Here is a 113,145-nt window from a genome sequence, read left to right on the forward strand (position 1 = left end):
CGACAACCGTAACCTCACCGAAAAGATAGGCGGTCTTGCCGCTTTGTCGCACCGCCAACGTCTGTGGTCGGTGACAACCGGACATGCAATCCACTTGCTGCAACTCGGCTTGCACCCCCGATGCCTCCAGCGTTGCGGCTAATTGATCATAAAGGGTGGAATCCGCGTCGCGGCAGGTTCTGCAAAGCGTGAGGTTAGGTAGGCACATGCGTCAGGCTGATCCTTGATCGAGAACTTCCATCTGAGATTTCATATTTGCTGGTCGGTTGTTAGCTCAGTTTCAATACGTGTTTTGACTCTAAGTCTGGAAAAGAGTCCATACTCAGGCAGGAAGGACACATGAGCCCTAGCCCTCGAAAACTTTGCAAATACACCGAGTGCGAGACGGGGATTTGGCAGGGCGAAGAAGCAACCATCAGACGAAAAAATTTTTAAGTTTCTACGTGAGACTGAGCTGAAGCAGGTGGTAGGCGATGAAGTGGAAACAGCTCACGCGAAACATCTTTGTTCTTCAATAATCTGAAACAGCATTGCCTCCGGGATCGGCTCGCCATGACACGCCTATTTTCAGGTCCGCGCGCACCGCGCCTCCCAAGGCGAATTCCGAGACGCGACAGGTTCTTGTTGCGCGTAACTAGGTTCGTTCTATCGTCAATTACAGTCTAGATCCGGGACATATAGCGGGGTTCGTGCTTGATGGTTACCTTTCGGTTACCACGACCGATCATGGGACTGAATGCGTAGCGACAACCGACGACATTCAAAAGGAAGTACGCTGATGCGAAACGCCTCGGCATTAACAACTTTTCTGTCTGCGTCACTACAACCGAGGATCGCCCATGCCGCCATCGGTTCTCGCCGCAACCCGGTGTGATGGGTGTTGTGATAACGGCATATCTCCGGGTGCAGCCAGTCTTCGAACTCCTCCAATGTCATCGACGCAGTGCCGGAGCCGTCGCATTTCCCCTTATCCTTGGGGGATAATTGCGTTCTTCCCTAAAGTAGATGAACGGCCTCCATGGTCGTCCTAATCAGGCGTTCGATATCTTCGCCGTAACGCGCTCGACCCGGTGGCCTTTACTTGACGGAGATACTCCAATCTGAGCGGGTCAAATGGAAGGTTTCGCTGCGGAAACGCGCCCATTGTCTACGTGTATGGCTTGCGGAATCCCAACAGTAGGCCAATACGACACCTCCGAGATATCTGGCGCGCGGATCGAATTCGTTCACACGCAATGGTGCAAACACAAGCAGATGGACGAGTCGGACTGAGCATCGAAACTCAACTATGCGCCCAGAACAATGCAGGTCGTGACATCAATTGCGAGAGGCAACCAATGTCTACCCAATGGTTTAGCCGCTAGAAACCTGTACCCAACGATCAGGGTGAATCGGGTCCTGTATTCGTAGGAAAAGATACCTTGTTTCCTTCCACGTTTTGATCCTGTTGGTAACATTGTCCAGAACCAAATCGCCTTCACTCGAGCGATAGACTAGAACAGCATGGCCATTGCGATTGGTGTCCAAGACGGTCGCGATTAGTAGCTTCGTAGGATCCACACCGTTCTGCACAAGTTCAAACTTCTTTTGCAAAGCGAAGTCTTCGCAATCTCCTGACCCTTGCGTCGGCAGTGTCCAGTATTCCTTTGTCCCGTATTGGCTTTGATCCGAAACGGCACGGATTCTCCGATTGACGCGCGTGTTGATCGTTTTAACGATCTGATTTTCTTGTGCCACGGACAGACCAGAACTACGAGCGCTCGCGCACGCCCAAGAGTAATCTTTGCATAGTGTTTTGGCACCGGATGGCGCTTCAATCTTTCTGTCAAGACCGATCGAGGGAAGCTCAGAGGCTTGTAATGTAGCGGCAGACACAAAAAAGCTGCATATAAAACAGATCATTGGGAGATAACCCAGCAGGTTTTTCGATAACATTCTCTGAACTAACGTGGGATTTGTCATATCTGCCTTCTCCATGCTCGTTCCTCGAAGGTATCCAAACTTCCGGGGCCAATGTATTTTATTCCAAGCCTTCATGTGCCTTGAGGCATTGCAACTGCTTCTTAGCCTCTAGGGGTAAAGCGGCAAAAATTTGCAGATTCTTTGGTATTTCTTCCTTAGTTGACAGCATCAGAGCATCCACGCCATCACCAGTCCGGCATAGCTAACAGCGCGAACTAGAGGGTAAGCTGATCGCAATTCTCTCATTCAACAAAAATACAACACAGATCGGCCGTCATCGCTTAAGGTTACGAAATACTGGGACAATGAAGCCGCTCCTCCCCAAACTGAGACAGGCAGTTTCGGTTTTTCCGGGCGCTGCAATTAGTGACCGCTAATGACATCTTTGACGACAGGCTCGTTGAGCAACGCCGTTAGCAGGGGGCATGCTGCTCCTTCAGTACAGGTCTGCACAAGTTCTACCAATGCTTGCTCCAGCCGTTGGAGAGCGGCGATCTTTGACCTGACCTTGTCGAGATGTTTTGTTGCGACGTCTTCGGCGTCACGACAGGCTTGCTCCGGCGCTTTGGACAATTCGCGAAGTGCGCATGCATCCTGAATAGTGAAGCCAAGATCGCGGCAGCGTTTGATGAATCTGAGCTCGGATATTTCCCGTTCCGTGTAAGCGCGGCGCCCCGAGGCGGTTCGACCGGTTTTCTCGACTATGCCTTCCCGTTCGTAGTAGCGGATCGTCTCGACCGACAGGCCGGTCAATCTCGCCACTTCGCCAATCGCAATCATGTGATGACCTTTCCCTTGAACCTGTAGCCACTACAGGATGCATATTGTCGGTCATGATGTCGAATTTCGCAAACCGCACGAAGCAAAAATCGAGGAAGCCGAACCGGCTTCCGCTCAAGATCGTCAAAGTCGGAGAAAGCAGACTATGAGCAAGTTTGTAGGGGCGAGTTTTCTTGGATCGTTTACCGCATTTGGCGTTGCGACCTGCTGCATCTTGCCGATGGCCTTGATTTTACTTGGCTTGGGAGGGGGCTGGCTGGCCGTATTTGGCAAGATTGCCGCCGCGAGTTATTACGTGCTCGGCGGTTCGACGGCCCTGCTGTTTCTCTCTGGCATCGTCGCGTACCGCCATGGTTCACTCGACCGCCTCAAATGGTGGCTGACAGGCAGTTTTGCGTTAACGACCATCGCTTGGGTTATCGTACTCAACGAAATCCGAATAAATGATTTCCTGATAACCTTAATGTGACGCCATGAGTGAAGAACGCCCGAACCTTGTCAGCACGATCATCTGCCCGGAATGTGGACATTCAAGACCTGAAACGATGCCAACAGATGCGTGCCAGTGGTTCTACGAATGCACATCTTGCGGAAAAGTCCTGAAGCCACTTCCCGGCGATTGCTGCGTCTACTGTTCCTACGGATCGGCCCCATGCCCGCCAATTCAGGCGGGCGACAAATGCTGCGGTTGATACGGCGACCGGGATGTCGGTTTTGTCCGCAAAGCCGGTCATCAGGCTTGGCGGACGCAGGTATTTTTTCACCGTAGGCTGGAACTTGCCCGGTAGGACAAGGCAGGCGTGAAGTCACGGATCAACTGGTTTGCCGTGAAGAATGTCACGTAAACCGGGCAGAACAAGCGAGCGCCGTGTTTTTCAGGATCTTGCCAGCGCCGTCGGGACTTCATACGGCCGGGTAGCTGGCAAACACCTCTGTGGTTCCATCCTTGCGGATCAGGAAGACGTCAAAGGCTTCGCGTTCGCTTTCCGGCCCCATGCCTGGCGAGCCGAACGGCATTCCGGGAACCGACAGTCCGACAGCATCCGGGTGTTCGCCCAGCAGGCGCCGGATGTCAGCGGGCGGGACGTGTCCTTCGATCATGTAGCCCTCCGCGCGGCCCGTGTGGCATGACATCATGCCCTCTGGAATACCGTTGGCGGTTTTGTAAGCGTTCAAGGCCTCCCAGGCACTGTTTTCCACGCTTAATTCAAAGCCTTCCGCCCGCATGATTTTGATCCACGAGCCGCAGCATCCGCAATTCGGATCCTTCAGGACATGGATGAAACGGTCGGTTTTCGCGAAGGCGGGAAGCGCCGCGCTTCCCGCAAGGGCCGCGGCTCCTTGCATCACGCGGCGGCGGCTCAGGTTATTCGTCGTCATGTTCCCTCCGGGGAAAACTTGTCTTGAACCGATGTGAAAGCGCACCGGCAGGGTTGAATGCGGATCGCAGATACGAGACTGCCATATTCGTTACCCTCGGATACTCATCAGATATGGCTTTCTGGGCGACGGAGGGATTTCTCACAATGATCTGGCGCAAACTCTGCTCGGAGACGGAACCCTCGCTCTCCTTTTTTCGCTGCACCAGCCACTCTGGGTCTTGCTTGGCAATAACCCGGTTCGCAAGCAACTCCGCTACCCTCCGATCAAGGCCGGAATTGCGCCTATTTCTCACTGCTGCGTTCTATGGCACCCACGATCGAACAGTTCTGAATTCCACCACGCCCCGGACACGCCGCTATCAGCTCGTCCAGATTGTTCCTCAACCGTACAAGCCCGTCGATCCGTTCCTGAATTTCGTCCCGCTTTTTGCGCGCTCTGGCCTGCATCGCGACGCACTCGGTATTTGGTACCGTGCGCAACTCCAGAATTTCCGCGATTTCTGCCAGCGAAAATCCGAGCTTCTTAGCGCCGGATATGAATTTCAGCCGCCAAAGCGTGTCACCACCATAGTCCCGCGCGCCGCCGTCAATTGGGCGCGGCGGCTGAGTGACAAGGCCCTTCCTTTCATAAAATCGGATCGTCTCGACGCCTATCCCGGTCTCGCGCGCGGCCTGGCCGATCTTAAGTGGTTGCATCGCGGTCTCCCTCCTTCACCGGCATCTTGACACCGTATCATGATACGGAGGTTAAAACATTGGGGTCTTGGTGCTTGCGAGGATGTCATATGCGGATCTTCCTGAAACGGTGGCTGCTGCCGATATTCGGCTCCGCCCTGGCGCTCTATCTGGTGTTTGCGCTCTACGGCAGCCTCGATTTTGCGCTGTTTCTGCAGGGCCTGCGCGGAGCCAACATGTTCTGGATCGCGATTCTTGCCGCCACCATCCTGCTGGAGCAGCTGATGAGCGGCTGGAAGTGGCGGCAGATCCTGTTCGACGTGAAACCGGTCGGCACCCTGCGGCTGACGGGGGCGCTACTGGCAGGTTATGGCGCAAATGTCCTTGTCCCGCTCGGCATCAGCCCGCTGGTCCGGGCCTGGCTGGTTGCTCGGCTCGACCGCTTGAAGATGGCGACCGTGCTTGCAACCGCGATCATCGCCCGGTTCCTCGACGGCGTCGTTTTCGCCCTTTTTGCCGGAGCGGTGGCCGCCGCCGGCCAGATTCCACAGATCGAGGGTGACCTGCGGCTGGGATTGAGCGTTGCGGGCCTGTTGAACCTGATGCTTTTCGGCAGCCTGCTTTGGGTTCTGTTCCGGTTCCGCGCGTCACTTCTGAGCGAAGACCCTCTGGTCTGCCGACTCTTCGACTGGGCTGCCGCCCGCATCGGGGCCGATGGCGCGTATCTGCGCACCGCGCTCGGTGAAGGGATTGTCTGGCCACAGGCACGGGCCCGCCGCATCGCCGCCATTGCCGCAGCCATTGCGGGTAAGCTGGTGGCGACAACCCATTTCCTGTGGGCCGGGCTGGCGGTTGGCGTGGTGCTGAGCGCGTGGGATTACCTGTTCCTGATGGTGTTTGCCGGGTTCGCCATGGTTCTGGGTCGTTTCGTGCGCATCCCGGCGAGCTTTGTCTTTGGGGCGGGGTTCGCGCTCAAGGTGCTTGGCGTTCCGGACGAAACCGCCCTTCTGATGATCCTGTTCAACTATGTGCTGACGATCCTTCTGGTGGTCGGGATCGGCCTGACGGTGTTGTGGCAGAGCGGCATCGACATCCGCCGCGCCCGGGCGGAGGCAGAGGCGGCGAATGGCAAGGCGTAATCCCGAAGACACGAGATTTTGGCGGATCGCCGGTGCTGGTGCGGTGTTTCAGGGCGGGTCGGCGGCGGTGGACAGCGCGACGGTAGTGGCCAGTCTGGTGCATATGCTGACCGGTAGCGCGCTGGCCGTGGGCTATGCCAGCACGGTCCTGCGTCTTGGCTGGCTGCTGCCCCAGTTCGCGGTGGGCTACCTCGCCGAGCGCACCGATCGGCGGATGCCGTTCTACGCCCTTGGTGCCTATGGGCGGGCGATCACGGTCGCGATGATTGGTATTCTTCTGTGGTGGGGGGCCGACTGGCCTCAGGTCGATTGGCCTCCGGTTCCGCTGGCGCTCGGGATGCTGGGATTGTGGACGGTCTATGCCTTTGCCAGCGGCGTGGTCGCGGTGCCCTACAACGACATCGTCGGCCGGGCGATCCCGTCCGAGCGCCGCAGCCGGATGTTGGCCTGGCGCTTTTTCGGCGGCGGTGTTCTGGCGGTTCTGGTGGCGGGCGTTCTGCGACTCGCGCTCGACGTGATGCCGCCGCTCAGGGCCTATGCGCTGATATTCTGGCTCGGCGCGGTGCTGATGATCGTCTCTGCGACGCTTTTTGTCTCCGCGGGTGAGGCCGCTACCGCTGCAAGGGCGCCACGGGACCGTCCTGCCAATCTGCCTGGATTTCTGCGCGAAGGTTTCTCGACGCTGCGGCAGGACCGCCGGTTCCGGCTGTTCCTGATCTTCCAATGGCTTGGTGCAGCGACGCTGATGGCGTTGCCGTTCTATGTCGTTGCCGCCAGCCGCAGCGGCCTCGGGGCGGCGGATGTCGGAACGCTGTTGGCGGCGCAGACTGTCGGCGCGCTGGCCTCGAATCCGCTCTGGGGCCACATCGGAGACCAGGCGGGCAAATTGCGCCTGCTGGGGATAGTGGCACTGGTGCGTCTCGGACCTCCGGTGCTGGTTTTGCTGCTTGTGGTCACGGGTTCGGGGCTGACCAGTTTCGCGGTGCTGTTCTTCCTGATCGGCGCGATGATGAACGGCGTGACCATCGGCTATCTCGGCTACTTGCTGGAGATCTCGCCCGACGACCGCCGCCCGGCCTATTCCGCGTGGTTCAACAGCTTTGCGGCCCCGGCGGCGCTGGCGCCGCTTGTGGGCGGTGTGGTGGTCAGCATGATCGCCATCGAAGCCGTGTTCATCGCTGCGATCCTGGCCGCGCTGGGACAGGTCGCGATCGCCGCGCGGCTTACACGGGGTTGAAATAGCACCTTGTTCAGGACCAAAGCGTTTCCTCTCAACCCGCAATTCAGATGCGATCCTGTCAAAAGGCAAGATGGCATGTCTAAACATGGGCGAAGCAGAAACCTTGAGCGCAGCGATTAGAATTGTTCCGTTCAGAACATGACGGCGAGGTCTCTTCTCGAAAACTCCAGAAAGCGGGGTACATGTCGAATTCCGCCACATAGCATCGCGGCGCTGATCGAGGGATATTCGAGGACTGACAAACGAACCTGGTGAGGCACGCGCCTCTGAACAAAGTTCACCGCGCCGTCACCCAATTTTGACCCGTGTGTCGGTGACGAACTCGTAAGGGGGCAGATCGAGGTTGCGGGGCGCGGGGCCTTTCCGAATTCTACCAGACGTGTCGTAATGTGAACCGTGACACGGACAGAACCAACCGTCCCAGTCTCCGGTGGGTTCGCTGCCGCCCTGCCCGAGTGGTATGCATCCCAGATGGGTGCAAACGCCAATAACTACCAGCCATTCCGGTCGCTGTACGCGCTCGGCGTCAGGTTGCGGGTCGATCATTGGTGCATCGTCTTCTGCTATCGCCAGCGCGATCCGCTCTTTAGTCCGGTGGTCTATAAAGATCGGCTTGCCTTTCCATTTAACAGTGATCCTCGTTCCTGGTCCGACACCTTCAAGATCTATGTCGACAACGGCTTGGGCGGAGATGTCTGCACTGGGGTTCATGCTGTTAACAAGTGGCCAGACCGCCGTGCCCGTGGCCACGATGGCGGCACCGCCGGTGACGAAGTATAAGAAATCGCGCCGAGTTTCAGGCTCTGAAGGTGCCTGTCTTTCAGAAAATTCAGACATATTGTTCCTCCTGTGCGTCAGGACGGGTTCATCGAATGATAGGACTCGGACGAGGTGGATCAGTCGCCTTGGTCCTCTTCTTCACCGCGATGCCCCATTCCCTATTCATCAGAGTGATCTTCGTCGGTGTCACCGTGCAATGCCTTTACAGGCAGTGCACCGGCCGTCAGGTGCAGTTCAATTGCTGCTCTCCGAATTGGATTTGCTAACATGGCAATTTCCCTTCCTTATTGGGTTACAAATTTGTTCTGATCAGTTGGCCGTTGCTGCTCCTTGTTGCGCAGTGTTCTTGCCGCAAAGCCTCCAGCCATACAGGGCGCCGTTCTCAGTGTTTGCCGTGGCCGCGATGCATTAAGAAATGCATGCCCACGCAGACCAGCAAGAACAGCAACGGAGAACTGAGCAAAGGATAGAGTGTCTCGCGGTATTCCCAGCCCAGAACAGCGGCGCCCAACGCGATCGCAATGACAACCGGGAGCCAATTACGCTTGGCACCGTTGGCCGTCTGATCTTCGGTTTTGGGCGCTTCGGCCGTTACGTCATAGCTGACCCTTTCGGTCGTCTCCTGTGTGGCGCGGGTTTCGTCGAAATTTGATTGGGTCATAGCTGATTTGCCTCCTTTTCGATGATCCATTGTTTGAGAAAGATGCGCTCATAGACGAAGACCAAGCCGATGCCAGCAACGGCATATACTACGATCATCGGGTCGGAGCGCAGCTTGAGTATTGTGAACGCGGTCAGGACTACGCAGTCCAGCGCCAGGGCGGTTAACAAGACCCATCCACGGGCTTTGATCTGACCGCGCAAGCGTCGCCAGACACCCCAATGCACCGCCATGTCCATCACCAGGTAAAAGAACGCCCCCAACGAGGCGATGCGAGACAGGTCGAACAACACCGCAAGCAGGCCCGCAATCACGACCGTGTAGATCAGCGTGTGAGACTGGATGCTGCCCGTCATGCCGAAATGGCTGTGCGGGATCATTTTCATGTCGGTCAGCATCGCCAGCATCCGGGACACAGCAAAAACGCTGGCGATCAGCCCCGAGGCCGTCGCCACCATCGCCAGCGCCACGGTCAGGTAGAACCCGCCCTGCCCCAGCACCGGCCTGGCAGCCTCGGCCAGGGCATAGTCCTGCGCCGCGCGGATTTGCTCGGGCGGCAGGCTGACACCGACGGCAAGGGCGACCAGCAGGTAGACCACCGCGCAGATCGCGATCGAGATCATGATGGTGCGCCCGACATTGCGGTGCGGGTCGAGGATCTCGGCCCCGCTGTTGGTGATGGTGGTAAAGCCCTTGAAGGCGAGGATCGACAGGGCTACCGAGGCGACGAACCCCAGCGGCGCGGCCGGTTCCGAGCCCTGAACCTGCCAGGTTCCGCCCGCAGCCCAAAGTGCGGCGATGCCGAATATTGCGATCCCGCCGATCTTGAGCGCCGACATGATGATCGACCACAACCCCACGGACCGGTTGCCCGACCGGTTCACCGCATAGGCAAAGACGATCAGCGCAACCGCGACCAAAGGCACCAGCGGTCCGCTCTCGATGTTGAACGGGCGGAGCGCATAGCTCGCGAATGTACGCGCGACGAGGCTTTCGTTGATCACCATCGACAGCGCCATCAGCAGCGAGGCCGCCGCCGCAACCGCCCCGGGCCCGTAGGCCTTGGTCAGGATCATGGCGATGCCGCCCGATGAGGGCCAGGCGTTGGACATGGCGATATAGGTATAAGCGCTGAAACCCGTCACCACGGCCCCGACCACGAAGGACAGCGGAAACCACGGCCCCGCCAGCCCGGCGATCTGTCCGGTCAGTGCAAATATCCCCGCGCCGATCATAACGCCGGTACCCATGGCGACGGCCCCGGTCAGCGAGATTGATCCGGGCTTCAGCGCGCCACTGGCGCCGTGCGTACTATGCTTGTGCGTGCTCAAATCTTCGCCCCCCGCAATCGCAGCGCATTTAACACCACTGAAATCGACGAAGCGCTCATGGCGAAGGCGGCGAACATCGGGCTGATCAGGATGCCGAAAAGCGGGAACAGAAGACCCGCCGCCACCGGAACGCCCGAGGCGTTGTAGATCAGGGCAAAGAATAGATTCTGCCGGATATTGCGCATGGTAGCGCGGGCCAGCCTTCGGGCGCGCACGATGCCATCGAGGCTACCGTTGACCAGCGTGAAGCCTGCACTTTCGATCGCCACGTCGGCGCCGGTGCCCATGGCGATGCCCACATCGGACTGCGCTAACGCGGGTGCGTCGTTCACTCCGTCACCCGCCATGGCGACCTTTGCGCCTTTCTCCTGCAGTTCGCGAATTATGCGGGCCTTGTCCTCAGGTAGAACGTCGGCTCGAATCTCATCGATACCCAGACGTTCGGCCACCGCCTTTGCAGTGCGTTCGTTGTCGCCAGTCGCCATGATAATTCGGAAACCCAACTCGTGCAGTGCTTTCAGTGCTGCAGGCGTGGTTTCCTTGACCGGGTCTGCGACGCTGACCAACCCTGCCACTGAACCATCAAGCATCACGAACATTACCGTTTCGCCGTCATCCCGGCGCGCATCGGCCTTGGCCGTCAGATCGGTCGCCTCGAGTCCGAGATCGGTGACCAGTTTCAGGTTGCCGAGCGCGACGGGGCGGCCATCCACCGTGCCTTTCACGCCTTTACCAGTCACCGCCTCGAAGTCACTGGCGTCGGACAGGGCCACGCCACGTTCCTCGGCACCTGTGACGATTGCCTCAGCTAACGGGTGCTCCGAGCCCTTCTCCAGCGTCGCAGCCAGCCGCAGCACCTCGGCCTCGTCATGGCCGGGTTCAGGTAACACAGCCACCAGCTGCGGCTTGCCCATGGTCAGAGTGCCAGTTTTGTCGACGATCAAGGTATCGACCTTCTCGAACCGTTCCAGAGCTTCGGCGTTTTTGATCAAAACTCCGGCTTGTGCACCTCTCCCCGTGGCCGTCATGATCGACATCGGAGTGGCCAAGCCAAGCGCGCACGGGCAAGCTATGATCAGTACCGACACCGCTGCGATCAAGGCGTAGGAGAGTGCCGGAGCCGGTCCCCAAACCGCCCATGCAATGAAGGCCAATACAGCGATGCCAATGACCGCTGGCACGAACCATCCGGCAACTTTGTCGGCGTATTTCTGGATCGGTGCGCGCGAGCGTTGCGCGTTGGCCACCATTTCGACAATCTGGGACAGCATTGTGTCAGAGCCCACTCGGGTTGCTTCGATTACAAGACTACCGGTGCCGTTGATTGTGGCCCCTGTGACCGGCTCGCCTTGTACCTTTTCGACCGGAACCGGTTCGCCAGAGATCATGCTTTCGTCAACAGATGAGCGCCCTTCGAGTACAATGCCGTCTACTGGCACCTTGTCGCCGGGGCGTACGCGAAGGCGGTCACCTACCTGTACTTCTTCAAGCGGAATTTCCTCTTCACTGCTGTCAGGGCGGATAATGCGGGCGGTCTTTGCGGCCATGTCCAGCAAAGCGCGGATTGCCTTTCCTGTGCCTTCGCGTGCCCGCAGTTCCATCACCTGCCCGAGCAGAACAAGTGTAACGATAACTGCGGCAGCCTCGAAATAGACCCCAACATGGCCTTCTGAATCTCGAAAACCGTCCGGAAATATGTGGGGCATCAATACGGCGACAACGCTGAACAGCCACGCGGCCGAAACCCCCATGGCAATCAACGAGAACATGTTCAGGTTCATGGTGCGAAACGAATTCCACCCTCGTTCCAGAAATGGCCAACCGCACCAAAGAACGACCGGAGTGCCAAGTATCAGTTCAATCCATAGGGTTGTTCGCTCACCAAAAATCTCTCGCACACCAGACAGCCCAACGTAGGGGCCCATCGTGAAAACCAAAAGCGGCAGCGTCAGAACCGCACCTACCCACAGGCGCCGGGTGAAATCCACCAGTTCCGGGTTCGGCCCCTCGTCCACCATCGCCGCGCTTTCCAGCTCCAACCCCATGCCGCAGAGTGGGCAGGACCCAGGATGGGTTTGCCGCACCTGCGGATGCATCGGGCAGGTATATACGGGTCCGTCATAGCCTGTCGGAACGATGTCATATTCACCGTTGTCGTCCGTCGCGCCATGATGCGCGGAATGATGGTGATGCGCATGCGCATCCACCTCGCCCTCGGGCACAAGGTGCATCCCGCATTTGGGACAGTCGCCGGGCCCAGATTGACGCACGTCAGAATGCATGGGGCAGACGTAAGCGATCTCGGTCGGACCGTTCGCGTGGATTCTGATGTCGTGGTCTTCTGTCATGTTCTGCTCCCTGGTTTAAGCTTTGGTCGTAGAGCCGTTTAATTACACAATGCCGGGCACAGTCCTTCAGGGCAGAACAACCATCTGGTGGCCCTCACCCAGTATCGGCACTTCGGTAATAGCCGTCAGGCTGACTTGATCGACGATCCAGACCTTCGGTTCGGTTCGGCTTGATACCATCACTTTGCCTGAGTTCGGTATGGTCGTCAGGTGATAGGGTGCCGGTGACAGGTTGGTCGAGCGCTGTTTGCCCGTAGCAAGATCAATCGACAACAACCGGTCGGTGCCTTTGGCGGCCACGAACAGTACGGCCTCGCGGTCGGACAGGCCGATCCCGTGCAACTCGCCTCCTATGTCATAGGTTTCGGTGACAGAACCGCTGGCAAGATCTACGCGGAAGGCCTTGCCACCATCACTGTCGGCTACGAAGGCGGCGCTGCCGGTGGCGTTAAGTACAAGATGCTCAGGGCCTTCGCCGACGGGGATGTTGCGTACGACGAAGCCTTTGACGACATCCACTTCGCTAAGTGTACCGTTGCTGGTATTGGTGACATAGACCCTGTCGCCGTCAGGCGCGAATACCGCATAGTTGGGCATTGGCCCGGTTGCTACGAAACCAAGGAAGCTGAGCTTATCGAGATCGACGATCGAAATACCGTCACCGCCCGGATGGGTCGCCACCGCGAACTGCCCATCGGGCGAGACCGCAGTGTGATGCACCGCACCTGGAACCTCGATCTGGCGGACGACCTCGCGTGTTTCCGCATTAAGGATCGTCAGCAGGCTCCGCCCCTTGTCTTTGGGCAACACGGTGACATCGCGCTTGGCGTGGTGCGCGGCGTGTTCGTCCTGGGACATACCTTCGGGTTTTGGTGGCGTTGTGGCCTCGGTTTCTGCGTAGCTGCCCGCGACCAAGTACTTAACGCCGGGCGCGCCGGCCAGCCCATGGACCGCCACGAGCCTCGGCAGCCGCTCGACGGTCTTGCCGGTTTCGGAGTCGATCACCAGAACCGAGTCCGCGCTGCCTTCGGGAATGAACACGGTTGCCGCAAGCGTGAGTGAAGGCGCGGTCAAAGCTACTACAGACAGGCCAGCGGCCAGATTGAACAGGGTCATTTAGGTTTCCTTTCGTCAACTGAAACGCGCACCTTGGCGGGCACGTGCAGAAAAATCCGGTAGATGACGGCCATCAGGAAGGGCGTCAAAAGCAGGGTCAGAGCGATGGCCTTCATGGCTTTGTCCATTCAATCAGTTGAGTTTTGTGCGAGCCGCAAAGACATTGAACAGTCCGCCGAACAGCAACGCGGCGTACCAGCCGTAGAGAAACGCCCATAACAGTCCCAACAGGAATGAGGGCAGGCTGAGCCAAGTCATTCCGGGCATCAGGCCGATCCAAGCCCGGTACATGGCAAAACTTGGAAAGATCAGGTCAAAGGCCACGCACAGCAGGTAGGTTGCGGCCAGAAACAGGCTGAGCGCCCAGCCAAGGGTTGTCACCGGAACAACGGGATGATGTTCTTGTGTCCCCATCACACAGGGACCACAGGTCAGGCGCAACAGTGCGAATAGCACCACGCCCGTGACGAAAAAGTACAGAATGGTAAGCATGGTAAGTGTCCTGAACTGAGTTGGGCCGCAATCAACGGCTTGGGCAAGACCCCGGAGCGATTCCGGGGCCATTGCCGGTCACGTTCAGGACAGGTTTGGCGGATGTGGTAGTGGTGCGACCGGCAGGCTTGCGCGTGGCCGGAACCGTTCTGGCGCTACGAGCGTAGCAATACGCATCGAGAGCAATTCAGGTGCCGCCATAACTGCCATCGCATAACAGCCCGGGTGCACTGAGCAGTCTAATTCTTCTGATGGATGAGACGCGGGATACCCACCGCTGTCATCGATAACGAGCTCGGCCTGGGTGGCGGCCTTCGCGATGTCATGCCCGGCATGGGACGGCACAACAGAAATCAGCATCGAAACCACCAACGCACAGATCAACAGGACCTGCAGCCGGCCCATGGCTCGACCCGTCCGTGTCGCAGTTGATATCCATTGTGCGCGGATCACTTAGGGTTTCCTCCATTCTCCAACAGTTTAGGACCGCTTGGATCGGTCGCATTGATCTGGCTCAATTCGTGGTCTGAAGAGCCAACGGGCATCTTGCGTTTCCAAGCCAACCAAATAAGTGGCGCCCCCGTCAACAGCCCAAGCCCGATAACCGCAAGGCTGGTGCCGCCCGTCGCGGTTTCGGTAATCTGGCTGCCCAGATGGGCCAAAACGAAACTGGCCGGCAAGATTCCAGCCAAGGTGGCCAGTGCGAACCGCCAAAATTGAAGTCGGGTCAGACCAGCGGCATAGCTGACCATGTCGAAAGAAACGAAAGGCATCAGGCGGCTGGTGAACACGGTCAACATCAGGGCATTCTGCGATCCAAGCAACCCCATGTCCAGCTTGTCGCCGAACCACCGGCGCAGCGCGTCGCGCCCCAACCAACGGGCTATCAGGAACGCCAGCAGCGCCCCCAACTCCGCCCCGATAGCAACCAATGCGGTTCCCGGCCCATGCCCATATGCCACCCCGGCGGCGACAGCGATCGGAGCGCTGGGGATTGGGCTGGCAACCACTGCGGCTGTCATGAAGCCGATGATGACAATGGGTCCGAACGGGCCGGCCCAATCCACCCACGCAGTAATGACTTCGCGCGATAGTCCTGCGTCCAACGCGCCAGACAGCCACAACCAGATGGTGGCGATCAGCAACGCGATCAAAACCGCGATGAAAACCAAACGGCTATTGCTGTGCAGGCCTTCCAGCTTTCGTTCCTCCTATGACATAGCCCTCCACCCCTATACGGGAGTGACGGATTCCGAGGTCACTTAGCGATGTATTTGACCAGTGCCACGATCGCCAGAACGATCAACACTGCAATCAGCAACATCCAAATCATGCCAAACCCCATTCCAGCGCCATACCCCATCATCGCTTTGTTCCTCAGTGGTTTGTGGCCGAGTGCGATGACCCGGCTACACGGTTGCGTTTCAGTTGTTGGTTTCAGAAGACTTTGTCACAGGTTTCGAGGACTTCATGCCGTGTTTCGGCGACATCGTCTTCGCGCCTTTCTCGATTTCCCCTGTGGTCACCGCGCCATCGCCATTGGCATCCAGATGCTGAAATCGGTCCACCATAGTTTCGCGGATCATTCCGGAATGCAGCGCTTCGAACTCATCAATCGACAGGTTGCCATCTCCATTAACGTCATGCGCCTGCATCCGGGCCTTCAGACCTTCGGCGATCTCAGATTCGCTCGGGCGACCGTCCTCGTCCATGTCCAGAACCTCCATGTCCAGAACCGCCAGCCAGTTGCCGCCCATCATACCCTTACCATGCATACCACCCATCATCTGACCATGCATTTTCATCATCACTTGCATCATGCCTGCGTGATCGCCCATCATACCGCCGGGCGCACCCTGCATCATGCCGCCCTGATGGCCCTGCATCTGCGCGCTGCTGCCATGCTGACCGGCGGCAAGCGCGGGCAGCGCCATCAAAGTCGCGGCAATGGCTCCGGCGGCCAGCGTGAAGGTAACTTTCATGACTTTCACCTCTCGGGTTTTTGTTTCTACACAAAGCATATGGCCGCCCTCGGCCGCGCCACCACCCTCCTACTCAACCCGGTTTGTATCGTTGTGTCGCAGCCGGCCCAACTGATACAAAGGGTTACAAAAAAGCCGGGATTTGTACCGCGCCGAGGCCTATGATCGCGCCATGACCGAAGCACCACATATCTTGATTGTCGACGACCACCGCGAAATCCGTGATGCTGTCAGCCGTTATCTGGAAAAGAATGGGTTGCGCGCCAGTACCGCGCGCGACGCAACCGAGATGGACGCGCGACTGGCGGCCGGTCGGATTGACCTTATCGTACTCGATATCATGATGCCGGGCGAAAACGGATTGTCGGTCTGCCGCCGCCTGTCCGCGGCCGGTGGCCCGCCGATCCTGATGCTGACAGCCCTCAGCGATGACACCGACCGTATCGTGGGTTTAGAGATCGGCGCCGATGACTACCTGCCCAAACCATTTAACCCACGTGAATTGCTGGCCCGGATCAAGGCGATCCTGCGGCGTTCCGAAACCACCGCCCCTCCGGCTGGCGATCTGAGCGGCAAACGGATCGCCTTTGGGAGCTGGGTTCTGGATGCCGACAGTCGCACCTTGATATCCGCCGAAGGGGCCGAAGAAAGTCTGACCACCGCCGATGTCCGGCTGCTGGCCGTATTCCTGCAGCGGCCCCGCAAACTCCTGTCGCGAGACGAACTGCTGGACTTGACCGCCGGCCGCAGCCCGCACTTGTTCGACCGTACGATCGACAACCAGGTCAGCCGCTTGCGTCGCAAGATCGAAGCTGACCCAACGCGCCCGAAGCTCATCACCACGGTAAGGGGCGGCGGTTATTGCCTGTCGACCGACGTGCGCGAGCTTACGGAATGAAAGGCTTTGCCCAAAGTCTGCGCGGTCAGCTTATCCTTTTGATCATCGCCGCGCTGACTGCCGCGCAACTGGTCAGCCTGTGGCTGTTCGTCGACGAACGCTCAATGGCAGTTCATATGGCCCTTGGCCTGGAAACCGCCGGACGCGCCGCAAACATCGCGCGGCTGATTGAAGAAGCTCCACCCGAGATGCACGACGCGATCCTGCGGGCAGCAAGCTCTCCACTGGTGCGTTTCAGCCTTACAGATACGCCCGCGGTCGATCACACAGGACATAGCGCTGGTGGGACGGTCGAAAACACAATCCGCAGAATTCTGCCAGGCTATGAAAACCGTCCCATCAGGGTAGAGTTACATGAGTTCTCTCCCGATATGCTGCCGGTCGAAGGTGTTCCGTCTACAATGGCTGAAATGCACATTGCAATGATGCGTGATCACGTTTCCGCAATTGAGATGCAGCTGTCGATCGCTCTGACGACCGATCAATGGCTCAACGTGGATACCCGGTTCCATAACCCTCCTCTGCAATGGCCTTTGCAGTCCTTCGTCAGCTTTGGTTTAACTGCAACTTTAATTCTTGGAGCAGCCATTTGGTTTCTACTGACACGGCTGACCGGCCCGTTGCGCCGCCTGTCACTGGCTGCAGACCAGTTTGGTCGCGGTGAAGACGTCCAGGAACTGACGGTTTCTGGTCCGACCGAGGTGCGAGATTTGACGCAGGCGTTCAACCATATGCGTGACAGGTTGACTCGCTATGTTGCCGATCGGACCAGACTATTGGGGGCGCTGGGTCACGATTTGCGGTCGCCTCTGACGGGATTGCGGGTTCGCGCCGAACTGGTGGAGGAAGAGGAGACCCGTGACCATCTGATCGAGACCATCGAGGAAATGCAGGATATGGTGGACTCCACCCTGTCATTTGCCAAGGGCGTAGCCACGCGCGAACCTTCCAGTACCGTCCCAATTGGTGAATTCGTAACCAAAACGACCGAAGACATTGTGCAAGCCGGCAACGTGGTTGAGGTATCGGTAGCAGACAATCCGGCCGTCACGCTTCGGCCGATGCTGATGAAGCGAGCTCTGCGCAATATCATTGAAAACGCCTGCCGGTATGGTGCCCGGGCCGACGTCTCGGTCAAGCAAGAGGGGAATGAGGCAAAAATATTGATCCAGGATCAGGGCCCCGGCATCCCCGAGCATATGCTTGATGCGGTATTCGACCCATTTGTGCGGCTTGAAACATCCCGCTCGCGAGAGACTGGCGGAACCGGCTTGGGGCTGTCGATAGCACGTACGATCATCCAGTCGCATGGTGGCACAATAGAATTGCTAAACAGAGAAACTGGCGGCTTGTGCGCTAAGGTGGTTCTGCCAGTTTTTGAGGGCCAAACGTAACTTGTGAACACAATCGGCACGTTCTGAAAGCTTATTGGAAGCGCACCGCTTTGGGCCAGTATCAGGTGTGGGCTCAAACGCAGCGGCGGAGAACACTGAACTGGAAAGACTGACTTTCCCCCCAAGGGGTTTGGTGCAGGTGATGGCGATGCGCGACGAGTTCAAAGTGGTCTTCGAAAAGCACGGCGATATCGCTCGGACTATAGCGGGCGACCGGGAGACCACTGCAAGTCTCCGGCCCATCAAGTGCAAACGTAGCAATGATCACATGGCCGCCAATTTTTACCCCTCTCTTCACGCTTTCCAGATAGGCCGCGCGTTGCGACGTATCCACGAGAAAGTGAAAAACCGCCCTATCATGCCAGACGTCATATCTGCGATCGGGGACCCAGGAAGTTATATCTGCGGAAATCCAAGTGACTGTTTCAGCGGCGCGCCCCAACCTTTCCCGGGCCGTGTCCAACGCGACCTGCGATAGATCGAGAACTGTCACGTCATGGAGCCCCTTCGCAAGCAACGCTCCAGCAAGACGAGATGTACCTCCACCAATGTCGATGACGGATGAAGGCTTAGACACTCTGATCAACTCGATGAGTTCAAGCGATATCTCTGGATCATCCTCGTGCCAACTCAATTGGGTGTCAAACTTCTCGCCATAGACATCGTCCCAGTGCTCTCTTGTGTTAGCCGTCATGTCGTATCGTTTTCCCAAGTCATCGCCCTGGAGATATCCTCATTTTGACCGCTCCGCGCTGCGTTTTCGACTGGAGCAAAAACCAACAAGGCAACGCTTCAGACAATTCGATGCTGGTTCGTTGAATGGCCGCATGAAGTCAGCTCGGCGACATTGTAGTACACACATTCCAATAGTGAAATGTTTTAGGTGGGATTTGCTTGTCGGTCAGATTTCCACTGGGCTGCGCAAGTAGCTCCAGAATTTTGCGCAGTTTAACTGCAGTGGCGCGGGCCGGAGACACCGAAGCGTTGGCAGTTTGTGTACTGCTTGCCTGGATTGCTCTGTTCAATCAGTATAGCCGGAAGATTTTCTGAGCTTTGGGGCTTCAATCAGTCAACGAATTGATTAAAGCGCCTTTAACCGACAATGGACTGATAACTTTTGAGCAGAGCCACAGATCGTTGAAATACGATTTGGTTCTTGAGTGGCTCCTACTCCATTTCTCTTAGTTCATAGAATTTCCTACAGTCCTTGAAACGGCGAACAATCACATCATTGGTGAATAGCTGCCGCATCAACAGACTCAGTTTTTCATGATCGCGCCGATCGCATACATACCACCATCGCTTTTGACCAACATCAGTGTGACTTCGTCACCGGCGCTAATCTCACCCATCATCTGGGCATTTTCAAGAAGCTGCAAATCCATCGTCATCGCGGGCCACCCGATCTCGGGGATCGGATCATGGCTGACGTTAGCGGTTTCGTCGCCAATTGAGTTCACCAAAGCTTTTGCGTGAACCGCCCCTTCCATCTGTTCGGAAGACATGGACATGTTGGAATGGTCCATGCCCTGGTTCGTTTGCGCGATGCTGGTTGTCGTAGACACGGCCAAAAGGGCCACAATAGCAGTCAAAGTTTTCATCAGATGCTCCTGTTTCAAGGTTGTGGGTATCATTCTGCCGGAAGCGCAGGGGGCACTTCCTGGATCGTGTGGGAGATCTCTCGGTTCACGCGATTGAGCGCGAGCCGTTTCCAAATCACGAATATTGCGGGAATGACGAAAAGCGTAAGAAGGGTCGCTGTCACCATGCCCCCAATCATCGGCGCAGCGATCCGCTGCATGATTTCAGAGCCTGTACCGGTGCCGTACATGATGGGTATCAGTGCTGCAAAGATCGTGGCTACAGTCATTACCTTCGGCCGAACCCGAAGAACGGCGCCTTCGAACACCGCGTCTTCGATATCGTCACGTGTCAGCTTTCGCTGTTCCGATTGCGCCAGCCCACGACGTTTCTCCCAAGCAAGATTGAGGTACAGCAACATGACAATCGCTGTTTCCACGGCAACTCCCGCCAGCGCGATGAAGCCCACGAGCACAGCAATTGAGATATCGAAGTTAAGATACCATAAGAACCAAACCCCACCTGCCAATGCGACCGGAAGCGCCGCAAGAATTATCCCGACCTCAATCACCCGATTGAACGCCAAGAAAAGCATGAGCGTGATGATTAGCAGGGTTGCAGGAGCAACGATCGTCAGCCTGTCCTGCATTCTCTCAATGTACTCATACTGCCCCGACCAGGTCAGCGAATAACCCGGAGGCAGGTTGACCTTTTCTGCAACCACCTCTTGTGCTTCGGCCACATAGCCGCCCAGGTCGCGCCCTGCGATGTCGATGAACACGAACCCAGTTCGTCGAGCGTTCTCTGATCGTATCATTCCCGGCCCGTCAACTATTCGAATATCGGCGAGAGCGGACAGTGGCACATGAGCACCCGACGGCGTGACGACAGGAAGATTTTCGAGCCGTTCCGGGCTGTCTCGCCATGCCTGAGGGTACCGAAGGTTTATAGGAAACCTCTCCAGCCCCTCCACAGATTCCGACACTTGCATACCGCCAATTGCGGTCTGCACTACGTCCTGAACTTCTCGAACACTCATCATGTATCGGGAGGCGGCATCACGCTTGACGTCGATTTCGATGAAACGCCCGCCAACAGGTCGCTCTGCGTAGGCGGAAGCCGTCCCTTCAATATCAGCGACCGCACGTTCTACTTCGATCCCTATATCTGTAATGACCTCCAAGTCGGTGCCGGATATTTTGACACCGACAGGTGTACGGATACCGGTTGCAAGCATATCGATGCGGTTCTTGATAGGTTGGATCCAAACATTTGTGACGCCCGGAACCTGAACAATTCGATCGAGCTCATTCCGGATTTTCTCCATTGTCATGCCGGGTCGCCATTCTTTTTTCGGCTTGAGTTGGATAGTGGTCTCCACCATCGTTAGAGGTGCTGGATCGGTTGCAGTCTCCGCACGCCCAACTTTACCGTGAACAGTTTCGACTTCAGGCACGGTCGCGATCAGACGGTTGGTCTGCTGCAGTACCTCACGGGCTTTTCCCGTCGAGATCCCGGGGTAGAAGCTCGGCATGTAGAGAAAATCACCTTCGTTCAACTCGGGCATGAATTCAGAGCCAATTCTCTGGTACGGGTACCACATGGACGTCACCAGAACGCCGGCCAACAGTGTTGTTGCCCATGGCCAGGCAATTGCCGCGTCCAGAAATGGGCGGTACACGAACACGACCAAGCGATTTAGCGGATTTTTTCGCTCCGGTAGAATACGCCCCCTTACAAAGTAACCCATCAAGACCGGAACCAGCGTTATCGAAAGGATGGCGGCTGCAGCCATGGCGTAGGTTTTGGTATAAGCGAGTGGCGAGAAGAGCCTACCTTCCTGATTTTCCAGAACGAAGACAGGCAGAAAACTAACCGTGATGATCGCCAGAGAATAAAAAAGTGCTGGTCCCACCTCAGACGCGCACTCTTGCACAATCCGCCATCTGTTCTCTGCTGTGAGCTTTTCTTTTTCCAACCGCCTGTGCATCGCCTCGATCATCACAATCGATGCGTCGACCATCGCACCAATAGCGATGGCTATGCCGCCGAGCGACATGATGTTTGCGTTTACTCCTTGCGCCTTCATCAGAATAAATGCGGCAAAGATTCCCAGAGGGAGCGACAGAAGAATTACGAGGGATGACCGCAGATGAAGTAGAAAAGCCGCGCACACAAGAACAACGACGATGAATTCCTGCGTCAATTTCTTCTGGAGGTTATCGATAGCGCGCTCAATCACACCAGATCGGTCGTAGGTCGTTATGATTTCGACCCCTTCCGGCAGGTTTGAACGCAACTCTTCTATGCGCGCTTCCACCGCTTTGATCGTCGCTAATGCGTTCCCACCCCATCGCAGGATGACCACTCCGCCAACCGCGTCTCCTTGCCCGTCGAGCTCCCCGACACCACGGCGCATTTCAGGCCCCAGGCGGATTTCAGCGACGTCTCCAAGCGTCAGAGCGGCGCCGCGCTCGTTGACCATCAATGGCGCGCTTGCAAGGTCTGACAATTCATCGATGTAGCCCGATGACCTGACCATGAATTCGGCTTCACCCATCTCAATGACGCTGCCGCCCGTCTCGCGGTTGGCCGCCTGAATAGCCGTCCTCAATTGTGCAAGTGTTATGTCATAGGCACGTAGTTTGTTTGGGTCGACGACGACCTGGTACTGTTTGACCATTCCGCCGATGGTGGCGACTTCTGAGACGCCTTCCACGGCTTGTAATTCGTATTTCAGAAACCAATCCTGCAGAGTCCTGAGCTGAGCCAGATCATGATTTCCGGTTCTGTCAACCAGCGCATACTGATAAATCCACCCGACCCCAGTCGCATCTGGGCCAAGTTGTGGTGACACGCCTTCAGGCAAGCTGCCGGTAATCTGGCCCAAATATTCGAGCACACGCGACCGAGCCCAGTAGAGGTCCGTCCCGTCCTCAAAGACGACATATACAAAGCTGTCTCCAAAGAACGAGAACCCGCGAACGTCTTTTGCACCGGGTACGGCCAATAGGGCTGTCGCAAGTGGATATGTGATTTGGTTTTCGACAACTTGAGGTGCTTGCCCGGGATATGGCGTGCGAACAATTACCTGGACATCCGAAAGATCCGGGATTGCATCAACCGGCGTCTCACGAATGGCCCAAATACCCGCAACTCCTATCATGAATGCGAGGGCCAAGATGACGAACCTGTTGGCAAGAGAAGAACGAATGATGGCCGTGATCACTGCGTAACACTCCCATCAAGCGCGACCTCTAACAGCGTCATCGAAAAGTCGGGATTGCGGCGAAGGATCAAAGAAACATCAATCCCTACAGGCAAGTTAGAAACCTCAATCCCCTCCGCAACCGGGAAATCCATGGTCATGCCCGGCATGCCGATCTCAGTCATCGGACCGTGTGTTACATTCGCGGTCCGCGCGTTTGCGTCGATACTGTTAATCCGGCCAGAAACCTGAAGCGGCGGCGCAATAGGCGTTGCCTCGGCCAATACCATTGTCATGCCATCTGCACGCGCGAAAGTCAGAGTCATTTCAGAACCGACTTCGAGCATGTTAGGGTCCAATGACGGCTCTAATGGGAAATCCATGGTCATCCCCGGCATACCAATCTCAGTCATCGGCCCGTGAGTGATGCTTGCAGTTCCCGCCTCAGCATTAACGAGGTTGATCGTGCCGGTGACCACAATCGGTGGAGCAGAAGGCGTCTTGGTTTCTTCAGGTTCAACAGAATCCGTTGGCGTGGAGCCCTCTTCGCGAATTGCCACAATCGAGAACATCCCCCCTTCTCCCTCAGCCAGATCAAACTCAATTGGCATGCCGATAGGCACGGTAGTGAGATCTACTCCGACAACCGACAAATCCATTGTCATGGCCGGCCAACCGAGCTCGGGGATTGGTCCGTGCTCAAGCGTCAATTTGCCATCGGAAGTGACGGCGCGCGCAACACCAGCTCCAGTTCCGGCAATACCGTCGTCCGGCGCAAGCTCCATCAGGCTCAGAAGCCCATCCGCACCCCGCGCGATCACGAAAGCAACCGCGTCGCCAGCATTCAAACGGTCGAGCGAAACACCAGACCTAACCGGAAACTGCGAAGTCATTGCGGGCCAATCGAGGCTTTCGAGAACATCGTGACGAACAGTTGCCATACGATTTTCGGCATCGAGTGAAACCAGGGTGCCTGCCCCGCGTGCTGGTTCGGTATCCGTTGGTGCCATTCGGGTGAAACCGGCGCTCAAAGCACTTTCACTGTCGATTAGAAACTGTGCGGATGCGACAACTTCCTCACCGGGTTCAAGCCCTTGCAGAACTTCTGTTCGACCCCCCTCGCCGAAACTGTCTCGAAGACCTGTGGTCACCAGTCTCGGGCGAAAAGTACCATCGCCTGTTTTCAAGATGACGCGTTCCGCCGAACCAGTACGAATTAGCGCCTCTGATGGAACAGTGAGAACATTCCGGCTTTCATCCGGTATAAGGCTAACGCTGCCAAACATGCCCGGCCGAAGAACGCCGTCGGTGTTATCGAAACTCAGTCTGACGGGAAGAGTTCGGGTTTGCGGATCAAGCTCAGGGTAAACATAGTCGATTTCGCCTTCGAAGGTGCGACCGGGTAGGTGCTCGAACCTTGCTATTGCGCGCATGTCCTCCGACAAACGTGCAATATCTCGTTCGAAAACATCGACGATCAACCATACTTCAGAAAGATCGGTGACCGAAAACGCAAGCGTGCCTGGCTGCAGGTACATTCCATCAGCGGCATTCAGCGCTATGACAACACCGTTTTGAGGCGCCTCAATTTGCACATTTCGAACCAACTCACCGCCCGCCTCGATCTCTGCAACCTGACGTGCGGACATACCGTGGCTGATCAACTTATTGCGCGCCGCGTCCAAAATCCGCGGGTCACCGGCTTCAACTGCGCGTACAAGATCGCCGGTCGCAGCTGCGATCAATGGTGAAAAGAGTTCAAATAAAACTTGCCCCTTCTCAACCCGATCACCGACCGCGCGAACTTTCAGTTGCTCAATCCAACCTTCAACACGCGTATGAACGTGATTGGTCAGGTGTTCGTCAAAGCCGACGAAACCCACCGTCTCGATGCGAGGTTCGATATCAGTCATGCGTGCAACCGCAGTCCGCACACCAATTGCGTTGATTTCCGCAGCGCTTAGGGTGACTTCTTCAGGGTCGCCGGTAGGTTCCTGCCCAGAATAAACCGGGATCAAATCCATACCCATCGGCGATTTTCCAGGTCCAGGCTGCCGAAAATTCGGATCCATCGGTGCTACCCAATAAAGGACCTCTGGTTCGTTCGACTGGCCCTGATCAATTGGATTCAGGTACAGTCTTTCAAGAATGACACCTCCACCCAGGCCAAACGCCAAGGCAAGTACTGATAGTGCCGCATATCTTCCACGCATAATAATCTCCCGACGGTCGCATTGAATGCTGGAACCGAAACAACATGAATGCCCGCGCTTGCGGGCCTGAGGATGTCAGGAGATTTGAGGAGGACGATCGGGAGTCAGAGGTCCCTGAGACAGATGGGTTTCCGAATCCATGTTTCGGTTTTGCTGCCCGAAAGCTGTAGCCAACACAGCAACACTCACTTGGGTAGGATATTCACCAACGCAGCAGATGCCGGAATGACATTCTCCGCTGTGATTTACGTGGCTATCAGTGTGGATTTGGCCAGTCGTCGGATGCAAACCGCTATGGTCGTGTTTGAAGTCTGATGACTTTGCAGCCATTGAAACGCCGTGAGGCTCAGAGGTGCTACTGTTTTTGACGTCACTGCTCGCGACCACAACAGTGCCGACGAAGGTCATCGCCAAGCAGACGCATGTCAGAAACGTCATTCGCAACACTGAGAAGAACTTCCACTCCATCCCGTGCAGTTAGGACGAACGTAACGTGTGTTCAAGCCAGTCGGAGAAAAAAACAGGTGAGTTGGTGCGCTGCATCGAAATGAAGCTGATTCCCGCGAATACACGTAACAAACTGCCAAAATCGGAGGCAGTTCATACGATGAGCGCATCTAAGTTTGGCCGAGGTTCTTCAGGATCGGGCAGTCAGGGCGGTGGTCGCCAGCACATTCGTCGATCAGATGAGACAGTGTAGCATGCATGGCCTTCAGGTCCGCGATCTTGGCATCTATCTCTTTTAGGTTCTGTTTGGCGATATCCTTCACGTCCGCGCTTGCGCGTTCTTTGTCCTCGTACAACGCCAGTAGTGAACGGCAATCCTCAATGGTAAAGCCCAAGGAACGGGCCCGCCCGATGAAGGCCAGTTTGTGCAGTTCCTTTTCGTCGAAATGTCGATACCCGTTCAGACTGCGCCTGGGTTTGATGAATCCGATATCCTCGTAATAGCGGATGGTTTTGGCAGGCAGACCCGAACGTTCTGCTACATCTCCGATATTCACAGCGGTTCTCCTTTTCTATTCAGCAGGCGCTGATCGCAGCGCCTGCTCTTCATTCTGCGAGATCTGTTCTCGCCCAACTTTGATCGGCTTAACCCAGCGCAACCGCAGCGCGTTGGTCAGGACAAATACACTGGACAGCGCCATGGCACCTGCAGCCAGAACCGGCGACAGCAACGGGCCGCCAAACGGATAGAGCACCCCCGCTGCAACCGGTATGAGCAGCGTGTTGTAGCTGAAAGCCCAGAACAGGTTTTGTCGGATGTTACGCATGGTGCGCTGACTAATATCGAAGGCGTTGACCACGCCTGTCAGGTCGCCTGACATCAGAACGACGTCGGCCGCCTCGATGGCGATGTCAGTGCCTGTCCCGATCGCAATTCCTACGTCAGCCGCCGCCAGAGCGGGGGCATCATTGATGCCATCACCCACAAAGGCCAGTTTTCCGCCATTTGAGCGCAGATCTTGCAACGCGGATACTTTACCTTCGGGCAGAACCTCGGCCACGACATGATCGATGCCAAGCTGCGCCGCGATGGATTTGGCTGTAGCGGTATTGTCGCCGGTAATCATCGCTACTTTCAGCCCCAGTCCGTGCAAAGCTTCAATTGCGTCTGGCGTTGTGGTCTTGATTGGGTCCGCCACGGCGATGACGGCTGCGATAACTCCGTCTACGGAGGCATAAAGTGGAGTCTTTCCGTTGATTGCGAGTTCAGCGCCCCGATCAGACAACGCGCCCATTTCAACCCCTTCGCGACTCATCAGGCGGTCGGCCCCGATCAAGATTGTATGGCCTTCGACCGAGGCGCTTACCCCGTAACCGGTGATCGACGTGAAGTCTTCTGGCTTCGAAAGCTCCAGACCACGGGTTTCAGCCGCGCGCACGATGGCCGTGGCGATCGGATGTTCGGATGTGACCTCAACGGCAGCAACAAGGCGCAGAACCTCATCCTCGGCCAATCCTTCGGCCACAATAAGGTCGGTCAGCTCCGGGCGCCCTTCGGTCAAGGTCCCTGTCTTGTCTACCGCAACAACAGTGGTTTCCTGCAGCATTTGCAAGGCGTCGCCCTTTCGGAAAAGGACACCCATCTCGGCCGCACGGCCGGTGCCGACCATGATTGAGGTGGGTGTGGCCAACCCCATGGCGCAGGGGCAAGCAATGATCAGTACCGCAACCCCGGCTACCAACGCCAGGCTGAGCGCGGGATCGGGTCCGAACAACATCCAAACCAGCACAGTCACAACGGCCACAGCGATCACTACCGGCACGAACCACAGCGTGATGCGATCGACCAGGCCTTGAATCGGAAGCTTGGCCCCCTGGGCTTGTTCGACCATTTGAATGATCTGGGCCAACATAGTGTCTGCGCCGACCTTTTCAGCCCGGTACGTCAATGCGCCCGCGCCATTGACTGTTCCGCCGACCACAGTTGCGCCCTCGGTCTTTTCGGCAGGAACCGGCTCGCCGGTGATCATGCTTTCATCGACATATGACGCGCCGGTCACTACGGCACCATCCACCGCGATTTTTTCGCCCGGTCGAACGTGCACAATATCCCCTACAACGATCTGCTCGATCGGTAGCTCGACAACCGATCCGTCGCGCTCAACTCGCGCTGTTTTTGCCTGCAGACCGACCAATTTTCGGATCGCTTCACCAGTTCGCCCCTTGGCGCGCGCCTCGAGGAACCGCCCCAGCAATATGAGAACCACGATCACCGCTGCGGCCTCGTAGTAGACGTTTGCGGTGCCGGCGGGAAGAACACCCGGCGCAAAGGTGGAAACAAGCGAGAACCCATAGGCCGCCGAAGTGCCCAGGGACACCAGAGAGTTCATGTCCGGCGCGCCTTTGAACAAGGAAGGGAAGCCCTTGGTGTAGAACTGCAAACCTGGCCCAAAAAGAACGATCGTGGTCAGAAGGAATTGCAGGTAATAGCTGTTCTGGATGCCGATCGTGCTCGCTATCAGGTGGTGCATGCCCGGAATAACATGCGAGCCCATTTCAAGGATAAAGACCGGCAAAGCGAGCAAGGCGGCAAAGCTTGTTCGCCGGGCCAATTGGCGAATCTCTTTGGCTTTGCGGTCTTGTGGTTCGGTCTGCGTCGCGGATCGCAGGCTCGCCGGATAGCCAGCAGATGCCGCAAGCGCCGCGATGGCTTCGGGTGTTGTGACTCCCTCAGCATAACGTACAGTTGCACTTTCGGTGGCCAGATTGACCGACGCGGACAAGACGCCATCATCTGCTTGCAATGCCCGCTCAACGCGCCCCACGCACGATGCGCAGGACATGTTCTGAATATCCAGCGTTACCTCTTCCGTCCGTGCCGGATATCCGGCGCTGTTTAACGCATCAGCAATGGCCGCTTTATCGGCTGGATCGCGGAAATCGACCTGAACGCTTTCGCTGGCGAGATTAACCGAAGCGGCATCTACCCCTGGCACATCTTTCAACGCGCGCTCGACGCGCCCTACGCAAGAAGCGCAGCTCATACCCTGAACTTGAAACCGTGCATGTGAAATTTCAGTCATATTGTCACCACAAATGTTCTGCTGACGGGCAACATAAGGGTTCCAGCAAGTGGAAGGTCAAGTGATGGGGTTGACTTTCTTTTCCACTAATTTTGGCGATCCAATTTTCACGACTTGACCTTCCTGTGCTGGAATACTTTAGCCGGGACAACGGAAAACAGGAGCAAACATCCATGACGACCCTAAATATCCCGGATATGAGCTGCGGGCACTGCAAGTCAGCAATCGAAAAAGCCGTTGCCACGGTGGATTCCTCCGCACAGTTGGACTTTGACATGGAAAACCGCAGGGTACGTGTCTTAAGCGCCAATCCACTTGATCAAATCCTTGCTGCTCTGAAGTCCGAGGGATACGAAGCCACGGTCGCATGAGACACTTAGGGGCGCATTCTGTCGCCGCCTTGGTTTTATCTTGCGTCTCTGACTGCCTCGATTAGCCGGGTCATTTCATCTTCGGCGATCAGCCCCGGGGCAAGAGCATCTCCAATCACAAACGAGGGGGTGCCACTGAAGCCAAGCTGTCGGGCCAATTCCATGGACACCTGAATATGTGCGTCGACTTCCGGCGCCTCCATATCTGCGCGCAATTGATCCTCGTCCAGGCCGAGTTCACGGACAACTTTCAGTACACTGGCCTCAGTGGCACGACCGTTCAGAGCCATAAGCGCCCAATGAAATTCTTCATATTTTCCCTGATTACGTGAGGCAAGCGCGGCGCGTGCCGCGAAGTCGGAACCTTCTCCGAGTATGGGCCATTCTCGATAGACAACTCGTACATCGGAATCGCCTGCGATTACGTTTTTCACGACCGGGGCAGCGCGTTTGCAATATGGGCAGTTGTAGTCAAAAAACTCGACCACGGTTACATCGCCTTCCGGGTTTCCGATGACAGGCGCATTCGGATCCTGTTCCAGCAATTCACGCTGATTTTCCAAGACGCTTCCAATTGCTTCGGCTTTTGCCTGATCCTCGCGCTGTTGAAGCAGTTGAATCGCCTGCATGATGATCTCAGGGTTTTCCAAAATGGCTTCGAGAGCCAGCCGTTTTACATCGGAGTCAGACAGCTCGTCGGCGCGTGCCATAGGAATGCCAATCGACATGGCGATAGCGACTAAGCCTGCAAGTATTCGTTTCACATCAGTTTCCTTCCGTTTGTTCTGCTTCGGTGCGTTGCTCTTGCAGCTTGCGTTCCCGATCCGGCCAACTCTCCTTGATGAAGGCGAGGATGTCCCAGATATCCTGATCCGACAGAGTGTCCCCGAAGCCTGGCATGCCGCTTTTGACGTCAGCGACACCCATCTGTTTCAAAGTTTGGTCCCCGCCAAACTTTGTATAGTCGAACAACAGCTTGTCGCCGTGATGCCAGGTGTGCCCGGTTCGGTCATGCGGGGGCGCCCGCAAGACGCCATCCGGATCAGGTGTTTGCCAATCCGGCTGACCCTCCAAATCTGCCCCGTGGCATGACGCGCAGTTTTCGGCGTACAAAACTGCACCACGTGCCGAATCCGCCGATGAACTGTTCTGCGCACGCCCACCCAGGCCCCAGCCAGCGACCGCGACAATGATCACCACAGCAGCCAGTGACACCCATTTCGCCGCGCTCTTGTTCATCACGCCACGCTCAGCCAGGTCTTCATACCAGCGGCCTGATGCGACAGCATGTGGCAATGAAACAGCCAGTCCCCCGGGTTATCCGCAACGAACGCAATCTCCCGCGTTTCTATCCGGTCAACCAGGATTGTGTCCCGCAGCGGCCCCAGGCTGCCGTTCGGCAGAACTTCCTGAAAGTGCGTCCCGTGCAAGTGCATAGCGTGCGGAAAGACGGTGTCGTTCTGCATCTGAATCCGGACTATGTCGCCACGCGAAACGGCAGCAAGTGGGTTTTCAGGTAACCCGGCGACACCGTTGAATGTCCAGATCTGCCCTTCCTGGACCAATTCATTGGTGCTCATGACCCGGCCGTTAAAAGTGCCTTGACGCAGTCCGCCCATCGCCCCGCCTTCCATCACCAATGGAACTGTCAAAGCGTCAGAAACATCTTCGAGAAAAGAAGCAGGGTTGGGTGGCAGGGCTGCGATCACACCGCGGTTAGCAGATGTGCCGCTTCCCGAAACCGGAATCTCAGCGATGACAAACGATTCATCGCGTTCGTGAAGAGTTATTTGAACGGATTCGTTCGATTCCGCTGTGACATCAACAATTAAGTCTGCTCGCTGTGCAGGCCCGAAAACAAGGGTTTCAAAATCCTCTGGCTGCCTTACAGGCATGCCATCATAAGCGACCAGTTTCCCGTTTGCGCCACCTACTGAGACATACATGATCCGATCAGTTGCCACGTTGACCATTCGAATTCGCAAACGCTGGTTCGTCAAAACTTCGGTCATGGGCGATATACGTGCGTGAACGTAGTTACCCATGCGACCTGCATGGGTCCAATCATGCATTGCACCAAAATCATCTACTATTTGAGCGTCCTTACCCAACCGCCAATCATCCAGAAGGATCGTGATGTCATGGTCCGTGTCCGGCGGGTCCGTTTCGTCGACGATGAACGCGCCGTAAAGGCCCCTGGCCACTTGTTCCGTTGACTGGTTGTGAGAGTGATACCAGAAGGTCCCCGCGTCCTTCAGAGGCAAGTCATACTGAAATTCGCCGCCGGTTGGTACAGCCTCCTGCGTAAGGCCCGGCACCCCGTCCATATTGTTCGGAACCCGCAATCCGTGCCAATGGATTGCCGTAGGCTGAGGCAGTGAGTTCAGGAGTGTCCGGCGAACCGTTTCGCCCTGCCTGGCACGAATTTCGGGGCCCGGAACACCGCCATCATATCCCCATATCTCGGTTTCAGGATAGCTGTCGGGGGCAACACGTGCCAATCCTGAACGCGCCTCGATTATTCGGGGGGCGGTAGCCGCCCTCCCGATAGTCGGCACTGCGATTAGTGCCGACGTGCCTGCAACGAATTGCCTGCGATTGAGCTTCATGAGGACTTCCCTCCAAAGAAAATTTGATCTCTCACTCGATTATCCCCCGTCGTGCACATCCAGCAGATAGGTCGCCATTGCCTTCCGGTCTTCGTCTGTCAGAAAGCTGGTGCCATAGTTTACGACCTCTCCCATGGCGCCGCCGAAGACATCGCCATCAGGCATGACGCCGGTGCGCAACGCGTAGGCCAAATCATCTACCGTCCAACCACGCTTTTGCAGGGTCTCAAAGTCGATGGCCGGTGCCTTGTCACCGCCCGGCAGGGAGTCACTTCCTTTGAAGTGTTCCGTGTCCGAATTTCTTGCGCCAGCCAGGTTCCTCCCGGTGTGGCAGGCCGCACAATGCGTAGCACCTTCGACCAGTAGCCGACCCCGGTTCCACACTTCGTCATTGCCCGGCACGGGATCAGTACGGGGTGGTTCCAGAAAAGCCGCGCGCCACAGCTTCAGGCCCCATCTCTGATTGAAGGGGAACGCCATTTCCTGCTCTTTTGACGGTTCCGCTACCGGTGCAACCGTTTGCCAGGCGGCCCAGAGATCGGCGATATCCTGATCCGTGAAATTGGCATAGAACGGATAAGGAAAGGCCGGGTAGTAGGGTTGTCCGCCGGGTGACACGCCTTGACGCACAGCGCGAGCAAACTCCTCGATTGTCCAGTCACCGATCCCGTGATCGGGATCTGTGGTCAGGTTCGGTGAAAAGAGCGTGCCGAACGGGGTATCCAACTCCACCCCACCGGCCAAGGGCGCGCCCCCTTTGGCAAAATCTGTGTGGCAAGCGATACAGCCACTTGCCCTTGCCAGATAAGCCCCGCGGTTAACGTCACCCTGAATGTCGAGAGCTTGTAAGGGCTGGCCAATTGGCCAAGCCATCACGGCAACAAGTCCCGCTGACGCCGTTACGGCGGCAGCAAGGCCCAATCGGAATATCGGTCTCATGACGCATTCCTATTCCGACCGAAACTGCGTGTGACATGCCGAGCATGTCTGGCTCAGCATCATGAACACACCATCTGCCGGCATTTCAGAAAGTTGTGCCTGGTTTGGACTGCCGCCCATCATTCCGGCACCCATCATGGATGCGCCGCCCATCATGCCCGAACCATGGCCCGACCCGGACATCATCAACCCGTTGTCCGCCGCAAGCACAAGGCCTTCAGAGTAGGTTTCCAACTGCCTGGCTAACTCTGCAAATGAACCCCAATCCTGCCAGATCTCCGATTTGGCCTCCGAGGGTTTGCCATCAGATCCCTCTGGAAACAGCTTTGTCATGCTCTCGCCAGCGTGACGCCCGATTTTCTTGGCCTCGCTTCGTACCGTTTGCGCATTGTAGGGCGTTTTCCCCTGCATCATCGGCGTAAGGATCTTCATGCTGTCCTTCATCGCGGACATACCATCCATGCGTTCTTTGACGATGCCGGTTGCGCCACCATGCGCCAGGGCGGCGGCTGCGAACAGAGAAACCAGGGCAACGCCTGTGGTCAATTTTAGAATGTTCATTGTTTTGTCCTTGTCGTCTGCTTCGACGCGCCCAAGTTGAGCGCAATTCGACTGGTCAGATCAGGACACGCGGCGGCGGTGGGTCAAACGCCGCGATACCGAGAACCCGGTATTGGGCTCGAGGGATCGAGTATCTTTGTTCAGTATCTTGGGGGCCAGGCGGTGGTGGACCCATCGAAAATAGACCAACAGCGTTGCAAATCGTTCCGCCATGACAATGTCCGGGATGACCCTGCTTGACATGCTCAACGTCCGCTGAGTCCGTTTGGTCAATCACGTGCTGTGAACCACTGCCATGTGCATGAGCAGAATCGGCCGTCACAAGCAGCCCGCCAATGGTCAGCACCATTGACAGTATGATGTAACGAATTGCACTGCTCATTCGGCTCGTCACCTTCAGAAAATCCCGTTTTCCTGCTGCAGCTCTCTGATATACGCCACGATGCCTTTCACATCCGCACGGGTCAAGCCATCGACCGGCGGCATATTGCCGAACTTCCAATGGTGTGCCCGAACTCCATTCTGGACTGCCACATAAAATGACTCGTCGGAATGGTGGCTTGGTTCATAGATTTTATGCACCAAAGGTGGTGCAAGGCCTTCCAGACCCGTTGCATTCGCGCCATGGCACGCCGAGCATTTGGCGTCGAATGCCACTTTGCCGACGGCCGCAAATTCGGTTAGCTGTTCCGGCAGATTGACGTTTTCGATTGGGTCTCCTGGCTCCAGTGCTGACGTATCGGGCGGCGTCATCGAGTGACCTGTTGGTTGCTGATTTAAGTTGTAGACGAACGCGGCGGCGCCTGCGATCACTACTCCGCCGATCAAGAGTGTAAGTTTATCCATCTCTGTTCTTCACATGATTGTCAGTTCTTAGGTTCAACGCGCGCAAAATAAATCGGCCTGACCAAGGTCAGATCAGTTTTACCTGAGTGCCCACAGTGGCCAGTTCGAACAATTCCGCAATCTGCTCGTTGTACAAGCCAATGCAGCCGTTGGAGGATCTTCTCCCGATCTTGCGCGTGTCGTTGGTGCCGTGGATGCGGTAGTATTGCCAGCTCAAATAGAGCGCATGTGTCCCCAGAGGATTCTCAGGACCCGGGCCTACATAGTCAGGCCATGCTGGATTGCGCTCTTTCATTGCCGGCGTTGGTCGCCAAGATGGCCCTTCGACCTTGCGAATAACCGTGGTGTAACCCAGCCTTGTAAGGTCTTCCGTGAGCGGTACACTGGTCGGATACATCCGGTAAACGCTTTCGTCTTCTGACCAATATTGCATGACCTTGGACTGTGTATCGGACAGGATTACCCCGTTTTTTAAGGTATCAAAGTGGTCCTGCCATTTAGCAACGCGGAATGAGGAAACATTGCGGCGCGTCCCCTCAGTTGCCGTTGATTGGGCCCAAACGGCAGGTGCTGGAAAAAGCGTCGTCGCAGCTAACGCGGCAATCACTTCACGTCGCGTAACAACCTTTCTTTCTTTGCTCCGTTTCATGCCTGCCATCCCAAAGTTTATTCTTTTTTTCCGACTCAAATAGCTCGTATGCCCGGTTCCTGCGCTGGAAGGTCAACACGCAAATGACATTTCATATGGGATGCCTCGTCTGAATTGTTGTTGCCGTCGGCGCAGGAATATTTCCTTGGAAGGCGGACCCAAATCATCAAGTCATTGTGGAAAAGCAGTTTTTCTTGGACGTAATTCCAGGCTGCTTTAAGCAAAACCTGACTTTCTTGAATCAACCGAGCACAAAAAAGCAACGCTAACAATTGCTTAGTTCTTGGTGAATTGATGTGATCACCCGTCGATGCGAGGGTATCAGGTACTACAAATGACAAACACAGTGGACTAAACACCATGTGCTTCAAGAAAGCTTTCCAAGCACTGGCCGCACTTATGCTCGTCGGCGCCTGCACCGAAACAACGTCGATATCTGCAGAAAGCGAGCCCGGAACGCTTTCCCGAGTTCCTGACGCCGTTGCCCAGATCGCTGCTCCGGGCCAGGACCTGAACGCCGTTAAAATCATGCCCGAGGACGGTTGCTATTGGTATCGCTACGTGGGGCCGGTTGAAACAACCTACCTGCCACTCAGGACTATTGAAGGGCGCCCAATCTGTACGCGCGCCTGACAAGCGCCTATCAGCTGGTCGCGGTCAGAAGGCGCTCGGGAGGGTAGAGATGAGCCGTGGACCCTGGCCTGACACGATCATAAAGCCCGATGATATGTGGCATCGCCATCCTTACGCAGCCAGAACTTGCGCGACCTCCGATAGATCTTGGATAAGGCGTTCCGTGAATTCGCAGGTATGTGTCGCGACCACCTTCGAACAGATAAAACGCCCTTGATCCCAATGGGTTTGTCGGCCCACCGGGCACACCATCTGCGAATTGCGCATATTCATCAGGGTCGCGTTCAATCATTTCGGCTGTAGGAGTCCAACGCGGCCATTTGGCCTTTCGCTTGATTGTGTAGACACCGGGCTCGTAAAGATTGCCTCGGGCAATGGCTACGCCGTAACGCATTGCTGTGCCACCGTCTTCGATGAAATACAGATATCGTGCCACCGCGTCGACATGAATGTCACCCGGAATAAGTGGTCGATTGGTTTGCACACGCTGAGGCAGGAAACGTGGGTGTAACCCCCAGGGATTGGATGTTGCGGGATCAAAATTGGCTGGCGTTACTTGCGCATCCCACTCCGACCATTGCGAGGCAGCCGCCGACGTCACTCCAAGAACCGGCTGAGAGAAAATGGCGAGCGAGGCTGCAACAAAATGTCGTCTGGTCAGCATTTATAGCCCTCCTGTTGCCTGGTTAGGGCCTGGAGTTAGTATCCAGGGGATTAGACAATCCGCGACGGGGGAAGATTTGTCCATTCAATTGTTCGTTCGATACCGCTACGATCCACCCGCGAGTTTTCAAGGCATAAAGTGACTTAGGCAGCTTCGTGTTTAACCTGAACCTTCACCAAGCCTCGGGACGACAATGCCTGCTATGTTATATCCCCTGAAATCTTCCAGGTTCGGACCGCGTCTATGTACCGAGTAACGCCCTGGGAATTGCAGAACTGGTTTGTCTGCTTCAAATTCGCTTCGCGCCAAATCAGCTTGACCTTCCATCGCGGGAAGGCGCTACCAGAGGTCTCCAATCCCAATTTTGGAGCTGAACGTGAAAGAAAAGCAGACCGCAGACGCGCCGCAAGCGGCAACACCGGTTACCGGTGGCAAGATCATGAAATGGGGCATGATGTCTTGTTGCATTGTCATGGTGACGCCGATCGCTCTCTACTTTATCGCCGGCGGAATGGTTGGCGGGCTTTCTGACTCTTTGAGTCTGTTCGCACCGTTGATCCTGTGCGTTGGAGCACATTTCTTGTTGCACAAGGCGATGGGAAAATCCTGCCATTCGACCAACTCGGAATCGGATCGGCCGAAGGCAACCGACGTCCCCGTGGGGCCGAACACGGTACCCCGGCAATAATCTTCAATCATGAAGTTTCGGTACTCAAGGTCGATCGCCGTGTCGCTGGCCGCTCTTTCGCTGGCGGCCTGCGCACCACGCCCTAAACTATGCCCGTTGCAACCGCCGCAGCCTGAATACGCACTGCCCCAAGGTTGCCGGGTTCAGTGGGAGGGCGCGAATGGCGGGGCCTATTTCATCTGCGAAGACGGGCGCGAAGGTTTCGTGAGCTGATCGTGGGGATGTGACATTCCGGCTCGTTGACCCTCCAGCGCTGGAATCTGGCAGAGACGGGTGCAAAACAACCGATGGCAACGCGCAATGGCAAGAACACTCCTAAATTTATGTATTATGATCTTGGGGTTAATCTTTGGCCAGACTTCCGCCGGGACAAGCCTTGCAGCTACATCCCAAGCGTATGAATCAGAGCCCCTGGTCGCACACATAATTACCGCGCAGGACGGGATCGCGCCTGACGTCAAGACGATCACTGCAGGACTGCATCTGAAACTGGGCGAAGATTGGAAAACCTACTGGAAGTCGCCTGGTGAGGTGGGAATTCCGCCCAAGATCACTTGGAACGGCTCGCAAAACGTCAGCGACGTACAGTTTCACTGGCCCGCGCCGATCCGTTTTCGCGCCTTCGGGATCGAGAATTTCGGGTACAAGGACGAAGTGGTCTTTCCGCTGACCGTCACACTCGAGAACCCCGGAGCGCCAGTTGACTTGAAGGCCGCTGTGACAACGCTGATCTGTTCCGATATCTGTGTGCCGGTCGAGTTTTCGCTGGACTTGTCGCTGACTCAGGGAACGGGTCGGGATCAGGACTCGGCCCGGCTTATAAATGCCTTTCTGTCGCGGGTGCCAACCACGGGAAACACAAGCGGAATGAAGTCCGATGCCGCGACCCTGGATACCGTGTCCGAGATGCTGACGCTGAATTTCACCAGCGACCTGCCCTTTGATGCGCCTGATGTCTTTCCCGACATGGGACGTGATACCGCGTTTGGTGCACCCGACATCCGGCTCGCTGGCGACAGGCGTCAGCTATGGGTGCAGTTCCCGGTCCTCGCTCTGGCACAGGACCCCCCCTCCTTGTCCGTCACGGTTACCGACACCAACCGCGTGGCCGAGTTTTCGCCCCGTACCGACTCTCCCCCTACCCCGCCACCATATGAGATCGCGGCCGCCGAAACTTCAGCCAGCGCGCTGGTCTGGATCATTTTGCTGGCGGTGGGTGGCGGGTTGATTCTGAATGTCATGCCCTGCGTACTGCCAGTGCTTTCGATCAAGCTTTCCTCGGCGGTAAAGGCTCGCGACCGCTCTGCGGCTCAGATTCGCGCCGGGTTCCTGGCTTCGGCAGCCGGAATCCTGACATTCATGTGGCTGTTGGCGGCTATCACCATTGCGGCGCGGTCGCTGGGCTATTCCGTCGGCTGGGGCATCCAGTTCCAGAATCCGCTTTTCCTTGCGGTGATGATCGTGGTGCTGGCGGTTTTTGCAGCCAGCCTCGCGGGCCTGTTCGAGATCACGCTGCCGCAGTCGCTGAACACCCGGCTGGCCCATGTCGAAAAGGGCCGCGTGTCGCTGGTCGGGGATTTCCTGACCGGAACTTTTTCAGCAGTTCTGGCGACGCCCTGCTCGGCCCCCTTCCTCGGCACGGCGGTGGCCTTTGCCTTGACCGGCCGACCGGTGGATATCGTGGCGATCTTCACCGCAATGGGGGTCGGGCTGGCCATTCCTTACTTGCTGGTTGCAGTGCACCCGAAACTCACCACCGCTCTGCCTAAACCGGGGCGTTGGATGGTGGGATTAAAATGGGCCCTGTCGGCGGCACTGCTAACCACGATCGGCTGGTTGGTCTGGGTGATGATCGGGGTGGCCGGAGACACTGCTGCAACTGCTACCGTGCTGGCTGCAACTGTTCTGGTCCTATTGATCTGGAAAAGTACGACGATGCCACCCGTTTTGCGCTGGACAGCCCTGTTGCTGACGCTGACCGCAGCGTTTGCCGCACCGGTTGCGATTGCCGGCAAAGACCGGTCCAGGCTGCTTGAGGCAGCCGGAGAGATTCCATGGATTACCTTCAGCCGCTCCGAAATCGCCCGCCTTGTGTCGCGCGGCGAGGTGGTTTTCGTCGATGTCACAGCCGACTGGTGTCTGACCTGCAAGGCCAACAAAGCGCTGGTGCTGGAACGCGGCGAGGTTCTGGCAACACTGCAATCGGACAAAGCAATTCCGATGCAGGCCGACTGGACCCGCCCCGACGATGTGATCGCCCGTTTCCTTGACGACAATGGACGGTTCGGGATCCCCTTCAACATCGTCTACGGCCCGTCGGCCCCCGAAGGCATCGCCCTGCCAGAGATATTGACCACGAACGCCATTCTCGACGCGATGGAACAGGCCGCGCCGATTGCGGGCGGAGCCGTGGAAAGCGGATCCTGACCCCGGAGTTCACATATCCCGGACGCGGTTGCTCTGCTGCGCTAAACGCATGGTCTCGTGCTCTTCCATATCCAGTAGCGCCTGAAGGAGTTCGCGTGCATCGGGTATCTCGGCACGCCCGTGCAAATACCGATATAAGTCGATCACCTGATTGTGAAGATCGAAGACCGCTTCGCAGATCTCATCGACGCTCATCTGTGCGAACGGCCTGTCGCAGGCGCGATGTGGGTCGATCGGCTCATTGCCCAAATAGTCATATACCCAGGTGTTGAGCGCTTTGGGATCGGCTCGTTTCACGAAACCATCGACGATTTTCTCCAGAGCAGCCTCATGATCGGCGAAGTAGGTAAGCAACATCCTGGCCAACTCCTGCTCTGACTGTGTCGAACAGTGGGCCAAACATTCGGCGAGCCAATGATGCATTTCCCGCGTCCAGACAATTAGATCAGAAAACGTTTCAACTTTCATGGTCTCAACCTCCTAAAGATCGGCATGCGATAGCCTAAACCGGAATTTTCCAGATGGCTCACTGGGCATCAGCGCGAAGTCGGCGCCGGCCCGATCCACGCCGGGCTGCGGGAATCAACCCCCCAGTTCCAGCAATGCCCGGTCGATTGCCACCTTGCGCGGATCCCCCTGCGGCAGGTCATCCGCCAGATCCCTTGCCCTGCCATAGGCGTTCCGGGCGCCGTCGGTCTCGCCCAGCACCGAATAGGCGTTGCCCAGCCGCATCCAGCCGTCCAGATCGCCTGGGTTTTCCTGCATCCGGCTCGCAAGCCGTTCTACCATCGAGCGGATGAAGGCCTGCCGGTCTTCGTCTGACATCTCCTCGGCCGCCGCCACCTGATCGGCAGTTGGGCCGGGCATGGAAGGGGCAAAAGCCGCCAGATTCACCGGAGCCCGTCCGATCGACGGGGCGATGCGGTTAAGCTGGGCCACAAAACTCTCCATCCATGGCCGGAACTCCTCTTCGGCGTCCATCCGCGTCTTCAGTAGGTCATAGGCCTTATCAGGCGATCCAGCCTGCTCCAGACCAACGGCTTTGTAGAATGTCGCTGCTGGGTTCGATGGGTCCAGTTCCAAGGCTCGTTCAAACGCCCGATCGGCCTTGGGCGTAACGACACCGTCATCGGCATAGACCAACGCCTCGCCATATTGCGACACCAGCGCTGAATTCGCATTGGGTCGGTCCAGCAACCCCTCGAACGCGTCTGCGGCATCTCCAAAGCGTCCCATCCGCATATAGGTCTGAGCCAACAACACCCATCCCTCGGTTGGCCCGCCGGTTTCATCCGCCTCAAGCCGCGACTTCAGGTGCACGGCAAGGTCGGCGATTTCACGGGCTTCGGCCTGCTCCCCCTCGCGTTGGGCAAATGGCTGGCTCGGGATGTAGGGACTACCCAGTTGCCAATAAAGACCGGCTCCGAGCGCTGGAACTACCAGCGCGGCAAGTAAAATCAGCGCACGCCCGGAATGGCCCATTATCGCTTTGTCGTCCGATTGCCGGTCAATCGCCTTCAGGCGACGTTCTATCTCGGCTCTGGCGGCCTTGGCCTCTTCGGCTGAGATAATTCCTCGTTCCAGGTCCTTCTCCACTTCGCCGATCTGGTCGGAAAAGATGGCAGAGGCGCTTTCGCGTCTCGACAAGTCCGAGGTCTTGCGCCCCAGGCCGGAGAGGGCGAGCGTCAGAAACACCGCCACGGCCATGAATGAAAAGATAATCCAGATCATGCGTGCGGCTCCGTGAGTGAATGGTTTTCGGGATTCCGTTCTTCGCTCGCGCCGCGTTCCGTCTCTTGTTTTCGCGACTTCCGATATCGGCGCGCATTTTGGGTCAATACCGCTGCAGTCGCGATACCACCCAGCCCCAGGATGACGATAGGCGCAACCCACAGAATGTAAGTTGATGGCTTCCATGGCGGGTTGAACAGAACATAGTCGCCATAACGCGCAACCAGAAAGTCCATAACCTGCTGGTCCGTGTCGCCTGCCACCAGCCGTTCGCGCACAAGCAGACGAAGGTCGCGCGCCACGCCAGCGTTAGAACTGTCGATGTCTTGGTTCTGGCACACCACGCATCGCACCTGTTTCGAAATCGCCCGGGCCCGCTCTTCCAATACCGGATCTGCAAGTATCTCGTCGGGCTCAACCGCGAATGCCGGCTGCGACACCAGCATCGCCAGAGTGACCGCGGTAATTACAATGCGACGTATCATGACGCCTCTCCTCCGGCCGCCCGCGCCTGATCCAGCGCGGTGCGCATCTTTGAAATTGCCTCGCCGCCCAGCACCGGGCCGACAAAACGGAATACGACCTTGCCCGCGCCATCAATCACAAAGGTCTCCGGCACGCCGGAAATCCCCCATTCGATCCCGGCTCGGCCGTCCAGGTCGGAACCGATGCGCTCATAAGGGTTGCCCAGATCGTCGAGCCATTTCCGCGCGTCCTGCGGCTTGTCTTTGTAGTTAATGCCCATCAGGCGAATGCCCTCATCGCGTACCATACGCGTCAGCACCGCATGTTCGGCCCGGCAGGGCACGCACCAGGACGCAAACACGTTGACCACGATCGGAGCTGACCCGTCATTTTCCACCAGATCGGTACTGGACAGCCCGTGGGTATCCAGCCCTTCGACCGGCGGCAAGTCGAACTCAGGCACCGGCTGCGAGATCAATACAGACGGGATTTCGTTTGGATCGCGATCGGGATTCAGTCCCCATAGCAGGAAGGCACCCAGGATGCCGGCAATCGTAATTGGGAACAGTGCAAATAGACGTTTCATTGCCCTACTCCGCCGCCACCGGAACGGAGCTCTGCCCAGTCCGCTTTCGTGGTGCACCGACGCGTAGACGCCGATCGGAGAGTGACAAGACACCACCAAATGCTAACAATCCTGAACCTATCCAGATCCAGACCACCAATGGCTCATACAAGATACGCAGGGTCCATTTGCTCTGTTCTGATTCCGCCGCCGGTTCCGATATCGAGGCGTAAAGGTCCCCTGCCAACGTCGTTCGAATTGCCGACTCGGTCGTACTGGTACCCGCCACGAGATAGGCCCTGCGCTCGGGTTGAAGCGTGGTGACATAAGCGCCATCGCGAAATACCGTCAGTGTGGCCGCGCGAGACAGATAGTTCGGACCGCGAAGCTGTTCCACACCGTCAAAACGCACGTCGAACCCTGCTATCTCAATCTGTGTTCCGGGCTCGGCAAAAGTCACGACCTCGGATTTCCAAGCGCTGGACCCGATAAAGCCGATCATACAGACAGCCAACCCCGCATGGGCCACGACCATGCCGTAATGAGAACGCGGTAGGCTGCGGGCCCGACGCTGGGACTCGGCCAACGGTGCCTCACCCAGCTTAATTCGGCTGGCCCACTCTGTCAGCACAGCGCCCAGCAACCAAACCGCAAGGCCGATCGACACTACCGCCAAGGCTGGGCCGCCGGTATCCAGATACCACACAAGCAACGCTACGAGCAGGCTAACCCCGGCCACCCATTTGAGCCGGGACAGAACACCGCGCAAATCCGCCCGCTTCCATGACAACAGCGGCCCAATCCCCATTACAACGACTAAAACCAGCATGATCGGCACGAAACTGGCGTTGTAATAAGGTGGTCCAACCGAAATCTTTTCACCTGTCACAGCCTCAAGCAAAAGCGGATAAAGCGTACCGAATAGAACCGTCGCCGTTGCGGTGGCCAGCAGCAGGTTGTTAATAAGCAAACCGGCCTCGCGGCTGATCGGGGCAAAAAGACCGCCGCCCTCCATCTCCGGTGCGCGTATGGCAAACAGCGTCAATGAACCACCGATCGCGACAGCCAACAGCGCCAAGATGTAAATGCCGCGTTCGGGATCGACCGAAAACGCATGGACCGATGTAAGCAAGCCTGAGCGGACAATGAATGTCCCCAACAAGGACAACGAGAAGGTCAAAACGGCCAGTAGGATCGTCCAACTTTTGAAGCTGCCGCGCTTTTCGGTCACAATGGCCGAATGGAACAGCGCTGTGCCAGCAAGCCAGGGCATAAACGAGACATTCTCGACCGGATCCCAGAACCACCAGCCGCCCCAACCCAGTTCGTAATAGGCCCACCAGCTGCCCAGAACGATACCAAGTGTCAGAAACACCCAGGCCGCCAATGTCCAGGGTCGGACCCACCGCGCCCATGCCGGATCGACCCGCCCCTCAATCAGGGCAGCCACGGCGAAAGAAAATACGATAGAGAAGCCGACGTAACCCAGGTATAGGAACGGCGGGTGCATAGCCAGGCCGACATCCTGCAACAGCGGATTTAAATCCTGACCATCCAGCGGTGCCGGAAACACCCGGTCAAACGGGTTCGAGGTGAACAGCATGAATGACAGGAACCCCGCGCTGATCCAGGCCTGCACTGCCAGAGTGCGCGCCTTGAGTTTCAGTGGGATGTTCCAAGCCAACAGAGACACACCCAGCCCGAAAATCACCAATATCAGAATCCACAACAGCAGCGACCCTTCGTGGCTACCCCAGGTCGCAGCCACCTTGAAAAGCATCGGTTTCAGCGAATGAGAATTGCTGGCCACATTTAGCACAGTGAAATCGCTGACCACGAAGGACCACATCAGAGCGGCGAAGGCGATAGCAACCAGCGCTGTCAGCAGGACCGAGGTCGCAGATGCCGATCGCATCCACATGACATTGTTCCGTGCTGCTCCAATCAAGGGAAATACGCTTTGCACCAAGGACACGGCCAGGGCAAGCGCCAGGGCGAACTGCCCGATTTCCGGTATCATTCCAATCCCTCCGGATTTCCGGTTTTGCGGCCTTGTCCGACAATCCAGCGCTGGAGGGTCAAGCGCATTATTGCCGCACCCCCTTCGGCTGATGCATGCTTGACGAGCGCAAATCTGGCCGGCGGCCTTGACCTTCCAGCGCTGGAGACCCCCACCATTTCGACTTCACCGATGGACGTACCGAACACTTTGTTTTCAGGGCAGGGACTCAGGAAACAAACGAACACGAGGGCATCATGACACGGAGCAACAGCAAGATTACGTGCGTCTGGCAACGCCTCCAGGCTGTAATACTGGCTGGGGGGCTGAGCCTTGGGTCAACTGCCATGGCCCAACCGGAAACCCGTCCGGCTGACAACGTGGCGATGAACCCGCAAGCCTCCAGCAACATGTCAGGTATGGGAAGCATGTCCAGGATGATGCGCCCCGACGCGGTGCCGCCAACGGGTGTCGTTGGCGGTATGCATCCACCCGAGGGTGTTTTGATGCCTGTGTTCTCTTACATGAACATGGAGATGGACGGAAATCGTACCGGAACGCAGTCGCTGTCTACCTCGAACGTTCTGTCGCAGTATCCGATCGCGCCGCTCAGCATGAGCATGAACATGGCGATGGTCGGCCTGATGTACGGTGTGACCGACGAGATCTCGGTGATGGCGATGCTGCCCTATACCCGCAAGACGATGAAGCACCAGACCCGCATGGGCCAGACCTTTGAGACCAGGGCACAGGGGTTTGGCGATCTGAAGATCATCGGCGGATATGATATCTACAAATCCGACGGGCAGGTGCTGGAACTATCTCTTGGCCTCAGTCTGCCGACTGGCTCGATAGACGAGACCGACACCACGCCAGCTGGGCCGGACCAGCTGCTGCCCTACCCCATGCAACTGGGTTCAGGCACCTACGACCTGCTGCCGGGCGTCACCTATACGGGCCAGAACGCGGATTGGTCTTGGGGCGCCCAGCTGGCCGCCATGATCCGGATGGGTGAGAATGATGCCGGTTACACCTTGGGTGACGTCTATTCAGCAACAGTTTGGGGTGCACGGCGCTGGAATGACCAGTTCAGCTCCTCGTTGCGGGTGGTCGGCGACATCGTGGAAAACATTGACGGGTCGGATGCGCGCCTGAACCCAGGCATGGTGCCCACCGCTGATCCGACCCTGCGCGGCGGCCAGTTTCTGAGTATCGGAATCGGAGTGAATTACCTTGTGCCGGGGTCGGGCGTTTTGGCGGGCACGCGCCTGGGTATCGAGGGCGTGATCCCTGTGTATCAAGATCTGGATGGGCCCCAGCTTGAACGCGATTACGCAGTCTCCTTCGCGATACGCAGGGCGTTCTGACCCTTCAGCCCCAAACCGACTGTAAACGGACAATCAGCGCCGCCGCGGTGGTCAGAACGACCACTGACACCGCCATCAGTAGCAGGGCCAATATCACAGGTCCGCCGCGCCCAGGTACGCGACGTGCCAGTTGGGCTGCAAATCCAGTACCGTGGGCGATCTGGCTCTGAACGACGGATAGGTATAGCGGCAGCGCTCCGACCAGCGTGGCGTACAGGTAAACGCCTGAGATGTTCTCGAAGTAGGCGGAGCGTACCAGCGTCGGACCGACTACCCGCAACGCCACTACGGGATCACCGCCGAAAGACCCGAACCAGTCTGCCGAAAGCGCGTAGATCAGCGCGTGCAGCGCGATGAACAGGACGGCCCGTAGCAGCAGGTCAATTAGCAGATACCGGGCCGGGATGGCCCCCCTGCCCCGCGCCCTTACCCCAACGGCGAAAAGAAAAAAGCTGAGATAATTTAAAAGGAAAACGACCGGCAACCCATTCGTCACCACCTGACGCAAAAACCGAACAAACGCGGGACCACTGTTCAGGAGGTGCGTCGCAAAGCCCGGCGTGCGCAAAACGAAGATGGCCAACAGCGGAAACAACGCAAGGCAACTGACGATCAGCGTGTTTCTGGCAAACTTCCAGAAAGGCAATTCAGTGGCAAAATATCTGTTCATTTCATTTAGTTTGCCAACGGTTCCAGCGCAATGTCGATGTCAATTGGTTTACAGACCTGCGACAGAACCTCCGATTTTATTATTCCGCAAGCCCTCTACCTACTTTACGCGCAAAATCTGTTACTTTTGCTCGGTACTTTTGTTGCGTTATCAGTTTTAAGTTACATACGATAAGTATCCCTTATCATGACTGATTGATTTTGCCGGAAAATGCGCGCAGAATGTGCCTCATTTGTCGGTTTTCCTTAACCACTGGACTCGCGATGGCATTGGTCCATAACCCGTAGACCCCTGCCCCGATCCGGCAGCAAACCTAAGTAGATGCAGCACAGTAACCTGGGATTTTGTAAACATGGACCGGCACAAACTCAGCCCGTGTCTACTCTTAAAGGACCAGAACAGCATAAGGCCAACCATGAGACATGGTGAAAACAAGCAAGAGCAGTCTACAGGTTTGGGAAAATCGACAGTATGAGCACCCCTGAGCCCTATCTCCCCGCCCCCTCCCCTGCCCTGTCGCAGTCTGACCAGGACGCCCTGACCGATCTCTATGTCCGCGGCACACCCGCCAACACGCTCAGGGCCTATGAGCGCGATTTGCTCTATGTAACGGCCTGGAAGGCAGCACGGTTCGGAGTGCCGTTGGACTGGCCCGAGAGCGAGGCCACAGCGCTGGCCTTCATTCTCGATCACGCCCGCGATCTGGGAGATGCCGCGCCCGAGGATGTCGCGCGTCAGAGTGCCGAGATGTTGATCGCGCAAGGGCTACGCAAGTCCCTCGCCTGCCCGGCCCCTTCTACGCTGGACCGGCGCATCGCCTCCTGGCTGGCCTTTCATCGAATGAAGAACCTGACCAGCCCTTTTGATGCGCCGCAGGTGAAGCAGGCCCGTGCCAAGGCGCGCCGCGCCGCCGCCCGGCCCCCTGCCCCAAAATCGCAGCAACCGATTACCCGCGATGTGCTCGAGCAGTTGCTGTCCACTTGTCGGGGGTCCCGGCGGGATTGCCGCGACCGCGCCATCTTGATGCTGGGTTGGGCTTCGGGTGGTAGACGGCGCTCGGAGATCACCGGGTTGATGTTTGAAGACGTCTCGCTGAAGGAGTTCGACGAGAAAAGCCTGGTTTGGATTTCACTGCTGGAGACCAAGACGACAACCAAAGGTGAAACGCCGCGGCTGGTGTTGAAAGGCCGCGCAGCCCAAGCGCTGGCCCATTGGATCGAGGTGGGTGAGATTCAGGACGGCCCCTTGTTCCGGCCTGTTTCAAAAGCCGATCGGGTGTTAACCCGCCGCCTCAGCCCGGATGCCATCGCGCAGATCGTCAAGCGTCGGGCGAAACTGGCGGGCCTGCCGGACGGGTTCGCTTCCCCCCATGGGCTGCGCTCGGGCTTCCTGACCCAGGCCGCGCTGGACGGCGCCCCGATCCAGGCCGCGATGCGCCTCTCCCTGCATCGCTCCATGGCCCAGGCGCAGAAATACTACGACGATGTGGACATCGCGGATAACCCGGCGACTGATCTACTGGGGTGAGTAGTTACTGACTATTTAATAATCCCCGCTTGAGGGAAACTCCGGCTGCTGTGCCTATGTCTTGTTTCCTGTCGCATCTGTTAACGTGGCCAGCGCGGAAACATGTCGCGGCAGATCGCAACGGGAATGCAGGATATCAACAATGATCACCGCGTCCGGCTGATCCAGATAAACCAGGAAATGCTCTCCTGCGCGCACATATCTGAGATCCGCCGCCTCTTCGACCAATATAGAACAACTTCGGCTGGCCACCCTGCCCTCTGTGATGGCCTGACAGCGCGCTATTAGTTCTTGTTCATAAAGATCGGCTTGATGCGATCCAAACTTGTCGATGGTCCATCGGGCAATTTCCACCAGGCTGGATTCAGCGCGGCGTGTCAGTCGAAAGGGTCTGGTCACGCCTTGGCTCGTGCCCTTGCAAAGGCACGACGGATCGCATCCGAACCCCTGCCTTCTGCCAAATCTCCGGCCTGAGCCTGCGCTACACCCTCCTGCAAGCCTTGTTTGAGAGACTCCAGCCCCGCTTCTTCCCGCTCCAAAAGCCGAAGGCCGGCGCGCAACGCTTCACTGGCGTTCTGATATCGACCGGACGCAACCAGATTCTGCACCAGTTGATCCTGCGATTCTGTAAGTACAACATTGCGGGTTACCATGGCGTAAGCCTCCTTTTTGGCAATATATGCCAACGAGACCGTCTGTTCAACGATTGAGGAGCCCAAAATCACTAATTCGAGCAAGCTGGTTTTATGGACGCTAATGGGACGTGAACACACGGATCATGTCTGTGATCCCATATGAATCCAATGACGGTAGAGACTTGCGTCAAAAGCCGCGCCGCGCAAGCACAGCTGCACTGGATCGAGGACAGTTCCGTGTTCCGTCGCAACTTACAGGCGCACAATTCCCGAAACCCCGCCCTCACGGTATGCCATTTCTTGGGCAATTGGCGAGCGGCTGACTCTAGCCGGAATGTTCGCGTGTTTTCCTCTGCGCACGGGCTGAGCTCGGTGTATCTGACCCAGATCGCCATGCCATTCTCACCGCATCGTACTCCCGTACTGGCGCAGAAGTATTGTTACGAAGTTGGTATCGCAGAAAACTCGATAACGAAATTGTTGGTGAGAGAATTTGACCAATCAGCTCAACTAGCTCCCTGCCCTTCCCAATTGCGCAATTTGCGCCAAAAGCCGTTCGGCCTTCACTCCAACTCCATGCTAGAGGCGTTCTACTCAAAGCGGAGCATAGGGAGGAGTTTTACAGGAATGCCTTCGCATGCCTACGTTAGAACTTCATCGACTGAAAGAACCCATGATCCCGCTCAACCGAGTTTACAACTGTAAACCACCCTGCTCTGATGCAAAGCGTATGTAGTCCTCCGCGTTGGAAAACCTACAATATAGGCGAAAATCCTTGACTTAGTGCTATGAATCACGGCTGTTTATCTCAAGTGGCGCAAAAATGACCACATTCTTTAATTTGAGGCAACTACATGATTCCCGTGACACCACTTGCGGCAGAAAGACCATCGGCACTCGCCACGGAAATATCTGAGAGATTAAACTCGGCTATCCGGGAACATCTACTTGCTGCATTTGCCCCCGACAACACCAAATCACTGCGAAATTTTGCAGCGCCAGAAGCTGCTGAACTCTTAGGAGTCTCAGGTCAATTCATGCGCAAAGTCCACGCAGAGGGAACGATTCCTGAACCGAATGACGTACGCAGCGGTAGGCGTTACTATACTGCCCAAGAACTTTGGGAGGCTCGCGAAACGCTTGAGAAAACCTCACGCAAAAAAGGGCGCTATGTCCCTCGCCGGACTGAAGGAGAAAAGCTCCAAGTCTGGCAGTTGATGAACTTCAAAGGCGGCAGCAGTAAGAGCACCACAACAATTCACTTGGCTCACTATTTTGCGCTTCGCGGTTACCGTGTGCTGGCTGTTGATCTGGATCCTCAAGGCTCTCTTACATCCATGTGCGGCATAAGCCCCGAAATAGAGTTTGACGGGCTGACGATTTACGATGCTATTCGATATGAAGATCCGGTAGATATGGCGGACGTCGTGCTTCCGACGTACTTCCCCGGTCTCTCTGTGGCTCCGTCACGGCTTGTTCTTTCCGAATTTGAGACAGAATCTGCCGTTCACTCCAACCCAGACCATCCGTTCTTTACAAGAATACGGAATGCCCTGGCCCAGGTGGAAGGAGATTTTGACCTTGTTCTGATTGATAGCCCACCTCAGCTAGGATTCTTGACAATTGCTGGGATGGCGGCCGCCAGTTCATTGCTTGTGCCACTTACACCTTCGATGCTGGACGTGTCTTCGACGGCTCAATTTCTCGAACTCGCTGGTGCTTACATGGCAGTCATTGAAGATGCCGGCGCTACGCTCGAATACGACAACTTCAAATTCCTGATAACGCGTGACGAGCCAACAGACGTACCGTCTCAACAACTGGCTTCGTTCATGCGGGCACTGTTTCAGGATCGCGTTATGTCAGCCACAGCCCTCAAAAGCACCGCGGTCAGTGACGCCACAATGCTCAAACAATCAATTTACGAAGTCGTGCGGTCAGAAATGACACGCGCAACTTATGATCGGGCAAAGAACTCAATGGATGCGATCGGCTCTGAGGTAGAGCAAATGATCCATCAAGCATGGGGACGCAGCTAATGGCTAGAAAGTCGCTTCAGGAGATGTCGGGGATCGCAAACACCATCGCGCGCTCTGGCCCCAAGGCCATCGATAAAACTCCAAAACCCAATGCCCCTGCTCTTGGTGCGCTTCAGGGCTCTCTTGCCGCAATCAGGGAAATTGACCCTGCTCTGATCGACGACTGGGGGCCTGCCGATAGGCTCGGTGAGTTTACAGCTGTAAACATTGACGAAGAAGACGATAGTTTTGAAAGCTTGATGTCGAGTATACAAGACGGTGGCCAACAAGTTCCCATTCTTGTCAGAAGATCGAAATCCGACGGTCGATACGAGGCAATTTATGGACGGAGGAGGCTCAAAGCCTGTCGTGAACTTGGTATTAAAGTCCGCGCCAATGTTCAGGATATCGACGATGCTTCAGCGCTTCTCGCCAAAGGGCTTGAGAATGCTGCGAGGCGCAATCTTTCCTTCTACGAGAAAGCACGTTTCGCCGAGGCGATCCTGACTTCCGGGCATGACACGGCAACGGTGCGGCAAGTATTGAACGTTTCGAAATCAGGGCTGTCTCACCTGACAAAAATTACGCAACATGTTCCTGCAAAGATTGGTGACATGATCGGCGCAGCCCCAAAATCAGGCCGCCCAAAATGGACCGTGCTTGCAGAGCACTTCGTTGCAGGCAAGCTAGCGGAAGATGAAGCTGCAAATCTTCTTGCAACCATTGAGCCATCGATGTCGTCAGATGATCGGCTGGAAATGCTCCTAAAAGCAGCTGCCAAACGCGGTGCAAGACAAAGAGAAGGTGCAGCCGAACTCAACCCAATCGAAGGCGTTACAATCAAATCTACCAACGGATCACTAACTGTTTCGGTCAAAAGGACCGGAGCTAACGCTGGCTTCGCTAGCTGGTTGGACGAAAACATGGCTGAAATCATTAAGCGCTCACACGCTGAGTTTACAGCTGTAAACGCCAAGAAAAAGAACTGAGGACGAGCAGAAAGGAGGAAGGCAAACAAACAAAACCCCCGAAACCGGAGCTTCGAGGGCTGCTGCGCAAAGCGCAATTCTTAGATTAGACACCTAGAATCTAGCAGCACCCGAATCGCCACACAAGAAAAAACGCTCTTGAGCGAACGGGTAATTTTTGTCTGCCGATAGATAATCATGAAAACACTAACAGCATTGGCTCCAATTGGAGCGACCTTGTCGGGAACGGCAGGGCAGGGGAACAGTACGCCCAAAAAATGGATACTTCTTCGCGCCGTTGAAGAGGCCAGAGAACCTCTTGGGTTAAAATCCACAACTCTCAATGTCCTGAGAGCGATGGTTTCCTTTATGGGCGGTGATCAGATTGCTGCGGACCAGGATGATCATCACATCTGTTTCGCGTCCAACGCGGCGATAGCCAAACGAACTCATGTCAGCGTGCAGACAGTTGAGCGTCATATCTCGACGCTGGTGGACCTTGGACTTATCCGCCGCGTCATGAGCGCAAACGGTAAGCGATGGGCGCGCCGGGATCGCCAGGGCAGGGTGGTCACCGCAACTGGGCTCTCCTTGATGCCTTTGTCTGAACGGCACGCTGAGTTCATTCAGGAAGCCCAGAGGCATGCTGATCGCGTTCTCGAGTTCACTGTACTCCGTGACAAAGTTTCCGCCGCTCTGGCGCGCCTTAAGGAACTCGTAGCAAATGACACCGCGATCTCTGATTTGGTGACCACCGTACGCAATGCTCTGCGTCGCAAACCAGATGCGAATGTACTCAGCGAGCTGTTGGCAGAAATCTCTGTGGAAATCTCCGAGATAACACAGACTGATACAGAAAATTTGAGGGCCAGTGACAGTGAAATTGAGGGGCACAAAGAGGACTCTTTGAATCCGGAAGTTAAGAAAGAAAAGCTTTCTCAGATTCAGGTTTCTCCAGACCAAATGGAGCGCAGTTTTCCACGGCTATGCTCAGAACTACGCTTTGCAAAAGATCAGCACCACTGTGATCGGCTTATGGATGATATCGCCGAGTATCTACGGCTTGGCCAAACCTGGTATGCAATGAAATCAACTTTTGGCCCAGCTATTCGCTTCATTGTTCTCGGATACATCTTTCAACGTGCTGAGAACATACAATCTCCAGGGGCTTACCTGATTTCGTTGCTGGCCAAGATCGAAAAGGGCGAATTGTCTCCAAAGGCAATGCTCTCGCGGACATCCAATGCTACGTAAATTTGGGGAAACAGGATGAAATTTACCGTTTTCAGATTACACCTCCAAGTGATGACTGGATCGAAGGGTCTGAAAAAGGTGAGCTATAGGATTGACCTCTATAAATCACGCAACCATAAATAGTGAGTTATAGAAAGGAAGCTTATACCTCACGATGTGGAACTGGCAGAACCCTGACTGGCCTACCTTTCGTTACGACGCCGCAAGACTCGAACCATACGAGCAACAGTTCCTGTTGTCCTCAGGGGAAGTTCTTGGAGCGGTTCATCATGTGAACACATCGGATCGAGATCAATTGCGTATCGACCTGCTAAGCGAAGAAGCAATGAAGACCAGCGCGATCGAAGGTGAGATGCTGGATCGTCTCAGCGTGCAATCTTCCTTGCGCCGACATCTTGGACTGGCTCCCGACAGCTATCCATCCAAACCGCGCGAGCAGGGCGTTTCTGAAATGATGGTGGATGTTTATTCCAACTATTCGGAACCACTGTCACACGACACCCTGTTTCGGTGGCATGACATGCTTCTGTCCCATGACAGGCATCTGGAAACGATTGGATCATACCGGAGCCATGAGGATGCGATGCAAATCGTCTCAGGCAGGCTCGACCGCCCAACGGTGCATTTCGAAGCTCCACCTTCACATCAGGTTCCGGCTGAAATGGACCAGTTCGTAGCCTGGTTCAACCGGACCGCACCGGATGGTCCCGAACCATTGCGCGCACTGATCCGGGCCGGTTTGAGCCATCTGTATTTCGAGAGCATTCATCCCTTTGAGGACGGCAATGGCCGGTTGGGTAGGGCGCTGGCTGAAAAGTCCTTGGCCCAGAATATCGGTCAGCCAAGTCTGATTGCCCTTGCTTTCACGATCGAGCGAGAGCGGAAGGCTTACTACGACCAACTCGAACGCCATCAAAAGACGCTGGAAGTCACACCGTGGCTCGTCTGGTTTGCCGAAACTGTCCTTACAGCACAGCAGGTGACGCTTGAGCGGGTTGGTTTCTTTATTTCCAAGACGCACTTCTATGATCGGTACCGTGATCAGTTCAACACTCGCCAAAGCAAGGTAATCGCCCGTTTGTTCAAGGCTGGGCCGGATGGGTTCACAGGGGGATTGAGCGCTGAGAACTATATCTCGATCACGGGAACATCGCGCGCCACAGCAACGCGGGATCTCCAGAACCTGGTAGAGAAGGGCGCTTTGATCCGAACGGGTGAACTCCGGTACACGCGATATTGGTTAAAGCTAGATCGGGACGGGTAGGGGGCTGAAGTACGGCACGAAGGGCGGATTCCGGTCATTCGCTGCAATGCTATGAGCAAGCACATTCGACACGAAAGCAGACATTGATAGGCTTGGCATATTGCATGCCCCTGTTCGTTAATGGTTGTCGTTTGATGTTTGCTTCTTGGCCTCAGTACATCTTGAAGCAATCCTCACAAATAGCCAAAACGCAGACGAGCCGCCGCGCGTACGTCGACCGATTTCTTCAAATGTACAAGGAAGACCGAACGCATGCGATGGTGGCGGACTTGGATTTCGCCCGATTGCCGCAACCAAAGGTTCTACTGGCTGCGGCAGGTAGCGGCAAAACCAAATCCTACAACGAAATGATCTTTGAGCTAAATAGGCGGCAAGCGGTGCACATTTGGGCGACCTCTCCGCCGATGAATTACTGGCGCTGCTCGATGCATTCGCGTTTGATTGCCGTCGTGCTCGACCTGCATTTCAGGCGGGTCATCGGCAGGGCAGTGAGCAATCGGATGAAACGTGACCTGACGATCCGGGCGCTGAACATGGCCATCGCCTTGCGCAGACCTCCCAAGGGCTGAATTCACCATACCAGCCGCGCCAGCCAATACTGTTCACACGACTATATGAAGCTTCTGCTCCAGCATGGCTTCAAGGTGCCAATGAGCGGAACTGGCAATTGTTACGATATCGAGGCGGTCGAAACCTTCCTCAAAAGAGTATTGGCAGATATGCTGTGGCAGCAGTCCTAGCGGACGCGCCGCGACGCCTGGATCGCCATCTTCCAGGATTCCATGATGGGCGCAGACGCCACTCAGTCCTCGGCTGGAAAAGCGCCTTGGCCGTTGAAAGAAGTGTCGCTAAAGTGAGTAATCGGAGCAGCATAAAACCGTGACAGATATATACTCTAGTTCCATGTGGAGGAAAATTCCGTGGCAGGTCAAAGGTCAAGTTCTATGTACGTGTCTCACGCGTCAGAAATGACAGGCTCATCTGTGGACATAATCAATCACTTCCACTTCAAAGTGATTATCACGAAGGAGGCATGAAGAAGTACAGCGCAAAGCCTCCCGCAGCCACGACTACATGTGGGAGGAAAACATGCGGCCAAAACAGTACATCCCAAACCTTCTTGTCCCTCTTCCCAGAACGCCAAGCCTCAGACCAGCTCGAAGCGATTTGAAACGGCGCAAGTTCTTCGGATTTCGCCTGAAACGCTTCCTCGATTTGATAGATTCTCGGATAGAAAGCATACTGGTTTGTCTTCCAGAGCGCCTCGATAAGCCAAAAAATTATGGCGCTAAAAGCGGCGATCAACAGAACACTTGGTTGGCTCTCCACGTAAGCAGCTACAAGCCCTGCTGCGCTTAAAGTAACGCTCCAAGCCTTGATAGACAGTGCTTTCGTATCGAAGTCCTCGACAGTCTTCTGTAGTTGAAGGTACTCCTCTGTAAGTCTATCATCCATGAAAATTCTCAATGTTAGGTTGGCTTCGATGACGGCAAGTTACGAGTTTAGACTTCGGTTTTCGAGCCCGAATTTTTCTTGCTGTGGATCGCCTCCATTGAGTATGCTATGACTGATTTGGAGGGCTCTCCTCAGCCGAAGCCCCTTCTAAGATGGGCGGGAAGTAAAAAGAGGCTCGCAAAAGATCTGTTGGCGGCATTCCCAGTTAGTTTTGAAAGATATTTTGAACCTTTTTGCGGTTCAGCCTGCATGTTTTTCGCACTCAAAGGGAAGACAGCAACAATCTCGGATATAAATACCGATTTAATGAATTTTTACGCTCAGGCATCCAAAAGTCCGGCGGAAGTCTATGAAAGATTCATAGCGATACCCAGAAGTTCGGAAAGCTACTACAAAGCACGAGAAAAACTTCAATCTACGGAAGACCCTCTCGAAAGAGCCTCGATTTTCTACTTTTTGAACAGAAATTGCTTTAACGGTATTTTTCGCACTAACAAGAAAGGGCAATTCAATGTGCCCTTTTCGTCTTCTCGAGTACCCAAGTATCCAACGGAGCAGGAATTTTTTGCTTCCGCTAGACACTTGTCCTTGGCCAATCGACTGCAACTCGATTTCGAAGAAGTCTGCATGAAAAATGTAGCTTCACATGACTTTGTCTATCTCGACCCTCCATACTATGAATCCACCCGGAGAGTTTTTCGTGAATATAGCTCGCAGCCATTCGAAATGACCGACATCGAGCGCGTCCGCAAGGTGCTAAGGATTCTTGATGAGCGAGGGGCCATGTTTCTGCTCAGCTACCCTGACTGCCCGGACATCGAACAGTTAGCGCTTGACTGGTCTACCACAAGAGTGACCACTATAAGATCGGTTGCGGCCAACACAAACGCACGCACCCATCAAGACGAATTGTTTATAAGAAATTACTAAGGCGAAGTTATCCTTGCGAATTTTGGTCGTCAGCGATTTGCATGCTCATCAGAAGGAGCCAACGAGCACAGAAGCTCCGTCGTATTTTTCGGCCCTACCGAGATTTTCTGGGGAAAACTGGAACCCAATTGCCTCGATACCGAACATCGGCGAGTTGCAGGAACACGGAGTTGATTGGATCCTGTGCCCGGGCGACTATGGCGATCGAAATGATGCAATAGCCCAGCACTTTGCTTGGAGGCAGTTGAACAGGCTTAAGACCAGCTTGAGCGCGAGGCGTCTTGTCGGCGCTATTGGAAACCACGATGTCGATTCTAGGCGTAACACACCAGACAATCCGGCCGACCAAGAGCTACGTTCCCTAGCACCATCTTTTCCTATTGCTGACAGACGTATAGGTGACAGATTCTGGCGCGATAACATGTTGGTCCACCAGTTTCGTCAACAGGATTGCACTTTAGTCGTCCTAAACTCCTGCACGTTTCACTCAACATACGGACCCGAGGACGACGTTTGGTCGACTACCGAGTACTTGCGAGGACGGATTGCGGCAAACACAATCGAAACATTACAAAATACGGTTCCTCAAAAGCTCTCAAAATTCAACGTGCTTCTGCTTCATCATCATCTAAGAAGACAAGCATGGATGGAAGAGGACAATTCCGAACTGCAGAATGGCGAAGCAATTGTAGATGTTCTGAAAGCTACGGGTAGAAGATGGCTTGTAGTGCATGGGCACCAACACATCCCAAAGATTGACTACGCCGATGCCCAGCCAAATTCACCAGTTGTACTCTCAGCCGGTAGTATCGCAGCAAAATCGTATGCCGTAAGAGGCTGGCACCCAAGAAATCAAATTCACCTAGTTACAATGAAGGATCCCGGTGAAGGTCTGGATGCATCGTCCTTGTACGGCACTGTTAAGACATGGAATTGGTCTCCCGGGACAAACTGGGTACCAGCTCAGCATGATTCTGGCCTACCCTACCGATGCGGCTTCGGAGCACCGGGTGGTTTACCCCAACTGGCTGATAGGATAGTATCAGAACTGTCCGCAACGACCACCAGATTTTGCCGCTGGGCAGACCTAAGCGCTTCTTGTCCAGAGATCGATTTTATCGTTCCAGCGGAACAAACAGAGTTGTTGCGACTACTGAGATTGCGGGGCGCTCGAATACCAGAAGACACCTATTGGCCAGAATTCATCGAGTTGGAGGGACCATGAATAATCGTTCATTATTCGATTCTTTCAACGCCCGGTCGCTTGATCCTGCCGAGGTTGGCCAGAACTACATTTACTCACAAGACATTCTTGATGTATCGAAACACGCGAACACTGTTGTCCTCGGCCCAAGAGGGAGCGGCAAGACAACTCTGCTGAAAATGCTAACCCTTCCAGCGCTGCAGTCTTGGACATCACCAAAGCGAGATGAAGTTCTTCGTAACGTCGACTACTATACAATATTTATCCCAACCGACTTCACATGGTATCCTGAATTTAGGCGCCCTATATCTGGCGATTTCGACAAAGCCACGGACGAGATACTTTCCAATGAATTGTTCCGCAGTCACGTAAAGCTATCAATTTGCGATACTCTGGGTCACATTCAGCAGATACAGAGTGTACGCGACCAGAAATTCGACAAGTTCAAAATTGACCAAAATATTGAAGAAGAGAAAGACTTTTTCAAACTTCTAAGCGGTGATTGGAATTTGGAGCCAGAGTATGGAGGGATATTCGGCCTTAGACGCGCTATTACACAGCAGATAAAGTTAATACAGAGAGAAATAGCTTACTCTGCAAGTGATCGACCATCTCCCAAGGAGTTGTTGGACAAGTATGAGTTCTTTGGCGGCGCATTTTACGATGATCTGAACATATTCTTGCAACTATTTCGACACTTCTACCATTCTAAATTGAAATTCGCGGCTTGCTTTGATGAGGTGGAGATAGCGCCGGAGAATGTAAAAAAGTCAGTTTGGCAGAGTACACGCTCTTTTAATCAAGATTTCATTATTAAGTTCTCCGCCAGCCCCTACGATGTCGCGCTTTCTAGTATCTTTGGTTACCGCATGCCTATGGTGTCCCATGATTTCAATTTGGTGGACCTGACCGATCAAAGCAAAAAGAAGATTATTGAGTTTAGCGAAAAGTTTCTTGCTGCGATCTGCAGAGATGTCGGTTTGAAGCATGATTCCGCCAAAGATGTCCTTGGAACTTCAACCTATACCAAAGACCCAGAAGAAACAGATAACGACGATGGTGAGTTGCTACGTTTAGAGCCCGGTGGAATGTACTATAACTATTTCGTTGACCTTGCGAAGAAGGACAGAAGCTTCGCAAACTACATCGATGAGAACGATATCAATTTGGAGACAATGCACACCGAGAGCGAAAACAGGCAAGCTTTCATACGAAAGATGATCGCGCCGGTTGTGGTTAGAGAGCACTACCTTTTTGACAGCTCATTACATAGCCGAGTGAGCAAAGTTCCGAAGCGTAGGCTTAGTTCGCTAAAATCGCTCCCACCGCTGTATACGGGAGCAGAGTCCATATTCCAGATTTGCGAGGGCAACCCACGTTGGTTGTTGGGTCTTGTCCGGCCTCTATTGCTTGAGGCGCGTGGTGGCAAGCTACCCGTTTCTCGACAAAAACAGTCATCGCGAGTACGTCGATCGATCGCTTCCCTCATGATGTTGCTTTCTACCTACGGCGACGACCGAGTAAGTCCCCAGGGCATAACACTCGTTCAACTTATTGATGAGATTGGAAAAAAACTATCAGAAGGCGTTCTGGGCGAGCGATTTGATCCAGAACCTGCGCTTACATTTCGAGTCGATAGTAAAGTAAGTGGACGGATCATGGATATGATTGGCATAGCCGTAAACCAAGGTGCCATGATCATTCTACCTCAATCAGAACCGGTTCGACCTGGAGAAATTTCTATGCGGCGTGTGCGTCTAAGTTATTTGCTTTCGCCTAGATATAAGCTGCCGTTGATCAGAGGAAGGAGGATTGACTTGTCGACGCTGTTATTCTCTGACTCGAGGTCCAGCGAAAGAGTTTCGGAACAACTATTGCTAGACGATCTGTTTAACTATGATTGATAAATCTCGAAGCATAGCGAGTTTTGGCGAGTATACTTCGACTGCGAATATTTTTGTCTCTGCCTCTGGATCAGAGCAACGCTCCACCGCGCTTCTGCGCGAAGAGTGTATTTCCAGCGAAACAACTGTTGTGTTTCAACATGCTAGTCGAGAAAGCAAAATAGCGAGAGATAACGAAATCTATATTCGAGATCGTGCCGATATTATATTGTCAGAGCGTGACACTCTAAATGGTTCGGAAAGCTACCGCCAGCTATTACAAGTATTTGAGAATTCCGCACCGGAGAGCTTGCATGTCCTGATAGATATTTCCTGCCTCACACGGACGATGCTGGCAGAAATTGCAGTAATGGTTCGAAAATTTAGGCATAAAGTTCATGAAGTAGAGTACTTATACCTTCCGGCGAAGTTCGTTCAGCCAAAGAACGAGTATCCAAAAATTCGAAGAATTGGTGCTAGTCATCCGGATTTAGCGGGGTACAACGCTGATCCGAACCTACCACTTGCCTTGGTAATGGGATTGGGGTTTGAGTACGGCGTCGCGTTGGGGTTGATCAACCAACTTGAGCCCGAACGAACAATCTGCGCGTGGGCTTCCGGCCATGATCCAAGATTTGATGAGGCAGTGCGCAAAGCAAATTTTGACTTTGATTTTTCTCCATACAAAGCAAGCACGATCGAATACAATATGTTCGATCCGGTAGGAACGATGAGGCTTCTATCTGACGTAGTAGGCGTTCTATCCTCTCAGTTCAGAGTTGTTCTCGTGCCTATGGGACCGAAAATATTCTCATTGGCTGCCACTTTACTCTCCTTGGAAAGTGACAGTGATTTGGCATTGTACCGGGTGGAACACGGACACAATCCCCGCGATGTTTTGCCGTCAGGAGAATTGATTTCTGCGATTGGGCATCCGAGTCTGAGACTAGAACCGTCCACGGTTTCATAGCAGTCGGATTTTCGCTACAATAGCTGATGTTGGTGGCCGCTTTGATCCATCAAACTGCGGCGGTGCAGCGGGTCTTTCAGCTCAAAGGCTGGCAGGTGCGCAAGAGGTCCATCGGAGCACGTCCCAGGATCGAGGCGCTGCCATCGGCGGCCAAGGCTCCGAATGAGCGTTGGGCGACCGATCTGGCCCGCGTCTGGGCCGGCCAGAATGGCTGGGCGACGCTGGCGCTGGTGATGGATTGCCACACGCGCGAGTTGCTCGGCAGGCATCTCTTGCGCAGTGGCAAGGCGTCCACGGCGGTCTCGGCGCTCGAACATGCGCTGATCGCAAGGTTCGGAACTTTGGGGCGGGTCGATACGCCGTTCCTTCTTCGCAGCGACAATGGCCTGGTCTTCACGTCCCGGGCCTATACCGCGATGGTCCGCAGCTACGGAGTGAACGTATCGTCCTCGATGCTGTTTGGCGGCATCTCCGGGTCTGCGGTAGCGGATACCTCGGCATTGGGATCGATCCTAATGCCGGTGATGAAGGAAAAAGGCTACGACGGCGACTATGCAGTCAACGTGACCGTAACATCTTCAATCGCCGGCGTCGTGATCCCGCCAAGCCACAACATGATCATCTATGCCATCGCGGCAGGTGGCCTTCCGATTAGCCAACTGTTCTTGGCGGGTGTCGTTCCGGGTATCCTGATGTGCCTGTGCCTTGCCTTTGTGGCGTGGTTGGTGGCCGTCAAGCGCGGCTATCCCGCTGAACCTTTCCCGGGGCTTTCCTCACTGGCGATCAGCTTCATCGTCGCGCTGCCCGGCCTGCTGACCGCTGTCATAATCGTGGGCGGTGTGTTGTCCGGTATCATGACCGTCACGAAATCCGGCGCGTTCGGTGCGATTTACGCCATCGTTGTGACGGCACTCGTCTATCGCGAATTGACGTGGCAGAAATTCAAACAAGCGGTTCTGGTCTCGGTGCGCATCACGTCCATGGCGATGGTCCTGATCGCCTGCGCCTCGGCTTTCGCATATCTTCTGACACTCAACCGCGTGCCAGAGCTTCTGGCGAGCTTTGTCTTGTCGTTTTCAGAGTCCAAGTTCGTTATTTTACTGCTGCTCAACTGTACGTTCCTGCTTTTAGGGATGATCATGGACATGGCAGCTCTGATCCTAATCACCACGCCAATCTTCCTACCCATTGTCCTCGATCTTGGTATGAGCCCCATCCAATTCGGAATCATCATGATGATGAATCTGGGCCTCGGGCTCACAACGCCTCCGGTCGGGGCATGCCTGTTTGTTGGTTGCGTTGTCGGGAATGAGCGGATGGAAAATGTCGTGAAGACAATCTGGCCGTTCTATTTTGCCATCCTGTTCGCGCTTTTGCTCGTGACCTATATCCCGGCAATATCGCTTGGTCTCGGCTGGATGTTTGCAGCAAGCTAGCCGGAAGGCTTCAGGACTGAGGCGATTGGCGCTGACCTGCCCCCTTGGAAATTATCGAGTTCAAAAGCGCCCAAGTGTCACGAAATCAAGTCTAGATACATAAGTGAGAACAGAATTGCTGGCGTAACTCTAACGCACTCGCAATCGATCGCGGGAAATGCGAAATCGTCGGAGAGTTTCGCAAGAGCAGCGAACGGCCGCTTTACAGGTTGCGACTTCAGCATCGCGCAAGCAAATTGAACGGCAGCTCCGGGCCGTTCATTCGCAGTCAAAGGCCCCGATGTCTTGGAGAACACGGTACGTGACTGCCTTTCGCTTTGAGAGATATGTTGTGTCTGGCATATCCATGTTCAGAGCAAAGACATAATTATCGCTCGCGCATTCCAGCCAGCCGACGAACCATCCGATGTCCATATCCGTTTTGCTGTACCACCAACCGGTCTTGGAACGCATGGTCCAATCTGGATGGAAATCGCTTACCATGATGCTCCTGGCCGCCGCATAGGTAGTTTTAGACAGTGGCAACCGTTCCAGGGCAAGTTTCGACAGGAACGCAACTTGTTCCTGCGCCGAGATTGAAAGTGTTCCGTCCAGCCAATAGGTGGTGAGCTGGTCGATGGTGCCGACATCTGCATTTCCGTACTGGAAGCTCTTCAACCCGTGCGCCATCACAGCCTGTCCCCCGGCTCGGGCAATCTCCTGATAGACCCAAACCACCGAGTATTGGAACGCGGATTCGAGTGAATGGTCCTGGTTCCATGCGCGGTTACTTCGTGGAACACTGTCCCACTGAAACACAGTTTCGGGCGTCGCCAATCCATTTTCCAGCGCAATCAAGCTGTGTGGGATCTTGGACGTGGAGGCTGGCGAAAATTGCTGTTGGGCGCGGACAGGATTTGCGACCCAAAGCTGGCCATCAGACAGGCGTTTGATCACAATCGTCGTGCTTTCAATCTCGCCGCCTCCGGCAGTTACATTGAGCTCGACATATACTGCATCGGCTGCGAGCGGCGACGACAGCGCAATGGCAAGCCATCCGGCGGCATAAAGGCCCAGAAAAATAGCGGCCTTCAATTGGACTTTCACGCTTCTGCGGCGATCTGAGGCGGCCAAACTTAGTCCTTTCCAATTCACGCCCGGATTATCCTTGGTGAGGCTTGCCTTGCCCTGTGTCGAGGTATTGTTTGAGGCTGCCCAGAAAAAACATATCCCAGCCCGCCTCACAAACATCATAGCATAGCAAGTCGGGGGTGAGCCCTTGGTGCCGCATCTCAATTCTAGAGCCACCTTCTTGTTCGGTGATTTGCCACAGCACCTTGGTGTTGAGCCACTCGGTTTCAATCTCTTTGGGTTGGCCCTCGTGGATGTGCAGGGCATCGACGCAGGTCCATTCGACATGTGTTGGTTGGTCAGTGCTGGTCAACTCGAACGTCCAATAGGACACGCCGGGTGGGAAGGTGAATTTAGCGCGGTCCCCGATGTTGTTCAGCGGCTGATCGGGTCGGGTCCACCAATGTGCGACACCCCTAGTTACCGCGTCGAATGCAGTGGAGGCGGATGCCTTGACGTCTATGGACTTTGTATAGCTTGGTGCGGTCATCTTGGTTGTCCTTAAGCAGCGTCGGCCCAATGGGGCGGAAAGGTTGCGGCGACATTTGGAAGGGTTTCGATCCGCCCAACCCAATCCGCGATATCAGGCGACACGGTCGCCAGGTCCGGCAAGTCAAGCGCTTGCATGATCATTGGCTTCGTCTCCATGGCCCGTTGGATCAGTCGCACATGGGGAAAGGCCACAGCGTCAGCCGCCCCCGGGCGTTCACCGGACAGAAATGGGGTTTCGGCCAAGATGTCGGCTAGGTTCGCAAGTTCGGACCGAAGCCTTTCGCTGGCGATTTTCAGGTCGTCGGTCGCTTGATCCGCGCCTTGGAAAAAGATGGGCGACAGCACACCGCTTGTGGCATCTGGCAGATAGTCGAAAATCTCCATGGTGCGCTGCCAGATCATCGCTGCGTCCAGCGGTGTTTCCCCAAACAAGGGTTTGGCCGGGTATTCCCGATCCAGCCAAGCCAGGATCGCAACGGATTGGCTTAGGGTCGTGTCGCCGTTTTTCACGGTCGGTACGGTGCCGCGTGGATTGATGGCAAGGTAGGCGTCTGACTTGTGCTCTTTTTGTGCGGCGGACAGCAGGTGGACGTCATAATCGAGGCCCTTGAAGGCCATTCCAAGGGTCGCACGCCAGGGGCTGGGGGCACCGCTTACGGTCCAGATTTCCAGGGACATACTCACATTCCTCCGTGGGTGGGTGTTTGCAGAGACATAGCCACCACGGTATGATCTGAAAAGTAGGCAGAATTTTTTGCTATACTATCGAAAATGATACTATTGAGGAAAACAAGATGTCCGAGGCCCTTGCTGATGCCGTTCAACCGGCTGTTCCCGACCAAAGCACATGCCCCGCGCCACGGGTGATCGGGATGATCGGCGGCAAATGGAAGCTGCTTATTCTGCAGATTCTGATCTTTCAGGGCACCAAGCGTTTTGGCGAATTGCGCAAATCCATCGACGGCATCACTCAGACGATGCTGACCAACCAGCTTCGCGCGTTGGAAGCTGACGGGCTGGTCACCAGAAAAGTCTATGCCGAGGTGCCGCCCCGGGTTGAATACTCTGCCAGCGCAGATGGACTGGCGCTGGCCCCCGTGTTCACATCGATGCACGACTGGTGGGTCAATCGGTCAGCTGGATCGTAACGCCTGATCGACGCGGTCAATTTCTGCTTCGTACCAAGCGATCGTTCCGGCAGGATCGTTGGAAAAGCTTTCCGCGAATGAGGCGGGCGCTTCGGTGACCTCGTCATACTGCGTCGCCCAAACCATCATCGACACCAAGGCGGGTAGAAAATCCTTGGATTTTTGTGTCGGAAAATAGCAAACGCTGCTGGCTTTGCGAGGGTCGGCTTCGCGGGTCAGCATGCCCAGCGTTTCAAGCTTGGATAGTCGGTTCGCAAGGATGTTGGTCGAGATGCCTTCGGGCGAGGCAAGGAACTCGCGGTAAGTGCGCTTGCCGTGCAGCAGGACATCCCTCAGCAAAAGAAAGCACCACTTGTCGCCGACGATGCCAGCGGCATAGCGGGTGGGGCATCCGTTCCATTGAGGTTTTTCGTTCGAGTTCATGATGCAGATATAGGCGACCGAAATGTACTTGCAATATGCAAGTGGCCGAAGTATTAAATTACTTGCAAAATGCAAGTGGAGAGAAAAATGCCTGCACCCTTCGTTTGGTACGACAACATGACGAACAAGCCGCTAGAAACGACCGTGTTCCTGCAATCGATGTTTGGATGGCAGCCCAAAGATATCGGCTCGATGACATTTCTGACCGAGCAAGGGGGCGACATGCCCTTCGCCGCCACTTGCAATGAGATGGACGGGATCACCGGCTGGGTGCCTTACTTTGAGGTTGATGATCTGGAGGCCGCGACAGGTCGCGCGCGCGAAAGCGGTGCCAGTATCATTGCCGAAAACGTCAAAGGCCCAGCAGGGGATGCAAGTTTCATCCGCGATCCCGGCGGCAGCCCAATGGCTCTTTGGAAGCGGGGCGAGGGGGCATGAGACCCGACATGTTGAAGCAACAGATCCTGGCTGCCGCTGCCTATCCTCTGATCGTTTTTCCCCTGGCCATCATTTGGCATTTGGTCCTGTTCAAAGACAGGTACATGAGCTTCGGATATTTCGAAGGCGAGCCGAACATCGCTGTCGGTCTGGCGTCGATGGGTATCCAGGGTGCCGTGTTGGCAGCCATTTACCCTATGTTTCGGTTCGGTCGCAGCGGTCTAAGGCGGGCAGTCACATTCGCAGCCTTGCTGGGGCTATTTTTCTGGACAAGCCATGTGCTGGCGCTGGTGGCTAAGCAAAACGTGCCGCAAGCAGGTACGTTCATCTTGATGGAGACACTCTATCTGTGTTTGCAGTTCGGCCTGTTCGCACTGGCCCTGGGCTTGATTTTTCGCGGGGCAGGGCGAACAACAGTCACGTCCGCCTGAGACACTGATGAGTTACCCCGTCTCCAAGAGATTCAGTCCGTATCATAGCGTAGGCGCGTGGCAAAGCGGTGCCTTCGAACAGCCGCTTTCCCGTGCCGACGACAACGGGAAACGTCCAGATCCGAAACTCGTCGATCAGATCATGGGCTTGCAGTGTTTGGATTAACGCAGAACTGCCATGGACTTGAAGCAGCGGCCCGTCTTGGTCCTTCAACTCTTGCACAGCTTCAGCCACGTCGCCGCTCAACGAGTGTGAGTTTTCCCAACTCAATGGTAGCGTCTGCGAGGTGGCCACATACTTTCGCGCCGCATTTAACCGATCGCCAAGATCAGAACGCGGCGCGTTTGGCCAGTGTCCGGCAAAGATGTCGTAGGTCTTGCGCCCAAAAAGGATGTCGTAAGGTTCCGACATGGCGACGCGTTCAACATGCGGCATCACACCTTCCCAATAGGGGGCTGCCCATCCGCCTTGCGTAAAGCCGCCAGAGGGGTCTTCCTCGGGCATGCTGGGCGACTGCATCACCCCGTCCAGAGTCACAAAGGTGATAACCGCAAGTTCGCGCATGTTATGACCGCTCATCGCCCAGCGACTGCGCAAAGGCTGCCAGCTTGTCGAAGGCCTGGTTCCAACCTCCAGCGCCAGCGGTGCCTTCGCCAACACCCACATGGACCATGACCATGCGCGTTTTGCCGTCCACCTCACTGAGCTCGACGATAACCTCAGTGATGTCCGGGAAGGACTCCGGCATCCCCATCGACTGCGGTGAAATAATGGTGCCGTCGGCGTCGCACATACTTTCTGTATAGACGAGGCGACCAGGCGCGCTGACCTCTTTGTAGACGCCGGTGAACCACATTTCCATTGATCGCTCTGGTGTTTGCATCGCCATGCCGACTTTGCGGGTTCCGCCTACTCTGACATCCATCTCGGCTGTCGGGACCGACATGCCGTTTGGGCCGTACCATTGTTTGAACAAGACCGGATCGGTCCACAGTTTCCACACAAGATCGATTGGCGCATCAAATACCCTCTCGATCCGAACCCAGGTGTTCTCTTCGCTCATGTTTCGTTTTCCTTCATGTCCGCCAAAAGAGTGTCCAACGTGTCAAAGCGTGCCTCCCAAATCGACCGATACCTCTCGGTCCAACTTGCGATTTCCTGAATTGGCGCCGTTTCGAGTTTGCATAGCCGAAACTGGGCGTCCTTCTGTCGCGAAATCAGGCCGGCGCGTTCCAGCACCCGAATGTGTTTCGACACAGCAGGCAAGGTCATATCAAACGGCTCTGCCAAGGCGTTCACGCTGGCTGATCCTTGCGCAAGCTGTGCCAGAATTGCCCGGCGGGCCGGATGCGCAAGGGCGGAAAACGCGGCGTCTAGTCGGTCATCTTTGGTCATAGGGTATTATTATACTAGTTAGTTAATTAAACAAGTGGTTTATTACGTTTCAATAGATGCGGCGACTGCCCGAACCTCCTTTCTAGAATTGTCAATTGACAGGAGATCTATGGCCAGCACGTCCAGGGGCAGGAGACGATCGCGTTTGACCCGACACTGGTTTATCAATGTCTGCTATGCGGGTTGCGACTGCAGCATCACGAACGTGTTTGGGATGTCCGCAAAGGGCCGTGAAGGGACGGGCCGGTTTCGGATAAGTTCGGGGCAATTGCGGACACGCCCGCCAAGCGCACATCCTCTATTTGTGTAGGCGCGTTCGACTAACTTTCGATCGACATGGCTGTGGGTGCCCACAAAAAAGGCCGCGCCCTAAACCAGTTTCATGCAAGCCCCAACCGCCAAGCATAAAGCGGTTTAGTGGCACCCGAGAAGAATTCCTTCTCGTTGAGGTTATTCCTATCTAGAAAGAACAAGAGAGCCGTCACTACTGCCGGAAGGCCACGCTTGAGCATGAGATCGCCCCCCAATTCTCCCAACATGTAGCCAGGCCATTTCAGGGGCTCTGTGCTGCCTTTGGTGCCAAGTTGACTGAGGAAGGCATTCCGCTCTTGATCATCGAGAAAAATATTGGCAACCAAGCCATTTGAGCCGTCGTCAGGAAATGCGTTCAAGACCAGAGCATGGGGCCTGTCCTGGCCCACACGCTCGAACATAAAATAATGAACAAAAGCGCATATAGACTGAGAAGCCGCAGAAAAGTCAGTAATATCAATATAACCGGAGCGAACATAATCCTCGTTTAGTAAAATCCTGATTCCCTTCGACAACCACTTTTTTCTTTCCGAGAACCATTTGCGCATGTCTTCAAGTTCGACAAGCCGTTTACGTTGGTCTGCCGTCGGAGCATTGCTTGATCGGATGACATCTGCCTCGTTCGCAACGAAGGCTTCAATTTCAAAATTGATTTCGATCGCCACGGTTTCGGCCTGATTAAGAGCAAGGGAAACCTCCCCACATAATGCCCCCAACTCTTCTTCATCCAGGCTAAGGCCATATTTGTTATTCAGCGGAAAGATGAAGGACTGCGAGCACGAGGAAGACACTTTTAACTTTCCTGTCTGTGCAATTTCTACGAGAGCAGCACCGGAAGCGCTGAGCTTGTTGGCTTTGGGTACAATAACTTTGGCGCCCTCCGGCGTTCTGACCAAAGACGCGCTATCCACCGTGGCCCAATAGCATTCAGCTGCGTAGGGGTCGCATAAAACAACGATGACTGGGAGAGAATGACCCTCCCAGTAATTGGCATGTGCCTTTGAACAATAGAGGGCGTAAGCGTCCCCGATATCGTTCTTGAGATAAGTTGGGCCGCACTTAATTTGGATTGCGATCAAGCAACCTGCCGCATGGCGGTTGACTGGACCCTGAACGACAATTTCGACTTGTCCGTCAATCCCGAAATCTCGCTTTTCATTTGGACGGAATATATGGCCTGTCTTGCGGATAGCTTCTGTGACAAGGCTAACTCCGCGCTCCCCCATGTCATCAGTATCTTTTACAACCGGCAGGTCCAAAGCGAATTCCTCACAAATAGATAGGCATCAGCTAGACATTTATCACCTTAATCAAGACGCCCGTGTTTCCAATCGATTTGAAGCGTTTGACCTTGGACTTCGAATCGCAATTCGTGAGCATGCACACAGCCCACGATACAATAAAATCTTTCGCTGATCTTTGACGTGGTCAACCAAATTTCCTGGCCCCAGATGCATGATACAGATCACTGTCCACCTTCGGGCGCCGTCTGCTTTCCCAGCGGACGCTCTGGATGGGCGCACTGCTGACCTTGGTCTGAGAAGCCATGCTGTATTATACAACGGACGACCGGTTCGGGAATGCTGCGATGCGGTGATGACCGTCCTGGCGAATGACGGCTCCGGGCCGTCCCCGATGTATCATCTCGCCGTGCGACAGCTAATACTGCGTTGCCTCTGATGTCGGCACGGATGAATGAAAAGCCCAAAGGGTGGAGCATTCAGGTCAACGGAACTGACTTCTCACTCTCGCGGCAGCGAACGATTTGCATATCATTCGCCCTGCGGGACGACGACGAAAAGGGCCTTCGCAGCAGTCGCTCCAATGTCCGCTGCCTGGAAGCACGTCAAAACCACATGTCCTTTACAGTTCGGCTGTCACGAGGAAGTTCTAGAAAGCTGTCGTGCCCCTCGAAGTGACGGATTGGAATCTCACTGATTGGTGACGGATCAGACATTCGAACATTAACCGCAGACAGTTTGCGGCCGTTTTCGTCCGAGAAACACGCAACGTAGTGCGTCACACACCCGCAATTGGCGCAGAAGTGAAAATGGATATCCCCGCTATCGCGACGCAGATATGTACTTGTTTTCCCGGTAGTTTGAATGTCATAGCCAATGTGCCCGTAGGCCCAAAGGGCACCGTAACGCCGACAGATTGTGCAATTGCAGGCCGTGACCGACTTTGGCACAGCATCGAGAGTCCAGCCAACTTCGCCGCAGTGGCACGTTCCTTTCAGCATGTATCAATCCCCGCTCTCGGAACTGACGGCATCATGACGACCGACCCATGTGCTTTGGCCCAGGTGCGGATCGCCGCTTGGGTCAAGCTACACTTGTGGCCTTCCCTTGGACAACAGATAGCCGATTTACATTCACAGAGATACGCAGCTGGGTCGCAGGACCACTGGGCGGCGATGCGTGACTGGCTGGTTCGGAATGACGTTCCTGCTCCAAAAAATCTGCCGGGGTGGCCAGAAAAGGAATAAGGGCTGGCTGAGGGGGTCGAGGCCAGCCCCTATCTTCGTCACGAGGGGGTAAGTGGTTATTCTGATCCCAATCTATCCAACTCAAGCAAAGCCCGAAATTGGGGGATTCCCGTAACATTTCTAACTTCACCGAAAAAGTTTGTTTCCAATGGGCAAACAGTGAGTTTCAAAACGAGATGTGGACACAATTTTGCCGCAATGCGATCCTCTGTCCGTGGGTGGCGCGTGTTGATTTTAGAGCGTTCCAGTTTTTCCATCTGGATTTGAGGGGGTTGTTGAGTTCGGCGCGTCGCCCCACGAGTACTTCATCGAACCGCCAGAGTATTGAACTGCACTTTCCGAGTGCCGGAGCGCCAACGCACTTTTCATCTCAAGGACGCAATTTGAACACTCTCCGCAAATATCAGTGCGGAGCGGCGCGCCTTGATGGGGATTATGATTTCAATGAGGGGGTACGAGTTCGGCGCGTCGCACCACCACTGCCGGACATACTCGTTGTCCTTTGATTTGTTTAAATACTATCTTTTGATCCAGTTTGCGATTTTGAGAATGGGTGATTAGTGGAAGAGAATGAAGGCGTCTGGTTTAGCCAGGTCATGTATGACACAACGTTGATGAAGCCCATTACCTCCGAGCAGGCTTTAAATGACTTGCCGACCGCAGGTGCAGTTACAGAAAGAAACAAAGCCGGGATAGTCCAATCCCGTGACGCCTTTCCGGATATGATATTTGGGTTGTACCCGTATAAAAAGCTCAAGGCACTTCCCGACATATTCAACGGGCCTGCTGGTCCCGTCATATCTCGCGCGGTAGCGGATGTACTTCGCGAAGCAGAACTGGGAGAAACGAAAATCTATCCTTTGAACGTTTGCCAACACGACCGTGTGACACCAGTTGAAGGTGAGTATTTTACACTTGCCCTTGGCGAACAGAAAACGGCGTTTGTTCCGGATCAGTCGAATATGGTCAAACCTTTGGGGAATAAACCAGATACTTGGATCAAACAGGGTATGAAGCCCAAAGACTTCGACTTTGTTGTTGCAGACATAGCCTTGGAGGGGCCCGATTTGTGGGTTGATCCATGCCTAGCGTGGAGCCTGTTTTTCAGCGGCCGTTTGGTAAAGGCGCTGAAGGCAGCGAAGCTCACACGCCGCTTCGGGCTGAGTAAATGTAAGGTTGTTTCCATTCACTGAAGGGGTACGAATTTGGGGGTGACGCATTATCGATACCGGCCAAATCATGGGAAAATCTGGCTGGTTGTTAGTGTCCTATTGGAGGCGGTTTGAAATCTATTTCGGTGCAGAGTAGTGGCCCGGATTTTTGGCTCATCGCCGGAATACTTCTGGGCGTCATCCTACTGTATTTGACCTTGCGATTGATGCTCCGCGTATTCGGGGCAAACAAAGAGAAAGTCTCGTGCCGCTGGAAGAGAAAAACCACGCAGGACAAGGAAACTCTGCGCGCTTGGAATTGTCGGGCATGCGGTGTTACAGCATATTCTGGAAACGGACGGAAACCCACAGGCTGTCGCAAGTCCGCCAAACCACAGAGCTTATAGTCAGGATGGCACGGACATGAATGTAGATGAACCGAAGCTGGTGATGTCAGACAGGTGCAAGGCTGTGCTTTTAGACGGGTATCGGTTTGAAATCGAAATCTACCGCTTGGACAACCAGGACAAATGGACGTTGGAAGTGGTGGACCATGAAGACGCCAGTTATGTCTGGGACGACAAGTTCAATTCGGACCAAGCGGCCCTTGATACAGCAATTGAGATTTTGAAAAACGAAGGCGCGTTGGGCTTCATGGGGAAAGAGTAGAAACCTTAGGGTAATCTTAGTGTGGCTAGTGCCGAAACCAAACCAGATATCCATTGGATCTTTACACTTCCTGAGTGCTTTTCCTGACTTTCCTGCGCGCCCTCGCTGACCGTTTTCTACACCCCTCAGAGCAATACCGCGCTTCAGTCCTGCGATAGTCGGGCAGGTCATCCCCACACCACCGACAAACCCAAGTGCCTTGCTTCACACAGCGTAGCATCGCCTTTGCCCGCTTTAAAACCGGAAAGCGGTCCATCTCTGCTACCGCGAACCTGTCAGCGCGAAAAGCTGGAAGCCGACATTCAATCCGACCCAGTTACTGTCTCCGCTTTGCATTACCGCGAGGCGCCTAGTACCCGACGACTTCCCCCAACACTTCTCCTGCGGCGCCGTCGGGTGGGCGCGTATCTGCGACCGCGGCAAGCGTCAGCGCCAGATCGACTGTATGCACTCGACGCGAGACCCGCTGTGGCGCGAGGCTGAAACCGGCAAAAGCTATGGGCACGTGGGTGTCATAACGCCAGGGCGAGCCGTGGGTGACTGTGACCGAGAGACCGTCGAAATCGTTGATGAACCAGCCGGGGCTGGTCACCAGATAGATGTCGCCCGAGCGGTCGGGGTTGTAGTTGTTGGCCACGGCGCGCATCAGCGCATTGTCGGGCAGGGCGCCCGTACGAATGCGGGACGAAGGCACAGCGAAGGCGATACCTTCGAAGGCCGACAGTTCTTCGGCGATGGCGGTTTCCAGCGCGACAAGGTCGATGTCGTCGCGACTGTGCACCTCTTCCGAGAGGGTGAGGTAGGGGTGGTCATAGCCCGCTATCAGCGGATCGCTAAGGCCAAAGCGCGCGCGGATGCGATCGGCGGCGGGCTGGGTCGCCCAGTGCTCGGGGTTGACGTAGCCGCCCATCTCTCCCAGCTCGGCCAGGTATCCCGGCGCCTCGGGCGTGCCGTGATCGGCGGACAGCGCGATCAGGGTGTTCTCGAGCCCGATCTCGGCGTCGATAAAGGCGAAGAGATCGGTCAGGGTGCGGTCGAGCCGGAGCAGGTTTTCCTCGGCCTCGAGGCTGGAGGGGCCGAAGCCGTGGCCAATGTAATCGGTCGCCGAGAAGCTGACGGAGAGGTAATCGGTGACATCATCCTGCCCCAGGCCCTCGGCTGTGATCAGGGTCTTGGCGAAATCGGCGGTGATCTCGTCCCCGGCAGGGCTGAAGGTGAGCAGCGTGGGGAAATAGGGATCGTTCTTCCACGAAAGCGGATCGACGATCGAATAGGGGTGCGGGAAGGTGCGCCCGAACCCGGCAAGATCGGTTTCCCAATCCTGATCGTCGCGATCGCCAAAAAGATAGCTATCGATGGGATGGGTCAGCTGCCACGAGGTGCCGAGATAGTTTTGCAGGAAATCCTTAGCGTTCCAATCGGTCACCCAATCCGGGTAGCCGTCGTAATAATAGCTGGAGGTGACGAATTCCCCGGCGGATTTGGAGAACCAGAACGCCTTGCCGGTGTGGCCCGCCATCGAGACGGCACCACGATCCTTGACCGAGACGCCAAAGACCTTGGCGCGGCCCTGGGTGGCGATGGACAGCTCGTCGGAAAAGGTGGTGGTCAGGATGGCGCGGGGCGAACGGCCATCGGAACTGGCGGCAAGCTGGGTGGGGTCGACCTCGGTGTCGGGGTTCACGTCCGCGCCCCGAGTGAGGAGTGGATAGTCGGCGTCCTCGACATTGTAGATAGTGCGCCCCGTGGCGCGGTCGTACCAGAGGTTGCCTACCATGCCATGGGCCGACGGATGCGCGCCGGTGGCCAGCGTGGTATGGCCGACGACGGTTTCGGTATTGGCGTGGGCGTGGTGGGCGTTGTCGTAGTAGACGCCCTGATCCATCAGATAGCGGAATCCGCCCGAGCCAAATTGGTCGTAGTGGCGGAAAGGCAGGTCGCCCCGCAGCTGATCCACAGTGATCTGGAGGATGAGGCGCGGCTTATCCTCGGCTAATGCACTGTTCGCCAAGGAAAACGCCAGGAAGACGGCGCAACTGGTCGTTTGGACAGGTGGCTTTTTCAACATCGAAGGCTCCTTCCTCTCGTCGATCGGCCCACGCGGTGCGCGGGCCGTCGCGTCATCAGTTTAGGGGCAGGACATCCGGGAAGGTCCAGCTGCCATCGAGGATTTCGGCGCGTGGCTGGTAGAGCCGGACCGTGTAGTTCCAGCCCGGCGTAAGAGGGATGCAGTTGATCCGGTCATCCTCGCAGCCACCGAAATGGATGGTGAAGGAACCATCCTCATTCGGGGTGGCCGAGGTGTTGTTATAGCTGTTCCGCCCCAAATCGTTGGGCGCGAGGAAGCCGTCAGCGTCGTAGACGGTGATCGACCAGAACGCGTCCACCGGCACGTCTTGCAGCGTCACGGCATGGGGGGTCGCGCCGTCATTCCTATCGACGGCGTCGACAAAGGCGCTGGCCGTCGTGGCCGGCTGCCCCGCCCAGCCCGCCATCCCGATCAGATGGCCCAGCGGGTCCACCTCGTCGCGGCGGCCAAAGGCGATGCTGGCATCAAGGCCGACGGCAGCGGCGAGGTCACTGACCGCCTTCCGTGCAGCGGCAAGGGCGTCGAGATCCCAGTCCGGAGCCTCGAAGGGGCCGGTTCCGCCGCCTTCGAGGCGAATTCCGTCCTGCACCGCATGGGCGCGCGCCGTATCGTCGGGATCGCCCGCGTCGATGAAGGTGCGGAACAGGAGCATCGCGAAGCGGGTCCCGACCTCGTCCTCGGTCAGCTCGTATGCACCGGGTTCGGCATAGGCAAAGTTGTAGTGGTCCTGGCTGATCACCAGCACCGACTGGAACCGTCCGTCGCCCTCCGGCAGCGTCACCGTCACCGGCTCGGACAGATCGATGAGGGCGGACGAATACAAGGTGTCCTGGTTGGGCCGGATGACTGGCTGCGGCTTGTCGGCGGAGGTTACCTCGCGCTCATGGGCGATCTCGCCGACACCTGTTCCGTTGTTCTTCATAGTGAGCCGGAACATCGTATCGCTCTCGGCGCGCATGAGGTTCCGGATCGTGATATCTTCGGCGATAACTGGTGCGGGTGCGCAGAGGGCAGCGGCAAGGAGAAGGTGTTTCATTTTTCTGTCCTTTCTGTCAGTTCGCGGGCTCGACACCCGGGAAGACCCAGCTTCCATCCAGCACTTCCGGCGCTGCACGATAGAGCCGCACGGTGTATTGCCACCCCTCGACAAGCGGCAGGCAATTCACGCGCCCGTCCTCGCAGCCGCCCAGATGCACGGTCATCGAGCCGTCCTCATTGTACGTCCCGCTGACGGAGTTGATGACATAGGCGTCCATCGCGTTCGGCGCGAAATAACGGTTTGCATCATAGAGGCTGACCGACCAGAAATCCTTGACGGGCACGTCGGCCGGCACTTCGATCTTGTATTTCCCGACCGGCAGGTTCGGCGAGATTCCGAGATAAAGTGCCTCATCCTCGGGCAACCCACCCCAGCCACCGGCCGTCCCAATGAAATGCCGCACTGGATCGACATCCTCCTTCTTGCCGAACATGTGGAAACTGTCCGGAAGGTAGGCGCCGACACCGACGGCGGCCCTTACGAGCCCTAAATAGCCCTCTTCGTCATAGGGCGGGACGATGAAGGGTTTGGACGAGGCAGCGTCGATCGACATCTGGTCCTGGATTGCGTGCACGGCGGCCAGGTCCGCGGAATCGGTCGCATCCAGCAGGACGCGCAGATAGACGGCGACATATGGCGTGTCAAACGTGTCCATATCGAGTGTATAGGCGCCGCCACCGTGCAAGACCTTGTTCAGGTAGTGGTCCTGGTTGATGACCATCGCCGACATGTAGCGGTCGCCGACATCCGGAAGGGTGACCGTCGCGCCCTTGCTGATATTTATGATCGCGGCGCTATAGAGAGTGTCCCGGTTCGCGCTGATGGTGGTCTGAGCATGGACGGGCATCATTTCGCGGAAGTGGTAGAACTTGTTTACCCCTCCAGCGAGGGCAACATATTTGCCGAACTCGATATCTGTCGCGGCACGGATAAAGTTGTCTACCGTGACTGGGATTTCCCTGCTGTCGGCAAGTTGGTCCACTGTGGTGTCGAAGTTTTGGGCATGAGCGGGACCAGAGACGATCGCGGCCAGGAATGCAAGAAACAAAAATATGCGGTTTGCCAACTGTTTACCTTTCATGAGTCGCCCCTCAAGTCTTCGTTTTCCTGGCGTTTTATCATAGTGCGACCGGTCATTTTGTGACAAAGAGACGCTATGAGACAGAAGTTGGTCAACATCATCGAACTGGCGCACGTCGTGGACATTCTTGACAGCTTCGTCCCGAAACACGTCGTCGAGAGTGCGCTCCGAACGGCTGGTCTTGACCGTAAGATGCTGTCAGAAGGAACCGGGTTTGTTTCCTACGCTGCTGAGGCCGTCATTCTGGAGTCCGTCGCCCGCATGATAAGCGATCGCCATCTGGGTGCCAGGGTTGGCTGGGCCTTCGACTACTTGGCCTACGGAGCTTATGCGAACTACGTGCTGGGCGCACCGGATCTGCGATCTGCGCTTGACCGCGGGCGACGCGCGCTGTCGCTGACGCATCCTGGCTCTGAAATCGTGATCCGACAGACTGACACGCACGTTGTCGTCGGACGAGACTCGAAAGGCTTCTCGGTCGTCGGCCACCGACACCTCGACGAAGGGGCGCTGTTCGTTATTTCCAAGTTGGCCAGGCATTTCCTCGGCACGGACTGGCAGCCCGATTGGTTTGAACTTCCCGATGGCAATAGTGACGACAAGTCAAAGCTTGCAGATCTGTTCGGCGCACCTGTTAGGACGGGAGCCCAGTCACCGTCCGTCGCGCTTCGGCTTTGCGACCTTGACACGCGAAACCCGCACCCCTTGCAGTCTCGGAAGACTATTACATTGGGGGACCTGGGTGCGCTCATGGGGGTTGAGCCGGTTCAGTCCATTGAAGGCGCGGTTTTGCAAATCATGCGCGCTCATCTTCCGACAAGTGTGCTTTCCGAGAGCAAAGTTGCGGCCCATCTTGCGATCGGCCCCAGGTCACTTCAGAGGGCCCTTAGGGCGGAAGGGACGGCATACAGGACAATCCGCTCCATGCTCATCGAGGAGCAGGCGCGCGAAATGCTTCAGAAATCGGACATTCCGGTCGAACGGATCGCCGAAATGCTGGGATACAAAGAGCCGAGAAGCTTTCGCCGTGCGTTCAGGGAGTGGACCGGCTCTTCACCAAAGAGCTTCCGGGGAAACCGAAACACAAACACTTGAGTCGTTGCCGCTGATCACATTCGCATATACACGATGGATTTTCTGGAAACCCAAGGCGTCCTGAAGTCTGCCAAAAAATTTTGAATTTCCCAGACCTGCGCTTCGTCCGCTCTGCCGGCATTTGCCGTTCTTGAGAATGTGCGGCCGCAGCGAATGGCAGGTCCGGCGACGCCGCACTGCGGAGACTGCAAGCGGGGAGAAGGGCCGCAAAGGGCCGGAGTGGTGGTCTGAAGACCACCTCCCACTCAGGATCCTGTGCCGCCTCCGATGTCTGGTTCGAGCCCAATTTACCTGATGCTGCGGCTTGCACCAACGACCGCTTCTTATGGGCGGCCAAAAACGTGACAACATCAAAGACAGTTTTGCCAAGGGTTTGTGGCACAAGGTTTTCCAATGATTCTGACGTCAGCAACGGCTGTGACAAAAACGACCGTTTTTGACACGCGGGTTGTAAATTCAAACAACTTTGGGCTGCCAGCACTTCCATCGACGAAGGTCGGCTCGGAACACAAACCGACGGAGCGTCGTTTCCTACGCAGACTTCGCCTTTGCAGACTTATCTTTCGAGCGTGCGTTGGTTCCTGCTAAGGTGCGGGGAAGGAGGGTTTTCTTTATGAGCAGAATTGCTTTTGAAATGCGAGACCAGATGGATGGCATGACGGAAGCCGATTTCGAAGACACCATGGGCTTGAGCAAATCTGCTTTCCGCGACTACCTCAGGATCGCAGCAGACCAAGAGGAAAAGTGCAGGGCTCAAGAGGGCGAAGCAGCCCCAGATTTTTCCGCTCACACTCTTAACGCCGATGGAGGCATCTCTTCCGGACTGCTGAGCCTCTCTGATCTTCGCGGCTCTCCTGTCTCACTGATATTTGGGTGTTACACATGCCCGGTTTTTCGTCGCCAATCAGATAGGATGAAGCAACTGATTGAACAATACAGCGGACGGGTTCAGTTCGTGTTTGTCTATGTGTTGGAGGCGCATCCAACTGATGGTTGGAACACCGAGTCGAATAGAGCCGCCGGAGTGATGTATGCCCAGCCCATCAGTTTGGAGGACCGTGCAAAAGTCGCTAATGATTGGCGAAAGGCATACGGATTCAGAAGTCCGGTCGTGCTTGATTGGCCAGACAACCGAATAAACGCGGATTATGCTGGAGAGCCAGAACGTCTTTACGTCCTGGACGGTGACTGCCTTGTTACGTTCAAGTCGGAACAGGGACCCTACTACGATAGCCATCTCGAAGACTGGGCTGTAGCCCTAGAAAATGTGGTTCGCTGACATCAAGCGAAATCTATGGTTTTCAATATTTGCAGACGACCAGTTTGCCTAAGAACTGGAAGCAGCAGACAAACATGCCGTGCGATGATAACTTCACTGGATGACACAAGAAGACGTTTCCAAGCTTGGCGGCTGCATGTGCGGCGCGGTCAGGTATGAGGTTTCCGCCGAACCATACTATGTGGCCGTTTGCTCCTGCACCTTCTGTCAACGGCTCACTGGCTCAGACTACAATGTCGAGAGCATGTTTCGGGAGCATCAATTCCACCTGACAAAGGGCCAAACCAAGAAGTACACCTACATATCTGACGGTAGTGGACAACCAGTTCACATTCATTTCTGCGAAGACTGCGGGACTTCGATGTTTTTGAGGCCGGACAGGTTTCCAGATTGTGTCGGTATATTCTCTGGATCGTTTGATGACCCAAATTGGTTCCGACGCGACCCAGAAAATGTGGGATACTTTTTTACATCCGAGGCACCCCGAGGAACGATGATACCCGCAGGGTTTGATACTTACTCTGGCCACGCAAAAGCGCTTGATGGTTCCATGAATGAGGCAAAGAGACATCCAGAGCCGTTCATGGTTGGACGGTTCGAAGACTGAGTTGCTCGCATTCTGGTTGCACAACTGAAACCAACCAAAAACGACCGTTTTTGCCGGGGCGGTTTTGTCACGGGGTTATTGTCAACTGCACGCACCGGTCGGGTCGCGCGCACGGCACAGTGCAGTGTGCTTCAGTCCGCAACGAAATATGGTGAGGAATGAACTGTTGGCTCAATCGGTGTGCCATCGTTTTCGGTGGCGTGGCGATCAAAAGTCTTGAAACCTGGTGACAGAATCGTTCCGGGACGGGCCTCGGAAACAAAGATATGCTTGCTGTTCTCCGGGGTTACCGTAATCGATACCGGATCATCCAAAGTTCCTACGTAAATTCCAATGCGGTCGGGCCATCGCTCGAAGGTCAAGGCAAGTTTCGTGCCGCATTTGTCGCAGAAATGGACATTGATATCCTTACCACTGCCTTCAGAAGGGAGCGTGTAGATAGAGGGATTATCGCCCGAAAACGTGAAAGAATCGCGCTCGAAAATCGGTTCAATCATCCTGTCCGAGCCCGTGGCGCGCTGACAAAAGCGACAATAGCAGACCGTAACCCAAAGGGGATCGCTACCGGTGTTGTAACTTACATTGCCGCAGAGACAGCGACCGGAACAACCAGAAGACATGCATCTCTCCTTTGCCGACTGTTTGCTTGATATCAAAGCTTGGTCTGCGGGATTCCGTGCTGTCAATGAATATCCGGTTTTCGGGAATGGCTATTCGTGCCTAAAAGAGTTTGTAACTGCAGCGGATTGGCCAAAACTCGTACGTTTCTGTCACCGGCAAAAACGACCGTTTTTGACAACATTCGATCCAGGCAAAGCAATCCTAAGTTGTTGAGGAGAAGGCATTCAGCTCCTGCAATCTTGCGAGCTCGCAAGCCGCCCGTCCTGCTGTTTGGATGTATTCGGTGTTTCCATGGATCAAAGCAAGGATCATTGATCCTTCAATCAGTGTTACGATGGAACGAGCAGCGCTTCCGGAGTTATCGTGCCCTGCTTTCGTGAGTTGTTCGGCGAGCCACTGTTCAACCAAGACCTTGTGGGAACTGGCCGCCTTGCGGGCCGGATGCCCAGGCCTATCGGCTAGCTCGGATGCAATTCGCGTGAAACCTGATCCAAGAAATGGCTTCTTTTCTGCCCATTCATGGAGGCGTAAAAAGAGGTTTTGTACGAGCTGCACGGGTGTCTGCTCTGCCGATCCCGCCCAGTCCTGAAATTGTCGCAAGAGGTATTCGTGCTGATCGGTTAGAACTTCAGCGACGATGTCGTCTTTGCTCTTGAAATGATAATACACCGTTCGCTTTGTCACGCCTGCCCGTTCCGCGATGGCATCCACGCTGACACGGGTGAACCCCTCTCGCCGAAAGAGCGCATATGCTGATTTGACGATTTTCTCTTTGGTGCTTTCTTGCGTCATCGCTGCCTTCCGCATGTATACTCACTAGTGAGGTGACACACCTTTTGAGGCGAATTAGCACTTGAATCAACGACTTTCTTCAAGGCTTGCGAAAGGAACATTTGCATGAAAGGAGATGCCATAACACCCGAGCCAAGGTTCAGATGGATCGTTGCATTCTCAGCCGCCCTAATTCTGGCAATTGCCATGGGCACCCTTGTGAACGGTATGTCGGCGTTTCTTGTCCCGCTTGAGGACGCGTTTGGTTGGAGTAGAGCCGAGACGGCAGCAATTAACTCCTTCGGGCTGATCGGTATCGCAATAGGCGGTATCCTCATGGGTTTCCTGGCCGACAATCTGGCGACGCGAACCGTGTGCCTGGTCGGAGCCGTGGCGATGTGCTTGGCTCTGCTTGCCTCGGCCTATGCGACCGCGTTGTGGCAGTTTTATACGCTGTTCTTCGTCGCAGGAGCGTTAGGTGGCGGTGCGTTTTTTGCACCAGTCATCGCCTTGGTTGGCGGTTGGTTCAGAACCGGAGCTGGACTGGCGATTGGGATTGCATCGGCAGGCCAGGCAGTGGGCCAAGGTCTCGTTCCCTATGGCTCAGGGTATCTGATCGAAACGGTCGGATGGCAGGGGGCCTTGACGTATCTTGGGATACTCTGCGCCTTGACCCTTGTCCCGTTGTCTTTCGTGATGATTGATCCCCCGAAGCACGGCGATAATGCAGCGTCGCAAGGCCATGATAGCGTGGCTTTGTCGCCTCGCCTTGTTCTTCCGGCCTTGTCCGTTGCGGTGTTGGGGTGTTGTGCTGGAATGGCCGTTCCATTGATCCACCTGGTGCCTCTTATCCAGATTGTGTGCGGTGTGGGTGCCGAAGCGGGCGGACCTTTGCTTCTCATGCTTGTGACCGCCATTGCCGGACGAATTTTCTTCGGGCGGCTTGCCGACACGATTGGGCCTCTTCGTGCTTGGATGCTGGCAACGGCTTGGCAAACCGCCCTGATGCTCGGGTTCATGCTGTTGGGGTCACTTCAGGCTTTTTGGATATTCGCCGTCCTTTATGGATTTGGGTATGGGGGCGTGATGACCGGCGTCTTGGTATCGGTGCGTGTGCTCACGCCCGCGTCACGGCGTGCCTCGGCAACTGGAATTGTGCTTGCCTTTGCCTGGTTAGGACACGCCGCTGGAGGTTGGCAGGGTGGTCTTACCTTCGACATAACAGGTGCCTACTTCTGGGCATTTGCAAACGCGACGGTATTCGGCCTTATCAACCTCGCAATCATCGGGACGATTTACGTTCTTCTGCGTCGGCAAAGGAGGTTGCCAGCTTAGGCTCTCTCTGGGGATAAAAAATCAGATTGAGGTAAAAGACGACCGTTTGTGACCGGCCCCATTCATCCAAAGCCGCCGTTGGCGCAGCCGCAGCGAAAGAGCGATTTGTCCGCAGACTGTGAGTTCGAGCGCGAGCAGATCGTGCACCTGCGGCGAAAGTCCGGTCTGACGGGCCGCAGCGCGGCAAATGCGAGCACCAGCCAACGGCAGGTCTGGGCCGATCTCCTAACAAGTTGTGGAAAGAAATTACGGGATCACCTTAGATCTCAGCGTTATCGCTCAGATTGAACCAAGTTGGCTATGCTAGTTCGCTGATCATCGATTTCAGATGGCGCATGTCGGTACCGCAGCATCCTCCAAATACTTGGATCGACGGATTCTGCCTCGCAATCGCGGCAATCTGTTTACCAAGTTCAGCTGGATCGCCTTCGTCCAGCTCATCTGCTTCGTCAAGTTCCGCATGCGAGCAACTCGAAGCGTTCGCCACAAGGCCTCTCAGCCGGGGGTGGTTGCCAAGCGCTCCGGCGAAATGGGTAGGGTGAGCGCAGTTGACCATAAAAAACAGCGCCGCCGAGTCGGTTGCTGCGTCGATCTGGTCAATTCCGTCCACAAGTTTGGTCCCGTCTGCCAGGCACCCGTCTGTCTCAACAACCAGAGACATGATGATCGGCAGTTCAGCGTCCCGGGCGGCGAGGATGCATCCCGCTGCCTCGCTTGGGCGGTTGAATGTATAAGCGGTGACCAGATCGAGGCTTGTGTCTTTCAGGCTGTGCATTTGAGCGGCGTGGTATTGACGTGCATCTTCGACGGGTACCGGCGGGATGTCGGCGTAAGGATCATGGCGCGGGCCGATGCAGGCCGACACCAGTACATCATCGCGAGCGGCAGCTTGGCGCACGTCTTCCATTAGACTGACCGCATCTTTGTTTACTTCGGCGAGCCGCTCTGCATCGTACCCCAAGGGCGCTGCCCGGTCGGCGTTCGCCATCCATGTGGGCGCATCAAGGATGCATCCGACATTCATTTCACGGGCCAGATCGACAAGAGCCTGCATTTGACCGGCCAGTATCACCCTGGTGCCAGGTTCTTCCAGCAATGGAAACGACGCGAAACCGGGAAGCTCAATTCCATGATTGAAAATCAGGTCGGTGCCAGTGCCGGCGTAAACCAGAAAGGGCTTGTTACCTTCGAGTGGGAGCTGTCGCGCCATTCTGATCCACGCCTATTGCCGTTACCTCTACACAAGAAACCTACTTTGTCTCGGGCCTCCTGTGAACCTTAGGACTGCGACAGGGTGTATTCCGTCACTCTGATCCCCACGCCAGGCCAAACACCAGGTCATGTCTCGGTCGAAATCACCAGTGGCGACCGGCGCGCTCTGATTACAGGTGATGCAATCCATACAACCGCCCAGTGCTGGCATCCCGAGTGGCATTTTATGTTTGATTCCGATGCTGAGATGGCCGTGACATCCCGTCGGAAACTGTTGGAAAGCGCCTCGGAAACGGGATGTATTGTGCTGGGAAACCACTTCGCTTTGCCGTCTATTGGTCGGGTGAAGGCGGACAACGACGCGTTTCGCTGGGAGGACTAGCCCAGGTTGTATTTTGATGTGCGCGGGTCTGTTGTGGGATGGCGGCTGACGTGAAAGTTCGACGCGCCGCGCAGCTTACAGGCAATGATCGGCGAAACTAAATCTCGAACCCATTGGGCTATGTCACATTCCCTTGAATTCTTGTTTCACAAGCTTTCTCTCTTCACCATTTTGTGAAAGCCTGAAGCAGTTATGAGTGACAGAGTGTGCAATTTTCAGAAAACAGTGGTTCTTTCTGAACTCCAATCAGCTCTCTTGGACGGAATTTGTGATCACTGCGAGGTGACAAGTTCGGAACTGGCCAAGAGTGGAGAGGTGCTGGAAATATGTGGACAAGAGTACTGTTTCGATTATGAAACCGGTGTGTCCACGGAGACTGAAATTTTGTTGTGCCCCAGCTGTCACGAGGCAAACCATCTGGACGCGCAGCGACAGCATAACCCTTGCCACATCTCTGCAAGACGCAGCCGGGAAAACATGGGTTAGTCGATGGGTTCAGGAGGCGAAGCTTTGGAACGGTTTTTGCAAGAACCATCGCTGGTCCAATTTCGGTAGTCTGACAGACCAAGCTCGTCCCACATCCAGCCGAAATCATACTCAGCCACCGGAGAGCCGGTCTGGCGCGCGCTGCGGTTTTCGATTGTCTTCAGCCAGTCTATGACTTTCTTCCTGCCCGCCGTGCTGCGAACGGCCTGGCGCGGGGTCTTGCCATCCAGGGCAGGAATCGGCTGGTCAAGCGTATCGCGGTAATGCTGTTCGAGATATTCGTGGGCCATCTGACGGGCAAGGGCACGGGGGATGTCCTCTTCTTCTGCCACTCCGTTACTCGTGCTGTCATCCGCCATCATCTGTTCGGCGGTCTGGATTGATGTCAGCGGAGATTTCACCAGGTCGCCCAGGAGGTCCCGGACCAGGGCTTCGCCGCGTTCAGCGCGCGCTGTAGAGCTCACAGAAAGTGTGAGTGTCCGACCTTTCAGATCTAGGGACCCAAGCACGGAGGCCCCTGACATTGATTTGTCCAACACGAGGCCGGTGCCGTGCTTGGTGCCGGACGGGGTGTCGAGGTCAAGCCAGGTCCAATCCTTCTGGCCTGAGATCACGAGTTCTGCGGACTGTGTTAGCTTTTCAGATACCTGGCTTTGCGTCACTTTGCTGGCGAGGGGGAAGCGCATGTCGTGAAAGAGCAGGTTGTCGCCATCGCTGTTGCTGATTTGTGGTGGTTCCGGATCCAGTAGGTTCGGCAGATGTGCGAAGAGCCAGGCATTGGTGAAGAGGGGTGCGGAACGGTGTAGCTGATCCTGTGTCAGCCTCAGTTCAACGTCGGGGTTCAATTTCAACACGGAGCGGAGCCCGTCTTCAAAAAACGCGACGGTGTCGGGGTCGAATGGGAGCAGCGCCCCCGAGATCACGTTATAATCCCCCTGTGCGACAACCCGAGCTGCGATGCGATCCCATCGCTGCAGCATCTGCGTCGCGCTGTGTTCCCGGACGGTAACCGGCTCTGCGTCCGAAAGCATGTTGCGCAAGACCATGGATCTGCCGGGGTCTACCTCGCTCACCTCATAAAGGCTGACCGACGCGTCCCGCAATCCTTTGATATAGGCGCGGGTCTGCGCACTCTCCTTGGAACCGCTCCCTTTCAGATAAGCATCCGCAGCGTTTTCGGCGTCCGCTCCGAATGTCCTGCCCAGCAAATCTTCCAGGCCACCACCCCACAGGACCATCGGCCAATCCTCGCCCAGCAAGTCGCCCAGATCCTCGAACTCAAGATCGAAGGCCTCGAGCGCTGGCAGAAAATGCTCGTCCAACACATCAGCGAGCCGCTCATGCCAAATCTCGTCACGGGTGATAAACCCGATGAGCCCACCAAGATCGTTCCCCGTTGTCATCTTCAGCTTCTCCCTGTTTGCCGGACAGGGGCGATTTAGCGCAGATTGCAACCGCCAGCCAGCCCACACGCGTATGCAGACCTGCGTTACATGGAGGGACTTGTCATGGCGAATGCTATGTCTTTGGCTCCCGCCCAAAAAGCTCTGTGAAAAGCTTTTCGGAGCGGCGCAGGCCTTCATCGGTCAGTACCACCGATTTTGCCTTTCCAACCGGGTCCAGGATCAATCCGTTACGGTGCAGGCGATCAAGCGCTCCCCAGTCAAAGCCTTAGGGCCGTCCTGAACCCAGCGAATTCGGGGATGTTGCGAGCCGCTTCGACGACGGGTGTGAGCCCAACTAGTGGATTCGTCAGGGCGTTTCCGCCGGTATTCTATGATTGCTAAAAGATGGTGGTGCTGATCGCTGTCGTATTAGATTTTCCGCAAATATGCCCAAGAGACGTATCCCTTAAGCTTGCGCGCGCGCTCCAAAGAGACGCGGCACCAACGGGTGCCACCGGTCTGCTCACAGCCGTGAACTCGTAGTGCGGTTCCATTTGGAAGACCAACGATCACATTGAACCCTGTTCCAGGCCCACTGCGCATTTTTAGCATGTCACCGTCTTCGACGCCAAAAACCTCATATGTTCCGAGTGACGCGGCCGCCGCCGGTTTAACGTCCATGACGACCCCCAGGAACAAAGCCATTAGGGGTAAAAAGATTGCATTGCGCATCGCGATGTCCTGCTTATTGCCTCAACGACAATCGTAGCAACTCGGGTCACCAAGAGGAACAACTCCAAGACAGAAATGTAGGTGATACCAAAGCTTCAAACGCTACATTTCTTCCAAATGGTGGGGAACCCTGGCCCAGTTGGGGGCATCTTTCACAAAAACCTTGCTCGTTGGCTTGAAGTTGTTTGGCTCATCCAATGTCCCAGCCGCAATGCTCGTCAATCCGAAGGCTGTCACGCCCCACAGGCCTGATCCGCAGGTGCCACAAAAATGCTTGATGACAGGTCGACCTTCCTTTGAGGTCTTCTCAAAGGTCCGTGGTTTGCCTTTCAGCAGCTGCAGGTCTTCCGACTTTATCATGTACCCGGCATAACCGTCCGTTCCGGTCATCGATAGGCAATCACTGCAAAAACACATGAGTTGCATTACTGCGCTGCCAGTGACCTGGTATCGAACCTCACCGCAAAAACATCCGCCTTCCAAGATTTCAGCCACGTTGCCTTCATCCTTCTATTTCGTTTTGCAAGATATGAGAAAACCGTACCTACTCTGGCCAGTGGTCACAACGGTTCCAGCAGCGGAATGTGGAATGGTGCCAATATGAGCTCCTGTACCTGGATGGGTACGAGGCAAGCATCAGACAGATTGAGTTGTCGAATGTTTTCATCACGGTTCTGAATCCTTGCCAATTGACTGTTCCAGCAAAGTCATTGGACAGACGAGCTTTATTGATCGACAATCGCGTCATGGAGCTGACAGACACCACACCTGTGCACCTGATCCATGTGGACCCTGAGATCAACATGGCGCGGTTCTATGGCATCGAGTTGCAGCCGACGTTGTTTGGGGAGGTTTCAGTGCTTCGTACCTGGGGGCGTATTGGCACGAACGGGCAAGCCATGATGGTGACGTATGATGACGAAGCCCTGGCTAGTGAAGCGCTCCACAATCTCGAAAAGCAAAAGCTCCGTCGAGGGTATGTTCCGGTCGGTGAGTGACTTCGGGCTGCAGTCTGTTTCTGTGGCAAATCCCGAGCCTTTCGGCTCGTGAGCAGGCTCTAGGTTTCAGCCGACGTATCGGCTTCCACCCAGAACACCCCAGAATGATCTCCCTGTCCCAGTAGCCCCTGACCCGTCTCTTGCGAGCCGGGGCAGGGGCTTTGGGTCATGGTCGGTCCATGCCGTGGTGATCTGCCCATTCGGGTGACGGTCCCTTTTGCGCTCACGCAGGATCAGAGATCCTTTGTCCTTTCCTTGTGGGTCAGGCGGGATTTGGACAAGCCAAACGCTACCTTCCGTAAGGGGGAAGGCGCGGCCTCCCCCCTCGGACAAGACAAATAGACAATACCGTGTCCTCGCGCGCCTGCGCTGCGGGCCGCACCACTCTTGTCGATTGGTCCTGTCTCGCCCCTCTCCGCGTTCGCCACGGGGCAGGTTTTAGAGACGACGCCCTTTCAGGGCTCGGCTCAAAACCAGCACCAAAGGGGATCAACCCCAGAGGTCGCACCACAAAAGGAGAGACGGTTTTGGACATTGAAAAGACAAAAGACATCGACACTGACACCAGCCTGCAGGCGGCAGAGATTGCGACCCAGAATGACCTATTTCGGAAAGCGCTGATCGATCCGACTGCGGCAATCGAGATGCATTCTAAGGGAATTCAGGGTCAGGTATTTGTCACGCCCGGCGTGTCAGGTGAAGGGATGGAGTTCCAGACTGCAGCTTTGGCAGCGGTGGCGTCGGATGACCAGTTTGACGAGGGCAATGACCCCTATGGCGATCACACCTTTGGGGCGGTGACAGTCCGTGACCAGAAGCTGTTCTGGAAGATCGATCTTTACGACACGGACTACACGTATGGGTCCGACCGGCCGTTTGACACGTCAGTGACGCGCCGCGTTCTGACCATCATGTGCCCCAGCGAATACTGATCTCAATCCCAAACCGGAAAGGAGGTGAACACCATGAGCAATGAAATCTTGCAGCAACGTATCGCAGAAGCGTGGGCGCTAATCAGGAAGGGCGACAATTTCCACATCGCGCGCCGCTTCCTGATCCAACACGCAGCCATCTAAACGGCTCCGCTCTACCCCGGAAGGGGTAGGGCACCCTTAACACGATCTCAAACACTCAAACAAGGATTTGCCCCATGAGCAAAGTCGAAACATTCACCGCACCGGAAACCATCGAAACCGTATCCCTGTCCGATCTCTACCTGTCTGACATCAACCCACGACAGGAGGTTGGTGAGGAAGGTATTGCACTTCTGGCCGACAGTTTGGTTATGTGTGGCTTGATCCAGAACCTCAGCGGGTTGCGCGATACCGATGGCAAAGTCGCAATCGTTGCCGGTGGTCGCCGCCTACGGGCTCTGAACATCGCCGTGACTGAGCGCGCTGATCTGGCACAGGTTCCCGTTAAGGTCACGGACAATCCCTTCGTGGCTGAGCAATGGGCCAATGCGGAGAACACCGCCCGTGAAGAACTGGACCCTGTGGACGAGGTCCGTGCTTATGGCAAAATGGCCGAGAAATCTCTGTCTATTGCCAAGATCAGCAATGCGTTTGGCGTGACCGAATCCCATGTGCGCCGCCGCCTCGCGCTTGCCAGTCTGCCCGCCGCCGTTCTGGATGCGCTCAAAGCCGGTGAGATCAGCATGGGGCTGGCCAAGGCCATGACCGTCAGCACCGAAGAAGAGAAAATTCTGGAGGTTCTGGAACGGGCCAAAGAATGTCGGTGGTTCAGTGAGCATGATGTCAAACAGGCACTGACGTCGGAGGCTGTTAGCAGCACTAGCCGCAAGGCCGTATTTGTCGGGCAGAAGGCTTATGTTGAGGCGGGCGGCACCGTCACCGCTGATCTGTTTGCCGATGAAACCCTATTCAATGAAGGCGCGTTACTGGATCGTCTGTTTGCCGAGAAACTGGCGGTAGAAGCGGAAAAACTGCGCGACGCGGAAGGCTGGGACTGGGTGGACACCCATGAGGAAAGCTACATTCCCTATGGGTTCTCGGGTACGAAAGACATGCACCGTTTGGACATGGTGAGCCGGGACTTCACCGAAGGACAGGCCGAACGGTATGACGAACTTGCCGAACTCTATGAGGGTGAGGCTCTGGACGCGGATGGTGAAAAGGAGCTGGCCGCGCTTGAGGACTATACGGCGCCGTTCTATTCTGACGCGCAGCGCAAGCTGTCCGGCGTGTTTGTCTATGTCACCAACAATGGCGAGATCAAAACATCCCCGGCCTATGTCGCGGCGGAACATGTTCAGGCTGCCATTGAGGCTGGTGTTCTGGCCCCGGTCAAAGAACCGGAGATCAAGGAAGAACCAAAACCAGTTTATTCGCAGAAGTTCATCGACGACATGGTGGCGATCCGGCTGGCAGCGGTTCAAACGGCCCTGCTGGACAAGCCTGATTATGTGTTGAGCCTGTTTGCTTTCTTTGCCACCCCGGCCTCCGGTCTGAGCAGCAATCTGTTTGGGTTTGGCTATGGTGGTGCCGAGCGGAACACACCCGAGATCGATGACCAGTTCATCCTCGACCCGCGTCTTGGCGGAGAACGGGATGAAGCGGCACAGGCAGCCTATGACCAGTTCCACGAGATTGCCGCACAAGGCAGCGTGGAAGCGTTCAAAGCGTTTCGCGATCTGGGCAAGAAGACCCGCAATGGTGAGATCACGGGTTTTCTGGCCCGGCGGTTTCTGACCCAACGCCCGGAGTTCATGGCGGAGATCGAGGCTGAGATCGAGGCTGACATGCGCGCGATCTGGACCCCTTCGGCTGAAAACTGCTTCAAGCGTCTGAAAGGCTGGCAGCTGGATGATCTCTACAAAGACCTGCTGGACCTGCACATCGACGCCGACATGTTCAAAGCCTTCGCGAAATCCAAAAAGGGTGCCAAGAACGAGGCGCTGCACAAGCTCTTCAATGATCCAGAGCATCAAAAGGCACTGGGCGTGACCGAGGCACAGAAAGCCCGGATCGATGCATGGGTGCCGGATTGCTTCTGAAACTGGCAGGGCAGGGCGCAACGCGCCCTGCTTTTCAGCAATGATTTTTGATTTTAGTTCAATGGTATAGGTTGTTTTGACTTGAAAGGTTGTAGCCTGTAGGCTACATATAGGTATGATAGAAATTCGTAAGACGGACCTGTTCGACAAGTGGCTCAAGGGCCTGAAGGACCAAAGGGCGAGAGCCAGGATCTTGGTTCGCATCACGCGGTTGAGCCTGGGCAATCCCGGTGATGTGAAACCGGTTGGTGAAGGTGTGAGTGAACTGCGTATCTCCGAAGGGAAGGGGTATCGCGTTTACTATGTGTCGCGCGGTGACGTTTTGATCGTTTTGCTGTGCGGGGGAGACAAGTCATCCCAGCAAGCCGACATCAAAACCGCCAAGGCGATGGCAAGAGAGTTGGAGTGAAAAACATGGGTGTCAAAACAACGAAGTTTGAAGCGGCTGACTATCTGGACAGCCCGGAAGCCATTCAAGCCTATCTTGAAGCGGCTTTTGAAACCAGCGACACGGCGCTGATCGCGTCGGCACTTGGCGATGTTGCCAAGGCCAAAGGTATGTCGAGTGTGGCCGACAAATCTGGTCTGTCTCGGGAAAGCCTCTACCGCGCACTTAGCGAAAATGGCAATCCCGAGTTTGGCACGGTGCTGAAAGTGCTGAGCGCTGTGGGTGTGACGCTCACCCCGAAAATGCACGTGAATTAACCCACTTTAAAGGCTATCCACCATGTCCACCGATGCAGCTCCGTCTACGGTTGAAAAAGCCGCCCGCCGCGTCTGGAAATCCGCGCAGATGTTCGTCGGGTTTCATACAGACCAGAAGGGCAAGCCGCGCACACAGCCGAAGCTCTGGCCGCCAAAAAACGGGAGCGCGTCGATCCATGGTGATCCCAGCGCGCAGGAGGCCATCGTGGTCGTCAAAGCCGCTGATCCGGACGAGGTACAGGACGTGCAGATCAAGCTGCACCCAAACCGCATTGTTGTGCGCCGCGATGCAGATGCCTGGTGGCAGGGTGTCGCTGTAGATGAGCATACCGTGACGGTCCGAATGGCCGACAACACGATCATCGAAATCCGCCATGACGGATCGGTGAAGCGGCGCTCGGCAGAGGACGAAACCCATGTTGAAGCAGATGGCAGCATCTTCAAGTTCACGGAATTTGCCGAGGCGCATATGACGGGTGACGGGGTGGAAATGACCCGCCGCACAGAGGATCGCATTGCCACGATCACAGCTGACGGTGTTGTCGATCGCGCGCGCAAGCGTTAGCCTGTAAAGAATACCTCCAGATTTTCCTTTGGTTAAACTCGTGGCCCGCTTCGGTGGGCCTTTTTCTTGGCGTACTCATCACTGTATCTGCCCGTGCGCCGGTCTCGCCCCGCGACAGCGCTTGAGAGAGTTCTTGCGGATTACCGGGGCGTCCTACCGAACCCGCCAATCCAAATTGAGTCCGGCTGTTTACCTGATCCGCACAAGCACGGACCAGGGCCGGACCGTCCGGTCTTTGGCCTCCGCCAGTTGGATAGGGCGGTTTGCACCGTCCGTCATTCTTCATCCTTTGCGACGACGGTCATACCGACCCAGAAGGGCAACCCCCAACTTAGAACTGAGCGCCGCGCCTGTGTCGGATCGAGGTGATGTTGCCGCCATCAAAGACATCGTTTTGTTCAGATGTTCCGCGCGCAGCGATCCCAGAAAGCCTTGCCTTTCACCAGGTCTGACAGTTTCAAGTACGTTGCCGGAGAAGATCCTCGGCTGCGGTGTTTCTGAAGGGATGAACATAAGCGGGCAGTCGGGGAAGACGCGCGGCGCCCGGGCCGGGCGCCGCGCTTCAACAAGGAATGTCCCCTGCGCCTGCGGCGCATTCCGCGCGGATCAAATTCCCTGCTGACATCCCCTTGATGCCCGCTTTTCCCTTGTTCATCGAAACACGCCATAGCGAGGATCAAACAATGGCAACTCAAACTCTGAAACTGAGCGTCAAGACCGGTGAAAAAGAAGGCAAGACATTCTGGGATCGATGCGGGGTGCTCTTCGTCAATACCGATGAGACCGGCACCATCACCTCGATCCAGGTCAAGCACAGCATGTTCCCTGGCGTTGAGATGGTGGCCTTCCCGAAGCGCACCGATGACGATCCCGTCACCGAATGACGGGAGGGCAGGCCGGCGCAAGCCGCCCTTTCTTCTGCTCCGGCCGCAGGCCGGACCACATATGCGCCACAGGTGGCGCGCGGTCCTAAGACCGGGCAGGGGTGCCGACCTGCCCCAATGCGGCAGCAGACAACCCTGCCACACCCGCCGCGAAAGCGGCGGGACATTGAGCGCGCTGAGGCGCGCGGAAAATGCCATACTGACCTTGAACGTGCCGGTATGTGACGGGCGCTGTTCGGGCAGCTCCCGCTTTGCGTGATTGCCCTGCGCCGGTCCACCGGCACCCACGCCTGCTGGCTGGAAAAGGGGCAGGACCCTTTTCCCGGCGTGGAGATTGCCTCCAAGAGCAAAACTGTTCCGGGGGCAATTTGAGAAAATACGGATTTCTAAAATCACCCCCGGTTTCCTCTTGGAGAGTATGACAGGATAAGGTAGTTGTGTTACAAGTCATAAAAACAACCAGAGGTATACATTGAGCAAGCCCGGCGACACCACTGTCTTTTCCGTTCGATTGCCGTCAGATGCGTTGGTGCGTTTGGAGGAGGCCGTGCAGTCGCTTGGGGCCAAGAGCCGCAACCAGATCATCCAACGACTGATCTATCGTCTGATCGGGTATCTCGATCCTGACCCGGCCGTTGTCGATCTCTGGCAGACGCACTTGCGGCAGGTTCAGGGTGGATACACCAACCTCAATCAGCTCGCAAAATCGGCCAAACGCGGTTCGGTGATCTGGACCGATGACGACCGGCGCGATGTCGAAAACCTCCATCGTGCGATCATCCAGCACCGGCAAGACCTGAAGGCGCTGATCACCGCGGCCCGCCGAAACCGAGAGCCAGACTCCGCCATTCGCCGAATCTTGCGCGACGATGAGAGGACATCTGAAGCATGAACGTCGCGGCTCACAATTTGACGGCAGGGGACTTTCTGGAGCTAGCCTTCCGGGAAGCGCAGAAGGGTATCGATCGGTCCAAGCAGATCAGCCAGCAGCTGCAAACCGCCAAGCGCATGAAGTTCATGATCTCGCGGGCCTCATCCATCAAGGCGCGGCTTGGTGCTGTGGTTGGAAAGCCCGAGGCGGTTGTGAAACACGTCCGCAAAGGTGGGGTGAAAAAAGCGCATGAGCTGCGCCGCCAGATCAATTACCTGACCGTCAGGGCAGAGGGCGTGTTGGACATCCGCGACAATGGTGTGACCCCGCTCGATGCCGATCAGGTGAGTGATCTGATCGAGACCTGGGCCGAGGATTTCAACGGGAAAACCAACTATGGTTATACCCGTCACATGATCGTTTCTTTTCCCGAAGGCACCTATCCGGATGCCGCGCATGAGGCCGGTTTGGACTTCGCGGATCGCCTGTTTGGGAGCGGTGATTTTGGCGATACCTGGGACTATCTGACCGTGTTCCACAACGACACTGACAACCCCCATGTCCACATCGTTGTGAATAACCGAGGCGTGGAACATGGGCAGTGGTTGGCTATGGGTATGAGCAGCGACATGAACATCGACGTTCAGCGCTCTATCCAGGTTGAGGTTGCCGAAGGATACGGAATTGAGCTGACCGCAACGACCCGCCTTGAGCGCGGTTTGCGGCAGGAAGTTGAGACCGACACGTGGAAGGTTCAGGCCGGACTGTCTGTTGTTGAAAGCACTCCGGAGGTTGAAGTTACGGCCCGCGACATGGCCGGTGATGTGATGACACTCTCCATCGCAAGAATGTCGGATCTGTTTGATGAGCGCGCCAACGCTGTCAAAGACCGGATCGAAGAGTTTGCCATCCAACTCGTTGAAAGTGAGGAACCTATGGTATCGAGAATGGAACATCTGCTGGATCAAGCCCATCATTTTGATGATTACGGCGAGCCAGGAGACCCGTCTTATGTGTCGCCCGAAGTCATGAGCAACTTGCGGCGACACATCGAATTAGGCGGTTCTGAGGAAACAATCGCACCCGAGCTGAAGGCTCAGGTTGTTGCCCATATCAGCGACGTTCGGGACAACGAACAGAGCCATCCGTATCTGTCTGCCCTTGCTGATATTGTCGATGACAAGGAGTTCCAGGCGTCCGCTGATTATGCCCCGGCAGCACGCCGGTACGAGGTCTATATACAGGACACCTTGGGCAAGGGGGCCTATGAGGACTTCCAGACTCAGACCAAAGAATTGCTGCAATCCATCGACAAGATGGAAGGGCTGGCCCGTGAGGTTGACGACCCTCATCTGCGTGTCGCTATGGATATTCAAATTGGCGAGTTGAAGGGCGACGTTGCGGACCTGCGCACCAACGATCCGGACCTTCAAGCCTTCATCATCGAGGACCGCCGCTATTCAACGATGATGGGAATGGGCACTGCCGAAATGGATGTCTTGGATTATTCAGAGGCCGGCAAGTGGGCAGCGATCCGCAAAGAAGTCACCGACACGGCCAGCAGCTACGGCCTCGATGGCGAGGCGTTCGTTGCCCGCTTTGGCGATCATCAGAACGTCACCCTGGGTACAACAATGGGATGGCGCAGCGACGACATTTCGACCGCCGCGGCCCACTTCCAGGCGCAAGGATTACCCGACAGCCACGACCGCGCTGAGGCCGTTGTTGACGAGCTGCACCAGCTTGCGTCTTCCAGGATCATCGCAATCTCAGAAGAACTTTCAGACGTTCACGCCCACGCAACGCACCCGCTCTTGCAGGGGCGCGGTGACGATGACGGGCACAGCTTGTAAGGACTTTAACCGGTCTGCCTGATGCGCGCGCCAACGCCCCAGGCAGACCCATCACAGAGTTTTCCATCAACTCGCAAAGGAAAAACTATGGTTTCGCGTACAGACTATCTTTTGAACGAAGTCGAACACTTCGCACCCTATTCCAGATTTGATCAATCCGCCCCGCGTGAAGATCGCGTTTCAGAGCAGATCGACATCATCAGGAAAGAACAGCAGGCGATGGGCTTTGATCGTGCAGCCATCGCCTCAAACAGCTTCGACATCGAGGACCAGGCCAACCGCCGTGTTGACGAACATACTGCGCAACAAGATCTGGTCGAAGAATTCAAAATCGAATTTGAAGCTGCGGAGCGGTCAGGGGAGCCGGTTGATCTGAACGATATGCAGGCTTTGGTTTCTCAGCACATGAGTGATGCTCAGGAATACGATCTGTATCACCCTTACTATTCGTCCCTTGCGGATCTGAGTGGTGACAAGGATTTTCAGGAGTCCGACGACTACCAGTCGCCCGGTGATCGCTATGTTCAGTATATGCAATCCGCTTTGGGGGAGGCCATCTTTGAGAACTACGAGCAGCAGACCAAGGACATCGTGAACTCCATCGAGAACATGGAGGCTCTTGCACGAGAGGTCGAAGATCCACACTTGCGTGCCGCAATGGACGTTCAGATCGGGGAGTTGAAAGGCGATGTTGCCGAACTGCGCCCATATGACACCGACCTGCAGGCATACACTTTGGCTGATGACAGCTACACCACATCCATGAATGCGGCCGAGTTGGACAACCTGGACCCCACGGAAGCCGAAAAATGGCTGGCTGTGCGTGATGACATTGTGGCGACCGCGCACAGCTTCGGTCTCGACGGAAGCAAGTTCCTGGCCCGCTACAACGATCATGACAGCGTTTCAATCGGCACAACGGCGACTTGGAAAGACGCGGACATTTCCACCGCTGCCGCCCATTTCAACAGCCAAGGCGTTCCGGACAGCTACGAGCGCGCGGAGGCCGTTGTTGGTGAGCTGCACCAAGTTTCATCCAGCAAGATTGCCGCCGTGGTGCAAGAGATTGCCCATACCCGCGAACAGGCTACCCACGTCCATGAGTATGATGGACACAGTCTTTAACCACGGAGGACATGATAGATGATTGTTCGCGCCGGTGAATGTGTTGCCGGGAACAGCGAGACCACCGGGTTGGAGTAATGTGGGGTCTGTTCCGATTGGGACGGACTCTTGTCCTTGGACATTCCGGGCATTCGCTGCACCACGTTTGAATAGGCAAGAAGCGGACTTTGCCGACATTGATGTTTAGCCATGTTGCTGACGCAGCATTTGTTTTCTCTTGCAGCACAACCATCGCTGCGTTGCGGCCGCGAGCCGCGGGAGCGGACATTCAGAGTTCGTCGGGCCCCAAAAATCTGTTCCACTACCGAATGACGGAGGGGAGCCCGTAGTTCCAACCCTGTACCTTGCTCGAACAACCGCTAGACGTCGCCACTTCAAGGTTAACGATCGCCATCGGAGCTGAGATCTTTCCCCGTAAGCTCCTGACACAATGACAGCGCAACTTCGGCGAGGGTATCAATCAACTGCTTTTGAATTGGTCGGATACGTCAGGTGTCCGCGACGTAGAACTTCAGAATGTCTGGCGCGACACCCACGCCGTTGACTGGCGTGACGTCTTGAGGGCAGGCGGACATGACGGCGATGACGTCCATATCGGCGCGGAAGGTCACTTGGTCATCCGGTTTTGACACGGGTGCGACGAAACTTGTGCTGCCGTCGGCTTGCACAGGGACGTTCATCCAAAGATTGAAAGGGGCGGGAACAGCTGGCGCTTTGAGGCCAATGGCCATCAGCGCCATCCGCAGATTATCAGCGCAATTGTCGTGGTATTCCGTGCAGCCCAATTGCTGGTACCGGGCATGATCGCAGCAGGCGATTATCGTGTCATGCACACCATCGGATGTGTCTTCCGTGATTGTCATCAAGGGGCGACGCAGGTTGGAGGTCACACTGTCACCTACTTTGGGGAATATCGAGCCTAGGGCTGTGTGCAAATGCTCCATCGAAGAATACTCACCCACATCATCTGCTGCAAAAATCCAGAAATCGCAGACTTGATGGCCGCTGGGGTTCATCACGGTTAGCTGTTGACCTGCGCCGACGCGCACCGCCACGCCGCATCGCGCGTCGATTGTGTAGGTGTGGTTCATTCTGGGTGTGCCGTCAGCGGAAACGGCAATCTCAAGACTGCGGTTGGTACCATCGGGTCGGGAGGGGTCGAACGAGGCCATGGGCACGGGCTTTCGTGGATTATGTCTGGGTAGTTGCATTGTTTGGCGAGGGGCCATTCGCAAAGGAGCATAGACAGTTCTCGGCATATTGGAATGAAGCTTACGTGCTTCTCGTCGGAGACGTGCCGAAGATTAGCTCCGCTTTGACATCGGCTGGTTTTGCAAAGAACCGCAGGCGTTCTCATCGAGATGCATTCATTTCCAAGCTAAATGAACTAATAAGCACAATAAATTTTCTAAATTCCATTGCCGATGATAGCGTCCTCGCAATAACCGGGATTGAGAATTGAGATGGATCGACACGACTTCAAAAAGACCTTTGGCGCAACTGGTCCTGTCATTCTTCCTGTCATTCATGTGCTTGACAGCGAACAGGCCGAGCGGAACATCAAAGCAGCCATTGCTGGCGGGTGTCCGGGGGTTTTTCTGATCAACCACGACTTCGAGAAAGAGAAACTAGTCCCGATCATCAAGGAGATGCGGCAGGCGTTCCCGGACATTTGGCTCGGGGTGAATTTTCTGGCGGTCACCGGCAAGTTTGCCTTCCCAATTCTGGGAGAGATGCAAGCTGAAGGGTGCAAGGTCGATGGTTACTGGGCCGATGACGCACGTATGGATGAACGCCGTGCGGAAGATGATCAGCCCGAAGCAGATGAGATCGCGGCCATCCGCGAAGGAAGCGGTTGGACCGGGCTTTATATCGGCGGCACCGCATTCAAAAAGCAGCGCGACGTTGATCCAGCACAGTATGGCAAAAGCGCGCGCATCGCGACGCACTACATGGACGTCGTTGTGACCTCCGGCGTGGCGACTGGCCACGCAGCCGATGTTGGCAAGATCGACACGTTTCGCGCGCATTGCGGCGACACGGCACTTGGCCTTGCATCCGGCATCACACCTGAAAACGCAGCGCAATATGCAGATGCGGTTGATCTTTTCATGGTCGCGACCGGCATCAATTTTGACGGCGATTTCTACAATATTGATCCTGAGCGCCTGAAGCGGCTCATGGACCTCACACAGACATAAGGGAGAGAAAAGATGGCTCAAGACAAAGGACCCAGAGACGACCGTTGGTACTTCTCGCTGATGGCCCCGAACACCAAAGGCGACAAGTTTGCATGGCTTGACCCGACCTCAATCTACATCAACGGCAAGGCGTATCATGATCTGCTGGATGATCTGGTGGCTGATCTAGATGCCGATGAGATTGACGTCGTCGCGGGCCTTGATGCGATGGGCTTTGTTCTGGCGGCGGGCATCGCGGCCCGTATCGGGAAGGGGTTTCTGCCCATTCGCAAACCCGGAAAGCTCTGTGTGGATACAGACAGCGCGTCTATGACCAACTACTCCGGTCAAACCCAGTCGATGGAAATGCGCACGCCCGCCTTTGCACCCGGAACGCGGGTTTTGCTGGTGGATCAGTGGGTTGAAACCGGCGGCACGATGCATGGTGCTGTCCAGCTGGTTGAACAGCAGAAGGGCAAAGTTGCGGGCATGGTGGCGATTGTCATGGAAGAGAATGACAATACGAAGTCCTATCGCGAAAAGTACAAGGTCGTCACCGCGATCCAGCCCGGCACCGAATGGCAGCGCCAGGCCAATGCGCAGTATCTGGAAAGCTTCAAGACCTACAAACCCGAGATGGCGTTCCCGGTCTAAGGCCTGAACCCGGCGCACATCCAATCAAACTCTGACCAGAGGGGCTCGACAGATGAAATTGATCTGTGGAAACAGTAACCGTCCGCTTGCTGAAGCGATTGCCGCGCATATGCGTGTCCCTCTGGCTGAGTGTAACGTGCGTCGGTTTGCCGACGAAGAAGTCTTTGTCGAGATACAGGAAAACGTGCGCGGCGATGACGTCTATGTCATCCAATCAACGTCCTATCCAGCCAACGACAACCTGATGGAGCTGCTGGTGTTGATCGACGCGCTGCGCCGATCCTCTGCCGGGCGGATCACCGCCGTGATCCCCTATTTCGGCTATGCCCGTCAGGACCGCAAATCAGCCCCGCGCACGCCGATCACGGCAAAGCTTGTGGCGAACATGATCACGCAGGCGGGCGCGCATCGGGTGCTAACTATGGATCTGCATGCAGGGCAAATTCAGGGTTTCTTCGACATTCCCACCGACAATCTTTACGCGGTGCCCGAAATCGTGCGGGATATCGAAAAGCAAAAGGACCGCGACAATGTGATGGTCGTATCCCCGGACGTAGGCGGTGTAGTGCGCGCACGCGCTTTGGCGAAACGTCTCTCGACTGGCCTCGCAATTGTAGACAAGCGCCGCGACAAGCCCGGCTCGTCTGAAGTCATGAACATAATCGGGGACGTCTCTGGCAAGTCCTGCATGTTGGTCGATGACATTATCGACTCTGGCGGTACGCTCTGTAATGCCGCGACGGCGCTGCTCGAAAATGGCGCGGCGGAAGTTTCTGCTTACATCACCCATGGGGTCCTGTCCGGCAAGGCTGTCGACAGGATCAATGCATCTGATCTGACGTCCCTGGTCATCACCGACACAATTTGCGCTACCGAAGCGGTCACCGCATCATCGAAAATTCGCGAGATTTCGATTGCGCCAATGTTCGCCAAGGCGATCACACGGATCGCGAATGGAGAGTCCGTCAGCGTCTTGTTCGAATAGAGGGTGATCATACGATTTGCATAAAGCAACTTTATCGTTGTTCGCTATACATTTTCAGCGCTAATGTTCTCGTATGGGCGCGGTCAACCTTTCAACAGAGCTCCTCAGAGCTTTCATCACTGTCATTGAGGTGGCAAGTTTCACGCGCGCGGCCGAGATACTTGGTCGGACGCAACCTGCCATCAGCCTGCAAGTGAAGCGCTTGGAAGAAGCGGTTGGCTATCCGCTCATTGCGCGGAAGGGCAAAGAGATATCGCTCACGGAGCGGGGGGAGGCTCTGGCCATACATGCGCGCCAGATTCTGCGCCTGAACGATCTGGCAATGGCGGAGTTTGAGCAGCGTGATCCCGCAGCAAGATTGCGGGTGGGGTTGCCTGTGGACTATGCGGTCAACACCCTGCAAGCCTGTTTGACGGACGTTGTCCGACAATTCCCCGATACACAGATCGAAATTCGATGTGATCTGTCCAAGCATCTGCTGGCGGCCATGCGGAGCAACGAAATCGATATCGCCGTGGCATTGTTCGACGGGGACGACCAGCAGTTCCTATTCCGCAACTGGAAAGAACAACCAACCTGGGTTGGCGCCAACGGGTTCGAGATCCCGGAACATGCTGACATCCCCCTTGTCGCGCACCCCTTTGGTTGTGTGTACCGCGACCGTATGGCTACCGCTTTGAAGTTGGTGGGAAAAAGCTGGCGCATCGCTTACTCCAGTCCCGGCATTGGTGGCGTTCAACGCGCGGTCCAGGATGGCCTTGGCCTTTCGTGCCTGACTGCTCCGACGGTCCAAAGCGGCATGCGCACTTTTTCTGAACAAGACGGCCTGCCGGTTCTTGCCCCTTTGCACATCGGGCTTTTCGCACGACAGGCTCAGTTGGGTGCGGGCGGATACGCGGCCATGGATGCCATGATCAACACCTTGGAGCAACGCTCATCGAGCGCTATTGACGCATAACTGCTCATTATGAAGGCATATCAACGATAAATTTCCTAAAAGTCTCATTTTACCATACCATTCTACAAAAATCAGACTGAACACTATGGTTCGGCGAAAAATCAAATGCTCTTTTGCTGGGAAAGAGTGACCAACCGGGAGACACAAATGTACAGACCAACCGTAACTTCATCACTATTGGGCTTGAACCGCCGCCAACTGCTGAAAGCTGGCGGCGCAGCCGTTCTGACAACACCATTTGTCAGCCGCGCCTGGGCGGCAACGACCGAAATCAACATGCTTGCGTGGTACGGCCATGGAGAGGCTGATGTGGTTGCGGAGTATGAGGCTGCAAACAACGTGAAGTTCGTGCCAAAGTATTATGCTGGTGGCGACAACATGCTGGCGCTGATCGCCCAATCCCCTCCGGGCACTTACGATCTGATCCTGTCTGACGCAGAATTCGTGCAGCAGCTGAACGCAGCTGGCTACATCGAAGAAATGAACCCGGCAGATTATCCGCTGGATGACATGCTGCACGAAGACTTCTCGCAGTTCCCCGGCCACTGGGCGGACGGCAAGATGTATTCCATGATCCTGCGCGGGGGGCACTTGGGTGTTTCCTACAACAAGAACTCCGTGACAGCGAAAGAAGCGGAAAGCTATTCCTGCTTCTGGAAGCCGGAGCTTCAGGGCAAAGTGGGCCATTTTGACTGGCACCTGCCGACCCTAGGTCAGATGAGCCTTTATGATGGGAATGGCGCTGACCTTTGGAACCTGAACGACGATCAGTGGTCCAAGGTTCAGGAGACCACCATGAGCCTGCGCTCGCAGGTTGGCGGCTTCTTTGACTATGGCGGCACGTTCAATGGCCTGAAAAACGGCGAGATGCAGGCGATGGTTGGCATCGGTGACTGGATCACCGGCGTTCTAGAAAAAGACGGCGCGCCTGTCGCGTCCGTGATCCCGAAGGAAGGCGGCATTCAGTTCACTGAAAGCTATTCCATCGGCAAGGGCAGCGAAAAGGCCGAAGAGGCCAAGAAGTTCATCCAGTACATGATGTCCCCTGCAGGTCAGGTGAAATCTGCACAGATGGCGGCCTATCCCGGCTTCTGCGTGACCAAGGCTGGCCGCGCCGCCCTGATCGAGGCTGACATGGCGGAAGCCAAGCGGTCGCACCAGGTCGATGGTGATCCGCAAGATCCGATCGCACTGATCAAGGAAGGCCGGGTCCATTACCGCGACATTCCTCAGCAGCAGACGCTGGAGGACTGGAACGACTTCTGGTCCGAGTACAAGAGCGCCTGATCTAGGGCCCAAAGAACCAAAAAAGGGCGGCCAACAGGTCGCCCCCTTTTTCCCTTAAGACGCGAAAGCCCTGCACAGCCCCATGTCTTCCAATCCTGAAAATCGCCCAAGCCTTTATGCGCTGACGTGGCGTTTGCCGATCATCTTCTGGCAGCTGATCTTCTTTGTCGGGCCGGTTCTGTTCATGGTCGCGATGTCGTTCTTCCTGGTGAAGAACTATCGCATGACCGAAGCCTTCGAGTTCGTGAACTGGTCGCGGATGCTGACGCGCGGGTTCTTCTGGGACAGCTATTGGTACACGATAGGCATCGCCACACTGTCCACCGTCTGCGCGATGTGTATCGCCTTTCCGGCAGCCTTTGCATTGGCCTTCCGCGCTTCTGAAAGCACGCGACGCTGGGCGATCTTTCTGCTGATCATTCCGTTTTTCACCAGCTATCTGGTGCGCACATTTTCATGGTTCGTGATTCTGTCCGAAAGTGGCGTGGTAAATGCCGTGCTGGGCTACATCGGCCTTGGCCCCTACACCATGCTGAACACCAACTTCGGCACGCTGGTGGGCTACATGACTCTGACCCTGCCGCTGGTGGTCATACTGCAAACCGTCACGATGGCCAATATCGACAAAAACCTGATTGAGGCGGCGCGCAACCTTGGCTGTTCGCCCCTGCGCACGATCTGGCAGGTGATCATTCCACTGTCCAAGACCGGGCTGATCATCGCGGCGATCTTCTGCTTTATTCTGTCCTTTGGTGACTTTGTGGCACCCTTCTATCTGGGCGGATCGCAGGAACCGACCCTGCCAATCCTGATCCTCGATACCACCAAGTCCGGCCAGCAATGGCCGCGCGCAGCCGTTGTCGCGATCATGATGATGGTTACGCTCTTTGCCATCGCCTTCACCGGCATTGCTTTGGCCTATCGCAAGGGGAAGGGCGCAAAATGAAACAGAGCCGATCCCTCAACTTTATCCTTGGCATCTATGTCGTCCTGATCTTCGCCTTCGTATTTGCGCCCATCATCTTCAGCATGATCTTTTCCTTCAACTCGCAGCGCTTCCCGACGATCCCGTTGGGTGAGTTTTCGACCGAATGGTACGCTAAGGTCCTGGCCGATCCGGACATCTGGAAAGCCGCGCGCAACAGCCTGATCGTCTCCTGCTCAACGGCTGTGATCGCGACATTCCTAGGCTTTTGCACGGCCTATTCCGACTTCCGGTACAACTTCCGATTCAAAGGCCCGTACCTTGCGCTGATCCTGCTGCCGCCCACGATTCCGCTGATCATCATGGCGCTGGCCATGCTTGCGTGGCTGTCCAAGATCGGGATGTCCGGGCAGCTTTATTCGATCATCATTGCGCACAGCGTGCTGACAGCACCTTTTGCCATGGCTGTGATCCGCCTGCGGCTGAACCAAATGGACCCGGACCTCGAATCCGCTGCATGGAACCTGGGCGGATCGGAATGGCAGACCATGCGGCATGTGATCGTGCCGTTCTGCAAGCCTGCCATTTTTTCAAGCCTGTTCCTGACGGCCGCTGTCTCCTTCGACGAATTTGCTGTGTCATGGTTTGTCTCTGGCCTGAATTCTACGTTGCCCGTGGTCGTTCTCGAAATCGTTCAGGGCAATATTGACCCGCAGGTCAACGCCATCGGGACATTCGTCTTCCTCACATCAATGACGCTGGTTGTGCTGGCACAGCTCTTCTTCGCCAGCCGCCAAATCAAGGGCCTGCACGCATGAGCAAACCGCTGGTTGTCTTTGACAAAGTACAAAAGCACTTCGGCAATTTCGTTGCAGTTAAAGAACTGGATTTCGAAATCCGCGAAGGTGAGTTCCTCGCAATCATGGGGCCATCCGGCTGCGGCAAGACCACAACTTTGCGCATGTTGGCTGGCCTCGAAGCGCCGACGCACGGCGAGATTCGCCTAAATGATCGAGTGATGAATGACGTTGCCCCGCACGAGCGCGACACGCCTTTGGTTTGGCAGTCACTCGCGCTCTTCCCATTCCTGACGGCGCGCGAAAACGTCGAATTTGGTCTCAAGATGCGTGGCGTTGACAAGGCGGAACGCAAAGAGCGTGCGATAAAGTGGCTCGACAAAATGGGGATCCTCGAATTTGAGAACCGCCATATTTCGACCTTGTCAGGTGGCCAGAAGCAACGTGTTGCACTGGCTCGTTCGCTGGTGATGGAGCCACAGATCCTGCTCTTGGACGAACCATTGTCAGCTCTGGATGCTCATTTGGTAATTCGCATGCAGGCCGTCCTCACGGACCTTCAGCGCGAGTTGGGGATTACCTTTGTCTACGTGACCCACTCCCAGTCCGAGGCCTTTGCGATGGCCGACCGCGTCATCATCATGGGCAAAGGCGAGATTGGTCAGATCGGCACGCCCAAGGAAATCTACCGCGCCCCTGCAAACCAGTTCGTCGCCGAGTTTGTGGGCCGCAACAATATTCTGGCAGGCAAAGTCAAATCTGTTGACGGCGGTACGGCGCGCATCACAACCACCTCTGGCGAATTCACAGTACCCACGAACGAGGTGCAGCTGGTCGAAGACCACAACGCCAGCTTCGTGATCTCCGCCGATCTGGTGCACATCGCATCAGAAGAACCCGTCGGCGGGAACAAGGCGTATTGCAAGCTGATTTCTGAAGAATTCGTCGGCTCCATGGTCACCCTGTTCCTCGAAGACGCGCAGGGCCATGAATTCAAGGTCCAGATGCAGGAACGCGAACTGTCCAAGTTCGATCTGCACTCTGGTGATGAAATCTGGCTGTCGTGGGACACGCAAAGCGCCCACGTCCTGAACGAAAGCTGACGATGTGATCCGCAACCCCATCCCCTGGCCCAATGGTGCCAAATGCGCCGTGGCAATTACGTTCGACATGGATGCGGACAGCCTGATCCACATCGCCAAGCCCGAAGACAGCCACGACCGGCTCTACCCCATTTCAATGGGCCGCTATGGCCCTCTGGTCGCGCTACCCCGCATCCTCGACACCTACCGGTGTCTGGGCCTGAAGCAATCGTTCTTCATCCCCGGCTGGTGTTTGGAGACCTACCCGGATGTGGCCGAGGCGATCCTGAAAGACGGGCACGAGATCGGCCACCACGGATACTTGCACGAAGACCCTATAAAGACACGCGGGGAGCAGCGCGAGTGGTTCGAGCGCACGCTCGATGCGCATATGCGCATCTGCGGGCAAAAGCCGCGTGGTTACCGTGCACCGGTCTACAACATAACGCAGGAAGTCGTCGATCTGATGATCGAACACGGCATTCGCTATGACAGCTCAATGATGGCCGACGACATTCCGTACCGTTTGGACACGGCCAATGGATCTCTCTACGAAATGCCTGTGCATTGGGGTACCGACGACTGGCCCCCCTTCGCGCATTACGACGAGATTGGGTACATGATGCCAGTTGCAAGCCCGTCGCACGGGCTCAGCGGTTTCTGGGAGGAATTCGAGGCGCAGTATGACGCCGGTGGTTTCTTTATGCTGATCATCCATCCTTTTCTCACAGGGAGATTGGCGCGGTGGAAGCAGGTTGAAGCATGGATTGCCAAAACGCAGGAAACCAAAGACGTCTGGTTTGCCACCCTTGACGAGATTGCCGATCATATGGACCAGTTGCAGGAGAATGGCACCTGGATGCCAAGCGTTGAACGGCTGCCCTACTACGACGGGCCAATCCTGGGGGACAAGACATGAACGCTGACGACACACGCTTGCTGCGCATCGCTTACGACGAGGCCAAAGCCGGGTTTGAAGAAGGCGGGTGCCCGATAGGTTCAGTGCTGGCGCGCGGCGGCGAAGTCGTAGCCCAAGGGCGCAATCAACGTGTCCAAAAAGGCGACCCGATTGCCCATGGCGAGATGGATGCGTTGCGCAAGGCCGGCCGCCAGAAGACCTATCGCGACACGACGCTTTATACGTCGCTCAGCCCGTGCATGATGTGCACCGGGACGATCATTCAATTCGGCATCCCGCGCGTGGTGATCGGCGAAAACACCAACTTCGGCGGGAACGAAGAGTTCCTACGCTCGAAAGGCGTTGAAGTGATAGTCGCAGATGACCCCGATTGCATTGCTCTGATGCAGCGCTTCATCGATGAAAAACCGGAGCTCTGGGCAGAGGACATCGCGGAGTAATCGCGTCCTGTGATCAAAAACGAGAGCATGACTGTAGATCGGCCGGATCTCGTGCCCGCGGGGGCGTTCAGCTATCCGGTCAAGGATCCCAAGGCAACCCGGTGGTTCGGGTTCCTGCTGTTGCCCCAATTCACTTTGCTCGCGTTCAGCGCTGCTCTGGATCCTCTGCGCATCGCCAACCAGCTGTCCCAAAAACCACTCTATGGATGGCTGGCCATCTCAGATGACGGCAGGGCTGTTTCGTCATCCTCCGGCATCGATATTGATGTGCATGGCAGCCTGGACGATCTGAACCCCGATACCTACCTCTTTGTCTGTTCGGGCAACAATAGTATTCAGGCGGCCTCCGACGATGTCTTGGGGGGCATACGCCGCCACGCCCGGTTTGGCGGCAAGCTTGGCGGCATCTGCACCGGTGCTGCGACCCTCGCGCGCGCGGGTTTTCTCAGGGACAAGACTTTCACCCTTCATTGGGAAAACCAGCCCGGATTTGTTGAGGCATTTTCCGATCTGGAGCCCACACCACAGAGGTTCGAAAGGGACGGAAGTCTGCTGACTTGCGGTGGTGGTGTTGCGGCAACTGAAATGATGATTTCGATCATCGCCGAAGACTATGGCGAAGACTTTGCAATCGCCGTTTCGGATATGTGTTTGAACGGCCCCGATGTCGCGACCCGCAGCGAACAGCGCTCCTCAATCGCCAAGGCCATCAGCTCTCGCAATCCTCGTATCCTTGCTGTTCTGCGGGCCATGTATGACAATATCGAGGACCCGCTGACGCTCGATGAACTTGCCACAAGCGCGGGTATTTCGCGCCGTCAGATTGAACGTCAGTTCAGACAATTGCTGAACGAGGCTCCGGCGCAAACCTATCGCAACATCAGATTGGAACGCGCGCGCACATTGCTTACAGAAACCAACCTGAGTGTCATGGAAGTTGCCATGGCGTCAGGGTTCAACTCGAACAACGTATTCTCACGGCATTACAAAGAGCGATACGGCGAAACACCCTATGGGCACCGAGGGCGGCTCAAAACGGTGGGCAACAACAAATAGTGTCGCGCTAGATGTGGAACCTCAACAGGTTGTTCCGATCAAAGTCTAGCCGGCTGATGGGTGGTTTTGATTTTAGCGCCGTGTGTGGGCGGTGCCAATTGTAGAGGTGGGTCCAGACCGGCAGATCGGCGGCGCGGTCGTCTGAGGTCTGATAGACTCGGGCGTAGGCCCATTCACGCAGAGCAGTCTGGATGAACCTCTCGGCTTTTCCGTTGGTTTTGGGCGTGTAGGGTTTGGTGCGGATGTGGCGGATGCCAAGCTCGGCACAGGCGGCCTTGAAAGCATGAGATTTGTAGCACGACCCATTGTCTGTCATCACCCGCGCAACCTTCACCCCGATGGACGCATACCAGGCCACCGCCGCATTCAGGTGCGCCACCGCGCTCACCGCCTTTTCGTCGGGATGGACCTGGGTGAAGGCCAGGCGCGAGGCGTCATCGACACAGACATGCACATGTTCCCAGCCGATCCCTCGGCTGTTCGACTGGCCTGTCCTGTCGCCCGTGATGCGGTGCCCGGCGCGCTCAAACTTGCCAAGACGCTTGATATCGAGGTGGATCATGTCGCCGGGATGATCGCGTTCATACCGGCGTACAGGCTCGGCAGGCTCCAGATCGCGTAGCCGCGAAAGGCCCGCCCTGCGCAGAACCCGGCTGACCGTCGCCGCCGAAACGCCGGTCCTTGCCGCAATATGTGCCCCGGTAAGACGCTGACGGCGCAAGGCGATGATCCGGTCTGCCACGTCATCAGGCGTAGGATTGCGCAGAGAATAAGGGCGTGAACTGCGATCCTGCAAACCTTCGCGCCCCTCCTGTTCATACCGCCGCCACCACTTCGTGGCCGTCTTGGCAGAGCAGCCGCAGATCGCCCCAGCCTGCGCAAAACTCATCCCGCATGCAATCATCCCCACTAGCCGCTCTCGACCCAATGGCGTCAGTCTGGCATTCTTGTGCACGTTCATTCGATCCCTCCGAACAAGGTTGGTGCTTGGTAACTCCAACCAACTCGGTCTGGATCGAATGGACAACCTGCTGAAAGCTCACAGCTAGAGCCGGTATGAGCAGCTGTAGCCGCTCATACCTTGGATCAGGACTGTTTACCCGACGACGTTGTGCTCCGGTCCGTAGGGGAAACCGGTGATGTTCTCGTTACCGTCTTCGGTGATGACCAGAATGTCATGCTCGCGGTAGCCGCCTGCGCCGGGCTGGCCATCAGGAATCGTCAGCATTGGCTCCATCGAGATCACCATCCCCGGTTCAAGCACAGTGTCGATATCTTCCCGCAGCTCAAGCCCTGCCTCACGGCCATAGTAATGCGACAGAACGCCAAAGGAATGGCCATATCCAAAGGTCCGGTACTGCAGCATGTCGCGCTCCGCAAAGAAGTCGTTGATCTTGTGCGTGACCTCGGCGCAGGACACACCCGGCTTGAGCAAGCTCATTCCGTATTCATGGGCAGCGACATTCGCTCCCCAGACCTTGAGGCTGGCCGGATCCACCTCCTCGACGAAAAGTGTGCGCTCGAGCGCCGTGTAGTAGCCCGAGATCATCGGGAAGGTATTGAGGCTGAGGATGTCACCGCGCTCTAGTTTGCGGCAGGTCACAGGGTTGTGCGCGCCATCGGTGTTAATGCCAGACTGGAACCAGACCCATGTGTCGCGGATTTCAGAATCTGGGAACCGTTTGGAAATCTCCAATTCCATCGCATCGCGTCCGGCCATGGCAACGTCGATCTCGCGCGCTCCGGTTTTGATCGCGTCCTTGATGGCATATCCACCAACGTCCGCTGTCGCGGCACCTGCTCGGATCAGTTCGATCTCTGCCTCAGATTTGTGCATGCGCAACCGCATGGTTGTCGGCGCGATGTCTTTCTTGACAGAGGGTGCCAGGAATTCATCCATCAAGCCCAGTTGTGTATAGGAAATGTGATCCCCTTCGAATCCGACTACCTTACCGGACCCCGTCACAGACTGGATCGCACGCCAATAGTTGTTCCGCTGCCAATCAGTGTAGGTGATGTTGTCACCATAGCCACGACGCCAGGGCTGTGCCGCGTCGATGCCTGCGCTGAACGTGACGGTTTCGGTCGCTGTGACCACCTGAGCGTAAGGCCGACCAAACGCACAATACAAAAAGCCCGAGTAGTAGGAGACGTTGTGCATTGAGGTTAACACGCAGGCATCAATGCCCTCATCGGCCATGACCGCACGCAGCTTGGTCAAGCGTGCTTCATATTCGGCGTCGGCAAAAGGCAGCACCTTTTCGCCTTGGTGAAAACGGTAAAAATCTGGGCGCTGTCCTGCAACGCCAAACTCGGATATTCCGGACATCGGTATACTCCTGTTCAGGCCGAGTGTGACGAGGAGGAGCGTGCTTCATACCGGTTGCACCTTCCCTCACCACAAGAGCGGCAAAGCAAGATCCCGGCGTTCAGGATGGTTGGATAGGGATGCTCTAATCGGAATTCGGTTAGTGACGACGCCATCGTCAATCCCATGGTGCACTAATAGACAAAAAGCATCGCCCAATCAAGAATGTTCACCGCCGAACTTCTGAAAAGACGCAAGCTGTTAGCTGACTTTGGACGCGTCCTCTTGCACGCTCACCCTGACGACGACGGGAACGTCCCACAACCCTGCGGATTCGACCAAACCCAGATTTTGCAGCCGCAGGGAACAGCCGCAATGCCCGCTTCGACCGCAGCATCCGTGACTATGGGTTCGCATTTCGTTTTCGACGTCGCGTGATCTCAGATCTCTTATGATCTGGCGAACGGTAAGCACCGTTCGCCAACATTGCTTAGATATCGATGCGCTCCGCAATACTCAGAGCATCTTCCAACTCAACGCCTAAATATCGCACCGTACTGTCAACTTTTGTGTGACCAAGCAGAAGCTGCACCGCGCGAAGGTTGCCAGTCTTGCGATATATCTCGGCAGCTTTGGTCCGACGGAGCGAATGAGTGCCGTAACCGCTGGGTTCCAGTCCAATTGCAGTCACCCAATCACGAACAAGTCGAGCATATTGCCGCGCGGAGATGTGAGGTCGGTCATGAAATCGGCTGGGAAACACGAAAAGGCGGCCGATCATTTCAGGCGATCTAACCCAAGCAGTAACCGTTTCTCTCGTGTTTTCAGTCAGTTCAAACCGAACCGGCTGATTGGTTTTGCTTTGGATCACCGACACTCGTTCGCGAACGCGATCATCTCTGACCAAATCGGTCACGGCGAGTTTGACTAAGTCGCACCCTCGCAACTTGCTATCAATCGCGACGTTGAACAGCGCGAGGTCGCGAAGGTAGCCTGCAATCTCGAGCCGAGCGCGGATTGCCCAAACTTGTTTGGGAAACAGCGGCCGTTTCTGGCCGATTATCCGCCCTTTGTTCCAAGCTTTGCGTTTTGGGGTGACTGCGGGAAGTTGGACTCGTGGCATAACATGCCCTCCAATCCTCCCTCCAAACCCAGACGTCAGCGCCGCGCTGACGTCTGGAGCATAGCATCGGGTCGACACGCTGTAGCCCATCGATGGTGTTTAGCTTTTTTGCCTTGGTTTTTTGACGTGGGAAGCTCCGCGACCTGATCCTTGAATGCCACACCAAAGCTCCAGATTGCGCGAATGGCTGCTTCTTACACCGTGTTGCAGCATCAAAACCTTCGCCAATGCAGCACAATCCGTGCTGCGAGCGCACGCAGCACAAAATAAGGACTTCCGGTGTGGGCTCTCTCCTGCCGTTCTCTGCATATTGAAGTAAGGTCCGGTTCGGCCGCGTCCTGTTACCCCCGTCAAGTGAAGGCGCTACTTTCAGCCCGTTTGGCTTTCATTTTCTCCATCGCCATATCTTTCGCTGACCGACTTTTCCGCTTTGCGACCGTGCGCTGCGCATCAAATGCCGCCTGAAGTTCCTGGTCTTTTTCAGAAACCTCTTTCACCGGGGCAGGGGCCGGTTTCGCATCAGCCACTGCCTTTGCCGTATCCTTGGCCTGCTCTTCAGCAAGATCCAGGTGTGTCCCTTTGATCTTTGGCGTGTCGCCACCAAGGAACTGCATGAAATAAGGATCTTCGAAATATCGAATCTTGTTCGCAATCACGGGCATCTTGCCTTCGCGGATCAGCACAACCTCGTTTTCCGGCAGACGACCAACGTGCTCTGGCCGGAGCAGCCGAATGCCTTCTTCACGCTCTGATATGCTGCCCATTTCCATCTTGCCGAGTGCTCGAGACTTCGACTTGCTTATGACCGTTTTGTCCCCGATGGACCTGGACACATGTTCGCGTACTTCGGAATCCTCTGAGGCGGCAAACATCTGGGTTCCAGCGTTTGCCAGCATCGCCCGCACACCCTCGTGCCCATAAATGTCCTGTAGGCGCGACAGTGTTTGCGAAATCACCACGAGCCTGCCCCCGAACGATCGCATGGTGTCATAGGCTTCAACAACGCGCTCAAGATGGCCGAGGCGTTGGAACTCATCGAGCAGCATCAAAACCTTGAACGGCTCATCTTCGCCCGGCTCAACAGTTTCGATGGTGTTCACCAGATCGAGGAAGAACAGGCGAATGAGCGTCCGGAACTCTTTGACCTTTTTCCCTGGCACGGAAAAGTAGATCGAGCTGGGGCGCCGACGCAGATCTTCAAAGTTGATGTCATTGCCCTGCGTGGCTCTTGCTACCGACGGGTTGCGCCAGAGCTGCAGGCCGGAGTTCAACATAACCGAAATCGTTGACCGCAGGATTTTGGATTCTTCGGCTGCAAGATTCAGAAACTCATCTGCAGCTCGCGCATATCCAACTTCTTCAGCCATTTTCTCATAGTCCTTTTGCTTGGTCGTTTTGACCAGGCGCAGGACTTCGGAAATGTATGGCCGCTTTCTTTTGATCGCCAGCATCGCCATTGCGCAGAACATGCCTTCAACACCACCCATAAAGCCCTGCGCGGACGAGCTGGGCGTGTCGAACATCTGAGTTGCAACCTGAATCACTTCTTCCCATCGCCGGTCCAGATTGTCGGCACGTGCTGCGCGGCGCAGAGGGTTGTAGCTGTGGCTTTTGTCGGGGTTCTCGGGGTCGAACATAAAAACCTCATCGCCCATTGCTGCCCGACGCGCGCCGGTTGTCTGGAAAATCTCGCCCTTGATGTCCAGGACGACGCAAGACCCATTGAAACGCAGGACATTCGGGATCACAAAGCCGCTGGTTTTGCCCGAACCAGACGGGGCAATGAACATCGCGTGCGGCTTTTGGACACCGGGGCCGGGCTTATAGTAGATCGCGTTTTTGTCCTTTGGCTCACCAAATTTGGCAAACACGATTTCACTATCCAATTTGTCTTTGAGCTTCAGAACCGACGCATAGCCTTCCTGGACGAGCTGAGGGGCCTTTGCAAAGGTCGCATCACCGTATTTCGTTGAGGGACCACGCAGCGCAGCCGCCACAAATGCAAAGGTCAAAACACCCACTGCGACCACCGCCACCAGACCCATGATCTGCTGCGTCTCTGCAGGCTGTGCCATGAACTTCTCTGGGATCGCCCAGATGTCCAGCCCGCGAAAGCCTCTGGTGTTGATGTATTCGAGAGCCAGCCCGACCACCAACACCGCGCAAGCCGAGGTAGCGATAAAGCCCATAGTACCGGCTATCGCGACCTTCTTGCCTTTGGGTAGATCCTGAAACTCAGCCATCGGTCAGCTCGCGTTTGAAGAAGCACACGATGCCAAACTCGGCAGGTACGACGCCGACCATTTCCCAACCGTCTTGCCCGAGCTTCGCAAACTTCTCGCCTGCATTTTCCTCTACCCGCATCAAGACATTACGATACTCAAATTTTTTCATTCTATTTCTCCTTCAGATAAGTTGATCAGCGGTCATCAGGGGTGGGAAGATCACTCCGTTGACCTTCCGTTCGTCACCGATTTTCTTCATGTGAACGATCATGTGAATGGTGGCCCGGATGTCATCGACCACTTCTGACTTTTGAACGGTCGGAGATCCGCGACGCACCATCTTGCTCATACGTCCAATGGCATCTACTGGTGAGTTGGCGTGCATGGTACAAACAGAACCATCGTGGCCGGTGTTCACCAGTTCCAGGAACATATTTGCGTCGTCGCCCCGAATTTCACCGCAGACGAGGCGGTCAGGCCGTAACCTCAGCGCCGATTCCAGCAGCTTTGTTGGTGATCGAGGGCCATCTTCTTCGGAACGGTCAGCAAGTAGATCGACAGAATTGGGTTGCTCGAT

Annotated in this window: 115 protein-coding genes and 2 pseudogenes (1 of these 117 only partly in view); 52 read left to right on the forward strand and 65 right to left on the reverse strand. The window is 55.7% G+C overall.

Annotation, left to right across the window (positions count from 1 at the left end; genetic code table 11):
- From ACR0BZ_RS09815 to ACR0BZ_RS09825, 3 genes are all read right to left on the reverse strand, one after another.
- A partial coding sequence (locus ACR0BZ_RS09815; RefSeq protein WP_480920124.1) for a DUF1636 family protein occupies positions 1–208 on the reverse strand: 208 nt, incomplete at its 3' end.
- Positions 209–1,353: 1,145 nt separating this feature from the next.
- Positions 1,354–1,977, reverse strand: coding sequence for a transglutaminase-like cysteine peptidase (locus tag ACR0BZ_RS09820; RefSeq protein ID WP_247748073.1), 624 nt, complete (start codon positions 1,975–1,977; stop codon positions 1,354–1,356).
- 348 nt (positions 1,978–2,325) lie between these two features.
- The gene (locus ACR0BZ_RS09825; RefSeq protein WP_170634682.1) at positions 2,326–2,742 is read right to left on the reverse strand and encodes a MerR family transcriptional regulator; all 417 of its coding nucleotides are present in this window, start codon (positions 2,740–2,742) and stop codon (positions 2,326–2,328) included.
- Positions 2,743–2,779: 37 nt separating this feature from the next.
- Here ACR0BZ_RS09825 and ACR0BZ_RS09830 point away from each other — a divergent pair, with 37 nt between their 5' ends.
- A complete protein-coding gene (locus ACR0BZ_RS09830) occupies positions 2,780–3,211 on the forward strand; it encodes a hypothetical protein (protein ID WP_475220189.1) in 432 nt (143 codons plus the stop codon).
- 4 nt (positions 3,212–3,215) lie between these two features.
- Complete coding sequence (locus ACR0BZ_RS09835) at positions 3,216–3,434, forward strand: GDCCVxC domain-containing (seleno)protein (protein ID WP_247748072.1); 219 nt, start codon at positions 3,216–3,218, stop codon at positions 3,432–3,434.
- Positions 3,435–3,645: 211 nt separating this feature from the next.
- Here the strand turns inward: ACR0BZ_RS09835 and ACR0BZ_RS09840 are convergent, their stop codons facing one another.
- Complete coding sequence (locus tag ACR0BZ_RS09840) at positions 3,646–4,122, reverse strand: DUF411 domain-containing protein (RefSeq protein WP_170634686.1); 477 nt, start codon at positions 4,120–4,122, stop codon at positions 3,646–3,648.
- Positions 4,123–4,406: 284 nt separating this feature from the next.
- Positions 4,407–4,820, reverse strand: coding sequence for a heavy metal-responsive transcriptional regulator (locus tag ACR0BZ_RS09845; RefSeq protein WP_170634687.1), 414 nt, complete (start codon positions 4,818–4,820; stop codon positions 4,407–4,409).
- Between the two features lie 89 nt (positions 4,821–4,909).
- Here ACR0BZ_RS09845 and ACR0BZ_RS09850 point away from each other — a divergent pair, with 89 nt between their 5' ends.
- Complete coding sequence (locus ACR0BZ_RS09850; protein WP_170634689.1) at positions 4,910–5,938, forward strand: lysylphosphatidylglycerol synthase domain-containing protein; 1,029 nt, start codon at positions 4,910–4,912, stop codon at positions 5,936–5,938.
- On the forward strand, positions 5,925–7,175 hold the full coding sequence (locus tag ACR0BZ_RS09855) for an MFS transporter (protein WP_170634691.1): 1,251 nt from the start codon (positions 5,925–5,927) through the stop codon (positions 7,173–7,175). Before ACR0BZ_RS09850 ends, ACR0BZ_RS09855 begins: the two co-directional genes overlap by 14 nt.
- A gap of 291 nt (positions 7,176–7,466) precedes the next feature.
- On the opposite strand, the gene petA is transcribed toward ACR0BZ_RS09855, so the two are convergent.
- The 9 genes from petA to ACR0BZ_RS09900 form a co-directional block, all read right to left on the reverse strand.
- Positions 7,467–8,015 (reverse strand): ubiquinol-cytochrome c reductase iron-sulfur subunit, encoded by a 549-nt coding sequence (petA, locus tag ACR0BZ_RS09860; RefSeq protein ID WP_170634693.1) that lies wholly within the window; start codon positions 8,013–8,015, stop codon positions 7,467–7,469.
- Between the two features lie 325 nt (positions 8,016–8,340).
- Positions 8,341–8,619 (reverse strand): DUF2933 domain-containing protein, encoded by a 279-nt coding sequence (locus ACR0BZ_RS09865; protein WP_170634695.1) that lies wholly within the window; start codon positions 8,617–8,619, stop codon positions 8,341–8,343.
- Positions 8,616–9,950 carry an APC family permease gene (locus ACR0BZ_RS09870; RefSeq protein WP_267362941.1) on the reverse strand — a complete coding sequence of 445 codons (1,335 nt, stop codon included), beginning with the start codon at positions 9,948–9,950 and terminating at the stop codon, positions 8,616–8,618. The genes ACR0BZ_RS09865 and ACR0BZ_RS09870 overlap by 4 nt, the downstream gene beginning before the upstream one ends.
- On the reverse strand, positions 9,947–12,232 hold the full coding sequence (locus ACR0BZ_RS09875; RefSeq protein WP_170634748.1) for a copper-transporting P-type ATPase: 2,286 nt from the start codon (positions 12,230–12,232) through the stop codon (positions 9,947–9,949). The genes ACR0BZ_RS09870 and ACR0BZ_RS09875 overlap by 4 nt, the downstream gene beginning before the upstream one ends.
- 132 nt (positions 12,233–12,364) lie before the next feature.
- Positions 12,365–13,414, reverse strand: coding sequence for a YncE family protein (locus ACR0BZ_RS09880; RefSeq protein ID WP_170634697.1), 1,050 nt, complete (start codon positions 13,412–13,414; stop codon positions 12,365–12,367).
- A gap of 132 nt (positions 13,415–13,546) precedes the next feature.
- Positions 13,547–13,906 carry a hypothetical protein gene (locus ACR0BZ_RS09885; protein ID WP_170634699.1) on the reverse strand — a complete coding sequence of 120 codons (360 nt, stop codon included), beginning with the start codon at positions 13,904–13,906 and terminating at the stop codon, positions 13,547–13,549.
- An 84-nt stretch (positions 13,907–13,990) separates the two neighbouring features.
- Positions 13,991–14,359, reverse strand: coding sequence for a hypothetical protein (locus ACR0BZ_RS09890; protein WP_267362940.1), 369 nt, complete (start codon positions 14,357–14,359; stop codon positions 13,991–13,993).
- Positions 14,356–15,078, reverse strand: a complete 723-nt coding sequence (locus ACR0BZ_RS09895; RefSeq protein WP_371811950.1) for a TVP38/TMEM64 family protein — start codon at positions 15,076–15,078, stop codon at positions 14,356–14,358. The genes ACR0BZ_RS09890 and ACR0BZ_RS09895 overlap by 4 nt, the downstream gene beginning before the upstream one ends.
- Positions 15,079–15,330: 252 nt before the next feature.
- Entirely contained in the window at positions 15,331–15,888 is a 558-nt protein-coding gene (locus ACR0BZ_RS09900) for an EF-hand domain-containing protein (RefSeq protein WP_247748071.1), read from the reverse strand.
- 172 nt (positions 15,889–16,060) lie between these two features.
- Here ACR0BZ_RS09900 and ACR0BZ_RS09905 point away from each other — a divergent pair, with 172 nt between their 5' ends.
- Positions 16,061–16,786, forward strand: a complete 726-nt coding sequence (locus ACR0BZ_RS09905; RefSeq protein ID WP_170634701.1) for a response regulator — start codon at positions 16,061–16,063, stop codon at positions 16,784–16,786.
- A complete protein-coding gene (locus ACR0BZ_RS09910; protein WP_480920125.1) occupies positions 16,783–18,180 on the forward strand; it encodes an ATP-binding protein in 1,398 nt (465 codons plus the stop codon). Before ACR0BZ_RS09905 ends, ACR0BZ_RS09910 begins: the two co-directional genes overlap by 4 nt.
- Before the next feature lie 73 nt (positions 18,181–18,253).
- Here ACR0BZ_RS09910 and ACR0BZ_RS09915 read toward each other — a convergent pair whose 3' ends face one another.
- From ACR0BZ_RS09915 to ACR0BZ_RS09940, 6 genes are all read right to left on the reverse strand, one after another.
- Positions 18,254–18,874: a class I SAM-dependent methyltransferase gene (locus tag ACR0BZ_RS09915; protein WP_170634705.1), complete on the reverse strand. Its 621-nt coding sequence runs from the start codon at positions 18,872–18,874 to the stop codon at positions 18,254–18,256.
- 565 nt (positions 18,875–19,439) lie between these two features.
- The gene (locus ACR0BZ_RS09920; protein WP_209251489.1) at positions 19,440–19,781 is read right to left on the reverse strand and encodes a copper-binding protein; all 342 of its coding nucleotides are present in this window, start codon (positions 19,779–19,781) and stop codon (positions 19,440–19,442) included.
- A gap of 29 nt (positions 19,782–19,810) precedes the next feature.
- Positions 19,811–22,990, reverse strand: a complete 3,180-nt coding sequence (locus ACR0BZ_RS09925; protein WP_209251487.1) for an efflux RND transporter permease subunit — start codon at positions 22,988–22,990, stop codon at positions 19,811–19,813.
- Positions 22,987–25,182, reverse strand: coding sequence for an efflux RND transporter periplasmic adaptor subunit (locus ACR0BZ_RS09930; RefSeq protein ID WP_170634709.1), 2,196 nt, complete (start codon positions 25,180–25,182; stop codon positions 22,987–22,989). Before ACR0BZ_RS09930 ends, ACR0BZ_RS09925 begins: the two co-directional genes overlap by 4 nt.
- 617 nt (positions 25,183–25,799) lie before the next feature.
- Positions 25,800–26,186, reverse strand: a complete 387-nt coding sequence (gene cueR, locus ACR0BZ_RS09935; protein ID WP_152460772.1) for a Cu(I)-responsive transcriptional regulator — start codon at positions 26,184–26,186, stop codon at positions 25,800–25,802.
- 15 nt (positions 26,187–26,201) lie between these two features.
- Positions 26,202–28,712, reverse strand: a complete 2,511-nt coding sequence (locus tag ACR0BZ_RS09940; protein WP_170634712.1) for a heavy metal translocating P-type ATPase — start codon at positions 28,710–28,712, stop codon at positions 26,202–26,204.
- 173 nt (positions 28,713–28,885) lie between these two features.
- On the opposite strand from ACR0BZ_RS09940, the gene ACR0BZ_RS09945 reads away from it, so the two are divergent.
- The gene (locus tag ACR0BZ_RS09945; protein WP_170634714.1) at positions 28,886–29,083 is read left to right on the forward strand and encodes a heavy-metal-associated domain-containing protein; all 198 of its coding nucleotides are present in this window, start codon (positions 28,886–28,888) and stop codon (positions 29,081–29,083) included.
- Between the two features lie 35 nt (positions 29,084–29,118).
- On the opposite strand, the gene ACR0BZ_RS09950 is transcribed toward ACR0BZ_RS09945, so the two are convergent.
- The 10 genes from ACR0BZ_RS09950 to ACR0BZ_RS09995 all read right to left on the reverse strand — a co-directional run bounded on the left by ACR0BZ_RS09950 (position 29,119) and on the right by ACR0BZ_RS09995 (position 35,984).
- Positions 29,119–29,847, reverse strand: coding sequence for a DsbA family protein (locus ACR0BZ_RS09950; RefSeq protein WP_475190680.1), 729 nt, complete (start codon positions 29,845–29,847; stop codon positions 29,119–29,121).
- Position 29,848: 1 nt separating this feature from the next.
- A complete protein-coding gene (locus ACR0BZ_RS09955; protein ID WP_170634716.1) occupies positions 29,849–30,322 on the reverse strand; it encodes a c-type cytochrome in 474 nt (157 codons plus the stop codon).
- Positions 30,322–31,692 carry a multicopper oxidase family protein gene (locus ACR0BZ_RS09960; protein ID WP_170634718.1) on the reverse strand — a complete coding sequence of 457 codons (1,371 nt, stop codon included), beginning with the start codon at positions 31,690–31,692 and terminating at the stop codon, positions 30,322–30,324. The genes ACR0BZ_RS09955 and ACR0BZ_RS09960 overlap by 1 nt, the downstream gene beginning before the upstream one ends.
- Before the next feature lie 39 nt (positions 31,693–31,731).
- Positions 31,732–32,631, reverse strand: a complete 900-nt coding sequence (locus tag ACR0BZ_RS09965) for a c-type cytochrome (RefSeq protein ID WP_050605716.1) — start codon at positions 32,629–32,631, stop codon at positions 31,732–31,734.
- Between the two features lie 9 nt (positions 32,632–32,640).
- Positions 32,641–33,192: a c-type cytochrome gene (locus tag ACR0BZ_RS09970; protein ID WP_170634721.1), complete on the reverse strand. Its 552-nt coding sequence runs from the start codon at positions 33,190–33,192 to the stop codon at positions 32,641–32,643.
- Positions 33,193–33,252: 60 nt separating this feature from the next.
- Positions 33,253–33,435 carry a hypothetical protein gene (locus ACR0BZ_RS09975; protein ID WP_152460779.1) on the reverse strand — a complete coding sequence of 61 codons (183 nt, stop codon included), beginning with the start codon at positions 33,433–33,435 and terminating at the stop codon, positions 33,253–33,255.
- A 153-nt stretch (positions 33,436–33,588) separates the two neighbouring features.
- Positions 33,589–34,038 carry a c-type cytochrome gene (locus tag ACR0BZ_RS09980; protein WP_170634722.1) on the reverse strand — a complete coding sequence of 150 codons (450 nt, stop codon included), beginning with the start codon at positions 34,036–34,038 and terminating at the stop codon, positions 33,589–33,591.
- Between the two features lie 67 nt (positions 34,039–34,105).
- Positions 34,106–34,696, reverse strand: a complete 591-nt coding sequence (locus ACR0BZ_RS09985; RefSeq protein ID WP_170634724.1) for a L,D-transpeptidase — start codon at positions 34,694–34,696, stop codon at positions 34,106–34,108.
- A 26-nt stretch (positions 34,697–34,722) separates the two neighbouring features.
- Entirely contained in the window at positions 34,723–35,217 is a 495-nt protein-coding gene (locus tag ACR0BZ_RS09990) for a hypothetical protein (RefSeq protein WP_480860635.1), read from the reverse strand.
- 113 nt (positions 35,218–35,330) lie between these two features.
- Positions 35,331–35,984, reverse strand: coding sequence for a L,D-transpeptidase (locus tag ACR0BZ_RS09995; protein WP_170634726.1), 654 nt, complete (start codon positions 35,982–35,984; stop codon positions 35,331–35,333).
- A gap of 364 nt (positions 35,985–36,348) precedes the next feature.
- Here ACR0BZ_RS09995 and ACR0BZ_RS10000 point away from each other — a divergent pair, with 364 nt between their 5' ends.
- Positions 36,349–36,672, forward strand: a complete 324-nt coding sequence (locus ACR0BZ_RS10000) for a DUF2933 domain-containing protein (protein ID WP_480920126.1) — start codon at positions 36,349–36,351, stop codon at positions 36,670–36,672.
- A 330-nt stretch (positions 36,673–37,002) separates the two neighbouring features.
- Positions 37,003–39,099, forward strand: coding sequence for a protein-disulfide reductase DsbD family protein (locus ACR0BZ_RS10005; RefSeq protein WP_170634728.1), 2,097 nt, complete (start codon positions 37,003–37,005; stop codon positions 39,097–39,099).
- A 9-nt stretch (positions 39,100–39,108) separates the two neighbouring features.
- Here the strand turns inward: ACR0BZ_RS10005 and ACR0BZ_RS10010 are convergent, their stop codons facing one another.
- From ACR0BZ_RS10010 to ACR0BZ_RS10030, 5 genes are all read right to left on the reverse strand, one after another.
- Entirely contained in the window at positions 39,109–39,567 is a 459-nt protein-coding gene (locus tag ACR0BZ_RS10010) for an ATPase (RefSeq protein ID WP_170634730.1), read from the reverse strand.
- A gap of 114 nt (positions 39,568–39,681) precedes the next feature.
- Positions 39,682–40,830 carry a c-type cytochrome biogenesis protein CcmI gene (gene ccmI, locus ACR0BZ_RS10015; protein ID WP_170634732.1) on the reverse strand — a complete coding sequence of 383 codons (1,149 nt, stop codon included), beginning with the start codon at positions 40,828–40,830 and terminating at the stop codon, positions 39,682–39,684.
- A complete protein-coding gene (locus ACR0BZ_RS10020) occupies positions 40,827–41,315 on the reverse strand; it encodes a cytochrome c-type biogenesis protein (RefSeq protein WP_170417876.1) in 489 nt (162 codons plus the stop codon). The genes ccmI and ACR0BZ_RS10020 overlap by 4 nt, the downstream gene beginning before the upstream one ends.
- Positions 41,312–41,881 (reverse strand): DsbE family thiol:disulfide interchange protein, encoded by a 570-nt coding sequence (locus ACR0BZ_RS10025; RefSeq protein ID WP_170634734.1) that lies wholly within the window; start codon positions 41,879–41,881, stop codon positions 41,312–41,314. The genes ACR0BZ_RS10020 and ACR0BZ_RS10025 overlap by 4 nt, the downstream gene beginning before the upstream one ends.
- Before the next feature lie 4 nt (positions 41,882–41,885).
- Positions 41,886–43,880, reverse strand: coding sequence for a heme lyase CcmF/NrfE family subunit (locus ACR0BZ_RS10030; protein WP_170634736.1), 1,995 nt, complete (start codon positions 43,878–43,880; stop codon positions 41,886–41,888).
- A 236-nt stretch (positions 43,881–44,116) separates the two neighbouring features.
- Here ACR0BZ_RS10030 and ACR0BZ_RS10035 point away from each other — a divergent pair, with 236 nt between their 5' ends.
- Positions 44,117–45,226, forward strand: coding sequence for a transporter (locus ACR0BZ_RS10035; protein ID WP_267362930.1), 1,110 nt, complete (start codon positions 44,117–44,119; stop codon positions 45,224–45,226).
- Between the two features lie 4 nt (positions 45,227–45,230).
- Here the strand turns inward: ACR0BZ_RS10035 and ACR0BZ_RS10040 are convergent, their stop codons facing one another.
- Positions 45,231–45,896 carry a hypothetical protein gene (locus ACR0BZ_RS10040; RefSeq protein ID WP_170481383.1) on the reverse strand — a complete coding sequence of 222 codons (666 nt, stop codon included), beginning with the start codon at positions 45,894–45,896 and terminating at the stop codon, positions 45,231–45,233.
- Positions 45,897–46,367: 471 nt separating this feature from the next.
- On the opposite strand from ACR0BZ_RS10040, the gene ACR0BZ_RS10045 reads away from it, so the two are divergent.
- Positions 46,368–47,423 carry a tyrosine-type recombinase/integrase gene (locus tag ACR0BZ_RS10045; protein WP_170417862.1) on the forward strand — a complete coding sequence of 352 codons (1,056 nt, stop codon included), beginning with the start codon at positions 46,368–46,370 and terminating at the stop codon, positions 47,421–47,423.
- 54 nt (positions 47,424–47,477) lie between these two features.
- On the opposite strand, the gene ACR0BZ_RS10050 is transcribed toward ACR0BZ_RS10045, so the two are convergent.
- Together ACR0BZ_RS10050 and ACR0BZ_RS10055 are read right to left on the reverse strand one after the other, a co-directional pair.
- Positions 47,478–47,822: a type II toxin-antitoxin system RelE/ParE family toxin gene (locus tag ACR0BZ_RS10050; protein WP_170417859.1), complete on the reverse strand. Its 345-nt coding sequence runs from the start codon at positions 47,820–47,822 to the stop codon at positions 47,478–47,480.
- Positions 47,819–48,076 (reverse strand): type II toxin-antitoxin system ParD family antitoxin, encoded by a 258-nt coding sequence (locus tag ACR0BZ_RS10055; RefSeq protein WP_170417856.1) that lies wholly within the window; start codon positions 48,074–48,076, stop codon positions 47,819–47,821. Before ACR0BZ_RS10055 ends, ACR0BZ_RS10050 begins: the two co-directional genes overlap by 4 nt.
- An 836-nt stretch (positions 48,077–48,912) precedes the next feature.
- Here ACR0BZ_RS10055 and repA point away from each other — a divergent pair.
- The 5 genes and pseudogenes from repA to ACR0BZ_RS10080 all read left to right on the forward strand — a co-directional run.
- Positions 48,913–50,097: a plasmid partitioning protein RepA gene (repA, locus tag ACR0BZ_RS10060; RefSeq protein ID WP_170417853.1), complete on the forward strand. Its 1,185-nt coding sequence runs from the start codon at positions 48,913–48,915 to the stop codon at positions 50,095–50,097.
- Entirely contained in the window at positions 50,097–51,065 is a 969-nt protein-coding gene (repB, locus tag ACR0BZ_RS10065) for a plasmid partitioning protein RepB (RefSeq protein WP_170417850.1), read from the forward strand. Before repA ends, repB begins: the two co-directional genes overlap by 1 nt.
- Positions 51,066–51,242: 177 nt before the next feature.
- Positions 51,243–52,298, forward strand: coding sequence for a helix-turn-helix domain-containing protein (locus ACR0BZ_RS10070; protein WP_170417847.1), 1,056 nt, complete (start codon positions 51,243–51,245; stop codon positions 52,296–52,298).
- Positions 52,299–52,452: 154 nt separating this feature from the next.
- Positions 52,453–53,562, forward strand: coding sequence for a Fic family protein (locus ACR0BZ_RS10075; protein WP_170417844.1), 1,110 nt, complete (start codon positions 52,453–52,455; stop codon positions 53,560–53,562).
- Between the two features lie 440 nt (positions 53,563–54,002).
- Positions 54,003–54,445: pseudogene (locus ACR0BZ_RS10080) on the forward strand (DDE-type integrase/transposase/recombinase); the annotation flags it as partial.
- 137 nt (positions 54,446–54,582) lie between these two features.
- Here ACR0BZ_RS10080 and ACR0BZ_RS10085 read toward each other — a convergent pair.
- On the reverse strand, positions 54,583–55,017 hold the full coding sequence (locus tag ACR0BZ_RS10085; protein WP_480920127.1) for a hypothetical protein: 435 nt from the start codon (positions 55,015–55,017) through the stop codon (positions 54,583–54,585).
- Between the two features lie 108 nt (positions 55,018–55,125).
- Between ACR0BZ_RS10085 and ACR0BZ_RS10090 the strand changes: the two genes are divergently transcribed.
- Genes ACR0BZ_RS10090 through ACR0BZ_RS10110 form a run of 5 tightly spaced genes read left to right on the forward strand, consistent with a single transcriptional unit; the run spans position 55,126 to position 61,440 of the window.
- Positions 55,126–55,947 carry a DNA adenine methylase gene (locus ACR0BZ_RS10090; RefSeq protein ID WP_480920128.1) on the forward strand — a complete coding sequence of 274 codons (822 nt, stop codon included), beginning with the start codon at positions 55,126–55,128 and terminating at the stop codon, positions 55,945–55,947.
- Between the two features lie 22 nt (positions 55,948–55,969).
- On the forward strand, positions 55,970–57,172 hold the full coding sequence (locus tag ACR0BZ_RS10095) for a metallophosphoesterase family protein (protein ID WP_480920154.1): 1,203 nt from the start codon (positions 55,970–55,972) through the stop codon (positions 57,170–57,172).
- Positions 57,169–59,055: an ORC-CDC6 family AAA ATPase gene (locus tag ACR0BZ_RS10100; RefSeq protein WP_480920129.1), complete on the forward strand. Its 1,887-nt coding sequence runs from the start codon at positions 57,169–57,171 to the stop codon at positions 59,053–59,055. The genes ACR0BZ_RS10095 and ACR0BZ_RS10100 overlap by 4 nt, the downstream gene beginning before the upstream one ends.
- The gene (locus ACR0BZ_RS10105) at positions 59,048–60,004 is read left to right on the forward strand and encodes a hypothetical protein (protein ID WP_480920130.1); all 957 of its coding nucleotides are present in this window, start codon (positions 59,048–59,050) and stop codon (positions 60,002–60,004) included. The genes ACR0BZ_RS10100 and ACR0BZ_RS10105 overlap by 8 nt, the downstream gene beginning before the upstream one ends.
- A gap of 41 nt (positions 60,005–60,045) precedes the next feature.
- Entirely contained in the window at positions 60,046–61,440 is a 1,395-nt protein-coding gene (locus ACR0BZ_RS10110) for a TRAP transporter large permease subunit (protein ID WP_480920131.1), read from the forward strand.
- A gap of 258 nt (positions 61,441–61,698) precedes the next feature.
- Here ACR0BZ_RS10110 and ACR0BZ_RS10115 read toward each other — a convergent pair whose 3' ends face one another.
- From ACR0BZ_RS10115 to ACR0BZ_RS10125, 3 genes are read right to left on the reverse strand one after another with little or no spacing between them, the layout of a single operon-like run.
- Positions 61,699–62,574 (reverse strand): penicillin-binding transpeptidase domain-containing protein, encoded by an 876-nt coding sequence (locus ACR0BZ_RS10115; RefSeq protein ID WP_480920132.1) that lies wholly within the window; start codon positions 62,572–62,574, stop codon positions 61,699–61,701.
- Between the two features lie 7 nt (positions 62,575–62,581).
- Positions 62,582–63,040 carry an SRPBCC family protein gene (locus tag ACR0BZ_RS10120; protein WP_170797358.1) on the reverse strand — a complete coding sequence of 153 codons (459 nt, stop codon included), beginning with the start codon at positions 63,038–63,040 and terminating at the stop codon, positions 62,582–62,584.
- A gap of 11 nt (positions 63,041–63,051) precedes the next feature.
- A complete protein-coding gene (locus ACR0BZ_RS10125) occupies positions 63,052–63,720 on the reverse strand; it encodes a glutathione S-transferase family protein (protein ID WP_480537500.1) in 669 nt (222 codons plus the stop codon).
- Between the two features lie 116 nt (positions 63,721–63,836).
- Here ACR0BZ_RS10125 and ACR0BZ_RS10130 point away from each other — a divergent pair, with 116 nt between their 5' ends.
- A complete protein-coding gene (locus tag ACR0BZ_RS10130; RefSeq protein ID WP_170797354.1) occupies positions 63,837–64,190 on the forward strand; it encodes a winged helix-turn-helix transcriptional regulator in 354 nt (117 codons plus the stop codon).
- Here the strand turns inward: ACR0BZ_RS10130 and ACR0BZ_RS10135 are convergent.
- Positions 64,176–64,613 (reverse strand): winged helix-turn-helix transcriptional regulator, encoded by a 438-nt coding sequence (locus ACR0BZ_RS10135; RefSeq protein WP_170797352.1) that lies wholly within the window; start codon positions 64,611–64,613, stop codon positions 64,176–64,178. The two genes, ACR0BZ_RS10130 and ACR0BZ_RS10135, sit on opposite strands and share 15 nt — an antisense overlap.
- Before the next feature lie 87 nt (positions 64,614–64,700).
- Between ACR0BZ_RS10135 and ACR0BZ_RS10140 the strand changes: the two genes are divergently transcribed.
- Positions 64,701–65,051: a VOC family protein gene (locus tag ACR0BZ_RS10140; protein ID WP_480495805.1), complete on the forward strand. Its 351-nt coding sequence runs from the start codon at positions 64,701–64,703 to the stop codon at positions 65,049–65,051.
- Positions 65,052–65,059: 8 nt separating this feature from the next.
- Entirely contained in the window at positions 65,060–65,482 is a 423-nt protein-coding gene (locus tag ACR0BZ_RS10145; protein ID WP_480495806.1) for a hypothetical protein, read from the forward strand.
- Here ACR0BZ_RS10145 and ACR0BZ_RS10150 read toward each other — a convergent pair.
- The 5 genes from ACR0BZ_RS10150 to ACR0BZ_RS10170 form a co-directional block, all read right to left on the reverse strand.
- Positions 65,469–66,062: a dihydrofolate reductase family protein gene (locus tag ACR0BZ_RS10150; protein WP_480920133.1), complete on the reverse strand. Its 594-nt coding sequence runs from the start codon at positions 66,060–66,062 to the stop codon at positions 65,469–65,471. The genes ACR0BZ_RS10145 and ACR0BZ_RS10150 overlap by 14 nt on opposite strands.
- The gene (locus ACR0BZ_RS10155) at positions 66,049–66,546 is read right to left on the reverse strand and encodes an SRPBCC family protein (protein WP_480495810.1); all 498 of its coding nucleotides are present in this window, start codon (positions 66,544–66,546) and stop codon (positions 66,049–66,051) included. The genes ACR0BZ_RS10150 and ACR0BZ_RS10155 overlap by 14 nt, the downstream gene beginning before the upstream one ends.
- A complete protein-coding gene (locus ACR0BZ_RS10160; RefSeq protein ID WP_170797342.1) occupies positions 66,543–66,878 on the reverse strand; it encodes a metalloregulator ArsR/SmtB family transcription factor in 336 nt (111 codons plus the stop codon). The genes ACR0BZ_RS10155 and ACR0BZ_RS10160 overlap by 4 nt, the downstream gene beginning before the upstream one ends.
- Positions 66,879–67,258: 380 nt before the next feature.
- Positions 67,259–68,449, reverse strand: coding sequence for a DUF4365 domain-containing protein (locus tag ACR0BZ_RS10165; protein ID WP_480920134.1), 1,191 nt, complete (start codon positions 68,447–68,449; stop codon positions 67,259–67,261).
- A 587-nt stretch (positions 68,450–69,036) separates the two neighbouring features.
- On the reverse strand, positions 69,037–69,432 hold the full coding sequence (locus tag ACR0BZ_RS10170; RefSeq protein ID WP_480608158.1) for a GFA family protein: 396 nt from the start codon (positions 69,430–69,432) through the stop codon (positions 69,037–69,039).
- A gap of 806 nt (positions 69,433–70,238) precedes the next feature.
- Here ACR0BZ_RS10170 and ACR0BZ_RS10175 point away from each other — a divergent pair.
- Together ACR0BZ_RS10175 and ACR0BZ_RS10180 are read left to right on the forward strand one after the other, a co-directional pair.
- Positions 70,239–70,871 (forward strand): hypothetical protein, encoded by a 633-nt coding sequence (locus ACR0BZ_RS10175; protein ID WP_480920135.1) that lies wholly within the window; start codon positions 70,239–70,241, stop codon positions 70,869–70,871.
- 381 nt (positions 70,872–71,252) lie between these two features.
- The gene (locus tag ACR0BZ_RS10180) at positions 71,253–71,498 is read left to right on the forward strand and encodes a hypothetical protein (protein WP_480920136.1); all 246 of its coding nucleotides are present in this window, start codon (positions 71,253–71,255) and stop codon (positions 71,496–71,498) included.
- Between the two features lie 349 nt (positions 71,499–71,847).
- On the opposite strand, the gene ACR0BZ_RS10185 is transcribed toward ACR0BZ_RS10180, so the two are convergent.
- Genes ACR0BZ_RS10185 through ACR0BZ_RS10195 form a run of 3 tightly spaced genes read right to left on the reverse strand, consistent with a single transcriptional unit; the run spans position 71,848 to position 75,707 of the window.
- A complete protein-coding gene (locus ACR0BZ_RS10185; RefSeq protein ID WP_480920137.1) occupies positions 71,848–73,566 on the reverse strand; it encodes an alkaline phosphatase family protein in 1,719 nt (572 codons plus the stop codon).
- A 55-nt stretch (positions 73,567–73,621) separates the two neighbouring features.
- On the reverse strand, positions 73,622–74,623 hold the full coding sequence (locus ACR0BZ_RS10190; RefSeq protein WP_480920138.1) for a DUF1214 domain-containing protein: 1,002 nt from the start codon (positions 74,621–74,623) through the stop codon (positions 73,622–73,624).
- Positions 74,624–74,639: 16 nt separating this feature from the next.
- On the reverse strand, positions 74,640–75,707 hold the full coding sequence (locus ACR0BZ_RS10195; RefSeq protein ID WP_480484744.1) for a DUF1214 domain-containing protein: 1,068 nt from the start codon (positions 75,705–75,707) through the stop codon (positions 74,640–74,642).
- A 75-nt stretch (positions 75,708–75,782) separates the two neighbouring features.
- On the opposite strand from ACR0BZ_RS10195, the gene ACR0BZ_RS10200 reads away from it, so the two are divergent.
- From ACR0BZ_RS10200 to ACR0BZ_RS10210, 3 genes are all read left to right on the forward strand, one after another.
- Positions 75,783–76,802, forward strand: coding sequence for a helix-turn-helix transcriptional regulator (locus ACR0BZ_RS10200; protein ID WP_480920139.1), 1,020 nt, complete (start codon positions 75,783–75,785; stop codon positions 76,800–76,802).
- Positions 76,803–77,415: 613 nt separating this feature from the next.
- Positions 77,416–78,081, forward strand: coding sequence for a deiodinase-like protein (locus tag ACR0BZ_RS10205; RefSeq protein ID WP_480920140.1), 666 nt, complete (start codon positions 77,416–77,418; stop codon positions 78,079–78,081).
- Positions 78,082–78,217: 136 nt separating this feature from the next.
- Positions 78,218–78,688, forward strand: a complete 471-nt coding sequence (locus ACR0BZ_RS10210; protein WP_480920155.1) for a GFA family protein — start codon at positions 78,218–78,220, stop codon at positions 78,686–78,688.
- A 131-nt stretch (positions 78,689–78,819) separates the two neighbouring features.
- Here ACR0BZ_RS10210 and ACR0BZ_RS10215 read toward each other — a convergent pair whose 3' ends face one another.
- Both ACR0BZ_RS10215 and ACR0BZ_RS10220 read right to left on the reverse strand, forming a co-directional pair.
- Positions 78,820–79,308, reverse strand: a complete 489-nt coding sequence (locus ACR0BZ_RS10215) for a GFA family protein (protein ID WP_480920141.1) — start codon at positions 79,306–79,308, stop codon at positions 78,820–78,822.
- Between the two features lie 202 nt (positions 79,309–79,510).
- Positions 79,511–80,101: a TetR/AcrR family transcriptional regulator gene (locus ACR0BZ_RS10220; protein WP_480920142.1), complete on the reverse strand. Its 591-nt coding sequence runs from the start codon at positions 80,099–80,101 to the stop codon at positions 79,511–79,513.
- A 105-nt stretch (positions 80,102–80,206) separates the two neighbouring features.
- Between ACR0BZ_RS10220 and ACR0BZ_RS10225 the strand changes: the two genes are divergently transcribed.
- The gene (locus ACR0BZ_RS10225) at positions 80,207–81,415 is read left to right on the forward strand and encodes an MFS transporter (protein WP_480920143.1); all 1,209 of its coding nucleotides are present in this window, start codon (positions 80,207–80,209) and stop codon (positions 81,413–81,415) included.
- 298 nt (positions 81,416–81,713) lie between these two features.
- On the opposite strand, the gene ACR0BZ_RS10230 is transcribed toward ACR0BZ_RS10225, so the two are convergent.
- Positions 81,714–82,625, reverse strand: coding sequence for a homocysteine S-methyltransferase family protein (locus ACR0BZ_RS10230; protein ID WP_170417800.1), 912 nt, complete (start codon positions 82,623–82,625; stop codon positions 81,714–81,716).
- A gap of 84 nt (positions 82,626–82,709) precedes the next feature.
- Here ACR0BZ_RS10230 and ACR0BZ_RS10235 point away from each other — a divergent pair, with 84 nt between their 5' ends.
- A complete protein-coding gene (locus tag ACR0BZ_RS10235; RefSeq protein ID WP_170417797.1) occupies positions 82,710–83,009 on the forward strand; it encodes an MBL fold metallo-hydrolase in 300 nt (99 codons plus the stop codon).
- A gap of 482 nt (positions 83,010–83,491) precedes the next feature.
- On the opposite strand, the gene ACR0BZ_RS10240 is transcribed toward ACR0BZ_RS10235, so the two are convergent.
- The 4 genes and pseudogenes from ACR0BZ_RS10240 to ACR0BZ_RS10255 form a co-directional block, all read right to left on the reverse strand.
- Positions 83,492–84,898, reverse strand: coding sequence for a DUF7986 domain-containing protein (locus tag ACR0BZ_RS10240; protein ID WP_174819503.1), 1,407 nt, complete (start codon positions 84,896–84,898; stop codon positions 83,492–83,494).
- A gap of 115 nt (positions 84,899–85,013) precedes the next feature.
- A pseudogene (locus tag ACR0BZ_RS10245) lies at positions 85,014–85,154 on the reverse strand (DUF6429 family protein); the annotation flags it as partial.
- 155 nt (positions 85,155–85,309) lie between these two features.
- The gene (locus ACR0BZ_RS10250) at positions 85,310–85,612 is read right to left on the reverse strand and encodes an SH3 domain-containing protein (RefSeq protein ID WP_152460662.1); all 303 of its coding nucleotides are present in this window, start codon (positions 85,610–85,612) and stop codon (positions 85,310–85,312) included.
- Between the two features lie 102 nt (positions 85,613–85,714).
- A complete protein-coding gene (locus tag ACR0BZ_RS10255) occupies positions 85,715–86,107 on the reverse strand; it encodes a GFA family protein (protein ID WP_152460663.1) in 393 nt (130 codons plus the stop codon).
- A 251-nt stretch (positions 86,108–86,358) separates the two neighbouring features.
- Here ACR0BZ_RS10255 and ACR0BZ_RS10260 point away from each other — a divergent pair, with 251 nt between their 5' ends.
- The 10 genes from ACR0BZ_RS10260 (at position 86,359) to ACR0BZ_RS10305 (ending at position 95,629) form a co-directional block, all read left to right on the forward strand.
- Positions 86,359–86,610, forward strand: a complete 252-nt coding sequence (locus ACR0BZ_RS10260) for a WGR domain-containing protein (RefSeq protein WP_170418006.1) — start codon at positions 86,359–86,361, stop codon at positions 86,608–86,610.
- A 527-nt stretch (positions 86,611–87,137) separates the two neighbouring features.
- Positions 87,138–87,542, forward strand: coding sequence for a DUF3768 domain-containing protein (locus ACR0BZ_RS10265; RefSeq protein ID WP_152460664.1), 405 nt, complete (start codon positions 87,138–87,140; stop codon positions 87,540–87,542).
- Positions 87,543–87,760: 218 nt separating this feature from the next.
- Positions 87,761–89,626: a ParB/RepB/Spo0J family partition protein gene (locus tag ACR0BZ_RS10270; RefSeq protein ID WP_170417794.1), complete on the forward strand. Its 1,866-nt coding sequence runs from the start codon at positions 87,761–87,763 to the stop codon at positions 89,624–89,626.
- A gap of 115 nt (positions 89,627–89,741) precedes the next feature.
- Entirely contained in the window at positions 89,742–90,035 is a 294-nt protein-coding gene (locus tag ACR0BZ_RS10275) for a type II toxin-antitoxin system RelE/ParE family toxin (protein ID WP_170417791.1), read from the forward strand.
- Between the two features lie 5 nt (positions 90,036–90,040).
- Complete coding sequence (locus ACR0BZ_RS10280; protein WP_152460667.1) at positions 90,041–90,331, forward strand: addiction module antidote protein; 291 nt, start codon at positions 90,041–90,043, stop codon at positions 90,329–90,331.
- A 22-nt stretch (positions 90,332–90,353) separates the two neighbouring features.
- The gene (locus tag ACR0BZ_RS10285) at positions 90,354–90,896 is read left to right on the forward strand and encodes a hypothetical protein (protein WP_170417788.1); all 543 of its coding nucleotides are present in this window, start codon (positions 90,354–90,356) and stop codon (positions 90,894–90,896) included.
- 683 nt (positions 90,897–91,579) lie between these two features.
- Positions 91,580–91,780 (forward strand): hypothetical protein, encoded by a 201-nt coding sequence (locus tag ACR0BZ_RS10290; protein ID WP_170417785.1) that lies wholly within the window; start codon positions 91,580–91,582, stop codon positions 91,778–91,780.
- 472 nt (positions 91,781–92,252) lie between these two features.
- Entirely contained in the window at positions 92,253–92,672 is a 420-nt protein-coding gene (locus ACR0BZ_RS10295; RefSeq protein ID WP_170417782.1) for a hypothetical protein, read from the forward strand.
- A complete protein-coding gene (locus ACR0BZ_RS10300; protein ID WP_480920144.1) occupies positions 92,669–94,504 on the forward strand; it encodes a relaxase/mobilization nuclease domain-containing protein in 1,836 nt (611 codons plus the stop codon). The genes ACR0BZ_RS10295 and ACR0BZ_RS10300 overlap by 4 nt, the downstream gene beginning before the upstream one ends.
- Positions 94,505–94,591: 87 nt before the next feature.
- A complete protein-coding gene (locus tag ACR0BZ_RS10305) occupies positions 94,592–95,629 on the forward strand; it encodes a hypothetical protein (protein ID WP_170417776.1) in 1,038 nt (345 codons plus the stop codon).
- 488 nt (positions 95,630–96,117) lie between these two features.
- Here the strand turns inward: ACR0BZ_RS10305 and ACR0BZ_RS10310 are convergent, their stop codons facing one another.
- Entirely contained in the window at positions 96,118–96,840 is a 723-nt protein-coding gene (locus ACR0BZ_RS10310; RefSeq protein WP_480587401.1) for a DUF1989 domain-containing protein, read from the reverse strand.
- 252 nt (positions 96,841–97,092) lie between these two features.
- Between ACR0BZ_RS10310 and ACR0BZ_RS10315 the strand changes: the two genes are divergently transcribed.
- From ACR0BZ_RS10315 to ACR0BZ_RS10365, 11 genes are all read left to right on the forward strand, one after another.
- Positions 97,093–97,830, forward strand: a complete 738-nt coding sequence (locus ACR0BZ_RS10315; protein ID WP_050687546.1) for a BtpA/SgcQ family protein — start codon at positions 97,093–97,095, stop codon at positions 97,828–97,830.
- Between the two features lie 12 nt (positions 97,831–97,842).
- A complete protein-coding gene (locus ACR0BZ_RS10320) occupies positions 97,843–98,463 on the forward strand; it encodes a phosphoribosyltransferase family protein (RefSeq protein ID WP_050687554.1) in 621 nt (206 codons plus the stop codon).
- A 52-nt stretch (positions 98,464–98,515) separates the two neighbouring features.
- Complete coding sequence (locus ACR0BZ_RS10325) at positions 98,516–99,448, forward strand: ribose-phosphate pyrophosphokinase (protein ID WP_050687556.1); 933 nt, start codon at positions 98,516–98,518, stop codon at positions 99,446–99,448.
- Positions 99,449–99,521: 73 nt separating this feature from the next.
- Entirely contained in the window at positions 99,522–100,406 is an 885-nt protein-coding gene (locus tag ACR0BZ_RS10330) for a LysR family transcriptional regulator (protein ID WP_050687558.1), read from the forward strand.
- Between the two features lie 147 nt (positions 100,407–100,553).
- A complete protein-coding gene (locus ACR0BZ_RS10335; protein ID WP_050687560.1) occupies positions 100,554–101,693 on the forward strand; it encodes an ABC transporter substrate-binding protein in 1,140 nt (379 codons plus the stop codon).
- 82 nt (positions 101,694–101,775) lie between these two features.
- A complete protein-coding gene (locus tag ACR0BZ_RS10340) occupies positions 101,776–102,639 on the forward strand; it encodes an ABC transporter permease (protein ID WP_050687562.1) in 864 nt (287 codons plus the stop codon).
- Entirely contained in the window at positions 102,636–103,436 is an 801-nt protein-coding gene (locus ACR0BZ_RS10345) for an ABC transporter permease (RefSeq protein ID WP_050687564.1), read from the forward strand. The genes ACR0BZ_RS10340 and ACR0BZ_RS10345 overlap by 4 nt, the downstream gene beginning before the upstream one ends.
- Positions 103,433–104,518, forward strand: coding sequence for an ABC transporter ATP-binding protein (locus tag ACR0BZ_RS10350; RefSeq protein ID WP_050687565.1), 1,086 nt, complete (start codon positions 103,433–103,435; stop codon positions 104,516–104,518). Before ACR0BZ_RS10345 ends, ACR0BZ_RS10350 begins: the two co-directional genes overlap by 4 nt.
- 4 nt (positions 104,519–104,522) lie before the next feature.
- Positions 104,523–105,416: a polysaccharide deacetylase family protein gene (locus ACR0BZ_RS10355; protein ID WP_050687567.1), complete on the forward strand. Its 894-nt coding sequence runs from the start codon at positions 104,523–104,525 to the stop codon at positions 105,414–105,416.
- Positions 105,413–105,856: a nucleoside deaminase gene (locus ACR0BZ_RS10360; protein WP_050687569.1), complete on the forward strand. Its 444-nt coding sequence runs from the start codon at positions 105,413–105,415 to the stop codon at positions 105,854–105,856. The genes ACR0BZ_RS10355 and ACR0BZ_RS10360 overlap by 4 nt, the downstream gene beginning before the upstream one ends.
- 27 nt (positions 105,857–105,883) lie before the next feature.
- Positions 105,884–106,912, forward strand: a complete 1,029-nt coding sequence (locus ACR0BZ_RS10365; RefSeq protein WP_050687621.1) for a GlxA family transcriptional regulator — start codon at positions 105,884–105,886, stop codon at positions 106,910–106,912.
- 7 nt (positions 106,913–106,919) lie between these two features.
- Here the strand turns inward: ACR0BZ_RS10365 and ACR0BZ_RS10370 are convergent, their stop codons facing one another.
- From ACR0BZ_RS10370 to ACR0BZ_RS10395, 6 genes are all read right to left on the reverse strand, one after another.
- Complete coding sequence (locus tag ACR0BZ_RS10370) at positions 106,920–107,873, reverse strand: IS481 family transposase (RefSeq protein WP_050687571.1); 954 nt, start codon at positions 107,871–107,873, stop codon at positions 106,920–106,922.
- Between the two features lie 135 nt (positions 107,874–108,008).
- Positions 108,009–109,241, reverse strand: a complete 1,233-nt coding sequence (locus tag ACR0BZ_RS10375; protein WP_050687573.1) for an aminopeptidase P family protein — start codon at positions 109,239–109,241, stop codon at positions 108,009–108,011.
- Positions 109,242–109,710: 469 nt separating this feature from the next.
- Entirely contained in the window at positions 109,711–110,343 is a 633-nt protein-coding gene (locus ACR0BZ_RS10380) for a tyrosine-type recombinase/integrase (protein WP_050687576.1), read from the reverse strand.
- Positions 110,344–110,693: 350 nt separating this feature from the next.
- Positions 110,694–112,586 (reverse strand): type IV secretory system conjugative DNA transfer family protein, encoded by a 1,893-nt coding sequence (locus ACR0BZ_RS10385; RefSeq protein WP_152460673.1) that lies wholly within the window; start codon positions 112,584–112,586, stop codon positions 110,694–110,696.
- Positions 112,579–112,737 (reverse strand): DUF4177 domain-containing protein, encoded by a 159-nt coding sequence (locus tag ACR0BZ_RS10390; protein ID WP_152460674.1) that lies wholly within the window; start codon positions 112,735–112,737, stop codon positions 112,579–112,581. Before ACR0BZ_RS10390 ends, ACR0BZ_RS10385 begins: the two co-directional genes overlap by 8 nt.
- A gap of 12 nt (positions 112,738–112,749) precedes the next feature.
- Positions 112,750–113,145: the 3' portion of an ATPase, T2SS/T4P/T4SS family gene (locus ACR0BZ_RS10395; RefSeq protein ID WP_480920145.1), read on the reverse strand. 618 nt of this gene lie beyond the right edge of the window; only the last 396 of its 1,014 coding nucleotides appear in the window; its start codon lies beyond the right edge, outside the window; the stop codon is at positions 112,750–112,752.

Source organism: Ruegeria sp. P8, from assembly GCF_056534665.1.

Excerpts from the sequence above, each read along its gene's own strand:
- ACR0BZ_RS09905 (WP_170634701.1), top strand. The coding sequence starts at position 16,061 with ATGACCGAAGCACCACATATCTTGATTGTCGACGACCACCGCGAAATC.
- ACR0BZ_RS10365 (WP_050687621.1), top strand. The coding sequence starts at position 105,884 with ATGACTGTAGATCGGCCGGATCTCGTGCCCGCGGGGGCGTTCAGCTAT.
- ACR0BZ_RS10275 (WP_170417791.1), top strand. The coding sequence starts at position 89,742 with ATGATAGAAATTCGTAAGACGGACCTGTTCGACAAGTGGCTCAAGGGC.
- ACR0BZ_RS10150 (WP_480920133.1), bottom strand. The coding sequence starts at position 66,062 with ATGAGCGGTCATAACATGCGCGAACTTGCGGTTATCACCTTTGTGACT.
- ACR0BZ_RS09840 (WP_170634686.1), bottom strand. The coding sequence starts at position 4,122 with ATGACGACGAATAACCTGAGCCGCCGCCGCGTGATGCAAGGAGCCGCG.
- ACR0BZ_RS10240 (WP_174819503.1), bottom strand. The coding sequence starts at position 84,898 with ATGACAACGGGGAACGATCTTGGTGGGCTCATCGGGTTTATCACCCGT.
- ACR0BZ_RS10345 (WP_050687564.1), top strand. The coding sequence starts at position 102,636 with ATGAAACAGAGCCGATCCCTCAACTTTATCCTTGGCATCTATGTCGTC.
- ACR0BZ_RS10135 (WP_170797352.1), bottom strand. The coding sequence starts at position 64,613 with ATGAACTCGAACGAAAAACCTCAATGGAACGGATGCCCCACCCGCTAT.
- ACR0BZ_RS10250 (WP_152460662.1), bottom strand. The coding sequence starts at position 85,612 with ATGCGCAATGCAATCTTTTTACCCCTAATGGCTTTGTTCCTGGGGGTC.
- ACR0BZ_RS10220 (WP_480920142.1), bottom strand. The coding sequence starts at position 80,101 with ATGACGCAAGAAAGCACCAAAGAGAAAATCGTCAAATCAGCATATGCG.
- ACR0BZ_RS09900 (WP_247748071.1), bottom strand. The coding sequence starts at position 15,888 with ATGAAAGTTACCTTCACGCTGGCCGCCGGAGCCATTGCCGCGACTTTG.
- ACR0BZ_RS10230 (WP_170417800.1), bottom strand. The coding sequence starts at position 82,625 with ATGGCGCGACAGCTCCCACTCGAAGGTAACAAGCCCTTTCTGGTTTAC.
- ACR0BZ_RS09845 (WP_170634687.1), bottom strand. The coding sequence starts at position 4,820 with ATGCAACCACTTAAGATCGGCCAGGCCGCGCGCGAGACCGGGATAGGC.
- ACR0BZ_RS10020 (WP_170417876.1), bottom strand. The coding sequence starts at position 41,315 with ATGATACGTCGCATTGTAATTACCGCGGTCACTCTGGCGATGCTGGTG.
- ACR0BZ_RS09970 (WP_170634721.1), bottom strand. The coding sequence starts at position 33,192 with ATGAACATTCTAAAATTGACCACAGGCGTTGCCCTGGTTTCTCTGTTC.
- ACR0BZ_RS09885 (WP_170634699.1), bottom strand. The coding sequence starts at position 13,906 with ATGCTTACCATTCTGTACTTTTTCGTCACGGGCGTGGTGCTATTCGCA.
- ACR0BZ_RS10270 (WP_170417794.1), top strand. The coding sequence starts at position 87,761 with ATGAGCAAAGTCGAAACATTCACCGCACCGGAAACCATCGAAACCGTA.
- ACR0BZ_RS10145 (WP_480495806.1), top strand. The coding sequence starts at position 65,060 with ATGTTGAAGCAACAGATCCTGGCTGCCGCTGCCTATCCTCTGATCGTT.
- ACR0BZ_RS09995 (WP_170634726.1), bottom strand. The coding sequence starts at position 35,984 with ATGCTGACCAGACGACATTTTGTTGCAGCCTCGCTCGCCATTTTCTCT.
- ACR0BZ_RS09985 (WP_170634724.1), bottom strand. The coding sequence starts at position 34,696 with ATGGCAGGCATGAAACGGAGCAAAGAAAGAAAGGTTGTTACGCGACGT.
- ACR0BZ_RS10205 (WP_480920140.1), top strand. The coding sequence starts at position 77,416 with ATGAGCAGAATTGCTTTTGAAATGCGAGACCAGATGGATGGCATGACG.
- ACR0BZ_RS09830 (WP_475220189.1), top strand. The coding sequence starts at position 2,780 with ATGCATATTGTCGGTCATGATGTCGAATTTCGCAAACCGCACGAAGCA.
- ACR0BZ_RS10130 (WP_170797354.1), top strand. The coding sequence starts at position 63,837 with ATGTCCGAGGCCCTTGCTGATGCCGTTCAACCGGCTGTTCCCGACCAA.
- ACR0BZ_RS10330 (WP_050687558.1), top strand. The coding sequence starts at position 99,522 with ATGGGCGCGGTCAACCTTTCAACAGAGCTCCTCAGAGCTTTCATCACT.
- ACR0BZ_RS10320 (WP_050687554.1), top strand. The coding sequence starts at position 97,843 with ATGGCTCAAGACAAAGGACCCAGAGACGACCGTTGGTACTTCTCGCTG.
- ACR0BZ_RS10210 (WP_480920155.1), top strand. The coding sequence starts at position 78,218 with ATGTGCGGCGCGGTCAGGTATGAGGTTTCCGCCGAACCATACTATGTG.
- ACR0BZ_RS10120 (WP_170797358.1), bottom strand. The coding sequence starts at position 63,040 with ATGACCGCACCAAGCTATACAAAGTCCATAGACGTCAAGGCATCCGCC.
- ACR0BZ_RS10125 (WP_480537500.1), bottom strand. The coding sequence starts at position 63,720 with ATGTCCCTGGAAATCTGGACCGTAAGCGGTGCCCCCAGCCCCTGGCGT.
- ACR0BZ_RS10375 (WP_050687573.1), bottom strand. The coding sequence starts at position 109,241 with ATGTCCGGAATATCCGAGTTTGGCGTTGCAGGACAGCGCCCAGATTTT.
- ACR0BZ_RS09855 (WP_170634691.1), top strand. The coding sequence starts at position 5,925 with ATGGCAAGGCGTAATCCCGAAGACACGAGATTTTGGCGGATCGCCGGT.
- ACR0BZ_RS09990 (WP_480860635.1), bottom strand. The coding sequence starts at position 35,217 with ATGATTTTAACGGCGTTCAGGTCCTGGCCCGGAGCAGCGATCTGGGCA.
- ACR0BZ_RS09915 (WP_170634705.1), bottom strand. The coding sequence starts at position 18,874 with ATGACGGCTAACACAAGAGAGCACTGGGACGATGTCTATGGCGAGAAG.
- ACR0BZ_RS10170 (WP_480608158.1), bottom strand. The coding sequence starts at position 69,432 with ATGCTGAAAGGAACGTGCCACTGCGGCGAAGTTGGCTGGACTCTCGAT.
- ACR0BZ_RS10185 (WP_480920137.1), bottom strand. The coding sequence starts at position 73,566 with ATGTTGAAAAAGCCACCTGTCCAAACGACCAGTTGCGCCGTCTTCCTG.
- ACR0BZ_RS10225 (WP_480920143.1), top strand. The coding sequence starts at position 80,207 with ATGAAAGGAGATGCCATAACACCCGAGCCAAGGTTCAGATGGATCGTT.
- ACR0BZ_RS10035 (WP_267362930.1), top strand. The coding sequence starts at position 44,117 with ATGACACGGAGCAACAGCAAGATTACGTGCGTCTGGCAACGCCTCCAG.
- ACR0BZ_RS10190 (WP_480920138.1), bottom strand. The coding sequence starts at position 74,623 with ATGAAACACCTTCTCCTTGCCGCTGCCCTCTGCGCACCCGCACCAGTT.
- ACR0BZ_RS09945 (WP_170634714.1), top strand. The coding sequence starts at position 28,886 with ATGACGACCCTAAATATCCCGGATATGAGCTGCGGGCACTGCAAGTCA.
- petA (WP_170634693.1), bottom strand. The coding sequence starts at position 8,015 with ATGTCTGAATTTTCTGAAAGACAGGCACCTTCAGAGCCTGAAACTCGG.
- ACR0BZ_RS10315 (WP_050687546.1), top strand. The coding sequence starts at position 97,093 with ATGGATCGACACGACTTCAAAAAGACCTTTGGCGCAACTGGTCCTGTC.
- ACR0BZ_RS10155 (WP_480495810.1), bottom strand. The coding sequence starts at position 66,546 with ATGAGCGAAGAGAACACCTGGGTTCGGATCGAGAGGGTATTTGATGCG.
- ACR0BZ_RS09955 (WP_170634716.1), bottom strand. The coding sequence starts at position 30,322 with ATGAACAAGAGCGCGGCGAAATGGGTGTCACTGGCTGCTGTGGTGATC.
- ACR0BZ_RS10045 (WP_170417862.1), top strand. The coding sequence starts at position 46,368 with ATGAGCACCCCTGAGCCCTATCTCCCCGCCCCCTCCCCTGCCCTGTCG.
- ACR0BZ_RS09910 (WP_480920125.1), top strand. The coding sequence starts at position 16,783 with ATGAAAGGCTTTGCCCAAAGTCTGCGCGGTCAGCTTATCCTTTTGATC.
- ACR0BZ_RS10010 (WP_170634730.1), bottom strand. The coding sequence starts at position 39,567 with ATGAAAGTTGAAACGTTTTCTGATCTAATTGTCTGGACGCGGGAAATG.
- ACR0BZ_RS10290 (WP_170417785.1), top strand. The coding sequence starts at position 91,580 with ATGGCAACTCAAACTCTGAAACTGAGCGTCAAGACCGGTGAAAAAGAA.
- ACR0BZ_RS10215 (WP_480920141.1), bottom strand. The coding sequence starts at position 79,308 with ATGTCTTCTGGTTGTTCCGGTCGCTGTCTCTGCGGCAATGTAAGTTAC.
- ACR0BZ_RS10090 (WP_480920128.1), top strand. The coding sequence starts at position 55,126 with ATGACTGATTTGGAGGGCTCTCCTCAGCCGAAGCCCCTTCTAAGATGG.
- ACR0BZ_RS10040 (WP_170481383.1), bottom strand. The coding sequence starts at position 45,896 with ATGAACAGATATTTTGCCACTGAATTGCCTTTCTGGAAGTTTGCCAGA.
- ACR0BZ_RS09920 (WP_209251489.1), bottom strand. The coding sequence starts at position 19,781 with ATGAAAACTTTGACTGCTATTGTGGCCCTTTTGGCCGTGTCTACGACA.
- ACR0BZ_RS10195 (WP_480484744.1), bottom strand. The coding sequence starts at position 75,707 with ATGAAAGGTAAACAGTTGGCAAACCGCATATTTTTGTTTCTTGCATTC.
- ACR0BZ_RS10160 (WP_170797342.1), bottom strand. The coding sequence starts at position 66,878 with ATGACCAAAGATGACCGACTAGACGCCGCGTTTTCCGCCCTTGCGCAT.
- ACR0BZ_RS10390 (WP_152460674.1), bottom strand. The coding sequence starts at position 112,737 with ATGAAAAAATTTGAGTATCGTAATGTCTTGATGCGGGTAGAGGAAAAT.
- ACR0BZ_RS10360 (WP_050687569.1), top strand. The coding sequence starts at position 105,413 with ATGAACGCTGACGACACACGCTTGCTGCGCATCGCTTACGACGAGGCC.
- ACR0BZ_RS10260 (WP_170418006.1), top strand. The coding sequence starts at position 86,359 with ATGGAGCTGACAGACACCACACCTGTGCACCTGATCCATGTGGACCCT.
- ACR0BZ_RS09975 (WP_152460779.1), bottom strand. The coding sequence starts at position 33,435 with ATGTCAAGCAGGGTCATCCCGGACATTGTCATGGCGGAACGATTTGCA.
- ACR0BZ_RS09820 (WP_247748073.1), bottom strand. The coding sequence starts at position 1,977 with ATGGAGAAGGCAGATATGACAAATCCCACGTTAGTTCAGAGAATGTTA.
- ACR0BZ_RS10370 (WP_050687571.1), bottom strand. The coding sequence starts at position 107,873 with ATGAACGTGCACAAGAATGCCAGACTGACGCCATTGGGTCGAGAGCGG.
- ACR0BZ_RS10350 (WP_050687565.1), top strand. The coding sequence starts at position 103,433 with ATGAGCAAACCGCTGGTTGTCTTTGACAAAGTACAAAAGCACTTCGGC.
- ACR0BZ_RS09960 (WP_170634718.1), bottom strand. The coding sequence starts at position 31,692 with ATGAAGCTCAATCGCAGGCAATTCGTTGCAGGCACGTCGGCACTAATC.
- ACR0BZ_RS10025 (WP_170634734.1), bottom strand. The coding sequence starts at position 41,881 with ATGAAACGTCTATTTGCACTGTTCCCAATTACGATTGCCGGCATCCTG.
- ACR0BZ_RS10310 (WP_480587401.1), bottom strand. The coding sequence starts at position 96,840 with ATGCAACTACCCAGACATAATCCACGAAAGCCCGTGCCCATGGCCTCG.
- ACR0BZ_RS10300 (WP_480920144.1), top strand. The coding sequence starts at position 92,669 with ATGAACGTCGCGGCTCACAATTTGACGGCAGGGGACTTTCTGGAGCTA.
- ACR0BZ_RS09875 (WP_170634748.1), bottom strand. The coding sequence starts at position 12,232 with ATGCATTCTGACGTGCGTCAATCTGGGCCCGGCGACTGTCCCAAATGC.
- ACR0BZ_RS10100 (WP_480920129.1), top strand. The coding sequence starts at position 57,169 with ATGAATAATCGTTCATTATTCGATTCTTTCAACGCCCGGTCGCTTGAT.
- ACR0BZ_RS09930 (WP_170634709.1), bottom strand. The coding sequence starts at position 25,182 with ATGCGTGGAAGATATGCGGCACTATCAGTACTTGCCTTGGCGTTTGGC.
- ACR0BZ_RS10335 (WP_050687560.1), top strand. The coding sequence starts at position 100,554 with ATGTACAGACCAACCGTAACTTCATCACTATTGGGCTTGAACCGCCGC.
- ACR0BZ_RS09850 (WP_170634689.1), top strand. The coding sequence starts at position 4,910 with ATGCGGATCTTCCTGAAACGGTGGCTGCTGCCGATATTCGGCTCCGCC.
- ACR0BZ_RS10075 (WP_170417844.1), top strand. The coding sequence starts at position 52,453 with ATGTGGAACTGGCAGAACCCTGACTGGCCTACCTTTCGTTACGACGCC.
- ACR0BZ_RS09940 (WP_170634712.1), bottom strand. The coding sequence starts at position 28,712 with ATGACTGAAATTTCACATGCACGGTTTCAAGTTCAGGGTATGAGCTGC.
- ACR0BZ_RS10305 (WP_170417776.1), top strand. The coding sequence starts at position 94,592 with ATGGTTTCGCGTACAGACTATCTTTTGAACGAAGTCGAACACTTCGCA.
- ACR0BZ_RS10055 (WP_170417856.1), bottom strand. The coding sequence starts at position 48,076 with ATGGTAACCCGCAATGTTGTACTTACAGAATCGCAGGATCAACTGGTG.
- ACR0BZ_RS09835 (WP_247748072.1), top strand. The coding sequence starts at position 3,216 with ATGAGTGAAGAACGCCCGAACCTTGTCAGCACGATCATCTGCCCGGAA.
- ACR0BZ_RS10380 (WP_050687576.1), bottom strand. The coding sequence starts at position 110,343 with ATGCCACGAGTCCAACTTCCCGCAGTCACCCCAAAACGCAAAGCTTGG.
- ACR0BZ_RS10140 (WP_480495805.1), top strand. The coding sequence starts at position 64,701 with ATGCCTGCACCCTTCGTTTGGTACGACAACATGACGAACAAGCCGCTA.
- ACR0BZ_RS10085 (WP_480920127.1), bottom strand. The coding sequence starts at position 55,017 with ATGGATGATAGACTTACAGAGGAGTACCTTCAACTACAGAAGACTGTC.
- ACR0BZ_RS10200 (WP_480920139.1), top strand. The coding sequence starts at position 75,783 with ATGAGACAGAAGTTGGTCAACATCATCGAACTGGCGCACGTCGTGGAC.
- ACR0BZ_RS09865 (WP_170634695.1), bottom strand. The coding sequence starts at position 8,619 with ATGACCCAATCAAATTTCGACGAAACCCGCGCCACACAGGAGACGACC.
- ACR0BZ_RS09980 (WP_170634722.1), bottom strand. The coding sequence starts at position 34,038 with ATGGATAAACTTACACTCTTGATCGGCGGAGTAGTGATCGCAGGCGCC.
- ACR0BZ_RS09825 (WP_170634682.1), bottom strand. The coding sequence starts at position 2,742 with ATGATTGCGATTGGCGAAGTGGCGAGATTGACCGGCCTGTCGGTCGAG.
- ACR0BZ_RS09965 (WP_050605716.1), bottom strand. The coding sequence starts at position 32,631 with ATGAGACCGATATTCCGATTGGGCCTTGCTGCCGCCGTAACGGCGTCA.
- ccmI (WP_170634732.1), bottom strand. The coding sequence starts at position 40,830 with ATGATCTGGATTATCTTTTCATTCATGGCCGTGGCGGTGTTTCTGACG.
- ACR0BZ_RS10280 (WP_152460667.1), top strand. The coding sequence starts at position 90,041 with ATGGGTGTCAAAACAACGAAGTTTGAAGCGGCTGACTATCTGGACAGC.
- ACR0BZ_RS10285 (WP_170417788.1), top strand. The coding sequence starts at position 90,354 with ATGTCCACCGATGCAGCTCCGTCTACGGTTGAAAAAGCCGCCCGCCGC.
- ACR0BZ_RS10005 (WP_170634728.1), top strand. The coding sequence starts at position 37,003 with ATGATCTTGGGGTTAATCTTTGGCCAGACTTCCGCCGGGACAAGCCTT.
- ACR0BZ_RS10325 (WP_050687556.1), top strand. The coding sequence starts at position 98,516 with ATGAAATTGATCTGTGGAAACAGTAACCGTCCGCTTGCTGAAGCGATT.
- ACR0BZ_RS10070 (WP_170417847.1), top strand. The coding sequence starts at position 51,243 with ATGAAAACACTAACAGCATTGGCTCCAATTGGAGCGACCTTGTCGGGA.
- ACR0BZ_RS10180 (WP_480920136.1), top strand. The coding sequence starts at position 71,253 with ATGAATGTAGATGAACCGAAGCTGGTGATGTCAGACAGGTGCAAGGCT.
- ACR0BZ_RS10385 (WP_152460673.1), bottom strand. The coding sequence starts at position 112,586 with ATGGCTGAGTTTCAGGATCTACCCAAAGGCAAGAAGGTCGCGATAGCC.
- ACR0BZ_RS10030 (WP_170634736.1), bottom strand. The coding sequence starts at position 43,880 with ATGATACCGGAAATCGGGCAGTTCGCCCTGGCGCTTGCCCTGGCCGTG.
- repB (WP_170417850.1), top strand. The coding sequence starts at position 50,097 with ATGGCTAGAAAGTCGCTTCAGGAGATGTCGGGGATCGCAAACACCATC.
- repA (WP_170417853.1), top strand. The coding sequence starts at position 48,913 with ATGATTCCCGTGACACCACTTGCGGCAGAAAGACCATCGGCACTCGCC.
- ACR0BZ_RS09880 (WP_170634697.1), bottom strand. The coding sequence starts at position 13,414 with ATGACCCTGTTCAATCTGGCCGCTGGCCTGTCTGTAGTAGCTTTGACC.
- ACR0BZ_RS10340 (WP_050687562.1), top strand. The coding sequence starts at position 101,776 with ATGTCTTCCAATCCTGAAAATCGCCCAAGCCTTTATGCGCTGACGTGG.
- ACR0BZ_RS10105 (WP_480920130.1), top strand. The coding sequence starts at position 59,048 with ATGATTGATAAATCTCGAAGCATAGCGAGTTTTGGCGAGTATACTTCG.